We start from the raw sequence: 115076 nt of genomic DNA on the forward strand, positions 1-115076 counted from the left end.
GGCCGGGAACGAAGTCGCGGCGCCGAACGTCCCAACACGGCCGTTTTGGCTCTTGCATGCATGCCAACCGTCGCGCACTCTTGTAGAGGTTCGGTCGGGCTGCGTTGATATGGCGTTCGCCTGAGTTGTGTCGAACCGTGTGATAACACGGCGGCGACACGGCCCGCGCCGCCGTCTGACATCTCGTCCGGGCGGCCCGCTCGACCAGACCCAGGTGAGCGGGCATACCGCCGGTAGGCAGGACAGACAGGAGCGCAGCCGTGATCGCGAAGAGCTGGACCCGCGCGACGAACGCGCCGCGGACAGCTCTGGCATGCGGTCACGGCCTCCTCACGTCGCTGGCCACCTTGGCCAACTCGGCCAACCGGGCTCTGGCCGCGCCGACCAACCGGCAGGCGCCCACCCGCGCCCGCGTATCCGCGGCGTTGGGCCAGGCACGGTGTGCCGCACCGATCATCGGTCCGCTGGCCGCGCCCCCCTCATAACGGCGCCCACGGACCAGGACAAGGCACAGCACACCCCCTCAGCGGCGACATCGCCACCCCGTCCCCCGCAGCGTCGCGGCGGCACCTTCACCGCATCTCAGCTCCTCCGTTGCTCCCTCGCTCCTTCATCTGTTCCCCGGTACCGGGAGGTGATCGCCGTGGCCATCGCCACGACAAACCTGCTCAACACCCCGCTCGAGGATCCACGGGCCGAGCGTGTCCGGCGGGCCGCGCTGGCGGCCTACGTCGACGGGAAGATCACCTTCGCGCAGGCCAACTCTCGCGTCCGCAAGGCCATCGAGCGCTTCCACGTGGGCTGACCGGACCGACGGCCCACGTCGTCGGCGGCCATCGCGGCTCTCGACGTCGACACTTCCACCCAGCGAGAGCAGGCCCGGATCACATCCGGGCCTGCTCTCCCCATCTGCCTCAGCTCTCCACCTCAGCGGGACTGGCGCGCCCACGCGCCGGTCCCGCTTTCGTGGTGTCTTAGCCGTATCGCGGGCCGAGTCCCGCCTCGCGGGGCCAAGTCCGCCCGGCCGCGGGGCCGAGTTCCGCCCCGGCCGGCTCCCAGAGTCGCACTGGAGCCCGCGGATCGGCGGGAAATCGGACGTGAGAGATGTGGACGGCCGGGCGCCCGGGCGATCGGGGGGTGAACCCGGGCGGCCGGCCTGTCCTACTAATAACAGCCAGCGCACGAGCGGTCACGCTTCGCCCGCCGGCTTGCCACCTGCGCAACCGGCATCCCCCTGGCACGGCAAACGTGCGGGAATGTCCGCGCGGCCGGATTCGCTCGCCTCCACGGCGGCGGCGCGGTCGCGCGCGAGGCCCGCGATACCGGCGGCGATGAGCAGCAGCGCGAGAACGAACGCGACGAAGTGCGCATCCGCGGGCGCCGGCTCGTCGAACATCGTCAGACCGAGCACCACCGGCAGGAAGGCGGAGACCCCGCTGGTCACGGGGAAGGCGACCACGGCCGCCTGGCCCTGCAGGCCGCGTTGCTCGAGGCTCACCGCGAGCACCGAGAAGACGATCAACAGATAGGGCGCCGGCGTCCGCAGCAGCTCGAACAGGTAGGCACCGAGAAAGCCGCCGGCACGGCGCTCGTCGAGCGCGAGCCCGAACTGTCGGGTCGCGAGCGTGGCGATCGCGTAGGCCGTCCCGGCGGCGGCGCCGAACCCGAGGGCGGCGGGGGCGACCCGCCGCCTGGCCGCCGCCCGGTTCGCTCCGAGGGCGGCGAGCAACGAGAACACCAGTCCGAAGGACAGGAACAGCAGCAGCACCCGGTCGCTGGCCAGCGAGCCGACCTCGCCGTGTTGCTCGAACGCGTAGGCGAGCAAGCCGACGCCGGCGACCATCATGCAGATCGCCCCCACGCCGAGGCGGCTGAGGTGCTCGCGCAGCGCCCTCCCGGCGAGCAGCGTGAAAACGATCATGTCAAGCGCCATCACCGGGCCGATCATGGCGACCGGGGCGACGGACAGCGCGTACACCTCGAGCAGGAAGGCGACCGTCTCGACGGCGAGACCGAGCAGCCACAGCGGCCGGCGCACGAGCCGAGCGAGCAGCCCCAGCCCAAGCCCACTGCCCGCCTGCTCACGGCGCGCCGCGACCGCCTGCAGGAGCGGTGCCACCCCATACAGCGCCGCCGAGCCGACCGCCGCCGGCAGCCCGTAGGCGAGGGCCGTGCTCACCGGCCAGGAGCGAGGCCGACCTGGGCCAGGGCGACGCCGAAGGAACGTTCCCAGTCCTCCGGGCCACGCGCGATCCGTCGCGTCGGCGGCTTGACGCGGTCGAGGGCAGCCAGCGCCGAGCGGGCAAGCGAGCGCGGGTCGCGCCCGGCGATCTCGGCGCCGCCCTTCTCCAGCTCGCCCTGCAGGTTGTCACGGCCATGGCCAGGCACGACGTCGAGCAGCAACAGGTCCCGGCCGATCACGCGGGCCTCGCTGCAGGTGTCGCCCGACGAGGTCACCACCAGGTCGGCGGCGGCCATGAGGGCCGGGATCCGGTCGGTGAAGCCGAACGGGATGACCCGGTGCTCGCGTTCCGCCAGCGCCGCGAGCTTGCGCGCCAGCTTCGCGTTGTGGCCGGCGACCGCGAACACCCAGACGCCGGCGGTCGCCAGCGCCTCCGCGGCCTCGACCAGCGGGCCGAGTCCCCACGATCCGGACATCAACAGCACGCATCGGCTTTCCAGCGGGATACCGAAGGCCAGCCGGGCGTCCCGCTGGGTCGGGGCCTCGTAGAAGGGCGCGCGGACCGGAGCGGGCACGACGGCGACCTCGGCGGACGGGTGGAACCGGCGCACGTAGCGCACCGCCGTCTCCGAGGTGACCAGGTAGAGGTCGGTGTTCCGGTGCACCCACAGCCGGTGCGGGCAGACGTCGGTGCAGAACACGACCGTGACGAGGCCGGGGAAGTCGGGCTTGATCCGACTCGTCGCCGCGGCGCCAGTGGCGAAGATGGAGATGACGAGGCTTACCGGCTCGGTGGTCAGCTCGTCGCGCATTCGCGGCACGAGGAAACGGCTGGACACGGCGTCGATGGCACCGGCCACCCGCCCGCCGGTGCGCAGCTGGTTGAAGTGGAACGCGTCGTACAGGCCGGGAACACCGACCATCCCACGGAACACTGCCTCGCCGATCCGGCCGCCCGGGCCGCCGAGCATCCGCAGGCTGTCCAGCGTGCGTACCCGCATCTGGCGGGCTTCCAGCGAGGCGGCGCACGCCTGTGCCATGACGTGGTGGCCCATCCCGAGTGAGCCGGTGAGCAGCAGCGCTCCGCCGCTCGGCCGGGGCCGGGCCGTCGGGACCGGAAGGCCGCCTGCTCCGGTCCGGGGTCCGGTACCACGCGCGGCCCGGACCTCGCGGTCGGGCGCCGTGGGCACGTCCTGAGGACGAAACGGCACGGTCGGGATCTGGGCCGGGTCGCCGGGACCGCGAGCGAGGCCCGCCCGTCGCCCGGGTTCGGTGGTCATCACCGCTCTCCCGAGGTCGCGGGAACGTTGGTCGTCCGCGCGGGTGGCGCAGCCTCCCCACCGCCCTGCCTGGCCGCGGGCTTGCCGCTCGCCGCGGCGGGGACGACCGCCGGAGTCCGCGGGCGACTGGCCGAGAGCTGGTTCACGGAAGCCGATTGGCCGCCATCCTCACGGTTGGCCAGGTACCACTCGATGTACTGGCGAACGCCGTCCCGGAACGTGGTGGTCGGCCGCCAGTCGAGCAGTCGCGCGGCCAGCTCGGCCGACACCTCCCTGCCTCGGTAGTCGCCGGGTCTCGCGGGAACATGCTCGATCTCGATGCCGGGGAAGTGCGCGCGGACGGCTTCGGCCATGTCGAGCACGCTGACCCGCTCGGCGCCCTCAAGCGCGATCGTCGCGTTCTCGGCCGCTGGGGTCGTCAACGCCCGGACATGCGCGTCGGCGAGGTCGCGGACGTAGACATACCGGCGGAACTGCCGGCCGTCACCCGCGACCGTCAGCGGTTCTCCGGCCAGCGCGCGGGCGACGAATCGAGCAAGAACCAGCTCGTCACGCATCCCGGGTCCGTAAGGGATGCCATAACGCAGGATCGTGAACGGTAGGCCGTATGTCTCCCGATAGCTGTGTAGGAGCAGCTCCGCCGCGAGCTTGGTGGACGTGTAGACGTGCCCGGCCCGGTCCAGCTCGATGAGCGCGTCCTCTGTCAGCCCATCGCCGTGTCGTCCCCGGCCGCGGCTGTCACCGTCGCCGACGTCGGCGCTGGCGCTGGCGCTGGCGCTGGCGTGGCTGTCCGGCCGGGCACCGGGCGTCTCGGTCTCGGGAACAGCGCCGTAGACCCAGACCGTGCTGGCGAACAGCACCCGGCGCAGGCCGCGGCGGCGGGCCGCCTCGCAGACGTTGCCGGTGCCTTCGACGTTGAGCCGCACGGTGCCCACCGGGTCGGCGAAGGCGATGTCGACGTTCGACATGCCGGCGATGTGGAAAACCGCCTCGCAGCCGTCGAGGGCGGCGGTCACCGCATCGAGGTCGAGGACGTCGACCGCCTGACCATCGGCGCGCGGGTCGGCGTTGCTCACGTCGAGGTCGAGCGCACGGACTTCGTGGCCCGCGTCGAGCAGTCGGTCGACGACGTGTGCGCCGATGAATCCGGAACCGCCAGTAACCGCAACTCGCATGTCTGTGCTCCAAAGAGGAGGGCTGCCGCCGCGCCGAGGAGAACGGCCGGGCCCACGCCGCCCGCGGGCCAGCGAGCAGCGGCTCGTCAGCCTGCCAGGGTCAGGGTCCGCAGGGCCGCGGACAGAGCTGTCAGAACGTGGTCCGCCTCCTGGTCGGTCATGTCCGAATGAACAGGCAGGCAGATGTGCCGCGCACAGAGGTCCTCGGCGACGGGCAGCGTCCCGCCGGCGTGCTCCTCGAAGACCGGCTGCTGGTGCAGCGGCGCCTCGTAGACCTCACCGGCCAGTCCGACGCCGTGCCTTTCCTTGAGCTCCTTACGGAGAGAGGAACGGTCGACACCGGGGCCGGGAAGCACGATGTACTTGTAGTAGTTGGTGATGTCTCCCGGCGGCACCTGAACCCGCCGCACACCGGGGAGATCGTCGATCGCCGCGTCATACCGGGCGGCGATCCGTGCACGGTTCGCCAGGAATTCCGGCAACCGGCGAAGATGCACGAGACCGGTGACGGCGTGCAGCTCGCTCATCCGCCACGCGTACCCCTCCCGGATGTGCACGTTGCCGAGAAAACCGGCTTTCCCCTGATCTCGGTAGAGGAGCGCCTCGTCCCGTACCCGTTCGTCGGCGGTGAGGATCATTCCACCCTCACCGCTGGTGATGACCTTCGTCGGGTAGAACGAGAACGCCGCGGCGGCGCCGAACGACCCGGCGTGCCGGCCGGCCCGGGTCGACCCGTGAGCGTGGGCGGCGTCCTCGACGAGGACCAGGCCGCGCTTGGCGCACAGCGCCTCGACCTCGCCGATGTCCGCCGGGATGAGGCCCCCGATGTGCACGATCACGACGACCCTGGTGTCCTTCGTCAGCGCCGCCTCGACGGTGGCCGCCGAAAGCGCGAGCGTGTGCGGGTTGACGTCCGCGAACACCGGGCGCCCGCCGGCGCGCAGCACGGCAAAGGCGGTGGCCGCGAAGGTGTTGGTCGGCAGCACGACGTCGGCGCCGGCGACGCCGACGGCCCGGAGAATGATTTCCAACGCGGCCGTCCCGCTGTTGACCGCGACGGCGAAGGGCGCGCCGTGCGCGCGCGCGAAGGCTTCCTCGAACTCCCGGGTGTATGCCCCGAGCGTGAGCTGCCCACTGGTGAGGATCTCCGTCGTCGCCGCCGTGATCTGCGCCCGGTCGGCCTCGGAGAAGACGATTCTCGCCGCTGGAACCCGCACCCGTTCCCCCGTCCTCCCGATGGCGTCACCCGAAGCTCGGATGCTCATGGTCTTCCAGGTCTTTCCCGGCAGGCACCCAAGGCGACCGGGCACGCCGCTCCCGCGGCACGGTGCCATCGGCCCGCGAGACGTGACAAAGGCCCACGGCCGAAAGGGCTACCGGTCGAGGCCGGGCGGCGGGGCGCCGTCGGCCGAAACCGCTCGGCGGCCATGCCCGCGAACACCGGACCGGAAGCACCCGAACAGTCGGGTCAGTGACCGCCGTCGTCCGCCCCCTGATGTCGTCGGCACCACCACCGTCAGCAGACGTTAACCGCTCTCGGCCAATCCGGCCCGCCGTATCCGGAGAACGAGATCCGAATACCTCCCGCACCGCCACCCATCACCACCGGCTGTTCCGCCTTCTCCCCATACGGCCGCCGCCATCCCCACCCAGCTCGTCCCACCACGGGCGAGCACTACCCGATTCCGCCCACCCCGGTTGCGGCCCCAGAAGTCCGGTGAACCGCGTCTCCAGCGAGTTTGGTCTCGATAGTCAGTATTAGGGGCGCAGAACGAGGCGAAGGCCGCTGAGGGACGCGAGCCCGGCCGGGTGCCGTCCGGCGGGACGTACGGAACGTTGCCCGCCGCAAAGGGGCGTCCGAGAGGCCTCGCCTCTACAGGTGACGCATCCAGCGGATTAGCCGGCCCGGGCCGTGCGCGGGCACCATCGATGCCAGAAAGATCTCTGAACGGCGCGGACGGCACGGAAGCGGACGGCTCGGAGGAGGAAATCCTGACGCGGCGCGAAGCCCGCCCCGAAGGGGCGACGAAGAGCACGACCTGGGCGGGTGTCCAGGGGAAAAGTAGACACCCCGACGATCACTACTCCTGACGTACGGGGGGAACGCAGGAGGTGTGACCCGCCGGGGTGTGACATCAGCCTACGTCCCCCGCTTGTTCGCGGGCGAGGGACCAAAGTCCCAGCTTTGGCCTCTAGCCGCCGCACGCCGTCTACGCTCTGAACATTTAATGTGACTCTCAGGCGTCGCTCATTCCAAAACCCCAGCTCACCGTCTAGTACTGGCCACCGGAACCGCACGAGCCCCGACAAGACTGGGTCTGCTTGTGTCGGATCTGTTGCACGGTGGAAACGACTGGATGCTTCACTGTGGCCGTGCCGCTGCGAGACGTACACGACGCGCACCGCCATCTCGGCGTCCTACCCGCCTTTGGCTTCTATGGGGGACCGCCGGTAACGCCTGACCTCGGCGCCCGGGCGACCATCGCCGAGCTCAGGGCGGACCTGGACCGGGAGGGTACCGCCAGAACCCTCGTGATCCCGAACTACGGCGTTCCCGACGTCGCCGTCACGTTCGGCTTCAACGAGCTGTGTATCGAGGCCGCGCAGGCCGACGACCGGATCCGGGCGGGCCTGTGGGTCTCACCGCGGCCGGCCGACGCGGCCATGACCGAGAAGGCGCTGTCGCTCGCCGGAGAGCCGGGCGTCGTCGCCCTGAAGCTGAGCTTTCTCCTCGGCGGACGGGCGGACGCCGAGGAGTGCCGGCCCCATCTCGACGCCATCTTCGCGACGGCCGCCGCCCACGACCTGGTGGTGCACGTCCACACGTCGCCGGGTGCGGCGTCCGACATCGACCTGGTCGGACTCCTGGTCGACCGGTACGCCGACGACGTCCGCATTCACCTCGTCCACCTCGGTGGTGGAGTGAGCGGGCACATCAAGCTGATCGGCGGCCGGTTCTTCGACTGGATCTCGGCCGGCAAGCGGGTCTACACCGACACCAGCTGGGCGGTGGGTTTCGCGCCCCGCTGGCTTGCCGCCGAGATCGAGCGCCGAGGCATCGGCCATGACCGGCTCCTGTTCGCCAGTGACGAGCCGTGGGGTGACCACCCCGGTGAGCTCGCGCGACTCGCGGCGACGGTCGGCGACGGCGAGCTGGCCCGCCACGTCTTCGTGGAGAACTTCGCATCCCTGTACGGATCGGGCGCGTCCTGACCGGCGACTCACCGCCACCGCGCGGGCCTGGCCCGGTCGTGCCCGATGGAGCCCTGACCGGCCAGCCCGCCAGTGCCGCAGCGGAAATCTCCCAACGATCCGAACGGCGGGCCTACAGCAGGACCACAGACCAACAGTCTCCACCGGCCCACAGTGGAACCGTGCCAGCCGGACCAGACCGGCCCAGACCACCGAGAAACCCACCACGCCGCAACCACTCGTCCGGGGATCCCGCCGGATCGGCGAAGCCGTGACCTGCACCAGAAGTACCCCGAAGCCAGGCAACGCGCGGATGCGCAGAGAGGAATCGCCGCCCAGATGGAGCTGACCGAGCAGGAGCAGCACAGCCTGAACGAGGTCCCCCACCCATCGCTGCCGCCCGGCAGCAACCTCTACGGCTCGACGAAGATCTTCCCGGACTATCAGGCCGAGAACGGCGAGAGCTACCTGACCCTGATCCACGGCATCGCGCACGAGTCGTCGGTCAGCTTCGTGGCGATCCTGCAAGCCACCCGCGCACTGCGGAAGGGCTTCGAGTCGGTCATCTACTTCTACGGCCCCGGCGCGATGAACGCGATGGCCACCCGCGGCTTCCCGCACACCGGCGACTCGGCCTTCGCCGGCGAGCACAACATCAACAACCAGCTGGAGACCTTCATCAAGGAGGGCGGGAAGGTCTACGTCTGCCGGTTCGGCCTCTCGCTGCACGGTCTGCGCGAGGAGGACCTGATCGAGGGCGCGATCCCGGCGCACCCGCTGGACATCCAGGACTGCGTGATCCACTACGCGCGCAAGGGCGCGATCATCAACTCGACCTACATGTTCTGATGGCGCCCCCGCCCGCCCCCGCTCCGGCCGAGGGCCCGCGCCTCGACCTGAGCCAGCAGGCCGCGAGGCCCGGCGCCAGCCTGGAGACGAGGATCGGCCTGGCCGTGCACGGCGTCCGGCTCACCGCGCCGGTGCGCCGCACCGCCGGCGCCGGGCCGAGCGACGACGGCCACGTGGTGCTGGCAGGCCGGGGCGCGGCGCTGCCGATCGTCGCGACCAGCCGGTACGAGGTGAACGCCGGCCGCTTGCTCTACGACGGCACGGACCTCGGCGTGCCCGTCGAACCGGTGCGCCGCCCGCGGTTCTACGACCTGGTCACCGCGGACGGTGTCCCGTACGAGCAGATCGCCCGGCTGCACGGCGCCGACGTGCTCGCCACCACCGTGCTGCAGACCTGCGTGCGTTACCAGGAGCCGGACCGGTGCCGGTTCTGCGCCATCGAGGAGTCCCTGCGGGCCGGGGCGACGACCCGGCGCAAGACCCCGGCGCAGCTGGCCGAGGTCGCCGAGGCCGCGGTCCGGCTCGACGGGGTGCGCCAACTGGTGATGACGACGGGCAGCACCGCCGCGCCCGACCGCGGCGCCCGGCTGCTCGCCGAGGCGACCAGGGCCGTGCTGGCGGCGGTACCCGGCCTGCCCATCCAGGTCCAGTGCGAGCCGCCGGGCGATCTCGCCGTGATCACCGAGCTGCGTTCCGCCGGAGCGAGCGCGATCGGGATCCACATCGAGTCGCTCGACGACGACGTCCGGGCCCGGTGGACGCCGGGCAAGGCGACCGTCCCGCTGGCCGCCTACGAGGCGGCCTGGGCCGAGGCCGTCCGCGTCTTCGGGCGCAACCGGGTGTCGACGTACCTGCTCATCGGCCTCGGCGAGGACCCGGACGAGCTGGTCGCCGGCGCCGAACGGCTGATCGGCATGGGCGTCTACCCGTTCGTCGTCCCGTTCCGCCCGCTGGGCGGAACGCTGGCCGCCCGTGACGGCGCTCGCGCTCCGGAGGCGGGCGCCGTGGCCGAGGTGACGCGCCGGGTCGCGGCGGCGCTGCGCGCCGCCGGGATGCGCGGCGCCGACCAGGGTGCCGGCTGCGCGGCCTGCGGTGCCTGTTCGGCGCTGCCGGAGGCAGGAGGCTGATGCATGGCGCATGACGCGACGATCGAGTGCGGCTGTGGCTGCGGGGCGTTCATGACCACCGTGGACGAGCGACGCGGGCCGGGGCCCGGGCCCGGGCCCCTGCTGCTGACGATTGGCCAGGCGAACGGCGCCCGCGGCCGGGCCGCGGCGCCCATGGCCTCCGGGGTCGCCGCCGCCGAGCTGTCGGTAGCCACGGGTGCCGGGCCGGGTGCCGCCGGGCCAAACAGCGTTGCCGCGCGTGTCACTGTCCCGGGCACCGCTGGGCCGGGTGGCGCTGTCCGGAGTGGCGCCGGTGCCGGGCCAGATGCTGTCCGGGGCGGTGCTGGGCCGGGCGGCGCTGGGCCGGCGCTGCTCACCGCGGACCCGTACCCGGTCCACCCGCCGCGTCCGGTGGACACGCTCGCGGTGTGGGGTGATCCAGGCACGCTGCTGCGCCGCCCCCGTTACCTGATCGAACAGGCCCGGGACGCGGCCACGATCGCCGCGTACCGGCGGCTGCGCCGGGCGGTCTTCGTCGACGAGCAGGGTCTGTTCGGCGACGGGCCGGTGGGGGACCTCGACGAGGCCGACGAGGACCCGCGCACCGTCGTGCTGGTAGCCCGCGGCCTGGACGGCCCGGGCGACGGCGAGGTGATCGGCGGGGTGCGGCTCGGCCCGACACCCGCCTGGAGCGGCGACGACATCGGCTGGTGGCAGGGCGGCCGGCTGGCCGTGGCCGCCCACGCCCGTGAGCACTACGCCGGTGTCGGCGGCGCACTGGTCCGGGCGGCGTGCGCGCATGCCGAGGCCGCCGGCGCGCTGCGCTTCGACGCGACGATCCAACCTGCCCGGGAACGGTTCTTCGGCCGGCTCGGGTGGATGACGGTCGGCCCGACCACGGTGCGCGGCACGCCGCATGTGCTGATGCGCTGGCCGATCGACCGGGTCGCCATGCTCGCCGCCACCACGAAGGCGCCACTGGGTGCGCTGCTCGGCGCCATCCGCCCCGGCGGGGCCGGCTTCGTCGGCGACGACGGCGCGCCCGTGCCCGGGACCGGCCTGGTCGCGGCCTGCGACGCGATCGTGCCGACGATGGTCGACAGGGACCCGTTCTGGGCCGGCTGGTGCGGCGTGCTGGTCAACCTCAACGACCTCGCGGCAATGGGAGCCCGACCGCTCGGCGTGCTGGACGCGGTGGCCGGACCGACGGTGTCGCGGGTGAGCCGGGTACTCGCAGGCCTGCGCGCCGCCGCCGACAGGTTCGGCGTGCCGATCCTCGGCGGCCACACCCAGCTCGGGATGCCCTCGGCGCTCGCGGTCACCGCGATAGGGCAGGCCGACGCGCCGATCCGCTCGGGCGCCGGCCTGCCCGGCCACGCCATCACCGTGACCGCCGACCTCTCCGGGCGCTGGCGGCCGGGCTACACCGGCCGGCAGTGGGACTCCACCTCGGGCCGGCGCACGGCCGAGCTGCGCGCGATGCTCTCGCTGACGGGCCGCCACCGGCCGGTGGCCGCCAAGGACGTGAGCATGGCCGGCGTCGTCGGCACGCTGGGCATGCTCGCCGAGTCCAGCGGCTGCGCGGCCGAGCTGGAGGTGGGCGCGGTACCGCGGCCGGCAGGAGTGTCGGCCGGAGACTGGCTGACCTGCTTCCCGGGCTTCGGGATGGTGACGGCGGATGTCGATGACCGTCGGATGCCCACGAGCTCGCCGGCGGTCTCGGCCCGCTGCGGCCGGCTGCTCTCCGGCAGCGGCGTCTCACTGCTGTGGCCGGACGGGCTGCGCACTCCGGTCCTCAGCGGCCACGTGACCGGTATGGGCCCGGCATGAGCAAACTGAATATCGGGGGATAGTCATGACCGTCACCACCATCGCCGTCGTGTCGGACTCCTTCGGGCGGGACCTGAACGAGTGCATGGGCACGGTCGCCCGGCACATCGAGACCGCCAGGGCCCGCGGCGCCCAGCTGCTCGCGCTGCCCGAGGCGGCCCTCGGCGGCTATCTGCAGGCGCTCTCGGCGGACGACGACCCGGGGCCGGTCGGCGACGCTCCGTTACTCGACCCGGACGGGCCGCAGATCGCCCGGCTCGTCGAGCTGGCCGGCGACATGGTCGTCTGCGTCGGCTACTCCGAGCGAGCCGGCTACCGCCGCTACAACAGCGCGGTCTGCGTCGGCGGCGGCAAGGTGCTCGGCCGGCACCGCAAGGTGCACCTGCCGCTGGCCGAGGTGGAGTCCTACGACGCCGGCGACCGGTTCCGCGCCTTCGACACCCCGATCGGCCGGATCGGGATGCTGGTCTGCTACGACAAGGCGTTTCCCGAGTCGGCGCGCAGCCTCGCGATCGCCGGCGCGGAGATCATCGTGTGCCTGTCGGCCTGGCCGATGTCGCGCACGCACCCGTCCGACGACCTTGCCCTGGACCGCTGGCGGTACCGCTTCGACGTCTACGACGAGGTGCGCGCGCTGGAGAACCAGGTCGTCTGGGTGTCGGCGAACCAGGTCGGGCAGTTCGGATCGTTGACCTTCGTCGGAAACTCCAAGATCGTGCATGCGAACGGTACCGTGCTCGCGGCGACCGGCGACGACCCAGGGATGGCCATGGCTCACGTGGACGTCGCGGAAGCGCTGCACGTCGCCCGCCGAAGCATGAACCACCTGCGCGACCGACGCCCCGACGCCTACGACACGCAGTGCCTGCTCGCCGGCGAACCGGTGCTGCGCCAGCCTTACGCGCGCGTCCCGCCGGCCCGCGCCGGCTGACCTCGCGGCGGGGCAGGCTGGCCCCGACTCACAGACAGCCCACAGCCCACAGCCCACGGCCACGGCCACGGCCGCCACGGCTACCAAGGAGCGAGGACCGCCATGCCCCGAGCGGCCGCCGAGCGCGTCGTCATCGCCGGCGCCGGCGCCGCCGGTCTGCTGGCCGCCATACTCCTCGCCCGGGCCGGCCGCCCGGTGCTGATCGTCGACCGGGACCCCGCCGCGGCCGGCTGGCCAGGCCTGTCCGCGCCGGGCGTCGGCACCGCCGAAATCCGGGCCGACCCACGGGCCGCGCTGCCCCGGGCCGGCGTGCCGCAGGCGCGGCACTCGCACGCGTTCCTCGCCCGGTTCCGCGCGCTGCTCGCGACCCGGGCTCCCGACCTGCTCGACGCGCTGCTCGCCGTCGGCGCACGCGAGATCCGGGTCGCCGAGACGGCGCCGCCGGAGATCCGCGCCGCGCTCGCCGCCGGCTGGCTCACGGGAGACCTCGACGACCTGGTCGTCCTCGGCTGCCGGCGGGCGCTGCTCGACGCGACGCTACGGGCCGCCGCGCTGGCCGAACCAGGCGTGACGATCCACGCCGGCCAGCGCGTCACCGGACTGCTGACCTCGCCCGCCGGCCCGTCCACGCCCGGTGGCCACGGCGGTGTGCCATGGGTACGCGGAATCCGGCTCGAAGACGGCGCCACCATCGAGGCCGACCTGGTGGTCGACGCGGGCGGGCGGCTCTCACCGGTGCACGACCTGCTCACGGCCGCCGGCGCGCCCCAGCCGCCCGAGCTCGCCGTCCCCTGCGGGATCACCTACTACTCCCGCTTCTACGCCCGCGGCGGCGACCACTCGTTCGCCACCGAGCTCAACCGGGGCCATACCGTCGGCGCCTCCTTCGACCGCTACTCCTGCCTGGTCTTCCCTGCCGACAACGACACGTTCTCGGTGACCTTCGGCGTCCTGCCCGAGGACGCCGAGATGCGGGTGCTGCGCGACGGCGCCGCCTTTGACGCCGCCGTCCGGGCGATCGACCTGGTCGCGCCTTGGCTGGATGGCAAGCCGGCCGCCGCCGGCAGCGGCAGCGGCAGCGGCAGCGGCAGCGGCGCAGGGTACTCGGGCCGCGCCGGTCGCGACCCGGACCGGGCCGCCGCGGGCACGGTGGTGCCGCTGGGACCGGTCGCCGCGATGGCGGGGCTGCGCAACCGGTTCCGGCCGTGGGTCGCCGACGGCCGGCCGGTGGCGCTCGGCGTGCTGCCCATCGGAGACGCCGCGCTGATCACGAATCCGGCGCACACCCGCGGGACGACGCTCGCCGCGCTCACCGCCTGCTGGCTGGTGGACGCCGTCACCGCGACGCGTGACCCGGGCGAGCGCGCGCTGCGGCTGGACGCCGCGCTGCGCGCGGAAGGCCTGCCCTGGTACCACGACTCCTGCGCGCAGGACGCCGCCCGGCTGGCCCGCTGGCGACCGCCCCCGCCCTCGCAGCCGCCCCTACCGCCGGCTGCTCGGTCAGCACCGCCGGTTCGGTCAGCACCGCCGGCTCGGCCGACACCGGCTGCTCGGCCGGCACCGCCGACGCAGCGGCGTCCAGACGAGTCGGACGCCGTGACGAACGGTGAGGCGTTCCTCGCCGCCGGGCGCGACCCCGTCGTCTGGCACGCGTTCACCCGCCTGCAGAACCTGCTCGCGATGCCGGCGGACCTGCTCACCGACCCGGACTTCGTCGCCCGGGTACGCGCCGTCCAGGCCTCCGGCTGGCGCCCACCGCAGGTGACGGGACCGAGCCACGACGAGCTGGTGGCGATCGCGCGGGCGGCGCTGATCCAGCCGGGCACCGACGGCGGTAGCCAGGCCTCCCGAATCGCCGACCTCGTCGCCGATCCGGGAGAGAGCCTTGGGCCGACGCCGTGAGTGGCGCCAGCCGGCAGCGCTCGCCGCGGATCGCGCTGTTGACGTACTCGACCAAGGCACGCGGCGGAGTGGTCGCGACGCTGTGCCTCGCGGAGGCGCTCGCCCGCGCCGGCCACCGGGTGGACGTGTGGACACTCGCCCGCGGCGGCGACGCGGGCTTCTTCCGCCCCGTCGACCCCGCAGTCCAGGTACGCGCGGTGCCGTTCCCCGATCGGGCGGCCGAGACCGTCGGGGAGCGGGTGCTGCGTTCGATCGACGTCCTCGGCGCGGCCTTCCGGGCCCACGCCCGCGGTGCCCCCGGTGCGGGTTCGGAAGGCCACGCGAGCGCCGGCGGGTACGACATCGTGCACGCACAGGACTGCATCAGCGCGAACGTCGTCCCAGACTGCGTTCGCACCGTCCATCACCTGGACAGCTTCACCACACCCGAGCTGGTCGCCTGCCATGAGCGGGCGCTGCGCCGGCCGTACGCCCACGTCTGCGTGTCCGCGGCGGTCGCGGCGGAGCTGGCCGAGGGCTGGGGCCTCACCGCGACGGTGATCCCGAACGGTGTCGAGGCTGATCGGTTCGCGGCCGCCGCGGCGGAGAGCCCGACCGCGCGGGCGGCCCGCGCCGCGTGGCGCGACCGGCTCGGTCGTTACGTCCTCGCGGTCGGCGGGATAGAACCGCGCAAAGGCACCCTCGACCTCGTCGAGGCGATGGCGCTGCTGCGCACGGCCACCGCACCGGCTCTGGTGATCGCGGGCGGGGAGACGCTGTTCGACTACCGCGACTACCGGGCCCAGGTGCTGGCGCGGGCGGTGGAGCTGGGCGTGGAGCCAGTGCTGCTCGGCCCCGTGCCGCACGACGAGCTGCCCGCGCTGGTCGCCGCCGCCGACGTGTTCGCCTTCCCGTCCGTCAAGGAGGGCTTCGGCCTCGCGGCGATGGAGGCGCTCGCCGCCGGGGTGCCTGTCGTGACCAGGGACCTTCCGGTGCTGCGCGAGGTGTTCACCGGCGCCGTCCGCTTCGCCGCGACCCCGGCGGACCTGGCCGCCGAGCTCGCCGCCGCCCTCGCGGGGCCGGATCAGGCCCGCCGCGCCGCCGGCGAGGCGCTCGCCGCCCGGCACAGCTGGGACCAGGCCGCCACCGCCCATGTGGATCTCTACCGCGGGCTGCTGGCCCAGGGGATCCCGCGCCGCGCCCCCGGCCAAACAGGACCGGTCCGCGCGAATGGGGCCATTGGTCACCCAGGCCCGGCCGTCCAGCCCGCGGAGCATGCGGAATAGAAGAGCGGCAGTCCCGATCAGCTTTTCGGCCAGGTTGACCATGCCTTGTCGGCGTTACGCTGGCCAGGCAGGATAGGTCGGTCCGACTACACCAGGACCACGGGCCACAAGCCACGCGGGCAGCCGACGAGCCGAATGGCGGACAGCGGGAGATGGACGAGGAAGCACCGTTCTGGTTCGACCATGCGCTGGACGACCGGCCGGAGTACTTCGAGGTCGAGGTCGAGGGCGCGCGGATCAGCTACCGGGGCTGGGGCGCGCCGGACCTGCCGGCGATCGTGCTCGTACACGGCGGTGCCGCGCACGCCGGCTGGTGGGACCACATCGCTCCGCTGATCCCGGACGAGTACCGCGTGGTCGCGCTGGACCTTTCCGGGCACGGCGACAGCGATCGCCGCGACGACTACACACTGTCCACCTGGGCCGCCGAGGTGGTCGGCGTGATCGACGACGCCGGCATCGCCTCGCCGCCGATCGTCATCGGGCACAGCATGGGCGGCTGGATCTCGATCACGACGGCCGCCGAGCACCCCGACCGGGTCGCCGGCATCGTGCTGATCGACTCTCCCGTCAGCGAGTACACCCCGGAGGAGCGGGCGGCCCGTGACCGGACCGCGTTCGGCCCGTTGCGGGTCTACGCGACCGTGTCGGAGGCGCTGGCCCGGTTCCGTACCGTGCCGCAGCAGACGCACACCCTGCCGTACGTGATCGAGCACATCGCCCGGAACTCCATCGGCTCGGTCGAGGGCGGCTGGACCTGGAAGTTCGACCCGAACGTGTTCGGCAACCGGACGCCCGCGCCCGAGGTGCTGCACAAGGTGCACTGCCGGGTCGCCCTGTTCCGGGCCGAGAACGGCCTGGTCACGCACGACATCGGCGGGGAGATGTACAACCTGCTGGGCCGGGTCGCGCCGGTGATCGAGATCCCGCTCGCCGGCCACCACGTGATGCTCGACCAGCCGCTGCTGCTGGTCACCGGCATCCGCACGATCCTCGCCGACTGGGAGCACTCCTCCCCCCAGGAGCGCACCGACTAAGCCCCGATTCGAGCCGGGCAGCCGGGCAGCCGGGCAGCCGGATCCCCGTCAGCCCAGGGTTTTGCCTCGCGCCCCGGGCTCTTCCTGTCACCCCAGGGTTTCGGCCGCCCACTGGCGGAGGGTGGGGGCCAGCAGGGGCCAGCGGACGAAGAGGCCTCCGGCCGTCGCCATCTCGGCCTGGCGCTCGAGGTACTCGCGGTCGCCCCACGGTGGCTCGACGAGGCGCGCGCCCGGTAGCAGGTCGGCCACCGCCTCGGAGGTGGCACGCGGGTGGAACGGGTCGCTCACGCCACCGCGGAAGACCAGCGCCGGGACCTTGATCGAGCGGGCGGCGTCGTCGGGCAGGCCGGGAATCCGCTCGTCGGGCCGCGGGCAGTATGCCGACATCCAGCGCTGCAGGGTGGCGACGAACTCGTCGCGGTCCGCGTCGAGGATCCGCTGACGGTTGTCCGGGGTGGCGGCGATGGTCCCGGCCCAGTCGGGCAGGTCGGCAACGGCGGCCATGTCCCGCGTCCAGGCGGTGGTGATGCTGGCGGTGTAGTAGACGTTGCCGAGGATCATCAGGCCCATCGGGCCGCCGCTGATCCACCAGAGCGCAAGGCCGGCGGCCACCTCCGGGTGCCGAGCCGCGGTGAGTAGCGAGACGCGGGTGCCGACCGTCGCCCCGGTGAGCACCGCCGGGCCCAGGTCGAGGTGCGTGAGCAGCGCGGCCAGGGTGTCGGCGTGCAGCTCCGGCTCGCTCGGCCCCTCGAAGCAGACGTCCGACTCGCCGCAGTTGGGCCGGTCCCAGCTGAGCACCCGGTCGCCCTGGGCCGCCAGCGCCTGGGCGAGCTCGCGCACCCCCGGGGTCTCCTTGGTGAAGCGCCCGCCGGTGGTGATCACCCATAGCCGACCCTCGCCGACGCCGACGCCGACGCCGCCACTGCCGCCGACGAGCTCGTAGGCGATCCGCAGCCCGTTGACCCGCGCGTATGCCACTGCCACCTCTTCGAGAACGGTTCGCCGGTCCGAGGCCGTCGCCGGGCCCGAGAGCCGGGTCGGGCGACGGGAACGGCGTCAGATCGCTGTTCGGTCGTCCAGCCGCCGTCCGGCGGCGATGCCGCGGGCCGTGGCATCGACCGAGAACGACGCGACCAGCGCGCCGTCCTCGGTGTACACCCGGCACTCCGAGTGAGTCATGCCGTCACCGGCGAACGTCGAGTGGTGGTGGTACCGCAGCCACCGGTCCGCCCGGATGTCGGCGTGCAGCGAGAGGGAGATCGCGTTGATGCCCATGGAAAGGGTGCGATGGGCCTGGTCCTGGCCGATCCCGGCATGCGGGCGTAGCGCGGCGGCGATCGAGATGTGCCCGGTGAACTGCGCCAGCAGGCCGGCGTGCAGCGCCGGGTCTGCCGGCACGTCACGGAAGCGGAGCCAGGTGTCGATGACGGGCGGTCCGACCGGCGCGGCCGAGTCGTTGTTGTACGCCGCGTCGACCATGCGCAGGTCCCGCCCGGTGACGGACATGTCGTAGGGCTCGCTGTCGTACGGGCCGGCGGCGGGCGGCGGCGGCGCCTCATGCCGGACGACGTCGGGAGCGGTGACGTCGAGGAACAGGGTGCCGCTGGCCCGGCGCTTCCCGGCCTGGTTCACCTGTACGCCGAGGGTGCTGAACGTCCGTCCCGAGCTGAGCTCCTCGAGCTCGAACTCCAGCGGGAGGTTGGCATCGGCGACCCGGTAGACGACCAGATGCGCCGACACGACGCGCCGCCCGCCGGCGTGCCGCATCGCGGCGACCACCGCCTGGCCGAGGATCTGGCTGGCCTCGACGACGGCACGCCCGGGGTTAGGCCGAATGACGCTGACATAGCGGCCTTCGCCGGCGGCCCGTAGGTCCATGATGTCGATCAGGTCGGCGGCATCACCCCAGGTGGGGAACCGCTTGATGGTGGCGTCGCGGGGGTCCTCGCCGGCCACAGTGTCGACCAGTTCGACGCGCACCCGGTCATGGTCGAATGCCGCCAGATCGGCCAGCCAGTCGAGGCCAGGAGCCGGCTCGGTGAAGGTCCATAGCGCGTCACGGCCGTCGACCAGGCCGTCGTCCGCGTCTTCCTCTGGAGCGTGCCATTCGGCGACGGGTGCCGCGGCCTTGCCGTCGAGGGTCCACAGCTCGCCGGAGCCCTTGACCGGGCAGGTCACTCGGCGGCCCTCGTCCTGCAACATGTCGAACCGCACATCCGCGCGCGGGAAGTACAGGGTCGGCGCCTGTCCCGGCTCGCGAACCCGCACCGCCGCCACCGATTCGGCGACCAGCCGGTCCCCCCACCACGCCCTGGCCCGATAGGAACACGGAGAGTGTTCGACGACCGACTCCACACCTGGTTCGGCCGCGCTTGTGACTGGCTGCACGATCCGGAGCGTAATACTCCATTGCGGTACACGCCCGTTCTCGCAAGACCGCGGAGCCACCGCACGCCCGAGCACCCTCCGTAGTTATCTGCGTACGGCTGTACGGGCCGCTGAGACCCGGAAAACACCCTCCCGATATGGAGGCAAGGGTCCGTCGCGCCAGCCGACGGGCGAACTGTGGCATCTAACAAAGCCAATAGACACACCCATCTGCCACACTCCCGACCCCTGCGGCCGAAGTGTGGTGGCTCCGCGTGTCCATAGGCTTGGCCAGATGCCACGCATCGACGTCTGGCGGTCAGGCGGAGTCGCGGGTGACCAGGGCGGTGGGGAGGATGACCTCGGTCGGCTCGGCGAACGGGTCCGTGACCCGCTCCAGCAGCAGCCGGACCATCTCCTGGCCCATCAGCTCGACCGGCTGGCGGACGGTGGTCAGCGGCGGGTCGGCGTACGCGGCGAACGCGGCGTCGTCGAAGCCGACCACGGCGATGTCGTCGGGGACACGCCGGCCGGCCTCCCGCAGCGTGCGCAGCGCGCCCATGGCCATCAGGTCGGAGGCCGCGAACAGGGCGTCGATGTCCGGGTGGTCGGCGAGCAGCCGGGCGGCGGCCCGCCGCCCGCTCTCCTCGGTGAAGTCACCGACGGCGACCCGCCCAGCGGACAGCTCGTCGCCGGCCTGGCGGACCGCCTCGGTGTAGCCGCGCAGCCGGTCGATGCCCACGCTCATGTCCGACGGGCCGGCGATCGTCGCGAGCCTGCGCCGCCCGGCGCCGAGCAGGTAGCGCGCCGCGTCGCGGGCGCCGCCGACGTTGTCCGCGTCGACGTAGTCGACGGGGTTGCCGGCGAGCAGCCGGCCGGCCATCACCAGCGGTACCCCGGCCGCGGTGATGGCGTTCGGCATGATGTCGTCCGCGTGCAGGGAGATCAGCAGCACACCGTCGACGTGGCCGTTGCCGACGTAGCGCAGCGCCCGGTCGCGCTGCGCCTCGCCCTGGGCCTGCAGTAACACGAGCTGGAAGTCGGTAGGGCTGAGCGCCTGGTTGACGCCGCGCAGCACACTGGCGAAGAAGGGGTCGGCGAACACCGTGTCCGGGCGCTCGTGCACGATCAGCACAAGCGTGTCCGTCCGGCGCGTGACCAGGCTGCGGGCAGCGCGGTTGGGCACATAGCCCAGCTGGGCGATCGCCGCGGTGACGGCTGACTGCGCCTCCGCCGACACCCGCGAGGACCCGTTCACCACCCGGGAGACGGTCGCTCGGGAGACCCCGGCCAGCTCGGCGACCTCCTCGAGGGTGGGCGCGCGCCGCGGCGCCACCACCCCTGCCGAGTTCGCTCCCGGATCGGCGGAGTCCTGGGCTTCTCGGGAATCGGTGCCGCCGATCCGGGGGTCTGGCCGGGAGGTCTGGGCCACGGCGGTGGCTGGGGTCGTTCCCCGCTCGGCTCCGCCGATCGGGGAGGTCCGCCAGGAGGTGCCGGGTTGGGCGTCGGCAGCAGTCACAGGGTTCCGTTCGCGGCGCGGTGCTCTCGGATGAGGCGGGAGTACCAGAGCGCGCTGGTCTTCGGGGTGCGGACGAGGGTATCGAAGTCGACGTGGATGACGCCGAACCTCATCTTGTACCCCTCGGCCCATTCGTAGTTGTCCAACAGCGACCACACGAAGTATCCCCGCATGTCAACTCCGTCCTGGATAACCTCGCGCACCACGTCGAGGTGCAGCGCGACGTACCGAAGCCGCTCCGGGTCGGGCACGCTGCCGTCGGAGGCGGGTTCGTCCAGGTAGGCGGCGCCGTTCTCGTGCATGTACCAGGGGGTGCCCGGGTAGTCCGCGGCAAGCCGGCGAAGCAGGGCGGCGAAGCTGCGCGGGCGGATCGGCCAGTCCAGTGCGGTCACGTCCTGCGTCGACTTGACCCGGGTCAGGTTGTCGGCGGCGACGAAGGGAATCGGCGTCGGATCCGGGTCGGGACCGGAGACGACGATGTGCGGGGAGTAGTAGTTGACCCCGACCCAGTCGATGGGCGCCGCGATCCGCGCCAGGTCGCCGTCCGCGATCGGCAGCTCGGCGCCCACCTTGGCGAAGTCGGCGATGACGTCGGGCGGGTACGAGCCGCGCAGCAGCGGGTCGAGCCAGAGCCGGATCGACTGGCCGTCGACGAGACGGACCGCGTCGCGCGCCGCCGGCGAGTCCTCCGGGGACTCCGCCGGGATGAGGTTGAGCGTGATCCCGACGTCGGCGACGCCGCGGGCGCGCAGCGCCTCGACCCCGAGCGCGTGCCCGAGCAGCAGGTGGTGCACGGAGCGGACGGCCGCATGGGCGCTCTGCACCCCGGGCGCGTGCCGGCCGGTGAGATGGCCCTCGAACGCCGAGCACCACGGCTCGTTGAGCGTCGACCAGTGCTTCACCCGATCGCCGAGGGCGGTGGCGACATGGTCGGCGTACTCGGCGAACCGGTAGGCCGTCTCCCTGTTGGCCCAGCCGCCCAGGTCCTGCAGCGGCTGCGGCAGGTCCCAGTGGTACAGGGTCAGCCAGGGGTCGATCCCGGCGCCGAGCAGCTCGTCGACGAGCCGGTCGTAGAAGGCGAGCCCCGCCGGGTTCACCGGGCCGGATCCGGTCGGAACGACGCGCGGCCAGGCGACCGAGAACCGGTAGGCGCCGAGACCAAGCTCGGCCATCAGCGCCACGTCCTCGCGGTACCGGTGGTAGTGGTCGACGGCGGGATCACCGCTCTCCCCGCCGCGGGTCTTGCCGCGGGTGCGGGCGAACGTGTCCCAGATGCAGGGGCCGCGGCCGTCCTCGCCCGTCGCGCCCTCGATCTGGTAGGACGAGGTGGCCGCGCCCCAGACGAAATCCCTGGGCAGGCCGCCGGCGATCCGCGCCGCCAGTTCGTCGGTCTCGGGCAGACCGGTCGCGCCGGTGGCCGAGGCGGTGCTGATAGTCATCCCTTGACCGCGCCTTCCATGATTCCACTGATGATCTGACGACCGAATACTGCGAAGATCAAAAGAACGGGCAGGGTGCCGAGCGCCGTGCCGCCCAGGACGAGGGTGTTGTCGCGGTAGTAGCCGGCGGACAGCGTGCTGAGTGCGACCTGCACGGTGGGGTTCTGCGGCGACAGGACGATGAGCGGCCACATGAAGTCGTTCCACGCCTGCATGAAGGTCAGCAGGCCGAGCACCGCCATCGCGGGACGCAGCCCGGGCAGGACCACGTGCCAGTACAGGCCGAACGTGGAGCAGCCGTCCATGCGGCCCGCCTCGAGCAGCTCGTCGGGGATGGCCTGCTCGGTGTACTGGCGCATGAACACGACACCGAACGCGGTCACCGCCGTCGGCGCGATCACCGCGATCAGATGGTTCGCCCAGCCGAACTTCTGCATCTCGATGTAGAGCGGGATGATCCCGAGCTGGACAGGCACCATCATCGTGGCGATCACGATGGCGAGCAGCGCGCCCCGCCCGCGGAACCGCAGCTTGGCGAACGCGAACCCGGCGAGCGAGCAGAAGAACAGCGTGCACAGCGTGATCGAGCCGGCGACGACCAGCGAGTTGACCAGCGCCTTCTCGAACTCCACGGTGTCGAAGACCCGGCGGGCGTTCTCGATGAAATGGCCGCCGGGGAGGAACGGTGGCGGCATCTGTCCGACCACGTCGTTCGTCCGCGACGGGATCATGAAGGTCCAGTAGACCGGGAACGCCGAGAGCAGGACGACGACGATGAGGAACGGGTAGCGCCACAGCCCGCGGCGCTCGTCCTCGGCGGTGGGCGGCGGCGTCGACCGCCCCAGCCGGCGCCGACCGCCGGCGTGACCCGCCGCCTCGGCGGAGTCCGGGCCGGCGCCGCCGGCCTTGTCGATCGTGACGCTCATCGGAGCCCTCCCGGCGTGCTGTCGTCGTCCGCCGTGGTCGGGGTCGGGGTTGGAGCCGGAGCGACCGCCGGGACCGGGGGCGAGGCCGAGGCCGAGGCCAATGTCGCGGAGGCGGCCGGCGCGGCAGCGCCAGCGGCGGGCTTGCGGGACGCGAGACGCCGTCCGCCGCCGCGCCCGGGGTGGCGAGCGGCGCCGATCCGGGCGCCCCCGCGGGTGAGGAAGTACGCGAACGCCGCGAGGATCACCGTCAGGAGGAACATCAGCCAGGCGACGGCCGAGCCGTAGCCGAAGTGCCGCAGCCGGAAGCCCTCCTCGTAGAGGAACAGCGCGAGCGTCTGGAACTGGCGGTCGGTGCCGCCGCTGACGCTTCCCGGCGAGATGTCGAACAGCAGCGGCTCGGTGAACAGTTGGATCTGCCCGATGAGTGACACGAGCGCTGTGAAGGCGATCGTCGGGCGCAGCGCCGGCAACGTCACGTGCCAGAGCTGCCGCCAGGTGCCGGCGCCGTCGATCGCCGCGGCCTCGAACTGTTCCTTCGGGATGGCCTGCATGGCGGCCAGGTAGATCAGCGCGTTGTAGCCCGTCCACCGCCAGACCACCATCATCGCGATGGCGATCTTCGAGGACCACTCGCCGGCCTGCCAGTCGACGTTGTCGACGCCGACCAGGCCAAGCAGCCAGTTGAACAGGCCGAAGTCGCGGCTGAAGAGCTGGCCGAAAACGATCGTCACCGCGACGATCGACGTGATGTTGGGCAGCAGGACGCCCATCCGGAACAGCATCCGGCCGCGCAGCCGGGCGTTGAGGATGTGCGCCATGATCAACGCGAGCGCCAGCTGCGGCACGGTGCACAGCAGCATCAGCTCGAACGTGTTCTTGACGGCGTTCCAGAAGAACTCGTCGTGCAGCAGGTCGGTGTAGTTGCGCAGCCCGATCATCTTCGCGTCGTGGGGCCGCAGCAGGTCACGGTCTGTCAGCGACACCCAGAACGTGTAGGCCATCGGGAAGAGCCCGAACACGAGAAAGATCATGAAGAACGGCGCGACGAACCCATAGGGCGCCGTCACTCCGGTCACCCGGCGGATCGCGGACCGGGCCGCGCCCGACCGGCGCGTCGGCCGTGGCGACGGAGCGTCCACCTCGGACGCCGGGGGTGCTGTGATGGTCACCGGGTCTCCTCCCGCCCGATCGCACGGCTGGTCGATGGCTGGTCGATGGCTAGGGCTGGTCGGTGGTCACGGGCTCACGGGCTGGGCCGGACGGCGAGCTTCGCGCGCCCGGAGCCCGAACCCGGCCAGGGTCAGGGCCAGGGCCAGGGGGACGGGATACTGGCGTGGCCCGGGCCCCACGGAGACCCGGGCCACGCGCCGGACTTCGCCGATGGCGGCGAACTTTCCGGTCTTGAGCAGCAGCTCCGTGGGAAGCGGCTGCCCGGGGCCCGATGGACGGGAAGCCCATTCGGGGGGCCGCGGCCCCGGGCAGCCGGTCTGGGGGTCGGGCCACGCCGCCGACGGTGGCGCGGCCCGACCTTCCAGGAGATCGTCGATCATTAGCAGGGGCGGAACAGCGCCGGAGCCGGGATCGGGATCGGTGCCGGGACCGGGGCCGGGGTCAGCGGGCTGCCCGTTGCGCCTCGGCCAGGGCGTCCTTCCAGGCCGTGTCCGGATCGGCCTTGCCCTGTTCGACGAGCTGGATGCCGTGTTCCTCGATCGCCTGCCGGATCGCGCCGTGCTTCGGGCCCTGGTACTGGGGAACCAGCTTGAGGGCCGACTCGCCGAAGATCTTGCCGGTCGGCGCGTTGTTGAAGAACGGGTCGGTGAAGCCCTGCACCGTCGGGTCGTTGACGGCTCCGATGGTGGACGGCATGTTGCCGACCGTCTTGAAGACCTTCACCTGGTTCTCGGGCTTGGTCAGGAAGTCCATCAGCTCGTAGGCGAGCTTCTGGTTCTTGCTCTGCGCCGGGATCACCAGCCAGGAGCCGCCCCAGTTGCCGCTGCCGCCGGGAACCGTGGCGACGTTCCACAGGCCCTTGGTCTCCGGCGCGTTGGTCTTGATGTAGCCCGCCATCCAGGCCGGGCAGGTCAGGGTGGCGAACTTGCCCTGCTTCATGGCCGTCGTCCAGTCGTCCGCGAACGGGACCAGCTTGGCGGACTCGCCGTCACCGATGGCCTTCATCACGTTGTCCCAGGCCGTCTTGATGGCCGGGTTGGTGTCGACCACGAGGTCTTCCGTGCCCGGCTTGTAGTAGGCCGTGCTCTGCTGGAACATCTGCGCGTTGTAGAGGTTCTGGCCGGCGTCGAAGAAGGAGGCGCCGGTGTTGGCGTCGCGGAACTTCGTGCCGGTCGCGAAGAACTGGTCCCAGGTCGGCCACAGCGCGCTCACCGCGGCCGGGTCGGTCGGGAGGCCGGCCTTCTGGAACAGGTCGGTGCGGTAGCACATCGCCAGGCCGCCGACGTCCGTGCCGAGGCCGAGCTGCTTGGTGCCGTCAGGCGACAGGAAGGCGTTCCACTTGGCCTCCGGGTAGTCGGCCTTCCGGCTGGTCGCGCCCAGGTCGAGCAGGTTCGCGAACAGCTCGGGCTCGGCCTTGAACTGGGCGACGAAGCCCTCGTCGACGCCCTCGATGTCCGCCGCGCCGGAGCCCGCCGCGAGGTGGTTGACCAGGGCATTGTGGTGGTCGTTGTACTCCGAGACGGACTCGACGATCTTGACGCCTGGATGGCTGGCCTCGAAGGCCGCGTACAGGCCGGCCTCCTTGTAGCCGAAAACGCCGAACGTGTTGATGTGGAGCGTGGTCGTACCGTTGCCGCCCCCACCTCCCTTGTCGTCACTCCCACCACACGCTGCCGCCGTTAACGCGGTGGCCAGGGCCACCGCCCCGGCCACAGCCGCGAAGCGGCCACGATGTGCCCTCATGAAGCCCTCCCTCTGGCTTCCACGCCCACCGCACTGATCGCGTGTGAGCGCTCTCATGGCTTCGAAACTGTGAACGGCCGTTGCGTTGCTGTCAAGAGTCAGTTGCTCCGAGGTTTCGGAATACCCAGCGAGCATCACTCGCTACAACCGGTGATTTCCGGTGGTCAGCGAGGCGGCCGCGCACCGGAGGCCGACGGGGGCTGGACGTGACCGGGCGCACCATGCAACCCTGAATCCCGCGACGCCCCGCCATGGAAGTCCGGGGACTCCCTCCCCCGCGCGTCCCGCCGAGGCGGCCATCCATATCTGCCGACCTTCGGGCGGCTCTCCGGTAGCCCGTCGGGCCGCCGGGAGACGGCCGTGGTCCGCCACACCCGCATGGTGGAAGGGAAGAGGGAGCCCATGTCCACGATCGAGCTCCGTGACGTCACGCTGACCTACGATGTCCGCCCGGTTCTCGACCACATCAGCCTGACCGTCGAGGACGGCGAGTTTCTCGTCCTCGTCGGACCATCCGGCAGCGGAAAGACGACCGCGCTGCGCATCGTCGCCGGGCTGCTCCAGCCCACCTCGGGCCAGGTGCTCGTCGGTGGCCGAGACGTCACGAGGGTCCCGCCAGCGGACCGCGACCTGGCAATGGTCTTCCAGAGTTACGCTTTGTATCCGCACATGACGGTGCGCAACAACATGGCGTTCGGGCTCCGGCTCGCCGGCGTCCACCGCAAGGAGCGCAACGACCGGGTGGAGCGCGCGGCCGAGATCCTGGGCATCACCGAGCTGCTCGACCGGCGGCCGAAGGCCCTGTCCGGCGGCCAGCGCCAGCGGGTCGCGATGGGGCGGGCGATCGTTCGCGAGCCGCGGGCCTTCCTCATGGACGAGCCACTGTCGAATCTGGACGCGAAGCTGCGCACCCAGGTCCGCGCCCAGATCGCGCGCATCCAGCGCACGCTCGGGGTCACGACCCTCTACGTCACGCATGACCAGATCGAGGCCATGACCATGGCCGACCGCATCGCGGTCCTGCACGACGGCCGGCTCCAACAGCTCGGCACCCCCGAGGACCTGTTCTCCCGCCCGGCCAACGTCTTCGTCGCGGCGTTCATCGGCAGCCCGCCGACGAACCTCATCCCCGGCACGCTCACGACCGAGGACGGCGAGACCGCGCTGCGCGTCAGCGGTCAGACGCTGGTTCTGCCCGCGGGCATCGCCGCGGCCGTCACCGCGTCCAGCACTCCGGACATCCTGGTCGGGGTACGGCCGCACGACGTCGAGATCAAGCCGCCGGACGGTCCGGCGCTCGCCCTCGAGGTAGACATCGACCTCGTCGAGCGGCTCGGTACCGAAACCCTCGCGCACGGGGAGATGGTCACGGGCTCGGTCAGCGGCGCCGCCGCCCAGGCCGCGCACGCGATGGTCACCGCCGACGACGAGTTGCCCATCGACCCGGAGAAGCATCGGTTCACCGCGGCGCTGGACCCGCGCACCCTGGTCACCTCCGGTGGCCGGATGCCGTTCTACGTCGCGGCCGAGCGTCTGCATCTGTTCGACGCCGAGACCGGCGTGACACTGCGGGCCGCCGCCGCGCCGCTGGTCACCGCGGCCGCCACGGCCGCCGCGCCCGCGGCCTGAGGGAGCGGGCGTTCACGGTTCCGCCTGCCCCGCGGCGCAGGCGGAACCGTCGTTCCGCTCCCACGGCCCACCTGACTTGCCTGGCTATCTACGACCTGGCCGCCTACGAGAAGCTACGAGGGTCGTCGCGTCCGCGACTCGCTCGTCTTCCGGGAGACCGCCCTGGCGGCGGCCGCGGGCGGAAGATCTGGTCGCCAGTAACGGCGCGTGCTGTCCGCGGCGACCCGCAGCTCCGTCTCCTGACGGCCGGCGTGCCGTACCAGCCGAGCGCCGACGGCGGCCATCACGACGGACGCGCCCGCCAGGCCGATCTCCTGGCCGTGACCGCCCGTATTGATCTTGTGGATCTTGTGGGTGGTACCGCGCCCGGCCTTGGTGCGCCGGCGCGACGCAGGCTCTCGTCCGGTTGCCGTGTCCTGCCCGCTCGGGCGGGACCGGGCCGTCGAGGCGGGTTCGCTCATGCCCGCGGGTCCAGGTTCCCCTGGCCCGGCGATCTCCCCGGTTCCGTGGGCGCCAGCCCTTGCACCTGCGGTAGCGGAACGAACCGGTCGAGATGTGGCACCGCTGGTCTCGCCGGTATGAAGCGTCCGCTCCGGCGATGCCGACGAGTACAGCCCCTCCCCGGCATAGGCGTATGAGCTGCGTTCTGACCGTGAGCTGTGCTCTGGCTGGTCGGCCGGGTAACCGACGTGGCCGACGTGGCCGACGTCGCCGGCGGGTCCTGCCGGGTAGGGCTCGAAGTCCGGCGCTCCCGTCGTAGTCGCGGTCGTCCAACCATCGCTCGCGGCCCGACGTCGCTCGGGCTTGTCGGCGCCCTGATGGCGCCGGAAGAAACGGCCGCGGTGCTTTGCCTCGTCGGCTTCCCGATGGCGCCGGGCCTCTCGGGGCTCCCGCTTGCCGCGGCTGTCGGCGTCGGCGAGTCGGGCGCCCGCCGCGCCCGCCTCCCCGTTGCCGGTGTGGCCTTCGCCGAGGTGGCCGCTGCCGCGCAAGGTCAGCCGTTGGCGGATCCCGCCGGCACCGACGCCCGCTCTCGCCCGCATGGATGCGGCCGCGTCCCGCGCGTCGTGGACCTTGCGGCCGGCGACCCGGCCTGGGCTGTACCGGTCGGTCAGCTCGTCGATCTCGGCGCTGATCCGGTCCCGAGTCTCTTCGATCTCAGACCTTATTTCCTCAGGCCGCTCGCCCACCGCACGTCCTCCTTCAGCGTCTCAACGGTCTGAGTCGGCGCGGGATGCACCTTCTTGACCGTTCGCTTGGCAACGAGACCGAGCACGGCCGCCGAGAGCACCAGGATGGCGGCGACGATCAGCGCCGCCCAACCGAGCGCCATCACCTCCGACAGGCCGAACATCGCCGCCAGCAGCAGGAACAGCACCGCGAAGACGGCGGCTCCGCCTGCTCCGGCGAACATTCCGGCGCCTTTGCCCGCTCGGTTCGCCGACTGACGGACTTCCGCCTTGGCGAGTTCCACTTCCTTACGGATTAGCGTCGACATGTCGGCCGCGACGCCGGAGACAAGCTGTCCAGCCGATGGACGAGATCTCTTGCCCCCGGTTATCTGTCCGTCCGCCGCCGCTTCGGCCTCCGTCGGGATAGCAGCCGTCCGTACAGCGACCCTCGGCGCAGCCGCCGTTGAACGGGTCATCGCGGGTGAGGCAGCCGTCGCCGTGGCCGGGGTGGTCGTCGCGGCCGGAGTAACCGTCGCGACCCCGGAGCTTCTGGCCGACGCCCGGATGCTCTCCGGCATCTGGCCGACCGGCGTGATGATCGGCTCGCCGGCTGGCGGGCCGCCGGCACTGGCTCCGGTCACCGCGGACGCCTGGGAAACGGACCGGGCGGATACGTCGGACACTTCTGGATATGTGTCGGGGAACGGCGCACGGTAGGTGGTCCCGCCCCGGTGCGCGTCGCCCGCCAGATCCGAGTCCATTGGGTAGGGCTTGTCGACGAACCCCGTTCGATCCGTGGCGCGGTGGCGCGTCGTGGCCGCGTGCCCGGAGAGGTCCATCGGACTGCGTCCTCGCGTTCGTCGCGACGAGCCGGCAGGGTCGAATTCCCCGGTCGACGCGGACCTGCCTATCTTTTCCGACGCATCCGTTCCTTCCGATACGCCCATTCTTTCCGATGCGCCCGTTCTCTCCGACGCGTCGGTCCCGATCCCCAGATCCTCGCTGTACGGGCGCTCCTCGAGATCTGGAGGCACCGTCCCAGTCGACTTCGACCGTTGCGACCTCGTCATGCTGCCTCCCTGCGTCTGAATAGCTCGAGGGGACGGGCGCGTGGTCGATGCCCGGCAGACGAGGAGTTAAGCCTCCTTCGAGTCGCGCCTTCCCCGTGACGCGGGAACCCCGGTCTGGGTCGGCGGCGGCGGGACGGTGGCGGGGAGCCGGTGCGCTCGGCGCAGGTCGTCGGCCTGGCGGTCGTGTCCGAGCCGCCGCTCCTCACGCAGAAGCGAGGCCTCGGCCGTGTCCGTGTCCATCGACGTGGCCAACCGCAGTTCCTCCCGAGCGAGCGCATACTCCTCGTAACGGGCGGCCATGTGCTCGGCCACCTCGTCAGCCCGGCCGCGACGGGCCTTCGCATTGCGGTTCAGCTGGAAGGCGTCGACGAACTCGTTGGTCTCGCCTTCCCAGAGAGCGGCGCGTTCCGCCCGGGAATACGAAGTCCGGTCGAGGCTGCGCTTGAACAACAGCGGGGCAAGGTCAATGCCGAGAATCAGCAGACTGAGCAGCACACGCCAGGCTTTGACCGAATTGTCGTCGGCCGTCAGCCGCCAGAAGCCCTTCTCCCGCATGAGCAGGTCGTTCGAGCCTCGGATCTGCGCCCACTGGGTGTCGGCGTACTGGGCACGGCGCTGGTCGCGGCTCGTCCGAAAGGAGTCCAGCCTGGCCTGGGCGGCGTCACGCTCCGCACGAAGCTTCGGCACCTGGGCCGTCGCTGCCTGGAGCTCGCCAAGCTTCACCTGATAGACCGGCCCACGCCCACCGAGGCACCCGTCGCCACCGGTGAGCTGGCAGTTCACCTCGCCGGTCTTGGTCGTCACCAGGTTCTCCGCCGCGGTCAGCTGCGCGCGCCGGTCGGCCAGATCCGTGGCGAGTCTCGCCTCGGTCGTGTGCTGGCTCCCGTCCCAGGCGGCGAGCACTCCGGACAGCTCCTCCTGACGCAGCTCGGCCACCCGAGGCTGGATCGACGAGTCGAAGAACCGCAGCAACAACGACTCACCGACCAGGATCGCGCCGCAGACCGCGATGAATATGCGTATGGCCCCGGTCGGCAGCCAACGGCGCGGCCGGATTTCCTCCTTCTTCCCCTTTCCCTTGACCCGCAGCGGCCGGACGGTGAGCAGCACCGAACGGTCGATGAAGAAGATGAACGCCGCGTAGAACAGCCCGTACGGCAGCGCCGCCAGCGTCGAGGTGCCAAACCCGAACGCGGCGACGGAGGCGCCCGCGTAGGCGGCCAGCGCCGCGGTCAGCAGCATCAACGCGCCGGCGCTGGTGAACCGGGACCGGTCTCGCTCAGCGACCGCCCGGTGGTCGGCACCGGTACAGCCGATCAGCAGGTTCGCGGCCACCCGCCGGGCGCTCGCCCGCGGGCGCCGCGGCACACCCCGGCCAAGGGCCGGACCGGCCGCTGGACCAGCGGCTGGACCAGCCGCCGCATCGGCCGCCACATCAGCCGCCGCATCGAGCGCTTCATGGCGCTCGTCAGTCTCGTAACGGTCGGTTGCGAAGGAATCAGCTTCGTCGTAGTAATTCCCGTAAGGCCTGGTATCACCGCCAGATCCACCCGGCTCATACGTCTCATACGTCTCATACGTCCCACGCGCATCGTCACCATCGTCCGGGTACGCCTGATCCGCGTGGTCCTGATCTGCCTGGGCGGGGTTGGCCTCGCCGTCGCGGCCCGACGGTAGGCGCGAACCGGAGGAGCCATCGACGAGCTCACCACCGCGCAGCCGTTCGCCGCCGGAGTCCATGCCGGCACCATAGCCGCCACCATCACTCTCCGCATTCAATCATTGACACTGTGGTAGCGGTTGGGGCCGGGGGTGCCTGCCGGCCGCGCGGCGCCCCGAGCGGCTCGTTAACGTCTGCGAGAGGAGCGGGGTCCGCCGCGGTGCGCACCCACGGCCAGCGGCATCGGGACCCCGCGCCATCCAGCGCCGGGCTGAACGGAGGACGGGTCGATGGGGCAGATCAACGTCGTGGCGGAGCGTTCTCTCGACGCCGCGCCCGACCGGGTGCTCGAGCTGGTGTCCGACTACGAGGGGACACGCCCCCAGCTGTGGCCGGCGAACATCACCGATTATCAGGTGCTTGCCGGCGGCAAGGGACCGGGCACCCGGATCTCGTACCGGCTGCACGCGACCAAGAAGCGGATCCGCGACGTCACCGCCGAGGTGACGGCGCCGGACGAGCAGACGTTGGTCGAGTCTGATCAGAATTCCACCCTGCGGACGGTCTGGCGGGTACTCCCTCAGGGCACCGGCAGCACCGTTACCGTGACGACGACCTGGACGGGCGCGGGCGGCGTCGGCGGGTTCTTCGAGCGGATCTTCGCGCCGATCGGCGTACGCAAGCTGTGGACCGCCGTCCTGGACAACCTCACCTCCCGCGTCTGACGCCCGGCCTACCAGACTCGGGCGAGGACGTTGGTGACGTAGCCGGTCATCCGGTCAAGCTTGGGCTTGTCATCGGGGTTGCTCGCCGACAGCTTGCCCTGGGCCCAGTCAGCCGCCCAGGTCGGCACATTGTGCGCGGCGATCACGTAGATCCAGTTCTTGACCCACCGGTCCGAGTCGATTCGGTCGCGCATCGCGTGCGCCGTGGAGTCGAGCGCCCAGTAGGGGTCCAGCGCGTTGTCCTTGGTGATGCCGGGCAGAGTGGTGTTCCACTGGCACAGGCCGAAGTCGGAGTTCGTGTAGTAGCCGATAGCGCCCGGGTCCCAGTTGCTCTCGATCGTCGTGATCCCGCGCAGCAACCCGCGAGGAACGGTGTACTTCAGCGCGTAGCGGTCCGCGATCGGCATGAACAGGGCGTACGACGTCTCCTTGTGGACCAGCCCGAGCGGGCTGCGCTCGCTGGCCGGGAGGTACATGTCCCGGTTGATGGTGGGCTGCTTCTGCTGCTGAAAAGCGATCAGCGCGTTACGGGTCGTCTGGGTGAACTTCCCGTCGGTGGGGATCGCCGTCTTGGTCGCCTGGTGCCAGTTCAACGCGCGCTGGATCGCCTTCACGCCCGCCTGGACCGCAGCGATGTCATCGGCGGTGCTGCCTTCTGGAGCCCGCTCGCCGGCGCCGATCCCGTAGTAGGACCCAAACCCGTCGCCCGCGGCGTTGATCGTTCCGCCCCGACCGTCTGATGGCCAGCCTCCCCGACCGACACGCACTTTCTCAGGTGTCGTCACGCTCGCCCCTAGTCTCTAATCCCTGGTCCCTCGTCCGCACCACCCGGCCAGTAGCCAGGGTTCCGCGGCAAGGTTAGGGGTGGTCCGGACCCTTCGTGCCCGAATCGCACGAACCAGCCAGACAACCGCGGCCGTCGATCATCGATCGACGGCCGCTGGGGCTCGACAGATAGGTTCGGTCCCTGTCGGAGCGGCTTCGCCGCTCCGACAGGGACCGCTGGGAACCATGGTCACTGCCTCTAGTGACCGATGGCGTCTGAACCGGCCTGGCCGCGGCGCTCGGCTGACTCAGGCGCTGGGCCGACTCAGGCGCTGGGCCGACTCAGCTGCCCCGCCCGGCCCTCGACCGTCAGTCCTGGTGCCGACCACCGATACCGTGCCGGGCGAGGGTCCGGCCGATCTTCCCGCCGAATCCCTCGTGCGGCGCCTCATGACGACCACTCGCGGCGTCGCCGGCCTGAGCGGTGTCGCTCGGGTAGACCTCGTGCCCGGTGGTCGCCGAGTCCGCGCCCCGCTTCCCGCCTTCGACCCGCTCCGTCCGGACGTTCTCGGCCCGGTCGGACGAAGTGGTGCGGGTGGCTTCGCTCGGGTACACGTCCCGATCGGCGGTCTGGTCCGCCCGCTCGGCTCGCCGGCTACGGTCGAAACGCCCGGTCGAGGCCGAGGTCGAAGCCGGGGCCGCGCTGACCCGCTCGTCGCGGTCGGCACGCCCCGCCCCCACCGGCTCCGGCTCGGCCTGCCGCGCCCGGCGGCCGCCGAAGAGGCCGCCATGACCCTCACGCGCCAGCGCCTTGCGGTGCGCACGCATCTGGGCGTGCTCGATGTCGCGAAGGCTGCGGACGCTGAGCCGGCCCTGCGCGGTCGACGCCAGGTAGAGGATCACGGCGCCAAGCCCGTAGAAGAACATCAGCCAGGTCGTCGCCTGCCGCGCGGTGCTGCCCATCGGGGTGCCCAGGTCACCCAGGTGCCACGGCGTGGCCAGGGTCGGGCCGATGATGAACCAGGCGCCGGCCGCGATCGCCAGCCATGCGCCCAGCATCGTCGTTCCGCGGTTCGCGCTCGCCGTCAGCATCAGTCCACCGACGAAGGCGGCGATGCCTGGCAGAACCTCAAGCCAGAACCGCGCCGCGGTCCAGTCCCAGGTCTGCGTCCCGCCGAACCCGAAGTCGAAGGCGGGGCCAATGAAGGGTACGAGGGCGCCCCACGCGCCGAGGACCATCAGCAGCAGACCTGCGACGGCGCCGCGGCTTCGTGGGATCCGCCAGCTACCTCTGGCACGGTTGAATCCGGTATCTCCGGTGAGGCTCATCGGTCGGCTCCCTCCACAGCAGTTCAGCCGGTCGGTGCCCAAAATCCCGACTACTAACCGGATCCGCCCGAACAGATGACCCAACATGCACTCAGAGTGCCAAGATTGCTACAGAAGGTGCCTGGTGTCGCGTCTCCTGCGCGCAGCCCTGATCGGGAAGGCCCGCCCGACAGCGCCGGCGACCACATCAGCGCCCCAGAGCACCGCATCCTCGCGTGCCCGTCGACCACTCGGCGTGAACGGGGCGGACCAGCCAGCACGCCCGAGCGCACCCCAGCCCGACAGAGGCCGACGGCGATGGGGGGCGCTCCGGCCGCCCGGTCGCTCAGCCTCCGCGAAGGCTGAGCGCAGCCTGAGCGCACACGAAGCCACCAGCACCCCGGCCTGCCCGGGTACGATCAGCCGACGGGCCGTTAGCTCAATTGGCAGAGCAGCCGGCTTTTAACCGGCGAGTTCAGGGTTCGAGTCCCTGACGGCCCACCCTCGCCCAGGTCTGTGACCTGCATGTTCGTGCCGCTCTCGACGCCCTCCGATGGAGTCGAAGGGCTGGGCATGCCGCGCCCGAGCGGGCTGTAGGGCACGACGCCGATCCCCAGCTCGCGGCAGGCAGGGAAGACGTCCTGCTCCGCCACGGGCCCGCGCCGCCCTACCGGTCGCCATCTGTTCGGGCGTCCTGCTCAGCCGGCTGCTGCTGGGCCAGACGGCGTCCAACAGCCCCGACGCGAAGGACCTCACATCCCATAGCTGCATGCCGCCCTCGATGCCGTGGCGATGGCACCGAATTCCGCACCAGAACCGACGCCAGCGAAGGACCCGGCCGAGGCCGACCTGACCCGCGCCGCTCCGTCGACGCGCTGTCCGTCAGCCAGCCCGACCCTGTCTGACATGAACCCGACGCCTTCCGTGTCCGCGTCGGGGCCACGGTGCCCACCACAACCGGCGAGGATGGCCGTTGACGCCCCGCGTCGACTGCCCGGCACCGGAAGGAGCACCGCCTTGGCCCGCTACGTGTGTCCCGACTGCAAGACCAAATCCCAAAAGGTGCCAACCCGGGCTGAGGCCGCCGCGTTGTTGGAGACCCATCGCCGCTACTTCTGTACGGCACGGCCGGTCGCCCGCGGCTGGCGGAGAGTTATCAGCCGCTGACTGGGTGCCCTCGGGAGCGGCCGTTCGGCGCGGCGCGGCATCACTTGGTGGGAGGCCCTTCTACCGTCCCCCACCGCCCCACCGCCCCACCGCCCCACCGACCCACCGGCGCGGCCGCCTCGATGATCCGCGAGGTGGGTTCTCGGCTGTCAGAGGGTGAGCGCGCGGATGGTGAGGTCGGTGGGCCTGATCGGTGACGCGTCGGAATAGGCGCGGATGTGCCGGGCCAGGGCTGGAGTCGGCCAGCGGGTCGTCTCCGGCCAGTCCGGGGACTCCGACCAGGAGACGCCGTCGAGTCGTGCCCCGGTCAGGTCGGCGCCGGTGAGGTCCGCGCCGACGAGATCGGCCCGGTGGAGGTCCGCGCGGGTGAGGATCGCGCCGACGAGGCGGGCCTCGCTCAGATGGGCACCGGTCAGGACGGCGTCGTCGAGCCGAGCGCCGGTCAGGTTGGCGTTGGCGAGGTCCGCGCCGTCGAGGTTGGCCCGGGACAGGCGGGTCCCGGCGAGGTCGGTCGCGGTGAGCTTCGTCTTGGCGAGTACCGCGCCAGTGAGGTCGGCGCCGGTGAGGCGGGCCGCCACGAAGGTGGCGAACGTCAGGTCCCGGCCGGCGAGGCGTGCGCCGACGAGTTGGGCCCCGGGGTAGTGGGCGATGGTCCAGTCGATGATCTTCTCGACGCGTTGCGGTACCAGTTCCGTGGGCTCGTCGCTGGCGGGCGGCGGCGCCCAGCCGGCGCGGCATTCCGGGTAGAAAGCGGGCAGCGGACCGCCTGGGGCTGGCCGCGGCCCGCGGGCGATCTCGTCGTCGCCACGGTGGACGACCTCGGGCGCGGGCGGCGCCGGCCAGATGCTCACCGCGTGTTCCTCCAGCGGCGGGTCGGCGTCGAAGCAGGCAGTACCGGCGGCCCGCGCGGCGTCGCGTCCTCTCGCCCGCACGCGGACCCGGTACCAGCCAGGCCCGCCGGGCGTCAGGTTCCACAGCTCGGGCGGCCCGCCGCTGTCCAGGTCGCCGAGCCAGGTCCGGCCCGCGTTGCTGTGATGACTGATGTCCACGACCATGGGCCAGCCATCGAAGGCAGCGGGGGGCTCGTCGTCGCGGACGTCGACGGTGATCCGGATCCATCCGGTGTGGGTCCCGCAGACCACAGCCAGGTGCCCACCACCCGCCCCGACGAGCGAGTTCCCCTGATGGGCCTGGCTCAGGCCCACACCCTCGGGGATCACGTTGTAATCGCACAGGTAGTACTGGCTGTAGCCGACACGGAAGTCATCGGTCGCCCACCTCACCGACTGATCATCGCAGCCGCGATCGAAGGCGGTTCCATTAGCGTCTGGGTTTGGGCGTGGTGTGGGCGTGAACGCCCCGTCACTAGCCGGTGGGAGTCTCGGCTTGGTCAGCCGGACCGGCGGCGAGTGCGGCTTTGGCGACGGGGGCGAACAGCCGGAGCGTGTCGGCGAAGTAGCGGTTGGGGAATACCCCGAACAGGCGCAGGGCGGCGCGGTGATTGATCGCGAGCACCGCCGCGGACACGGCGAGCAGGGCCCACCACGCGGCGGCGATCAGGGCGCGCGTCGGCCCGGGCAGGCCGGCGAGGTCCAGGCGCAGACGGCGGACGTGGAAGGGAACGTGCTCCTGCTCGTCGGTGAGGATGCGCGCCGCGACCTCGCGGGTCAGCTGGTCGCCGGCGCCGTCACGGACCATCTGGAAGTAGCGCAGCACGCACACCTCGGCGACGGTCAGGACCAGCACCTCGCGCGGCAGGCGGGCCCGCCAGCGCAGCGAGCGGAAAATGGTGTCGCTCCAATGCGCCGCGATCGTCGGCCGCCCAGCGGCGATGAGCAGCCGGGCGAGCAGCCGCGAGTGGTCCTGCTCCTCGGCGATGAACAGCCGCGTGGCTTCGAGGTAGCCGGGGTGGCCCGCCCGCGCGGCCGCCCGCATCATCCCCGCGCCGTCACTGGCCTCGCCGACCTGGATTCTGGCGAGGCTGATGGCCAGCGCCCTGGGAATCTCGGCGCCCGCTCTCCAGTCCGGGTCGGGCCGAAACCTGTTCGCCTCGAATCTATGTCGCCATGAGTCAAAGGCTTCTGACGCATCCTCGGGCACGAGCCATGGTTGCACAGCGTTGGAAAAGACACCCAGATTGTCATTTTTCGCGACGGTTGACCAACGCGGCCGGGCCAGGCCCACGCCCGCACCGGAACCCAGACCCGAGCGGGCGTGCAAGCTTTCGCGACCAGGATCGCGGCCGGAGAGAACCCCGGCGTGCTGGTTGGGAGCTGGTCAGAAGTTGGTCGCGAGCCAGGTGGTGGAGATGGCATCGACGGTCGGTCCGGACTCGAGGAGTGAGTGGCCAAGGCCGTCGATCGTGGTCAGCCGACCAGCGCGATCGGGCCCGGCGCGATGTCGAAGCGGGTGCGCAGCTCGTCGAGGACCGCCGGGAACTCGGCCGTCGCCTGGCGGACGAGCGGATCGACGTAGCGCAGCAGCGGATCGGCCTGCGCCGCCTCGAACGCGCCCTCGACGGGCCGGCGGCCGACGAACGGCATGCCGAGGTGGATTCGCCAGGCCGGGACCCCGGTCAGGGGCAGCAGTGCGGCGAACCCCTCGTCGGAGCGTGGCGGATCCATCATGTGCCAGGTGACCACCAGCGGCACCGAAGCCTCGCGGCCGGCCGACGGCGGTAGCGCGGTGAACGGCACGTCGGCCGCCCAGCCGACGATCGGCTCGATTCCGTCGTCAGTCATAGCGGCCCCTTCAGCCGGCTCTCTGAACCTATGGCTCCCTGAACCTAGCGAGGGGCATACACAGTCGCGCGCTCAGCGGCGGGGGCTGGGGTCAGACGGCGGCGTGCTGTTGCCGGTAGAGCTCAGCCCATTCCGCCCGGGGGCGGATCGTGATGTCGACGTCCGCGGCGAGGGCGCGTAGTGCGCCGACCGTGGCCCGCTCCTTCGGCAGCGTGGCGAAGGGGTCCCAGTTGTAGAAGCGCGCCGCGTTCTGCCAGGTCATCTTGTTGATCTCGTCGTCGGTGCAGCCGGCGGTGGTGAACTCCTTCTCCAGCCATTCGGGCGCGTCCGGCCAGATGGCGTCGGAGTGCGGGTAGTCGCATTCCCAGGCGATGATGTCCATGCCGACCTCGTGGCGGGCGGCGACCGCGTGCGGGTCGGTGACGAAGCACGCGAGGGACTGCTCCAGGAAGACCTGGCTGGGCAGTTTGCCGCCGAAGTCGCGGCGCAGCCACTTCTGGTTCGTGTAGTGGCGGTCGCACCGGTCGAGGTAGAACGGCACCCAGCCGATGCCGCCCTCGGCGTAGGAGAACCTCAGGTCGGGGTAGTTGCGATAGGCCGGTCCCCAGAGCAGGTCCTGGGCGGCGAGCGCGGAGATCTGGCAGGCGAGGATCATGGTGTGGTCGCGCGGTGCGCCGGGCGCCAACGTGAGTGAGCGCAGGCCCATGCCGATGTGCAGGACCATGGCCAGGCCGGTCTCGGCCATGGCCGTCCAGATCGGCCTCCAGTAGTCCTCGTCGTGGTAGCTCGGGAGGTTGTCGATGTGCGGCATCTCGGGCATGGCGATGCCGCGGGCGCCCTTCGCGGCGACCCGGCGGACCTCCTTGGCGGCCGCGGCCGGGTCGTAGATCGGGGCGATCGCGAGCGGGATGAACCGGCCGGGGTAGGTGGCGCACCACTCGTCGATGTGCCAGTCGTTGTAGGCCTGGATCACGGCGGTGGTCGTCTCGTCGCGGAACTGGCTGAGGTGGCCTCCGCTGAAGCCGGCGAACGTCGGGAAGCACATCGAGGCCAGTACGCCGTTGCGGTCCATGTCGCGCACGCGGGCGTGGATGTCGTAAGCGCCCGGCCGCATCTCGGCGAACCCCGACGGCTCGCTGTTCCACTCCAGCGGCGGCCACCCGACCACCGCGTTCAGCCCGACGAGCCCGGCCGGCTTGCCCCGGTAGATCCACTGGTTGGCGGTGCCCTGGGTGACGACCCGCGGCGCCGCGTCGGCCCACTTCTTCGGCAGGTAGCGCTCGAACATGTCCGGTGGCTCGATCACGTGGTCGTCCACGCTGACCAGGATCATCTCGTCCTTGTCCACGACGCCCTCCTCCACCAGAATTTTGACTAGGACCAAATCCTAGCTCTGTTGGCGGTGGTCACGGGCGGTTTGCGGACCTTGGGGCGTCCGCGAGACGCGTCAGGGCGCGTGGATGACCGGCACGTCCAGGGCCCGCACCGTCGGGTTGTCCGCGCTCGCGTCCGTGACGACCCCGGCGACCTCCGCCAACGGCAGGACGGTGAACCGGGAGGCCGTGCCGATCTTCTCCGAACTCGCCAGCACGTAGGTGTCGGCGGCCTGGTGCGCCAGGGCGCGCTTCATCGCGGCCTCGTCCGCGTCGCCGGTGGTCAGCCCCGCCTCGGGGTGCACGCCGGTCACGCCCAGCAGGAACAGGTCGGCGTGCAGCCCGCGCGCGGCCTCCACGGCGGCGGCGCCGCACGCGACCATCGAGTGCTTGAACAGCCGACCGCCGATCAGATAGACCTCCACGTCCTGGTGGTCGACCAGCGCGCTCGCCACGGTCGGGCTGTGGGTCACGACGGTGGCCCGCAGGTCGACGGGCAGCGCGCGCGCCACGGCCAACGCGGTCGTGCCGCCGTCGAGGATCGCGGTGCTGCCCGGTTCGATCAGCGCGGCCGCGGCGAGGGCCACCCGCTGCTTGCCGGACACCTCGACGTCCTGGCGGGCGACGTAGTCGGCGATCGCCGGAGAGACGGGCAACGCGCCGCCGTAGACACGTTGGCACAGGCCCGCCGCCGCGAGGTCGCGCAGGTCGCGGCGGATGCTGTCCTCGGACAGGCCGAGCTCGGCGGCGAGGACCTTGGCGACGATCCGGCCGTCAGCGCGCAGGCGCTCGAGGAGAAGGTCGCGACGTTGAGCGGCGAGCATGCACGTTTCTCCTTGTTTTTGCCGACTCTTGCACGATACAGTCGGCGCCATGCTGATTCTTATCGCGGGGCCCTACCGCTCGGGCACCGGCGACGATCCCGATCTGATGGCGCAGAACCTGGCCCGCCTGGAGGAGGCCGCCTGGCCGGTCTTCCGCAGCGGTCACGTCCCGATGATCGGAGAGTGGGTCGCGCTGCCCGTCCTGCGCGGCGCGGGCGGCACCGGCCCGACCGACCCGGTCGCCGAACAGATCATGTATCCCACCGCGGAACGCCTGCTCCAGCATTGCGACGCGGTGCTCCGGCTGCCCGGCACGTCCACCGGCGCCGACCAGGACGTCCAGATCGCCCAGGAGCGGGGCCTGCCGGTCTACCGCCGCGTCGAGGACATCCCCGGCTACCGAGCCGCCTAGACGTAACCAGTGCGGACCCGTCAGCCGCGTGGCAGGTACGGGACCGCCCCGGCGCATGGCGGCGGCGCTCGGGTGTTCAGCTCGAGTCGGCGCCGCACACGAGCGGGAGGAAGATCGTGTCGACGATCTCCTCCAGGGTCTGGTCGGGCACAGCGGTGAGGGTCATGAGGAACTCGTAGCGCAGAAGGTCGAAGGGCAGTGCCTTCAGGCGGCGAGTGAGGTGTTCTGGCTTGATCTCGCCGCGTGCCGCGGCCCGGGTGAACAGGATGTCGATGGAGTTCTCCCGGCCGGCGGCGACGAGTTCACGCAGGTCGGCGGGGCTGGTGCCCGTCTCCTGGTAGTAGCCGGCCAGGTGGACGCTGAGGACCGTGGCGAGCTGAACGCGGGTGGCGTTGATCTCCCGCATGAGGGCGAGGACGTCGCCGCGCAGGCTTCCGGTGTCGGGCATGTCGAGGTGGGCGCGGGTAAGCGCGCGGGTGACCGCTGCCCGGACGAGCTCGTGGCGGTCGGACCAGCGGCGGTAGAGCACGGGGCGGCTGGTACCGGCGCGCTGGACGACGGCGTCCATGGTGAAACTGGCGTAACCGTTCTCCGCCAGCTCGTCCCAGGCCGCCTCCAGCAGCGCCTCCTCCAGCACCGCGCCGCGGCGCCGTTCTGGCATGGTCTCCCTCACTCCACCTTAGAAACACTTGTGTGTCTTGTGTTGGCCCAGCTAGTGTCGGCGCCATTAAGACACAGTCGCGTATCCTAGGTGGCCGCGTGTGAGCACTTCCAGCCAGACCGCCTCCCCGCCCACCTGGACGGATGTGGATGCGGACTGGGTCGATCCCGCCGTGTGGCGGACGGCGTTCACCATCATCGTGGGCACGCTGGCCGTCGTCTTCGACACCACCATCGTCAGCGTCGCGATCAACGACCTCGCCGGCGAGCTTCACGCCTCGCTGTCCACCATCCAGTGGGTCAGCACCGGCTACCTGCTGGCGATGTTCGTCACGATCCCCATCGCCGGCTGGGCCCAGTCGGCGCTCGGCGGCAAGCGGCTGTGGATCCTGGCTCTCGGCGTGTTCTTCGTGGGGTCGATGCTGTGCGCGGCCGCGTGGAACGCGCCCAGCCTGATCGCCTTCCGTGTCCTGCAGGGCATCGGCGGCGGCGTCATGATGCCGCTCATGATCACAATGATCATGCAGGCCGCCGGCGGCCACAACGTCGGCAAGGTGATGGCGACCATCTCGTTGCCCGCCTCGCTCGGCCCCATCCTCGGCCCGGTGCTGGGCGGGATCATCCTGCACCTGGGCGACTGGCGCTGGCTGTTCCTGGTCAACGTCCCCTTCTGCGTCGTCGGCGGCTGGCTCGCGCTGCGAAACCTGCCCGACGACCGCCCGGCGCCCGGCAGCCGCACCCGCCTCGACGTCGTCGGCCTGCTCCTGCTCTCCCCCGGCGCCGCCGCCATCATCTATGGCCTGTCCCAGGTCGAGGGCAGCGCCGGCTTCGCCAGCGTCGAGGTCCTGCTGCCGCTGCTCGCCGGCCTAGCGCTCGTCGGCGGCTTCGTCGCCTGGGCCCTACCTCGCGCCGGGGAGGCCCTGGTCAATCTGCGGTTGTTCCGTCACCGCGCCCTGGCGTCCTCGGCCACCGTCGGCTTCCTGCTCGGCGCCACCCTCTACGGCGCGCTGTTCCTGCTGCCCCTGTACTGGCAGCAGGTCCGCGGCGAGGACGCCCTGGGCGCCGGCCTCCTGCTCATCCCGCAGGGCATCGGCGCGCTGTTCTCCCGCAGGCTGGCTGGCAAGTACACCGACCGCTATGGGCCTCGCTGGGTCGGCCTGGCCGGATTCGCCGCCGTCGCCATCGGCACCGTGCCCTTCGCCTTCGTCACCGCCGACACCAGCACGGTGCTGCTGCTGGCGGCGCTGCTCGTGCGCGGCGCCGGAGTCGGCGTCGCCACCATCCCCCTCACCGGCGCCGCCTACGTCGGCCTGGGCCACGCCGAGATCCCGCACGCCAGCATCGTCATCCGCGTCACCCAGCAGCTCGGCGGCTCCATGGGCGTCGCCGTCCTCGCCGTCGTCCTCCAGCACGCCACCGCCGGCGCCCACACCCAGTCCGCCCTCGCCGGCGCCTTTGGCGACGCCTTCTGGTGGTCCGTCGCCTTCACCGCGGCCGCGGTCCCGGTCTGTCTCCTTCTTCCCGGCCGCGCCCAGGCGCCCGCCATCCCCAACCCGGCAGAGGCAGAGGCCGAGCCCGCCGTCCTGGTCTAGACACACAGCCCCACGGCCACGGTCAGCTCCCGGCGTAGGGCCAGCTGCTGGTCCGGTGGACGCCGGCGGACAGGCTGAGCGGGTCACACAACGGCGAACGGGCGGCTCGGCGGCTCGGCGGCTCGGCGGCTCGGCGGCTCGGCGGCTCGGCGGCTCGGCGAGGATGATCGAACGCTGACCGTCTGGCTCAGTCGCGCAGGTCGAGCAGGCGGCACGCGTAGTGGTAGACCCGCTCACGCAGGATCTCCGGGTCGAGTGCCGCGAGCGCGGGCTGGCCGACGGCGGTGATGGCGGCGGCGAGCATCGCGGCGGGAATGCTCCAGTCGTTCTCGCTGTCGTCGTCGACGAGCAGGGCGAACATGCGCCGGGTGAGGCCGCTGAACGGCTCGTGCCTCGCGAGGACCCGCATCATCGCGGGGTCGCCCTGCCAGGCCCGGACCTGGGCACGGTTGCGCACGGAGAAGTCGACCAGCTGATGCAGCAGGGCCCGGCGCGCCTCGACGCGGCCCGGCGCCGCTTCGGCGTCCTCGACGGCCGCTTCGAGGGTGACCAGCTCGTGGTCGGCGGTCGCGATGACGATCTCGTCCTTGGTCTTGAACTGGTGATAGACCGCCGCCTTGGTGACGCCCATCGCGTCGGCGATCATCTGCAGCGAAGTTCCGGCCACGCCGTATTCAGCGAAGAGCCCGAGCGCGGCGGTGATCACGCGCACCTGGGCCGGGGTGTGCCGGATCTCGGCCAGGCGGGTACCCAGGCGGGACTGCGTCGTCAAAGCCACGGACGACATGATAGCCGATCGGCTAGACACTCGACTAGCCGATCGGCTATCCTCGCCGCTCATGCGACGAACAGCCGGCGAGACGATCATCTTCTGGACATTACCCGCGGTGGCGATTATCTGGATCGCCGCATTCTTCCTCTTCCCCGGCTTCCTACCGCCGATGTCTCCGCGAGCCTCGGCCTCGGAGGTGGCGGCCTTCTACCATGACCACACCGCCCGCGTCCGCTACAGCATGATCCTTCTCAATTGGTTCTGCGTGGCACTGATTCCGATGCTGATGCTGATCGTGGAGCGGATGCGCGGTATGGCTCACCGCACCCCGGTCCTGCGCTACTGCATGATCGGCTGCGCGGGGGCCGCCCCCATAACGTTCCTGACCGCGACCGTCTTCTGGCTGTTGGCGGCGTTCCGGCCGGATCGCTCGCCCGACCTGACGATGCTTTTCAACGACCTCGGATGGGTCACCTTCACGTGCGGTGTTCCCTTTCTCGTCGCGCAGAGCATTTTCCTGGCACTCGCGATCTGTCTCGATGAGCAGGACGAGCCGGTGTTCCCGCGGTGGGTCGCGTACTTCAACGTCCTCATCGCGGTCGCGATCGTGCCGGCCGGGTTCGCGGGGCTCGCGCGCAGCGGGGTGATTGCCTGGGACGGGTTCCTGTCATTCTGGGTCAAGAACGTCGCGATCGCGCTCTGGATCGTCGTGATGTCCGCCGTTCTGGGACAGTCGCTGCGGCACGACCGCGCCGCCGCCCCGGCTGCTCCGGCCGCCACATGAAGCGGCCCGCCTGGCGCGGCGACCCGAAGCGCGAGCTCTGGCTCATGTGGTACGCGACCCTCATCTTCTACAACCTGTACACGGTCGTCTTCTTCGTGCTCACCCGCACCCAGCCCCCGGCGCCGCCGTGGTCGGACGACCACCAGGTGACCAACTGGTTCGCGCACCGCCATGAGGGTCTGCTCGTCGGGTTCTCCCTGGTGTTCGTCCTGGGCGGCCTCTCGGCGACGTCCATCGCGCTGATCACGTACTCGATCCGTCGGATGTCCGTCAGCCGCGCCTTCGCGTACTCCTATCTGATCCTGTACGGGGTCAGCGCGGTCCCCGGCTTCCTGTTCATCTGCGTGGCGATGACGGTCGGCGCCATGCGGCCCGACCGGGATCCGGCGATACAGCACTGGCTCTACGACTTCGGATTCCTGTCGTTCTCCGGCACCATGGGCGTCTTCCTCGTCGGCTCGCTGATCTGGATGGCGGCGATCCTCCTCGACAAGAACCGCGTCCTGCCGAGGTGGTTCGGCTACCTGAACCTGTGCAACGCCCTCACCGAGGTCGTCGTCGCGCCGTCCTGGATATTCTCCCGCGGCGCCTTGTCCTGGAACGGCACCATCGCCTGGTGGATCAACGTGGCCGTCTTCGGCATGTACACCGGCGCCTTCATCACCTTGCTGCGCAATATGATCATCCGCGAGGACTTCGGTACCGGGCCATTACCCGACCTCCCACCGAGGAAACGGCGCACGCAGGCCGTCGCGGAGGTGACGTCGTGACGAGCACGCAGGCAGTGGCCGCACCGGAGACGCAGCCATCGGGACGAGTTCCCGGTGAACCGGGCATGTGGTTCTTCGTGCTGTTCGAGTCCCTCGTCTTCACTTCGTACTTCGGGGTCTATCTCTACCACCGCGCGCAGCACGAGGTCGCATTTCTGCAGGCCCAGTCGCACCTCGACCTCTGGCTCGGAGTCCTCGGCACCATTGCCCTGCTGACGAGCTCGTGGTCGGTGGCTCGCTGCGTCCAGACGGCGCGCGCCGGGCGCTACCGGCTCGCGCTGCGGGACGCGGTCCTCACCGCGGGCTTCGGCGTCGCCTTCCTAACCCTGAAGATCGTCGAATGGTTCCATCAGGTCGACCTGGGAAACACGTTCACCAGCGGCGACTTCTTCGAGTACTACTTCTTCCTCACTGCGATCCACTGCGTCCACCTACTGATCGGCTTTGTCGCCCTCGGCGTCATCGTCTATCAGCTCTCAAGCCCGAGACGACGCTCCCAGGAGATCGTCGAGACCTGCGCCACGTACTGGCACACCGTCGACTTTCTCTGGGTTCTGATCTTCGCCCTGCTCTACGTCGCGAGGTGATCCGTGGGAACCGCATTCAACAAAAGACTTTTCGCCGTCTGGCTCGTCCTGTCAGCCATCACGGTGATCTATCTCTGGATCGACCACTCGGCCGACGACCACGGCACACCGACCGCGAGCACCGTCGTCACCGTCAGCGCGATCGCCCTCGCACTGGCCAAGGTCAGGATCATCATGCGGGAGTTCATGGAGGTACGGCACGCGCCTGGGCTGCTCCGCCGCCTCACCGATCTCTGGGTCGTGCTCATGGCCGCCGCCCTGCTCGGCATGTACTTCGTGGGGAAAGCGGCCACCTAGCATCGCGGCAGCGCGTGACGGCAGGCCATATCAGCCGCCGGACCGGTGGGTCACTGTGGTCGGCGTAGACCCGCGACGAGGATCTTGACCAGTCGGCGGGCGTCGTAGCGGGGGTTGGCGCCGGCGCCTATGCAGATACCGCCGACGCCGCGCATGAGCTCGTAGGCGTCCTGGTCGGAGCGGATCTCGCCGGAGTTGGCCGCGGCGTCGAGCAGTTGGGTGCACACGGGCACGAGCCGGTCGAGGAAGTAGGAGTGCAGGGGGTCGAAACAGGGGTCGTCGGACTGCAGCACGGAGGCGAGTCCTTGTTTGGTGACCACGAAGTCGACGAAGAGATCGATCCAGCGCCCGAGCGCTGCGTACGGAGTCGCGCTGGTCGCCAGCAGGGCGGGGCCGGCCTCGGCGAGGGCCTCGACCTGGTGCCGGTAGACGGCGACGATGAGATCCGCCCGCGTCGGGAAGTGGCGGTAGATCGTCGCCGTCCCGACCCCGGCCCTGGCCGCGATGTCACGTATCGGCGCTTCCACCCCCGCCGCGACGAAGATCGCGGCGGCCGCGTCGAGCAGGGTCTCCTTGTTACGTCGTGCGTCCGCCCGTTTGGGTCGGACCGCGGGTCCCATGTCTCGATCGCTGTCGCTCACCGCGCACCTCCCTCCGGTCGCCGCCGAGCTTCCTCCGGTCGCCGCCGAGCTTGCTAAACGGGACAACGTCCCATATCGTCAAGCGGGACGGCGTCCCACTTCTCCATGGTGCCAGATCAGCAACCCGACGACCAGGCAGGCATGGTCACCACGCGGCGCCGCCGATCGACCGGACGGCGGCGCGAACGTGCCGGGCCGCTCTGGGGAGACCGCGCGAGCCGACGCGTCGCACCAATGCCGCGACGCCAGCCGCGAATCAGCCGAAAGGAAGGCCCCTCCATGACCGAATCTGCCCTGGCGACCACCGACATGGCCACCGGTGGATCCACTCCAGTCGTCTCGGTGAAGCCGGTGGTGCTGTCAGCGCCGGGCCGCGGCGCGGACCTGCGTGTGCGGGTCTCCGCGCCCGTGACCGGGCGCGAGCTGCCTGTCGTCGTCTTCTCCCATGGCTTTGGCTCGTCGTTGGACGGCTACGGCCCGCTGGCCGACTTCTGGGCCGCCAACGGTTTCGTGGTCATTCAGCCAACCCATCTCGACTCCAGAACGCTGGATGTTCCTCCCGACGATCCCCGGACGCCACGGATCTGGCGTTTCCGAGTCGAGGACGTGAAACGCGTGCTCGATCATCTGGATCTCCTGGAAGCGGCCGTTCCCGGCCTCGGCGGCCGCGTCGACCGAAGCCGCGTCGCCGCGGCCGGGCACTCCTTCGGCGGCCAGACCGCGGCCAACCTGCTGGGCCTGCGAGTCCTCGACCCGGAGAGCGGGAAGGGCGAGGACCTGTCCGACTCACGGATCAAGGCGGGCGTGCTGTTCGCGACCGCGGGACAGGGCGGAGCCGACCTGACGCCGTTCGCGGTCGAGAACTTCCCGTTCCTGAACCCGAGCTTCACGGACATGATCACGCCCGCCCTCGTGGTCGCGGGAGACCAGGACCACTCGCCGCTGACGCTTCGGGGGCCGGACTGGATGACCGACCCGTACTTCCTCAGCCCCGGCGACAAGAGCCTGCTCACCCTCTTCGGGGCGGAACACTCGCTTGGCGGCATCCCCGGCTACGAGGCCAAGGAGACGACGGACGAGAGCCCCGAACGAGTCGCCCTGATCCAGCGGATCACCTGGGCCTATCTCCGTCATGCCCTCGACATCGAGGAATCCAGCTGGCTGGCGGCGCAGAAGGCCCTGTCGGAGAACGACCATCCACTAGGCCGCCTCGAATCCAAATGAAAACCAGAGAAGCGTGGTCGGTCTCTGATTGACCCGGCGGTCATGGACAGCCTCCGATGGACCTGCTCGGCGTCAGTGGAGGAGCACTCGCAGCAGGATCAGGGCGACGCCGAACACCCCGGCGACGAGCCCGTACGCCAGGGACGCCCAGGTACCGCGTCCGCTGTGCCGGCCGGCGATCTCCCCCCACAGCACCAGCGCGGCCACGCCGGTCCACATCCCGGCGAGCGCCGCCGTCTGGACGGACGCCCCAGCCGCCGCGGCCAGCAGCACCGCGACCAGCGGGAAGAACGACGCCGTCACCAGAGACCATTCATGGACCATCGTCTCGGCCAGGCGATGCAGGCCGGCCCGGCGGCTCACGCTCGGCGGTGAGCCGAGGAAGTCGGCATACACGTGGGCGAGCCAGTACACGAGCACGCTGACCAGCTCGGCGTAGATCAGATCACGCAGCTCCGTCTGGCGCTCGGACTCCACCGCCAGCACCGAGTCGGCGAGAACCGTTCCGTAGATCGAACCGACCGGGTTGCGGGCGAGCGCGAGCATGCCCGCCCGCCAGCCACGGCGGGACACGACCGGATGGTCGAGGCGGTCGTAGACGTCCACGCCCATGAGGTCTACCCGATGGGTACCCGCGCGGCTCGCCGCGCAGGGCCGATCCGCGACCTGGAGCCCGACCGGCGACCTCGGGCCGGGTGTGTCCGAACGTCCGAACCCGGCGGCCGGGAAGGCCGCCGGGTGGGAGACGTGGCCTCCTGTACCGGCTACCGGTACGGAGGGCGGTTCGTCGGGCAACGTCGGCACCGGCCTCAGGCGGTGTGGCCGGCGTGCGACGCCGCCGCGACGTGCGCGACCTCCACCGCGGGGACGCTGTCCGCCGTTTCGGAGACCGACCGGCGCGACGCCGAGACGGCCACGACCACGGGCCAGCCGAACACCAGCAGCGTGAACACCCGCTGGAACAGGCCGTAGTAGGCGTTGCCGATCTCACCGATGAACACCGCCGCGACGGTCAGCAGGCAGTAGATCGCGACGAACCGGGTCGGGACCGCCAGGTGCGCCCGGCCCGAGTCCCGGCGCAGCGCGCGGGCCAACAGGAACAGCGCCACGATCAGCCCGAGGAACAGCGCCATCGAGACGTACTGGTGCACCCAGAAGTGGGTGGACGCCAACGGCGCGTCGTCGTAGTCGATGCAGCTCGACAGCCGCTCCGAGCAGTCCTGCCGGGCCAGGCCCGCAACGGCCATGCCGGCGCCGGTGAGCGTCACCAGCACCGCGGCGGCGCGGCCGGCCTTGCCGCGGCCGACCCGCCGCCAGAGCAGGACCCCGGTGCAGACCAGGCCGACGGCCTGGGCCAGGAATCCGGCGATCATCAGCCAGGCATAGTCGGCATTGGTCGCCGCGAGCGCGCTGACGCCCTCACGGACCGGGTTGTAGCCGGGGTTCAGCAGGCCGACGACGATCGCGTCGACGACGAAGGTCCCGACAGCCAACGCGCCGATCCGGGCGAGCAGCGGCCACCGGTGGGCGTCGGCCGGGGCAGCCGCGCCGCCTCGGCCGGCGGTCGGGGCGGTGGTCCCGTCGGTGGTCCGGGTGGTGGCCCCGTGGGAATGCGACATCGTCTCTTCCTTTCTGGATGATTCCGGAGAACCGTGGTTGCGAAGAACCAGACGGTTCCGGCGAACACCTAGAAAGACTCGCGTTTGGCGGGCTCGAAGCCGACCGTGCGCACACCCGACTTTCCGGCCGGCCGCACGCCCGCCGAGTGGGATGCCAACACGCCGGGCGGCGGGGGTGTGAACACCCCCGCCGCCGGCGACCCGCCGGCGCGACCCGCCGGCGCGACCCGCCGGCGCGGCCCGCGGCTCAGCCGCCCTGATAGGCCGCCAGGTAGAGCAGCACGGCCTTGACCCGGCGGTGCACCTCGAACTCCTCGGCCAGCCCGAGTTTGCTGAAGATGCCGTTGATGTGCTTCTCCACCGCCCGGACGGTCAGCACGAGCGCGGCGGCGATCGCCGTGTTGTCCTTGCCGGTCGCCATCTCGGCGAGCACCTCCCGTTCGCGCGGGGTGAGCCCGGCGAGCGGGGACCGCGAGCTGTGCCCGCGCACCAACGCGTCGACGATCTTCGGGTCCATCACGGAGCCGCCGACGGCGACGTCCCGGATCGCGCCGAGCAGCTGGTCGCGATGCGACATCCGCTCCTTGAGCAGGTAGGCGCGCCCGCGCGACCCCTCGTCGAGCAGCGCCAACGCCAGCTCCGGGTCGTCGTACTGGCTCAGCACCACCACGCCGACCCGTGGGTGCGCGCGGCGCAGCCAGGCCGCCGCCCGGATCCCCTCGTCGGTGCCGGTCGGCGGCATCCGGATGTCGGTCAGCACCACGTCCGGCTGATGCACGTCCACCGCGGCGAGAAGCTCGTCGTAGGACGCGCAGACGGCCACCAGCTCGATCTCCGGCGCCGACCCGAGCAGGCCGCGCAACCCCTCGCGGGCGAGCAGGTTGTCCTCGGCGAGGATCAGCCGCGTCGGCGCCCGGCCACCCGGCACCGCGGCGTCGGCTGTCACCGGACTACTCGTCACCGGACCACCCTCCACCCGATCGCCCGCCGCCAGACCGTGGTCGTCACGCGACCACGGTAGGGAGACCGACGGCGCTGATCCCCCGGGGTGTACGCACCATGCCGATCGTGGTGCCGGTACCGCTGATCACGTCCGTCATGGTAGGTGACAATCCGACGCATGCGGACCAATGCGCACCGGCCATGCTGACGCCTGCCTCGGCGGCCGCCTCGGCGCGCGGCCCGAGCCGCGCCCGGCCGGCTGTGGCCACCGGCCTCGCCGCCATCGTGACCGCGACGGCTGCCGCAGCGGCCGCGGCGGTCGTCCCACATCGCGTCGACCCGGGCGTGAACGAGGGGTTCATCGTCGTCTCGCTGCTGCTCGGGATGGCGCTGGGGCTGGTCGGCGCCCTGCTGGTGGGGGTGCGGCCGGCGAACCGGCTCGGCCCGCTGCTCTACGTCGTCGGCGCCGCGGTGGTGTTCGAGTTCGCGCTGCGTGAGTACGCCTACCGCGGGCTGCGCGTCGACCCCGGCTCGCTACCGCTGGCGGACGTCGCCGGCTGGGCTGGTCTCGCCCTCGATCCGCTGTTCTTCCCAGGGCCGCTGGCCGTCGTGCTGGTGCTGTTCCCGGACGGCCGCCCGATGTCGTGCCGGTGGGGTGCGGCGGCGCTCGGCGGGCTCGCCGCCGGCGGTGCCGGGGTCGCGCTGTGCCTGCTGCGCCCTGGGCCGCTGGCTGACGAGTCCTTCGGTTACGAGATCCCGTGGCGCGGCGCGCTGCCGGCCGGCGCCGGCGACCCGGTGCGGGCTGCGCTCGGGGCGCTCACCCAGGTATGCCTGCTGCTGCTGACCGCGGCGGTGGTCGGGCTGCTCGTCCGGCACGCCCGGGCCGGTCGGGACGACCGCGCCCGGCTGCGCCCACTGGCCATCGCCGCCACCCTCGCCGCCGTCTGCCTCGTCGCGCAGCTCGTCCCGGGGATGCGCGTCGTCGGGACGTTCGGGCTGGTCGCGGCGGTGGCGGTCGGGTTCCCGCTGGCGCTGGCCGTCGGGGTGCTGCGCTACCGGCTGTGGGACCTCGACCGGGTCCTGGTCGCGGCGATCGTCTACGGCGCGCTGACCGTCGTCATCACCACGCTGTACGTCGGGGTGGTGGTCGGGTTCGCGGCGGCCGCCGGGTCGGGGACGGACGATCTTCCCCTGCCGTCGCTGGTGGTCGCGACCGTGCTCGTCGCCGTGGTGTTCGCGCCGGCGAAGGACTGGGTCGGCCGGGCGGCGCAGCGGCTGGTCTACGGCGTGCGCGCCACCCCGTACGAGGCGCTGGCGGCACTGCCCCGCCAGCTCGCCGAGGCCCCGGCGGTCGACGACGTGCTGCCTCGCACCGCCCGGGCGCTCACCCTGGGCCTGGGAGTGCCGTCCGCGCGGGCTCGCGCCTTCGTCACCGACCACGCCGACCAGGCCGACCAGGCCGGGACGGGCGGGACTGACTGGGCGGACGCGAAGGACGATGGCGGGCGTGAGGCGGCGGCGACGCGGACCGCGTGGTTCCCGGAGCGGCCAGGCGGCGGGGCGCCACCTGGGCCGGGGGCACCCGACGGCTCGGATTCGGCGGACGGCCCGGAGCCCGACCTCGTCGTGATCCCGGTCCGCCACCTCGGCACCGTCGTCGGGGACGTCGCCGTCCAGTCCTGGCCGGACCGCCCGCTTGGGCGGGCCAACCGGCGGCTGCTCGCCGACCTCGCGGCCCAGGCCGGCCCGGCGCTGCGGGCCGTCGCTCTCACAGCCGAGCTGCGCGCCCGCCTCGACCAGATCACCGCGCAGTCCGCCGAGCTACGGGCCAGCCGGGCGCGGCTAGCGGCGGCGCAGGCCGACGAGCGGCGCAGGCTCGAGCGCGACATCCACGACGGCGCCCAGCAGCAGCTCGTCGCGATGACCGTGACGATCCGTCAGGCCGAGGAGCAGCTCGCCGCGCTGGCTGGCACGACGGGTGACGCCAGCGCGGACGAGGCCGGCGGGGGCGGCACCGCCACGGAGCTTGCCCGGGCGGCGCTACGGCGCTGCCAGGACGACGTCGACCGCTGCATCGACGACCTGCGCGAACTCGCCCGCGGCATCTACCCGCCGGTACTCGCGGCTCGTGGCCTGCCGACGGCACTGCGCGCCCGAGCCCGCCGGGCTCCGCTGGACGTCCGGGTGGAAAGCGCGCCGGAGCTCGACGGGCGGCGGTTCGCCACGCCGGTCGAAATCGCCGCGTACTTCGCCTGCCTGGAGGCGCTACAGAACGCCGCCAAACACGCCAGAGGCGCGAGCGTGTTCGTCCGGCTCGCCCTCGACGGCGACAGCCTGTGTTTCACGGTCACCGACGACGGGCCTGGATTCGACCCGGCCGATGCCCGCTCCCGGGCCGGCACCGGCCTGCTCGGCATGGCCGACCGGGTGGGCGCCGCCGGCGGCACGCTCACCGTCGAGACGGCGCCCGGCCGAGGCACCACCGTGCGCGGCCGGCTTCCGGCGCAGCCGGCGGAGGCTGTGCAGCCGGCGGAGGCGGCCGCCTAGTACAGGCTCCCGCGGGACGGCTCAGGGGACGGGGAACTCGGTGACCGGCACGGCTTCGGTCCGGCTCGCGACGTACCGAGGCACCAGCGCGAGCGCGGCCTGGGCGTCCACCGCCTCGACCGTCCAGAACATCTGGTGCTCGTCGCGGCCCAGGCCGCAGGAGGCGAGCGCGTGGCCGTGCCGCAGAGGGCTGTCGAAACCGTGCCAGGACGCGAACGCGAACCGGCATTCGGCCGGACCGTGCCGGTGGCACAGGACGAACATCGCCATGTCTAGCAGCGTCACCCGGCGACGGCACACCTATATATCGGGGAGATCCCCAAAACCGGCCGACGATGTCACCCAAGCGACCCGCACGCAGGGCAGCCGATGTCACTCAAACGACCCGGCGCGCGGGACGGCCGAACGCTCCTCCACAATCCCGCCAAAGGCGATCGAACTCCCGCGTGGTCCTGCTGACCCGGACACACGCGGCGGTACGCCACGGGGGAGGGACAGTGAGGTATAGGGCCTCCCTGGTGGGACGGGATCGGGAGATGGCGACGATCCGCGCGGCCATCGGTCGACTGACCGTTGGCAGGTCAGCGACGGTGGCGCCGGGCGCGCGGGCGAGGAACGGATCGGCGGTCGCGGCCCACCGGCCGCGAGCCGGCTGGCTGGAAATCAGTGGCGAGGCCGGAATCGGCAAGAGCCGGCTGATCGACGAGCTCACCTCACTGGCGGACCAACGCGGGCATTTGGTGCTCCGAGGCCACGGCAGCGAACTGGAACGCGACATCCCGTTCAATGCCATCGTCGACGCGCTGGACGACTACCTCGGCGCGGTTGATCCGGACCGGCTGTGCACGCTCGGCGCCGACCGACTCGACGAGCTGGCTTCGGTCTTCCCGGCGCTCCGTCCGCTCGGCCGGGCCAGGACCGACACTTCCGAGCTGGACCGCTGGCAGACCTACCGCGCCGTACGGCGACTGCTGGAGCTGCTCGCGGCCGAGCACCCGCTCGTGCTGGCGCTCGATGACCTGCACTGGGCCGACACGGCGTCGGCCGAGCTAGTCGCGCACCTCCTGCGCCGTCCGCCGGCGGCGGCGGTGCTGCTCGTGCTCTCCTATCGGCCGCGCCAGGCCCCGGCCACGCTGCTCGCCGCGCTCGAGGCGGCGTCCGGCATCTCGCCTGAGCAGGCCGCCGACGCCGTCGCCGGAGCCGACGCCGCCACAGGTGCCTCGGGGGGCTCTGGGGCCACCGGCACCCGGATCCGCCTCGGCGCGCTCTCCCGCACCGACGCCGACCTGCTGTTGAGCCTGGTTCGGGATCCAGTCGCCAAGGATCGCTGGTATCGCCAGAGCGGCGGAAACCCCTTCTACCTGGAACAGCTCGCTCGTTCCCGTTCGCTCCCACCGTCAACCACCGCGGCGAACGGCGCGGCCGTGGCCGTGGCCACGGGAGTGACGGACGACGCCCTCGACGACCTCGAAGACAAGGTCCCACCCGCGGTGGCCGCCGCCGTAGGGGCGGAGATCGCCGCGTTACCCTTCCCGGTCCGCCTGTTCGCCCAGGGCGCCGCCGTAGCCGGCGACACGTTCGACCCCGATCTGGCCGCGGCCGCCGCCGGCGCCCCCTCGACGTCGACGGGCGGCGCCGCGAGCACGCCGACGGGAGCGCCGACGCCCACGGCCCAGCCGACCGGCCCCCTCGTCACGGTCAAGATCAGCGTCGACATCGACGAGATCGCCGTCTCGCCGCTGGACGCCGTCGACGTCCTTATCAGGGCCGATGTCATTCGGCCGACGGAGCTGCCCGGCCGGTTCGCCTTCCGGCACCCCATCGTGCGCCACGCGGTGTACGTCTCGGCCGGCCCGGGCTGGCGGCTGGGCGCGCATGCCCGCGCAGCCGCGGCGCTCGCCGCGCGCGGGGCGCCCGCCACCGCGAGGGCGCACCACGTCGAGCGGTCGGCGGTGCCCGGCGACGAGGAGGCGGTGGCGCTGCTCGCCGCCGCGGCGGACGCCAGCCGGCTACGCGCGCCGGCCGCCGCCGCCCGCTGGTACGACGCGGCCCTGCGGCTGCTGCCCGCCGTGGTCGGGGAGATCCACCCGCGGCGCATCGCCCTGCTCGCCCGGCTGGCGAGCGCGCTGGACTCGAGCTACCAGCCGGAGCGGGCCCGCGACGTCCTGGACGAGATCCTCGGCCTGATCCCGTCCTCACTCCCGGAGGAGCGTGCGCACGTGATCGCGCTGCGCTCCGCCGTCGACCACATGCTCGGCCGGCACGGGGAGGCCAGGGCCCTGGTGCTCGACGCGCTGGCGACGGCGGACCCGGCCACCCGCGAGGGCTGCCTGCTGCGCCTGCAGCTGGTGATCGACCACTTCTACACCGGCGAGTACGACGGCATGCGCCGCTGGCAGCGGGAGGCCCATCCGCTGGCCGAACGGCTCGGCGACCGGGCCCTGCTCGCCGTCTCCACCGGGCTGCTCGCGGGCGCCGAGTACATGGCCAGCGGTGTCGCCGCGGCCGACGCCGGCGCGACGGAGGCCGCCCGCCGCTACGACCTGCTGGCCGACGACGAGGTGCTGCCCCACCTGGCGATGCTCGCCTGGCTCGGCTGGACCGAGATGTATCTGGAACGGTTCACGGCCGCCGCGCGGCACCTCGACCGCGCGGACTCGCTCGCGCGCCGACGGGGTCGCGGCGTCACCCTCGCCATGGCGGCGGTCGGCCGGGCGACGCTGGCGGGCTGGCGGGGCCAGATACCGGAGGCGGCGCGGCTCGCCGAGGAGGCCGTCGAGTCGTGCCTGCTCGCGCCGCACCTGCCGTTCCTGTCCTGGGCGCTGGCGGTGCGCTGCTGGACGGCGACGCTGGACGGCGACCTGACCGAGGCGCTACGGCTCGGCGCGCACGCCGTCCAGGTCGCCCATCCCGATACCGACGCCGTCTCGGTGCTCGCCGGCTCGCACTACGCGGAGGCACTGGTCGAGGCCGGCCAGCCGGACCGGGCGATCGACGAGCTGTTCGCCGCCGCCGGCGGCCCGGACCTGCCCCGCGTCGAGGAGGCCTACCGCCCGTACTGGTATGAGCTGCTCACCCGGGCGGAGCTCGCCAGGCGCGATCTCGATCGCGCGGGCCAGCGCCGTCCCGGGCCCGCCCCGATCCGCCCGCCGAACCTGGCGCGTCCGTCGGAGGTGGTGCGTCCGTCGTCCGGGGCCGGCGCGGCCGGTGCGCTGGCGGGCAACGGTGCTGGCGATGCCGAAACGGTCGACGGGGTGGCGGCGGCGGAGCGGTGGGCCCGGCGGGCGGAGTACGCGGCCGCGCACGCGGGCGGTGGCCTGCCCGGGCGGGCGGCGTCCGCGTTGCGCGCGCGGGCCGCCGTGGAGCTCGCGCGCGGCGACGCGGTGGCGGCGGCGAAGGCCGCGCTCGCGTCCGCGGCCGCGGCCGAGCGGGCCGGCCTGCCCATCGAGTCGGGTCGATCGCTGACGCTCGCGGGGCGGGCGCTGACCGCCGTCGGCGACACCACAACGGCGGTCAGCGAGCTGCGGCGCGCCGAGTCCCGGCTGCGGGCGGCCGGCGCCCGGCGACCCGGCGACGAGGCGGCCCGCCTGCTGCGGCAGCTCGGCGAGAAGGTGGCCCGCGGCGGGCGCCCGGCGGGCTCCTGGCGTCCCGCCGCCCGGCAGGTGGGCGGGCTCGGCGGCGGCGACGGGCTGGGGGTCGGCGGCGGCGCGCCTGGCGGCGGCGCGCTGGCCGGCATCGGCGCCGCGGCCGACGGCGGCGCACAGGCGGGCGCCAGGAACAGCGAGATGTCGGGCGCGACGGCCGCGCGGCTGTCGGCGCGGGAGCGGCAGATCGCCGAGCTGGTGGCCGCCGGTCAGACGAACAGGCAGATCGCCGCCGAGCTGTTCGTCAGCGAGAAGACGGTCGAAAGCCACGTGACGAAGGTGCTGGCCAAGCTTGGAGTGCCTTCCCGGGCCGCGGTCGGCGCCGTCCTTCGATCCTGACGCCCCGGCCGCGCCGCGCCGGATTCGCGGCAGATCCTTGACAGTCAGAGCCCCTACGACGCGATGATCCAACGGCGGAGTTCCGGCCGATGCGCGAGCCGCGCTCGGGCGCATCCGGAACCAGGGTTTCCCCCGATGTTTTGGTCGGGAATAGCAGATCAGGCTGAACCTGCTGGTGGAGGTGTCCGACGTGGCCACGCGCGTCGGGCACCCCCACCGATCGGGGAGCCGGAACGGGGGGCGTGAGCATGGACGCGCGACGCCGTTCCGGCCTGGAACGGAGGCCACATGTCGATGCCTGAGCCCGCCACGGGACCGGCCGCGCCGGCGCGGCGCGGGTTCGCGACCGGCGGCGCCGGCCTCGCCGGCGCGCTGCTCATCGGGGCCGTGATCGCGGTCGTTCTCGGGGTCTACGGCCGGGTACACGAGCCCGCTCGGCGCCCGCTCTACACGCTGGGCTTCTCCTCGCCGCTCCCCATGAAGGCGTGGCTCACGACGGTGATCGTGCTGCTCGTCATCGTGCAGCTCCTCACCGCCCTGTGGATGTGGGGGCGGCTGCCGGGTGTCGGCTCAGCCGGGCCCGCCGTCGCGATCGTCCATCGGTGGAGCGGGACGGCGGCCTTCGTCATCTCGCTCCCGGTGGCGTTCCACTGCCTGTGGGCGCTCGGCTTCCAGACCGCGGAGCCACGCGTCGTCGTGCATGGCATCGCCGGCTGCGCGTTCTACGGCGCCTACGCGGCGAAGATGCTCGGTCTACGGGTAAAGAAGCTGCCTGGTTGGGCGTTGCCGGTGCTCGGCAGCCTGGTCCTGACGACGCTCATCGTGCTCTGGCTGACCGCGTCGCTCTGGTTCTTCACCCGCTCCGGCATTCCTCATGTCTGATCGCTCCGGCCGTCACGAAGAAGGGCTGAGATGACGCAAGACGTCTCCGCGCCGCCCCAGTCAGGGGCCCTCACCCGTCGGGCCGTCCCGGCCGTGGTCGTAGTCGCGGGTGCCGTCGCCGGCTTCGCCGTAGCGAAGGGGCACGACGAGAGCGAGACCGGCCCCGGCGCCAACGCGGCGGGCGGCGGCGGCGCGAGTGGCGGCACCCAGCTGGCCACGCTCGACCAGGTGCCGGCCGGTGGCGGCGTGGTACTCGACAAGGCCGGCATCGTGCTGACCCGGGACGACGCGGGCAACGTGCACGGCTTCTCGGCCATCTGCACCCACCAGGGCTGCACGGTCTCCGACGTCACGGACGGCACGATCAACTGCCCGTGTCATGGCAGCAAGTTCGACGCCGCGACCGGCGCCCCCGTCGCCGGCCCGGCCGGTAGCCCGCTGCCGCCGGTCGACGTCACCGTCCGCGACAACGCCGTCTTCACCGCGCCGGCCGGCGGAGGTGGTGGCGGCGGCGGCGGCGCGAGTAGCGGCCAGCTGGCCACGCTCGACCAGGTGCCGGCCGGTGGCGGCGTGGTACTCGACAAGGCCGGCATCGTGCTGACCCGGGACGACGCGGGCAACGTGCACGGCTTCTCGGCCATCTGCACCCACCAGGGCTGCACGGTCTCCGACGTCACGGACGGCACGATCAACTGCCCGTGCCACGGCAGCAAGTTCGACGCCGCGACCGGCGCCCCCGTCGCCGGCCCGGCCAAGAAACCGCTGCCGGCGGTCGACGTCACCGTCCGCGACAACGCCGTCTTCCCTTCCTGACAGTCCGCCCTCTCGGCGCACCGCGCCGGCCTTGGCCGGACCGAGACCCAGCCCGCCACCTGATCGCCGTCCGGCCCCGCGCTCGCGGGGCCGGACGTGCCCAGCACGAGAGGGGACCAGCGTGCCACCCGTCGCGCTGAGCGTCACGACCCCGGCCGAACAGCTCACGTTGCCCGGCGACCGCCCGGCGGTCGTCGGCCGGGCCCGCGACGCTGACATCGTCATCAGCAATCCGAAGGTCTCGCGCCGGCATGTCTCGCTCGAGCCGACGCCGGACGGCTGGGTAGCCCGAGACCTGAGCACCAACGGGATGTGGCACGACGGCGCGCAGGTCGGCTCGGTGCGGGTCGGCGGCGACGTGACCCGTCTGCGCCTCGGCGGCGCCGACGGTCCGGAGGTGGTGCTCGCCGCCCTGGTGCCGGCCGCCGCCGCCCCCCCGGCCGAGCCCACCCTCGACGAGCTCGAGACCAGGCTCGCGCCAAGTGGCGGCGCTCCGAACCCGGCCCAGCGGGCCGGCCGCGGGGCCACTCCGGCACCCGTGCCGGCCGGTGCGCACCAGTCCGCCGGCGTGCCTGCCCAGCGGACCGCGCCCGCGCCCGTCCCGAGCGCGCGGCGCAAGCCGCCCCGTTGGCTGAGCACGGTGCCCACGCTGATCTGGCTGTTCGCCGCCGCCTTCACCATCGGCGCCCTCGTCGCCCTCTCCTGACGATCCGCGCCGCGGCGGCGCGCCGGTGACCTCATGCGAGGAGAGAATGCGGTCGCGTGCTCTGGCTCTCACCGCCCGGGCGTGCCGCGGCCGACCCGGGCGGGACATTCCGACGACCGTTCCGCGACTCCGGACAGTCACGTTCGGCGGTGGGCGGAATGATTCTCACCAGTTCTTTAATCGCAACGGCCGGGCTTACCGCCTCTCAGCCCATCTGCCGGCCTACCGTCTGACCTGTCGGGTGGTATCGCCGTATAGGAAGGGCTGATATGACGCAGGAAGCCACAACCCAGGCCGAGCCGACCGAAACTCAGGTCAGGCCGGCCGGTCTCAGCCGGCGAGCGACGGTCCCGCTGATCGCCGCCGCCGTCGGAGCATCCGGCTACCTGCTGGCCGCATGCTCCAGCTCTGACGACGACGACGCTTCGTACTCCCAGGCCACCGGCTCCGCGGCGGCTCCGTCGGCCGCCACCAGTGCCGCGGGCACGGCCGGCGGCTCGACCGCGAGCTCCGGCGGCACCCAGCTCGCCACCCTGGACCAGGTGCCGGCGGGCGGCGGGCTGATCCTCTCGGACAGCAAGATCGTGCTCACGCGCACCAGCGGCAACGACGTGCACGCCTTCTCCGCCGTCTGCACCCACCAGGGCTGCACCGTCGCCAAGGTGGCCAACGGCACGATCGACTGCCCCTGCCACGGCAGCAAGTTCGACGTTTCCACCGGCGCCCCCGTCGCAGGCCCCGCCCCGAGCCCGCTCAAGTCCGTCGCCGTCACCGTGCGAGACAACGCCATCTTCCAGTCCTGAGGCCGCCCCGCCCCGGCTGGCCCGCCTCGAAACACGCGGCGGACCCAGCCGGGGCGGCCTGATCTCGCTCGCCCGAAACCGCCAGCGCCTCATCGGCTGAGTGGCTCACCGACGCGGTCTCCCCCACTGGCGCGGCCGCCCTCACCGCCACGTCGACCGCCGGCCGGTGATCATTCCCGCCTGGCACTCGTCCGCCACCCGGCGCCGCCGCGGGCGGCCCGACGCTCCAGCCGGATGTCCGCGGGTCCCGCGACCCGTCGCCCGGCTGTCGACGCGCGGATCCGCGGACCCGGCCGTTCCCGAGGACTGGCGGGACGGCCGGGCGGACCGCCGCGACCTGACTACCAAGAGTAGTGGTCCGGGTGCACATCATTTCCACCTCCAGGTCATCGTCGGCGGCGTTACTTCCGCGAAACGCATCGCGCGATTCAGCCGGCCGAAACCTGCGCGTCATTTTTTGCCGCTTCCGAAATATTTGCCGACGGCCCCGTCGCCGCGGCACCGGCACTCCGAGGCTCTTCACAGGCCCACCGCAAGGTGTGACGCAGGTCACACTCACTGCACGCTTTGAAGCCTCTTGAGAACTTTGCCGTTGACGTGCGAACATTTCGGTCAACCCCCCGCCCACAGGCGCCCGCGCCGTCGCGTCGCGCCTAGGTCCGGTCTGGGCCAACCCAGTTCTCCACACGCCGACAGGCGTGCTATTCGTGCTGTTTCATCATGGGTGGATGTTGACGGGGAGCATGAACAAGGTCGAGACAGTCGTCATTAACTGGAAACGTCCCGGCAATGTCGAACGGGTCGTGAACGCGCTTCGCGCGCAGTCCACCCCGTGCACCGTCACAGTTTGTGACACCCATCTGGATGACCAGTACGCGCTGTCGACGTCGGTGCTGGACAACGCAGACCGCGTCTACCGCTGGGGACACAACACCGGTCCCTACTCACGGTTCGTGCCGCTGGCCGCCTACGACCACGAGTACACGTTCTTCATCGACGACGACATGCTGCCTGGGCCCCGTTGCGTCGAGCACTTCGTCAACACCGCCGAGGCACTGCCCGGCTTCGGCTCGATCGGACAGATGGGCCGGATCATCCCGCCCGACGGCGTCTATCGGGCGCGCAACGTCGAGCGGCTCCCCCGGCCGCGGGAGATCGACGTCCTGGTCCGCGGCTTCTTCGTCCGCACCCGCAACCTGCACCATGTGGCTCAGCTGCGCTGGCTGATGAACTACACCGAGGAGCAGGTGCCCGAGGACGACATGCTGCTCTGTGTCGCGATGCGGCTGTGCGCCGGCCTGCGCAACTACCTGACGCCTACCAGCCCCGACCCCGAGACGCTCATGAACCAGATCGAGCTGCCCGACCCGCACGCCCTGCACCGCCGGCCCGACCACATCCAGCGCCGCATCGACTTCATGCTCGCCGCCAAGGCGATCGGCTGGCTGCCCGTGGACCCGGCGCCCGCGATCCCGGCCGCCACGATCCCGAAGCAGCTCACCGGCGCCGAGCGGACGGGCCCGGTTGGCGAAGGCGACGGCCTCGTTCCGTCGCCGCTGACCGGACCCACTCTCGCGGGTCGCAACGGCCATGCAAACGGCAATGGGAAGCGGGCCCAGAACGGTCATGGCAAGGCATCGGTAAGCCAGGGAGTGCTTTATCTGGCGCTCGGCGACATGTACACGAAGCTCGCGACCGACAGCGCCCGCACACTGCGTCTGCACGGTTACGACGGCCCGGTGCGCGTCGTCACCGACGCGCCCAGCCACGAGCTGGTCGACCTGGAATGCGAAACGCTCATCGTCGGCAGCCTTCCCGGCGGGTTCGCGTCCCGCTTCCACAAGACCCAGCTTTACCGCTGGTCGTTCCAGCGCACGCTCTTCCTCGACGCGGACACGATCGTCATCTCCCCGATCGAGGAGATCTGGGAGCTGCTGCGCGGCCACGACATGGCGATGGCTCCGGACATGCACTCGTCCGTCGGGGACGTGATCGCGCACAGCGTCAACGACCCCACCCGGCGGGCGCCGGAGTACCAGCTGATGTCCGACCTCGGCCTGGCCGACCGCCGCTACTACAACAGCGGCGTCATGCTCTTCGACCAGAACGGGCGCACGGGGAGAATGTTCAACCACTGGCACCAGGAGTGGAACCGCTTCGGCGGCGAGGACCAGCTCGCCCTCGTCCGGGCGATCGCCGCCACCGGCACGAGGGTGTCCCCCCTCGACTCCGCCTGGAACCGCAGGCCGAAGGCGTTCTCCTCGGTCAACGAGGCGCGCACCGCCGGCGTACGCATCCTGCACTTCCTGTCCCGGCAGCGTCCCCTGCTCAACGAGGCATATCTGGGCGTCGTCGCCGAATACCTCGGCTGATCGGGACGCCCGAGATCAGTCCGCCGGTGCGGCTCGGACCGCCTGCCCGGCGGCAGGCGGTCCGAGCGGGCAGTTCCTCGGGTTCGTCGCGACGGGCGTCCCGTCCAGCGCGCAGTGCAGAAAATGCGGTTGGACGGCGTTGGCCGGCGCCGGCGGCGGCACGCCGGCGGCCGGCCCTCCTCGGGCGGGCCCGGCCGCCGGAGCCGGGACTGGCACCCGCGTCGGCACCCGGAATGCCGGGCGTGGCGGGTTGCGAATGCCGAGGGCCGCCAGCAGGCCGCCGGCGGCGCAGAGTGCGGCGGCCAGCCACATCGCGATACGGAAGCCGTGGTTGAAGGCGCCCGAGTCCAGATAGGCCCCGCCGCTCAGCCCTGCGGCCGCGGGCAGCACGGCGACGGCGAGGAGACCGGCGGTGCGGGCCACGTCGTTGTTCACCGCGGAGGCGACGCCGGCCTTGTCGGCGGGCGCCGCGCCGAGCGCCGTCGACGTCAGCGGCGCGACCGTCGTCGCCAGACCCAGGCCGAGTACGGCGACGGCCGGCAGCACGTCACGCAGGTAGCCGTCGCCATGGCCTGCCCGGGACAGCAGCGCGAGCCCCGCGGCGGCGAGCAGCGGCCCGGCACTCATCTGCAGCCGGGGACCGATCCGATCCGCCAGCGCGCCAGAGCGAGCTGACAGAGCCAGCATGATGATCGTGATGGGTAGCAGAGCGGTTCCCGCCTCGATCGGCGAGTACCCGCCGGCCTGCTGCAGCTCGATCGGCAGCAGGAACAACGCACCGCCGAGCGCCGCGTACATCACGAAGGTGACCAGGTTCGCCGCCGTGAACTGCCGGGAGGCGAACAGCGTTGGCGGGAGCATCGGCTCGCGCTCCCGCTGCTCGGCGACGATGAACGCACCCAGCAGCGCCACGCCAGCCGCCAGTGACCCGGTCACGACCGGCGAGGTCCAGCCACGGCCCGGCCCTTCGATCAGCCCGTAGGACAGCCCGACCAGGCCGAGCGTCACCAGCGCCGCGCCGGTCACGTCGATCCGGCGCGGCGCGGCCGGGTCGGTCGACTCCGGTACGTGCCGCGCCGCGACCGCCAGCACCGCCACGGCGAGCGGCAGGTTGATGAAGAAGATCAGCCGCCAGGAAACCGCGCCAACCAGCCAGCCGCCGAGAAACGGCCCGACGGCCGTCGTCACCCCCGACAGGCCAGACCAGGCACCGATCGCCCGCGAGCGATCGTCCGCGGCGAAGGACGCCTGCAGGATCGCGAGGCTGCCCGGCGTCAGCAGCGCCCCACCGACCCCCTGCAGCGCCCGCGCGCCGACCAGCACGGAGGAGTTCGGCGCGAGCCCGCAGAGCAGGGACGCGAGCGCGAACCACCCGACGCCGAGCATGAACACCCGACGCCGGCCATACCGGTCACCGAGCGAACCGCCGAGCAGCAGCAGCCCGGCCAACGCGAGCGTGTACGCGGTGACGACCCACTGCAGCGAGGCAAGGCCGGTTCCGAAGTCGCGCCCGATGGACGGCAGCGCGACTCCGACCGCGGTCGCGTCGATCGACGCCAGGCCCGAGCCGAGGACGGTCGCGAGCAGCACCCATCGCCCACGCGCGGACCCCACCACCAGGTCGCCCGCCCGCCAGGCCTCGGCCTGCGGCTCCACGAGGGCCGGCCCGTCGGCCGGGTCCGGACCGTCGGCCGGGTCCGGACCGTCGGCCGGGTCCGGACCGTCGGCCGGGTCCGGACCGTCGGCCGGGTCCGGACCGCCCCGCCCGGCAGGGGGCCACGGCGGTACACCGGTCGGCATAGCCGGACCCTACGCCGCCGGCCGGCCCGGTCACCCGGACCAGGCCGCCGGGCAGCCAGACCGCCGGGCAGCCGGGCAGCCGGGCAGCCGGGCAGCCGGGCAGCCGGGCAGCCGGGCAGTACCTACCGCAGCGCCTCGCGGTCGTCGTCCTGGTCCTGGAAGGCGCGGACCGACCAGCTGACACGGGTGTCGGCCACGTCGCGGCGTTCTTCCAGCACTCGCAGCAGAACCAGGAGGAAGAGGGTGCCCAGCGCCAGTAGCAGCGCCAGGATGAGTGTCACTAGATAGAAGTTCGTCACGGCCGGTACCTCCGGGTTCTTGCATTCGTTTTCCTGCGCTGTCGCCGCGGCTGGCAGCTGGCCGACGCCAACCGCTGTGGCGGGTGGTGAACTAGTGCTTGTCGCCGCTGCGCGGCCCATAGGAGCGGACGGATACCGGTGCGCCACAAACCTCGGCGACCAGGTCCGGCCACTCGTCCGGGCCCGGCGACGCCTCGTCGAGGACCGGCAGGGCCCGCAGCAACTGGCGGGTGAGCGCGGCCGACCGCTCCAGGTCACCGGCCGGCCCCGGCGTCAGCCGGTCGATCCGCCGCACCGCCGCGTCCGGGCGCGGCCCGCTCGGCGCGTCCCGCGTCCGGGCGCCCGCCGGGCTGTCGACAAGGTCCATGTCATCAGGCTGCTGGACCGGCCCCGCCGTGATGTCGCCGCAGTCGGAGAAGCCGCCGCTCCCAGGTGTCGCGTCCGCGACGTCGTAGGCCCGGCACACCCCGAGCGGGTGGGCGGCGGGGGCGTCGAGGTGGGTGAGCGCGACCGCGTCCACCCCGCCCGCGACCTCGACGGCATACCGATGGGCGACCGCGTCGAAGTGCCCGACCCGGAAGGCCCCCTGCCAGCGGCCGACGCCGTTGTGCCGGTCGGGCAGTGCCGCGGTCAGCGCGGCGTCCTCGCTCACCAGCGGGCCGGCGCCGTGCCGGGTGGTGAAGGTCCGCAGCACCCCGAGGCGGGTGACGTCGCCGCCGTCCACCCCGGCGTCCCGCAACAGCTTCTCCGCGTTCGCGAACGTCGTCGTCGACCAGGTCGTGTACGGGTGGAAGCCGTGCCACTCATCGAGCAGCACGCCCTGCGCCCCCTCGAAGACGACCGGGCCGGCGCGCAGCAGCTCGACGACGTGCCGGTCATCGACGAACCGGACCGTCCGGGCGAACTCGCCGAACACCTCGACGCAGTCCTCGACCGGCGGCGCCGGCAGCGGCCCGAGCTCCGACTCCAGCAGCGCCCGCAGCTCGCCGAGCAGCCGGCGCAGCCGGGCGGGGTGCGCGCAGTCGCCCACCCGCGGCGCGTCGTCGGGGTAGGCGAGGGCGTAGGCGGCCGTCTCCCCGATCCCCATTCCACACGAACCGTGCCGCCCGGTGCCGCGGGCGAGCTCCCTGGCCCGGTTCGCGGCCGCGTGGTACGGCGTGGTCAGCAGCGCGTCCCGGTGAACGGTGAGCGCCCCGAACGGGTCGGGCACGCCGAGGGCGGCGAGATGGTCCGCCTCCGCCGCCAGCGCCAGCGGGTCGACGAGCATGTACCGCGACAGGTGGGTCGGCACGCCGGCGAGCGTGCCGGCGCCGAACTGCGCGAAGGTGTGCTGGCGGTCGTCGTCGGTGACGACGTTGTGCGCCGCCTGCGCGCCGCCGTTGAAACGGACCACGGCGCTGGCCGGCCGGCCGGCAGCCGCGGCGGCCCGGCAGAGGTGGTCGACGACCGTCCCCTTGCCGGCGTCGCCGAAGCCGAGATCGACGACGATCACATGGTCGGGCCGCATCTCGGCTCCTTCCTTCCTTGACTCGGCGAAAAGACGGAAGACGGAAAGACGGTCAGAGACGGGCGATGCCGCCGTCAGGGTTGGCCAGGGGCCGGGCGCCGCCGGGCCGGATCCGGGACAGCGCCTTGCCGACAGGGGCGACGGCGGCGTCCGCGCCCAGGTCACGCAGGTCGTCGAGGCCCTCGTCGAGGTCGATCGAGTCCTCGAGGATGCCGATCGTGAGCGCGATCGTCTCGCAGGCCAGGCCAAGGTCGTCCAGCTCGATCACCCTCTCGCCGAGCAGCGCCCGCCAGGTGTCGAGCACCGCGCTCTCCCGCGCGTGCGCGGCGCCGGCCGGGATGATGAAGAAGACGTGGTACATCCGCTGGAGCTCCGTGAGGATCTCCGTGGTGGGGATGCGCCCGCCCAGCCGGTCGCCGATCACGTCGCGGACCTGGCCGGCGTCGACCGCCTTGTAAGGGTTCTCGTCGCCGATGATGAACAGGTAGCCCTTGCGGCCGCGCTTCTCGAAGCAGTCGATCGCGGTGTGCCGGGCCATGAAGTACATGGCGAGCTCGTACGACTCCTTGACCTGGCCGCCACCGCCGCCCTCCAGGATGATGTTGCCGAGGTGCGCGTCCATCCTGTTGTCCGACTCGAACTGGCCGACCTGCAGCGGCACCCGGTCACAGGTGGCGTCGCCGATGGCGCCGAACATGATCTGCGGGTGCTCGACGTAGCCCTTGCGCAGCAGCAGGCCGAACAGCGCCGGCAGCTTGCTCTGCAGCTCACGCGGCACCGAGCCCATCGAGCCGGTGACGTCGAACAGCACCGAGATGGCGACCGAGGTCGGGTGCTCGTCCGAGTCGCGGCTCTCCCGCGCCGTCACGCCGCGCGGGTCGAGGTCCGCGTGGACCTTCATCGCCCGGCCGGCGTGGCGCATCCGGTCGCTGTAGTCGAAGGCGCTCCGGCCGCTGCTGCGCCGGAAGCTCGCGGCCGCGTCGTAGACGTTTGTCGACCAGCTACCGCTACCCATGGTGATCCTCCAGGAGGAGAAGAAGGGATGATGACGTTGGTCGGGGCCGGACCTGGCCCCTGGGAGGGCGCCGCCGGCGCGCGGTCAGCGCGCCGGGCGCGGCATCGTGAACGGGCGGAACCGACGGGGGCCGTACAGGCGGCCCAGCAGGTCGTCGAGCTCGCCGAGCAGTTGCCAGGCGTCGTCCGGCCGCATGGACGGTGCTGGTAGCAGGCAGCCGCCGAGGAACCGGCGGATCGGCGCGGGCACACCGGCGCCGAGCCCGGCCGGGTCAGGGCTGCCCAGGAGGTAGGACACGCAGCGGGTGGCGAGGGCGAGGTCGGTCGCCGCCCCCGGCGGCTCGCGGCGCGCCACCTCCGGCGGGTACCAGTCGGCGTACGCCGCCACCAGCGCGGGGATCCGCCGACTCGGGTCGCCGCCACCGTCGCCGTCGTCGAGCCCGGACGCCCCGCGCCCCGGCGTCCGGGGCCATGACGCCCCGCGCCCCGGGCCACCGGTGAGCCCGGCGCCGCGGTACGGGCCGACGATCGCGTCCGGCGCCGGGTCCGGGACCGCGCTGTAGCACCAGTCGACGAGGACCAGGCCGTGCTGCTCCGGGTGGATCAGGACGTGGTCGGGAAGCACCGCCCCGTGCGCGACCCCGGCGCGGTGCGCGTAGCCGATCACGACGAGCAGCCGGCGCCACATCCAGACGGCGTCGCGCGGGTCCAACCCGCCCGGGTACGCGGCGCGCACCTGGGCCAGCGTCACGAAGCCGTCGAGCCTGCCCAGCACGTTCGCCCGGCGGCCCGCGCCGCCGGCCGCCGGATCGGCGAACCGGCCGGTGTCCACCAGCCGCGGCACGTAGGGAGCGAACTTCGGGTCACCCAGCCTGGCGATCCGGCGCAGCGCCGCCGCCTCCCGGGCGAGAAGATCGTCGTCGGCCACCGCGCGGGCGATCTTCACGACGTAGGGCGGATCGGCACCGTCGGCCGGTCCACCGGCGTCGTCGCCGTCGGCTGGCGTGGCCCGGGCCACCCGGTACAGGGTGGTGATGTCACCGTCCGCGTACCGCTCGCCGACGGTGTACGCGAGCCGGGAGCCGGCCGCGCCGGTGGCGCCGGCTGAGCGGGCCGAGCCGGTGCGAGCCTTCGCCGCCGGCGCGCGGCCGCGGCCGAAGACGACCGTGCCGGACCGGTCGCCCCGCCGCGCGCCCGACGTGCCGCCCGCGGCCAGCTGATGGGCCTCCCACAGCTCGGTGAGCCGGGTGAACGCCCTGGCCGCCTCGGTGCGACGGGCCATCGGAGCGACGTCCGGATGCGCGAGCCGGGCCATGGCCCGGTAGACGCGGCGGGCCGCGCGCAGCGCCGCCTCCGGCGAGCGGCCGGCGGTCGGCTCGGCGGGCCCGAACAGCTCCCGTTCCCCGAGGCCCTGGCGCAGCACGAGGTCGATCACCTCGTCGAGCGAGGCGGGCTGACGCGGACCGTCCTCGCCAGCGCCGCCGCGACTCGTCGCCGTCGGCGGGATGGTGGCCGAACCGGTGTGGGTCATCGTGGCTCCTCCTGCCCTGGACGCAGCAGCGCGGGGTGCAGCAGCCGGGCCGGGCCGGCGCGGTAGAGCCGTGCGCGCCGGCCGCCACGGGCGCCGCCACGCGCGGTGGTGGCACCGGTGTCCTCGACGAAGCCCGGCGCGGAGAGCACCTTGCGGTGGAAGTTGGGCGCGTGCAGCGGCTGCCCCCACACCGCCTCGTAGACCTCTCGCAGCTCGGTGATGGTGAACTCGGGCGCGACGAACGTGGTCGCCAGCGGCGTGTACTCGAGCTTGGAGCTGGCCCGGTCGAGCGCGTCGTCGAGGATCCGCGCGTGGTCGAACGCCATGTGGTCGCGGTCGACGCGGACAACCGGAACCCAGGCGGCCGTCTCGGCGTCGCCACCGGCGGTCGGGTTCGGCAGATCGGGAGCGAAGGCCAGGTAGGCGACCGAGATGACCCGCATCCTGGGATCCCGACCCGGTGCTCCATAGGTCGCCAGCTGTTCCAGGTACACCCGGGCGAGGCGACGGTCGACCGCTCGCTGGTCCGTGGACGCCGCGAGCCCGGTCTCCTCGGCGAGCTCGCGGACCGCGGCCTCCGACAGATCCTCGTCGCGCCGGGTACCGTCCGGCCCGATCGCCGGGCGGACGAACCCACCCGGCAGGGCCCACCGTCCCAGGTACGGCGGCTGGCCGCGACGGACCAGCAGCACGTGCAGCGTGGGCACCGCCTCGACGACCCGGATGGTCAGCGCGATGACGTCGACCGTGACGGCGATCGGCTCGTAGCTCCGCGGGTCGTAGGAGGAGAGGAACGCCGCCTCCGCCGCGTCGTCGTCCGCGGCGAGGACGACCGCCTCGTCGCGGGCGTCTTCGACGAAAGGATCTTCGTCGAAGACGCCCGCGACGACCGACGGCACCGGCCCCCCCGACGGCACCGGTGCCGTCGGCGCCGGCGAAACGGCCGGCCGCGATGGCCGCCTCCGCTCCGACCCAGGGCCCACGATGGCTCTCCTAAGGATTGGACGGCGAGTTCTACTCGGACCGAGTAGCTCTCAACAGGAGTAGTTCTCAACCCAAGAATTTCTGAGGTTGAGAAGAACCTAACTCACAAGTCCCCAGCCGCCAAGGGATTTTGTCGCCCACGCGACATCTTGCCCACGCGGCGCGCCCGCCGGAGACGGGAGGGCGCGGGACCGCGGGGCGCTCAGGTCGAGAAGGACGCGGAGCAGGTGGTCAGTGGGCCGGTCCAGGCTGCCCCGGACCACGGGACCCCCGGGATCCATGCACGGCCGCGGTCGAGATGGCTCGCGGCCACCGAGCTCGTCGAGAGTCCTGCGACCCGCGACTACCGCTCGGTGGCCGCTTCATGTCCGCGACGGCGACACCGGGCCGCGTCGGCCAGCAATCCGCCGCGCGGACATTCGCCTCACTGGCTGGTCACGAACAGCGCCGCCGTCCTAGACGACGGACGCAGCCGACAGGCCGGCCCGCTCCATCGCGGACCGGAGGGTTCCCAACAGCAGTTGCACCTCGGTCATGACCTGTGCGCCGGGAGCGGCCACCCTGGGGATCTGAGCGGGCGCCATCGCCAGCCCGAGGGCCTGGGTGGCATCGGGCAGTCCGGCGCCGGCCCGACCTGGCCCGAACTCGGGCAATGGCCGACAGCAGGCCATCAGAACGTCGAACAGCCGCTGCACCCGTTCCGCCGGGTTCACGAACGGTCGTCGGAAGTCCGCCCGATGTGCCAGGATCAGCCCGGCGAGCCCGGTGACATGCGGCGCGGCCATTGAGGTGCCGTCCAGCGCCGCGTAGCCCCCGCCAGGGACCGACGATACGATCGCCACTCCTGGGGCGACCGCGTCGATCTCCGGGCCCACGCAGCTGAACCTCGCCGGGAAGTAACCATCCAGGGTCGGCTGGCCGATCACCGCCTCCGCATGGTTGCTGTCCGCTGGGAAGGTGTCGGCCTTGCCCAGGGCCGCCACCGTGAACACCGTCGGCAGCGAACCTGGGAACCGGACCGGCTGATCCGCGACGTTGCCAGCGGCCACGATGCACGCCACCCCGGCCTGCCGGGCTTCCTCGATCTTCCTGGAGACAAAGATCGATCCGGCGTCGGCACCGAGGCTGAGGTTCACGATGTCGATCTTCTGCTGAATGCAGTAGTCGAGCGCCTCGATGAGGTCGCTGAACCGCCCACCCGGGAAGATCTTGCAGACGTGGATCTCCGCACCCGGCACGATGCCGATGATGCCGCGCCCGTTGTCGGCTCCGGTGACGGTGCCCGCGCAGTGCGTGCCATGCCCGACCTCGTCGGTGTCCCAGTGCCTGCCAGCCCGGTCAACCAGGTCGAACCCAGCGGTGATCCGGCCTTTCAGGTCAGGGTGGTTGACGTCGACGCCCGAGTCGATGAGGGCGATCTTGACGCCGTCACCGCGGTAGGTCGGCGGGATACGGTCGATCCCCATGGCCCGCTGGCCCCAGGTGAACTGCTGCCTGCTCGGGAAGTCCGGCATCAGCTGGCTCAGCGGCTCCAGCGCGATGACGTTGTCCTCGCTGGCCGACAGGCGTGGGCGGTCGATCGAGCGCTCCCAGTAGTCCGACGCCGGTCGGACGTAGACGTTCTGGATGGTGCCCGGGGTGTCGGCGATCAGCGTCACCGAGACCCGACCGTTCTGGTCGGTGATCCCCTGTACGGGAAAGTTCCGCCCCTGGACCAGCACGGTTGCCCCGGCGACGCCCGTTCCGTCACGGCCCTGGACCGTGAACGACAGGCTCGTCGTCTCTCCGGGCGTGGCGAGTCTTCCGGGGTCCGGCAGGACCCCGGCCGCACCCAGAGCGGGATCGGCGACATTCAGCCTCCGGTCCGGCTCGATGAGCACGTCCGGGGCTTGGCGCAACGCGGCCGCCCGATCCTCGGGCATCTCGAAGACGGCAATCTTCGACGGCTGCGCCGCGCCGGTGCCGAACGTCGCTAGCGGGCCGTTGGTGGACATCGCCAGCTCACGGTGGAACGTGACGTCTGGCAGCGTCTTGAGCCGCTCGAATATCGCCTTCGGATCCGCCACGCTTACTCCGGCGGGCAGCAGCTCCCGAGGAGCCGCGCCGACGAGGTACCGGCCGTGGCGACGCTCGACCTCGCGCCGGGAGGCTGAGCGCCCGGACGCGGTCGAACGGGCCGAAGCCGAGGCGGAAGACGGCGAGGATTTCCCTTTCGGGTTGCTCTCCATCTGTAGTGTCAGTGCTCCTACTAGTCGGAGGGAAATTTCAGAACGACTTGATTCAGAACATTTCGAGTGGCCGGTCCGGCTCTATCTCGATCGCGGACCCGTACTGCTTACGCAGGAGGTCGGCGTCCTCCTCCCGGAGATCGGCCACGAGCAGCTCCAGCCGCTCGGCCGAACCGAGCCGCCGCCGGGCTCGGGTTTCAGGATCGCGCTCCAGCTCGTCAAGGAGCCGGCGCAGACTGCCCGGGTCTCCGGAGATCAGATAAGCGGAGCGGCCCCCGCCCGCGGCGACCGCGTCATCGGGAATCGGCATCGGTCACAGCGGCGGCAGTGCCGGGTTCAGAGCGATGACCTGCTGAAGCGCCTGAGCGACCGAGTACGCCTGCGCGAGCGACTCCTGGTTGCGCCGCACCCGGTAGAGCTCCACCCCGACCATCATCGGCGGGATGAACTGCGCGAACTGGGGAATACTCGGCGTCGTCCGCTCCAGCCAGGCGTGGATTCGCTGTAGGAACATCGCGGCCTGGGTCCGATATACGTCCTGCGCCAGCGGCGCCATGGCGGTGAGCCCGCCGCCGAGGCCGACTGCCTGCTGTGGCCACTGCCCGGATGGCGACCCGTTGGCGGTCGCGCCGGCGTGGGGCACGCTACTTACCGTTGCCATGAAGGATTCCGTTCGAAGGGGTGATGATCGGGAAGTGGAACATTGGTTCCGCGCTGTCGCGGTGTAGCAAGCGCGGCTTCAGTGGAAGTCCGCGCTGCTGCGAACAGACCGGTCAGCAGGCCACCCAACGCTGCTGCCAGAGGTGCGGGTTGATTCCCGCGTAGGGCTGCCCGCCGCAGGTGAGGGCGTCGACGGCGTTCTGGTGCTGCCGGACCGCCGCGTGCTGAGCGGCAATCTGCTGGGCGGCAGCCAGCTGCTGGGCGGCGGCCTGCTGAGCGGCAGCCTGCTGAGCGGACAACGGAATCAGGATCCCGCCGAGGGCACCGCCCGCGGTGCCGAGACCAGGGATTCCGATCGCGTCGCCGAGCACGGATCCACCCAGGCTCCCAATGAGGCCACCAAGAATGCCGTAGGGGGCGAGCTGGTGCGCACCCGCCGGCATCATCCCGCCCGGCGCCGCCGAGAACGGGCTCAGACCACCCAGCCACGACCCCAGCTGCCCCAGACCCGGAATACCAGTCACATCACTGACCACATTTCCGGCACCGCCAAGAAGAGCACTACCAAAATTCCCATAGGGAGCCAGCTGGTACGCACCCGCCGGCACCGCAGGAGCCGCGAACGGAGCGAACACCCGCCCAAAGCCCTCCCCCAGGCCGCCAAGACCCGGAATACCGGTCAGGCCACTCAGCAGGTTCCCAGCCACGTTCCCAATCGCCGCACCACCAGCACCATACGGCGCAAACTGGTGCGCACCCGCCGGCATCATCCCGGCCGGCGCCGCCGAGAACGGGCTCAGACCACCCAGCCACGACCCCAGCTGCCCCAGACCCGGAATACCAGTCACACCACTGACCACATTTCCGGCACCGCCAAGAAGAGCACTACCAAAATTCCCATAGGGAGCCAGCTGGTACGCACCCGCCGGCACCGCAGGAGCCGCGAACGGAAATATGGCGCTTCCGAAGGGATCCATCGCCTGAAGGCCTGTGCTTCCGATTAGACCGGCGAGCCCGGGGTGGACACCAACCCCGGCCGGAATCCGGTACGGCGACGACGAGGTCACGTCCGGAATAATGGCAGAAACGGACATCAATGCTCCCGTTAGGTAGGTTGAAGAAGGAGAGGAGGAAGGCGATATCCGACCGGGCGCCCCGCGAAAGCGCGGCGCCCGGTCGACCCTATGGCCGGACCTCCGATCAATCAATCGCCGCTCAGCGTGCCGAGGTACGTACGGGACGACGGCCCACCGTCGGAAAGATTTCGAATGGCCAGTCTCGGCGCGACAGCGCACGAGGCCGGCACGGCGCAAGGGGAATGGAGTAATCGAATTTTTGTCGACCGAATGCGGTCATCCGCCCAAATTCGCGGATGCTCTCGGTGAAATACTACCGACCGACAGTCGCGGGGAGCTCTTTGTTTCCGAACAATGCCGTCGCTCGACGCCGAGTCCACTTCGTTATTTTTCCGCCGCCAGGTTGGCATCGCGGAACGACGTCGCCGGGTTGCCGTATCGCCCCGGCTGCCGGGTAACCGACCAATCCGACGCCGCTGGCCGACACGGGCAGCGGGCGTGCCGGATGGCCGCGGGTGGGGATCAGGCCGCGGAGGCGGCGCCCGCGCGGTGGCCGGGGCGGCATTCGTGCCAGCGCTGCGCCCGCTCCAGCTGGCCCGCGAGCGAGATCAGCAGACTCTCGCTGTTCGCCGGGCCCATCAGCTGCGCTCCCACCGGCAGGCCAGCCGCCGTGAAGCCGGCCGGCACATTGATCGCCGGCCAGCCGAGCACGTTCCACGGCCAGGTGAACGGGACGGCGGCGACGATCGCCTGGTCGGTCTCCCAGCTCGTCGCCCGGTTGAGCTCGCCCACCCGAGGCGGAGGCACCGCCGTCGTCGGCGCGAGCAGCACGTCCACCGACCGGAAGACCCGCCCGATCCGCCACCGCGACATCGGCTCGGCCGCCCGCGAGGCGAGCAGCAGCGGCCGCAGCATCCGGCCGGTGCGCGCGTTGGCCAGGGTGCGGACGTCGAGCAGCTCGGGGTCGGGGACGCGATGGGTCCAGTCGTCGATCGCCTCGAGCGAGCGTGGCAGGAAGATCACACCAAGCAGGCCGTAGGCGGGTTCGGCCAGCACGATCTCGTGGCCGAGTGCCTCGAGCGCGACACCGGTCCGTTCCACGGCGTCGCGCACCGCCGGATCGAGCCGCGCCGGCATGCCGCTGTACGGCACCTTCAGCGACAGCCCGATCCGCAACCGGCGCGGTTCCCGGGAGGCGGACACCAGGAACGGCTCGTCCGGGGGTGGCGGCCGGTCGCGGTCGACCGGCGCGCTGCCCGACAGGGCGTCGAGCAGCAGGGCCGCGTCGGCGACGGTCAGCGCCAACGGGCCGAACGTCGTCAGCCCGTTGAACTGCTCGGCGACGGGAGCGCTGGAGATCCGCCCGCGCTGCGGCTTGATGCCGACGAGGTTGGTCCAGGCCGCCGGGATCCGCACCGAACCGGCGCCGTCCGAGCCGACGGCCGCGGCCACCAGCCCCGCCGCCACGGCCGCCGCGGCGCCACCCGACGACCCACCGGGACTGTGATCAAGGTTCCACGGGTTGCGGGTGACGCCGAAGGCCGGTCCTTCGGTGAACGGCCACTGGCCGAACTCCGGCGTGTTCGTCTTCCCGACGATCACGGCGCCGGCGGCCTTGAGCTTGCGCACCATCTCGCTGTCGGTGGGTCGGGGCGGGAACTCGCCCGGGGCGCCGAATGCCGTCGGTTCGCCCGCCAGGTCGGTGTCATCCTTGATCGCGATGGGAACACCCAGCAACGGCAGCCGTTCGCCCGCCACCAGCCGCCGGTCGGCCTCGTCCGCCTCCGCGAGCGCGGCCCCGGGACGCAGCCGCCGGAAGGCGTTGAGGGTCGACTGGGTGGCCTGAATCCGATCGAGCGCTGCGCCGACGAGCTCTCTTGACGAGACGCTCCCAGCGGCCAGCGCCGCGGCTTGGCCCCGCAGGCCCAGCAGGTCGTCCGGCACCCCGACCTCCCCTCCGGCACGACGGGGCATCACGCCTGGGCGTGCCCGCCGGCCGGCCTCGCCAGCCTCAGACCCGCCGAAGGCCAGCTGAGCCGACCAGAAAACCGTAACCGAACGTGCGGCTCCCGCCACTGCCATCGCCCGAAACGCGCTGGTCAGGGATCTGGCACCGCGGCGGCGGCCGCCCGTTACCCACGGAGACCGAGCCGGGTCGCACCGAGGCGGTCTTCCTGTCGTCTCACCGCCATATAGGTGTCCATCTCACAAACAACAGCGGACTATCTCCGTAGCACCATGGGTAACCCACTGAATGCGTACTTTGCCAGCCACGATCCGTCTCGCCCCGTCCGCGAGGTTGCGGCGGTCGCGTTGGCGTCAGCACCAGGGAGGATCTAGGTGACCGAGCAGAACAGTTCGCCGGACCTCGCCGGGCCCCAGTTCGGGGTCCCTTCTGGATCGGCAGAACCGATCCAGGAGGTCGGCGGCGTCACCGAGCCCACAGACCCACAACCCCAGGGGACCGAGACCACGACCGCCAGCGCCGAGCCGAGCCCGACCGACTACCCCGACGAGCATTCCAACGGGCATCACGACGCGGCTAGCGTGCTCGCCAGCGCCAGGCAGCGGGTCGCCCCGGCGGTGACTACGGTGCGCGACAAGGTCGTTCCCGCCGTCACGCCCGCCGTGACGACCGTGCTTGACAAGGTCACCCCGGCCGTCACGACTGCCAAGGAGAAGGTCACACCCGCTGTGACCAGCGTGCACGACAAGGTCGCGCCCGCCGTCACCACCGCCAAGGAGAAGGTCGCCCCGGCCGTCGCGACCGCCAAGGAGAAGGTCGCCCCGGCCGTCGCGACCGCGAAGGAGAAGGTCGGCCCCGCCGTCGCGACCGCCAAGGAGAAGGTCGGCCCGGCGGTCGCGACCGCGAGGGAGAAGGCGGCGCAGAACCCGCGACTGGCCGACGCGGCCCAGCGGACCGTCGCCGCGCGCGACCGCGCCGTCGCGAACGCGCGCCAGCAGGCCGGTGAGCATCCGTGGATCGCCGCGACCGCTGAGCGCACGGTCGCGACCAGCGGCAAGACCGCCCGCACGGTCAGCCAGCAGGCGCGCCAGCACCCGGTGGCCACCCGACGTGCCGGCGCCGCCCTGGCCGCCGTCGCCGCCGTCGCCTGGCTGCGCCGTCGCCGCGCCGCTCGCGGCTAGAGCCGGATTCCCCGCTGATCCCTGAATCCTGGCCCTGGCCCTGGCCCTGACTTGGTCCTGGCCTTGGCCGCGAGGTTCGCGGATCAGCGGGGAAGCGGTCAGCCACTGGCTCTGCTCCCGGTGCCGACCCGCAACGACCGGGTGTTCCACGAACAACCCGATCGCGCCGCGAAGTAGATCGACAGGGCGAATCCGGTGGTACCGGTAACGGGCGACTGACCGGGCGGCGAGAATGCCTCATGCCCTGGAAGCCGGACCGTGCGCTGATGCTCGGGCTCACCGTGCTCGCCTGTGCCGTAGGCGTCGGTCTGCTCGCAAACGTCGCCCTCGCTGGGTTCTTCGGACTGTCCGCGTTGCTGGTCGCCGGCGCCCGCGGACCACGGCGTACCGCCGCGATCGGCGCCCTGGCGGTGGTGGTGGCCGTCCTGTCCGGAATCTGGGATCACCGGTTCGGACAGTCCCAGCACCTCGCCGCGATCGTGCTGGTCGCCGCGCAGTCCGCCGTGGCCGTCTGGATCGCGGTACACAGGACCCTGCGGGAGTCGGAGCTGCGCCATCGCGAGTCCGAGCTGCGCCGGGTCCGGGCGGTGGCTGACGTCGCCCAGCGCGCGCTGCTGCCCGAGGTGCCCACCATGCTCGACGGAGCCCGGCTGGCGGCCCGCTACCTGTCGGCGGCCGAGGAGGCCTCCGTCGGTGGCGACCTGTACGAGGTCGTCGCCACCAAGCACACCATCCGCGTGATCATCGGCGATGTCCGTGGCAAGGGCCTGCCGGCCGTGCGTCTCGCCTCAGTCGTGCTCGGGGCGTTCCGCGAGGCGGCGGTGACCTGGCTCGAGCCGGAGCAGGTGGCAGCGGCCTGCGCCAAGGCCGTCAACCGGGAGGCGGACGCGGAGGACTTCGTCACCGCTCTGCTGCTCGACATTCATCCCGATGGACGACTCAGTCTCTGCTCCGCCGGTCACCATCCGCCGATGCACCTGCCCATGCGGTCCTCGACTGGAGCCACGGCGGCGGCCGGGCAGGACGCCCAGGCCGGCGGGGAGATTCGGTTGAAGTCGCCCAGCCCGCCGCTAGGGCTCGCCGAACGGTTCACGCCGTCCGCCGCGCGCTGGGCCGTTGGTGACCGGTTGCTGCTGTTCACCGACGGGCTGATCGAGGCCCGTTCACCGAGCGGCGAGTTCTTCCCGCTCGAGGACCATCTCGACGCGCTGCTCGACGGCACGATCGAGGAGGCGCTGGACCGGCTGACCGAACGCGTCACCCGGCACGCGGGCGGGCACCTGCGCGACGACCTCGCGATGCTGCTCATCGAACGGCGCCCGCTCGCGTCCGAGCCCACGGTGCCGCGGCAACCGTCCGCCGCGGACAGCGGCGAGCCGCGCACCGCGCCCGGCGCCCCCGATCCGGACGCCCCCGATCCGGACGCCCTCGATCCAGACGCCGGACCGGCAGCCGAGACTGCTGGCGCGGCCGCGGGCAACCCCGGGCACATCCGCGGGAACGGACCGGGTCCGTCCGGGTGGCGCCGGCTGCGGGTTGGCCGCTCGCACCGCTCCGGCTGAGGTCAGTTGCCGTTGCGGTAGTCGATCGGGCCGGGCAGGTCGACCCTGGAGTCGTGGCCCCAGCCGTCCTTCGACCAGAGTCGCCAGTCGATCCGGCCGAGCGTGAACCTGACCTGCTTGACGCCCGTGCCGTCGCCGCTGAACTTAAGGGGGCCGAACGAGCTCCAGCCCCGGTAGAACAGGCCCATTTCTGTGCTCCTGGAAACGGGGCCCGATGATCGGGCCCAAGCGGTTGTGGTCGTGAATCCGGCCGGACGGCGAGTATGCACGTCGGCGAGTTGGTGCGAGGTTAGTTCGACGCGACGGCCAACCGGCGAGAATGACCGGTACGCGACTGGCGCGGGCAACCATACCGAATCCGTGATCCGGATGCTCCGTGTGCGGTGTCGACAACGCTCCAAGGTGTCATGGGTGCCTGCCACCTCGCCCTGGGTTTACCGGGCCGCGCCACTGGCGTGACCTTCCGTCCAGGTCCGTGGACGCGCCCGCGATCGTTCCGCCGGCCGGCTGGCGCCCGTTGGACATGGACACCTGGTGAACTCCGGAAGGACACGGCCGGGCCGCCCACTACCGGTCCTCGTGGCGGGACGCGGACGTCTCTGCCGGACACCGACCGGCTCCTACTACTGTCGACGGCACAGATCTGCCTTCGCGCAGCGCGGCGCCTACAGATCCCGGACGCCACCGGAAGCCATCGGACGGCGGGAAGAGCCGCGAGTGCGCCCGATGAACAACCCTGGCCGGGGAGGGATCGATGATGCGCGCATCCAGGTCGCTGGCATGGTCGCTGGTGTGGTCGCCGGCCAGCGTCGGCTGACGTTGACCCCCATCATCGGCTGGCGGCGAGCGGGCGTCTCCTCGCGCGCGAGTGTCGCGCCCGCGGACCAGGCCAGCCCGCGCACACGCCGGTTTCCGCCCGGCAGGCGCCGGACCGGTTGGCTTGCCCGCGCCGTCGCCACCGCGGCGGCGACGGCCGTCGTCGCCGCCGGGGCGACCGCCTGTTCGCCCGATGGCGGCGGCCCCACCGCGGTTGACCGGTCGGCGCCGTCGGACTCCCTGAGCGGAGCCGGGGCGACGTTCAGCGCGGACCCGAAAGGACAGCCACCCGTCATCGCCACCGCCGGCGGCCTGGTCAGTGGCATTCGCGCGGGTCAGGTGGATCGCTACCACGCGATTCCGTTCGCCGCGCCGCCGGTCGGGATGCTGCGTTGGGCCGCTCCGACGCCGTCGAAGCCGTGGCAGGGCATTCGCGACGGCAGCCGCGGCGCGCCGGCCTGCACGCAGACGGGCACGCTGAGTGCGCTGTCCAGCGAGGACTGTCTGTACCTGGCGGTCTCCCGGCCAGCGGGAGCGCCGACGAGCGGTCACCTGCCCGTGATCTTCTGGATCCACGGCGGCGCATTCGTCGGCGGCACCGGCGAGCAGGCGGATCCGACCGCGCTGACCACCGGCGGTCCGGCGATCGTCGTCACCACGAACTACCGCCTCGGAGCGCTCGGATATCTCGTCCTGCCCTCGCTGACCCAGGAGAGTGGCGGGGACGCCGGCAACTACGCCACCCAGGATCTGACCGCCGCGCTCGGCTGGGTCCGGAACAATGCCGCGGCGTTCGGTGGCGACCCGAAGAACGTGACGATCATGGGAGAGTCGGCCGGGTCGATCAATGTCTGCGCGCTGCTGGCCGCGCCGGCCGCGAGTGGGCTGTTCCAGCGCGCGGTCATGGAAAGCGGACCGTGCGGCTGGAAGCTCCCGACCATGGCGGCCGCCGCGCAGACCGGTTCCGCGCTGGCAAGCCGGCTCGGCTGTGTCGACGCGGCAACGGCCGCGCTCTGTCTACGCTTCCACCCGGCGGCCGAGATCATGACCGCGGCCGCCGCCGACGGCTCGATTTTCAATCCGTTCCCGTTCTCACCCGCCGTCGGTGGCAAGACTCTGCCGTTCACCCCGTACCAGGCGCTATGGAATGGGAAGCTGGCGGACGTACCAATACTGATGGGCACGGTCCACGACGAGGGGCGGCCGTTCACGACCTACTGGGCCAACCAGGGGCCGATCACCGACTTCGGCGTGGACGGCATCATCCGTACCCAGTTCCCCGACCGCGCCGAACGTGTGCTCGCCGCCTACCCGCCCGGACAGGTACCCGCCCGCGAACGTCTGTCGCGAATCATCACCGACTCGATGTTCACCTGCCAGGCGACCACCTTCGCGCAGCTCACCACCGCGATCGCGCGCATGCCGACGTACCTGTACGAGTTCGACGTCCCGGAGCGGCCGGCCGCGAGTTCCGAGTTCGGTACTGGCGCCACCCACGGCGCGGAGCTCGACTTCCTGTTCCCCGGCCTCGACGGCAGGCTCACCACGTCGGCGCAGCACGCACTCTCGACGTCGGTGGTCGGCTACTGGACCCGCTTCGCGGCGACCGGGAACCCGAACGGCTCCGGCGAGGCCACCAGCTCGACGGTCCCCTGGCCGCTCTTCGACGTCCAGGCGGTCCGTTCCGGCGACGACCGCCTGCTGCTCACCCCCGGCAGGACCGTCCCGGCCACCGACACCTGGTCGGCCCATCACTGCGATGTCTGGAGCTGACGCCACCCTCGCCACGCTCTGCCCTCCGCCACACTCTGCCCCGCCACGCTCTGCCCTCGGCCGAACCCCCTTGCGCGGATGCGGGCGATCGGTTCACCGTGTGGGGCGACGAGCGGGGTCCGGCACCCCGCCGGAGCGAGGGGTGGCATGGTCGGGGCGATCGCGACGGCGACCGGCGCGGCGAAGGGCTTCCTGCCCAGCGAGTCCGCGTTTCGTTTCACCAATCGCTTCCCGCGTCAGCGGGTCCTCACCGCACGGGTACCAGGTCTGGGCAAGGGCATCCCGATCGGCGACGCGAGCCGCGGCCTGTGCGGCGGCATGATCTTCGCGGTGCGCGACCTGTTCGAGGCGGACCGGGAGCCGCCGGCGGATGTCGCGCCGCCACCTCCTGAATCACCGCTGTACAAATACATCGTCCGCCGCCTGTTCGCGAGCTGGGATCTCCCCCGCGGCGCGCTGCGCTACTACCGCCTGCAGCGAACGGCCGATGCGGACGTCGTCTGGGCGCTCGGCCGACGCGCCGGCATCGGCCGCGTCACGGTCGTCGATGAATGGCCGAAGGTCCGCCTCGACCTGGACTCCGGCCGCCTTTCCGCCCTCGGAATCATCACCGTACATTCCGTCGACCCGGCGAAACTGGGCTTCAACCACCAGGTCCTCGCCTACGCCTACGAGCAGTCCGGCACGGCGGTGACCCTGCGCGTCTACGACCCGAACACCCCCCTGGACCGTGCCGACGACATCACCCTCTCCTTCGACACCGCCAACCCCGCCGGCCCGGTTCCCATCACCCACAACCTGGCCATCTCCGGCCGCCCCGTCCGCGGCTTCTTCCACACCACCTACCGCTGGTCCGACCCCGCCGCCATCACCACCTGACCCACCGCGGTCTCCCGCGCCAGCGGGATCTCGGTCCGGGCCGGGTTCATCCCGGCGGGAGCTGGTCGCCCGTGACGGGGCTGGGCTCGCCAGCCGCGGTCGTGTAGACGAGCAGGCAGGTGATCGTCCGGCTGCCGGCGCTCCAGCTGTCCGGTACCAGGGCGCTCCAGGTGAGCCGCACCGTCGCCGTCTCCTGGAAGTTCGGCCCGAAGCGGGCGTGGGCGACGGCCAGGCAGCGCTCGCCGGCCTCCTTGTTGAACGCGTCCTCGGTGGGCACCGCGCCGTCGGCCGTGTCGGCCATCCGGGTGTCGCCGATCGCGGCCAGCTCGTGCGGGCCGGCGCAGTCGACCACGCCTCCGGTCGCCACCGCGAGGCAGGCGCCGACGGGGTAGACCCAGGACTGGTCGGCGCCCTTCACCGCGCCGGAGAACAGGTCGAACGCCGTCCACCGCCCGGTCTCGCCGACGAGGGGAACGTCCGCCCGCAGAATGCACCAGAGGTCGCGGTCACCCGACTGCCAGGTCGCCTCCGTCGGACCGGTCGCCGCGGCCGAGAACCTCCCGTTGGGGTCGATCGCGTAGCCGAGGTAGGTCTGGGCCGCCCCCGCGCAGGAACGCTGGATGAGGGCCGCCCACTCCTCCTGGGAGGGGTAGGGCGCGCCCGGCGGGTAGTCGCCCGCGAGCAAGACCGGCTCGTCGCTGATCGCCTCGAAGCGGTGCGGCCGGTCGCAGGGAACGTCCGACACGTCGGGCGTGACGCCGTCCCAGGTGTAGCAGTGACCGCGCTGGAAGTCACGGCCCGTGAGCTGGGGGGCGACCGCGGGTGTGGCGGCCGCGGATGGCGTGGCCCCGGCCGGTGTGGCCCCGGCCGACGGCGCCGCCGACCGGCCCGCGGCCGGCTCGCTCGCGTCTGTCTCGTTCCCGCTGGTGACGCGGGACACGGCGTAGGCGACGACGACCGCCGCGAGGAGCAGGACGACGACGAGCGCCCTCCTTCTGGGCGCGCCGCGGCGGCGGCCCGGCCCGCCAGTGGCTGGCGGTGGTGGAGATGCGGGCGCAGGTGCGGGCGAGACCGGAGAAGAGGGCGCGGCCGGGTGCGCGGGGCGGGACGCCGTCGAGTCCAGGTAGCTGGTCCAGCGTCCGTTCGGGGACGGAGCCGGCTCGTCTGACTGGTCCTGCGCGTCGCGCTGGTCCAGCGCGTCGGGCGCCGGCGGTTCCACCCGCCGGCCGAAGGACTCGTACGCCTCCCGGATCGCGCGGGCGTCACGAGTCGTGGGATCAGCCGCGGCGGGATCAGCCGCGGCGGGATCGCTCGGGTGGCCATCGCTCGACGGAGCGGCAGGCTCCGGCGCGGGGGATTCCTCGTCCGCCACGGTGCTCGGCCCCCACCTGTCGCCTCAGGGTGTGCATGGCGTTCCCGCAGACGGCGGGCCGCATCCTCGTTAAGGGAAGATATCGGCCATCGACCCTACGTTCAGGGTGATTGGATCCATTGCCGCGCGGCGCGTCGGCCGCGCGGCGTCCGGCGTCCGGCGTCCGGCGTCCGCCAGGAAAACGGACCAGGCCAACCGATGCCCCCGCACCAAGGCGGAACCCGCCATTTGCGGGGAGGTTAAGGGGTGGAGCCCCCTGGCATGGGGTCCGGGGCTCGGCCCCACGGCAACATCACGCCCGCCGGCGAAGCCGCCCAAAGGGCCGGCGAGCAAGCCAGCCCAACGTGTGCAGCTTCAGCGATGGAAGTTGAACCCTGATCTTGACCGCTACCCGCGGCACCGCGAAGCGAACCCGTCAGCCGGTGACGAGATGTAGTTCCTCGTGGCGTCCGGGGCTCGGCCCCGGAGCAACATGGCGCGGGAGCCTGGGAGTAGATCCAAAGGATCTACGAACAGGCAAAGCCGATCGTGTGCCCCCAACGGGATTCGAACCCGTGCTACCGCCTTGAAAGGGCGACGTCCTGGGCCACTAGACGATGGGGGCGGAAGGCCCTGAGCGGCCGCCGCGAGTGGCCCGGACCCTCAGGATCTCCTGGCCAGCATAGGGGACCGGCTAGTCAACCGCCAAACAGGTTCCCGTCGGCCGGCCCGACCAACCGCACTCCACCCCGAACGAGGTCGGTCTTCGCTGGGAGCAGGGCCGCCGCCATGACGACCCCGGCGTAGACCTCGTCCGCGGACCTCGTCGATGTCCGCGGACCTCGTCGATCAGACGGCCGGTGGCGATGAGCGTGGCGGGGACCCGGTTGGCGGTGCCCCGGCCGGACGTTGTGGACCCATGAAGCCCTGTCGTTGCCGACAGCCGCCATCCGGCCACGGATGCCACCGATGGCCGAAGACGGCGCCGTCAACATTCCGGCGGCCCATTACAGCCGCCTTCGACGGAGATCATTGTTCATTGATTCCCGAGGTTCGTGCCGCAAGTTTTCGCAAGCCCTTTCGGACCCTTCAATCCGAACGCGGACGCCATGGTCAGCGCCGGGGAATCGTCGACCCACGGATCACGAGCCGGACCGGCATCGCGTGCACGCCGCTGGCGGGTGCCGCGCCATCCAGCGCCTCGAAGATTCGCATGGCGGCGGTGCGGCCGAGCGCCTGCAGGTTCGCGTCGATGCTGGTCAGCTCGGGCCTGGAGTTGGTCGCGAGCACCTCCCAGTTGTCGTACCCGACGACGGCGACGTCCTCCGGAACCCTCTTGCCCAGGTCACGGAGGATGTCGAGGACGCCGCGCGCGATCAGGTCCGAGCCGCAGACGATCCCGTCGATGTCGGGATGCTGGCTGAGCAGCAGCGCCGCGGCGGAGCGGCCCCAGTGCTCGGACCAGTCCGAGAACATGACGTCGCCGACGAGCTCAAGCCCCGCGGCCGCCAGGGCGGCCCGTAGGCCGACGGCTCGGTCCTGGGCCGCCGCGTAGGTCGGGTCGCCGCTGACATGGCAGATGTGCCGCCGGCCCGTCGACAGCAGATGCTCGGTGGCGATGCGCCCGCCGCTGATGTTGTCGGGCACGACGGAGACGTCGGCCGGGTCGTCCGACGGCGCATAGGCATAGACCACCGGGACCGGGATGCCGTCGCCGAGTGACGGCCGCGGGTTGGTCCGGTCGCCGACGACGATGATGCCGTCGACCCGCCGGTTGAGCAGTGCCTTGAGATGGTGCTGCTCACGGATCGCGTCGCCGCGCGCGTCACATAGGAAGACGTTGACCTGGCCGGCGCCGAAGGCGTCCTCGGCACCCATCAGGATCGGGATCACGAAACGGCCCTCGAGATCGCCCGTGAGCAGGCCCACGGTTCCGCTGCGCCCGGCGAGGAGGCTGCGGGCGAGCTGGTTCGGCGTGAACGACAGCTGCTCGGCCGCCTGGATGACCCGGCTGCGGGTGGCCGGGGCGACCTCGTCCCGGCCGTTGATGGCCTTGGACGCGGTGGCGAGCGAGACGCCCGCGAGCCGCGCCACGTCGCCGAGCGTGGCCGCCTTCCCGGGCGGTTCCACTCGCGCCATCCCGGCTCCCTTCACCTTGACACGTCCTGCACCTGGACCCATCTCCGCACTCTTGACACCAACAACACCCGCCGCTAGCTTGCTAAGCTATCACATGATCCGAAAACCATTTCGGAAGTTTCGGATCTCCCTCCTCCACCCAGTTCACGGCTCTATTCGGGCTCCCCGGGGGCTCGTTCACGGATGAGCTAGGAGGTCAAGATGACAGGTAGGAAACGACTCGCGACCCGATTAGCCGCGTCGCTCGCCACCGGAGTGCTCGCGCTCGGCCTGGCCGGGTGCGGTGGCGGCTCGGACTCGGGGAGCAGCCTCGCCGACGCGGGAGCGTCGGGCATCGACGACGGCTCCACCCTCACGCTCTGGACGCGCGCACCCCTGGAGAAGCAGGCCAAGCTGCTTGTCGAGGCCTACAACTCGTCGCACAAGAACAAGGTCGAGCTTACGGTCGTCCCGAACGACGACTACGTGGCGAAGGTCGGGGCGGCGGCCGGCTCGCACGGACTCCCCGACCTGTTCGCGGCCGACATCGTCTACGTCCCCAACTGGGTCAAGCAGGGACTGTTCCAGGACATCTCGGGCAACGTCGACGGCCTGCCGTTCAAGGACAAGCTCAACCAGGGACACATCGCGGCCGGCACGCTCGACGGCAAGGCGCACGTCCTGCCGTTCGTGATGGACCTGTCGATGATGTTCTGGAACAAGGAGCTCTTCAAAGAGGCCGGGCTGGACCCCGACAAGGCCCCGGCGAACCTGCAGGAGTACGCGGCCGCCGCGAAGGCGATCCAGGGTCTGAACAAACCCGGCGTCTACGGGACGGCGACCGGCCTCAGCTGCGGAGGCTGTCTCGTCTTCACCTGGTTCCCGAGCGTCTGGGCTGACGGCGACGAGGTGCTGTCCGCGGACGGCACGAAGTCGCTGCTCGCGGACGACACCGCCAAGAGGGTCTACGCGACCTGGAAGGACCTGGTGGACTCCGGGGCCGTGCTCCCGTCGTCACGGGACGAGACCGGTCCGACGTGGACCGCCGGCTTCACCGAGGGCAAGGTCGGCCTGATGCTCTACCCGGCCACGCTGCTGTCCTCGACGCCGTTCGACGCCGGCGTCGCCGGGATTCCCGGGCCGGACGGCGGCTCGTCGACCTTCGTCGGCGGTGACGGCATCGGCATCTCGAAGGACTCGAAGAAGGCCGCGCAGGCGTGGAACTTCCTCCAATGGCTGGTGTCCGAGGACGCACAGGTCGGCGTGCTCGCGAAGAACCACGATGTCGTGGCCCGGTCCGACCTGGCGGTCAACGAGTACTCCGAGAAGGACGACCGGCTCGTGACCATCAACAGGGTGGCCGGCAACGGCGACACCCCGGTCGCGCTCAACTTCCAGCAGGCGTTCAACGCGCCGAACAGCCCCTGGCTCACGCTCGTGCGGGGCGCGGTGCTCGGCAAGGACGACTCGGTCGACGCTGACAACGACGAGATCACGACGGTGCTGTCGCACTAGTCCGCTGGACCGGCCGGCGCCCGGAGCGCATCCGAGCACCGGCCGGCTCGTTCCGTCCCCGAAGGATCCTCCATGACCGCGACTCCCCCCACGCGCGGCGCATCCCTCCCGGTATCTGGCCGGCGTTCCCGTCGCCGGGGGCATGCCGCCACCGGCTGGCTCTACGCGGCACCCACTGCCCTGTTCGTGCTGTTTCTCTTCGTGCTGCCGCTGCTCCTGGTGCTGCGGATGTCCGGGTCGGACTGGCCGCTGCTCGCGGGCAACCAGGGCATCAACGTCCCCGACAACTTCCATGAGGCCGTGTCGCACCGGTTCTTCCGGGACTCGGTCGTGTTCACCGTGAAGTACACGGTCCTGACCACGGTCATCCTGTTGGCTCTCAGCCTCGGGCTCGCGGTCCTCGTGCAGGAGTCGACGCGCTGGAAAGGGCTGCTGCGCACCTCGTTCCTCGTGCCGAGCGCCCTCGGGCTCGCCTCCGCGTCACTGCTTTTCTACGTGCTCTACTCGCCGCTCGCCGGGCCGTTCGCCGACCTCATGAGGTCGTGGGGCTTCACCTTCCTCGGTACACCCGAAGGCGCGCTCTGGTCGACGATCTTCCTCATCGTCTGGCGTTACGCCGGCTTCTACATGCTGCTCATGCTCGTCGGGCTGCAGGGCATTCCCGACGAGGTCTACGAGGCCGCGCGCATCGACGGCGCGTCGCGGTGGCAGACCTTCGTCGGGATAACCCTTCCGCTGCTGCGCCCGACGCTGACCCTCACGACCGTCCTGTGCGTGACCGGCTCGCTCCTGGCCTTCGACCAGTTCTACATCCTCACCAAGGGCGGCCCGGACAACTCGACGATCACGATCGTCCAACTCATCTACAGCGTGGCGTTCCAGGGCCAGAACGACCTCGGCGTCGCCGCGGCACTGTCGGTGATCGCGCTGCTCGCCCTCATCGTCATCAACATCGCGCAGATCCGCGCGTTCAGCCGGAGGGCCGACGACTGATGAGCCCGACCTCCACCCGCGGGCGACCGACCCGCGCCGCCGACTCCGCTGGAACGCCCGCCGCCGCGGTGCCCAGCCGCGCTGTCAGGGGCAGCCGCCGCCGGGGAAACCCGCGTTCACGCGGAGCCACTGTCGGCGGCGTCGTCCTGCGCACCCCGTACTGGGTGTTCACCACCGCGCTCGCGCTGATCTTCCTGTATCCACTCGTCTGGACCACTGTCTCATCCGTTTCGCCGCGGGCAGGCACGGGCCAGGTCGACGGCTGGGGCTTCGGCAACTATTCCACGCTCAGGCACTACCAGGCCGGCGTCTGGGTGTACCTGGGCAACTCGGCCTTCGTGTCGCTGCTCACCGTGGCCCTCACCATCACCATCTCCTTCCTCGGCGGGTATTCGTTCGCACGGTTCGATTTCCCGGGTAAGAACGTGCTTTTCCTCGCGACGCTCGCGATCCTCATGGTCCCGTATGCCACGCTGCTGATCCCGCTCTACGTTTTGCTCACCCGCGTCGGCCTGGCGAACTCGCTCGTCGGTGTCGCGCTCGTGCTCACGATGTTCCAGCTGCCGTTCGCGACCTTCATGATGCGCATCTCGTTCGAGGCAGTACCGCGAGAGCTCGACGAAGCCGCGATGGTCGACGGCTGTTCCAGCTGGAAGGTGCTCTGGCAGGTGCTCCTGCCCGCCGTGAAGCCCGGCCTCATCACGGTCGGCCTGTTCGCGTTCCTCACCGCCTGGAACGACTTCATGGCTCCGCTCATCCTCATCAACGACACCAACCGGATGACGCTCCCGCTCGCGGTGTCGAACCTGCGCGGCCAGGTGCAGGGCGTGGTCGACTACGGGGCGACGGAAGCAGGTGTCGTCGTGCTCGCGCTGCCCTGTGTCGTCCTTTTCCTCATCTTCCAACGCCACTACGTCCGCGGCTTCATGTCGGGCGCTTTCAAGGGATGACGATGACCCATTCCATTACCGCTGACGTCCGATCCGTGCCCGTCGCGCCGACCAGGGGCGCCCTGTGTCCGCTCGGCCTCACCGAGGTCGCCGTCGTCGGGGGCTTCTGGGCCCGCAGGCAGGACGTGAACGGTCGCAACACGCTTCCGCACATCGAGGCGTGGCTCGAACGCGAGGGATGGCTCTCGAACTTCGACCTCGCCGCGGCGGGACGGCTACCCGATGGGCGCCGGGGCCGTGAGTTCTCCGACTCCGAGGTCTACAAGTTCCTCGAGGCCGTCGCCTGGGAGATCGGTCGGCGTGGCGGCGACGACGAGCTCGATCGGCGCTTCCGCCGCGTGGTCGGCCGGGTCGCGGCCGCGCAGGAGCCAGACGGATACCTGAACACCCGATTCGGCCGGCCCGGCCAGCCGCCCCGCTGGTCGGATCTGGAATGGGGACACGAGCTCTACTGTCTCGGACATCTCTTCCAGGCAGCCGTCGCCCGGGCCCGCACCTGCCCCGACGCGGGCGACGGCCTCCTCGAGATCGCGTGCCGCGCCGCCGACCTGGTCTGCGAGGTCTTCGGCAAGGGCGGAATCGAGCGGATCTGCGGACACGCCGAGGTCGAGGTCGGCCTCGCCGAACTCGGCCGGGCGACGGGAGAACCGCGCTATCTCGAGCAGGCCCGCCTGTTCGTCGACCGGCACGGGGACGGCACGCTGCGCGATATCGAATGGGGCCGGTCCTACTTTCAGGACGACGATCCCCTACGCGCCGCCGAGGTGCTTCGCGGTCACTCCGTCCGGGCGAACTACCTCGCCGCCGCGGCGACCGACGTCGCGGTCGAGACCGGCGACGACGAACTGCTCGCGGCGCTGGACCGTCAGTGGACGCGGACGGTCGAGCGCCGCACGTACATCACCGGCGGCCAGGGCTCGCACCATCAGGACGAGGCGTTCGGCGAGGACTGGGAGCTGCCCCCCGACCGCGCCTACTCCGAGACGTGCGCCGCCGTGGCGTCGGTCATGTTCAGCTGGCGGATGCTGCTCGCGCGCGGGGACGCCCGCTATGCCGACCAGATCGAGCGCACCCTCTACAACGTGATCGAGACCTCCCCCTCGACCGAGGGCACGACGTTCTACTACGCGAACACGCTGCACCAGCGCGCACCCGCCGCCGGCGCCTACACCGACGCCGTCTCACCGCGGGCACGTTCCTCGCTGCGCGCGCCGTGGTTCGAGGTCTCCTGCTGCCTGCCGAACACCGCGCGCACGTTCGCCAGCCTCGCCGCCTACCTGGCCACGACGGACGGCTCAGGCATCCAGCTGCACCAGTACGCGCCCGCCACGATCAGGACCACGCTCGATGATGGGTGCGAGGTCGCGCTCGAGGTGGCGACCGCCTACCCGGCCGACGGCACCGTGCGCGTACGCGTGCTGACTGACGCCGGGAAACCGTGGACGCTCTCGCTCCGGGTGCCGGCGTGGGCACCGGATGCCCGGCTTGCCGTGCGGGGCGTCGACGGCTCACGCCAGGAGACCGTGGTCGGCCCCGGGGTGGCGACCGTTTCCCGCGACTTCGCGATCGGCGACGAGGTCGAGCTCGCCCTGCCCGTCGCGCCGCGTCTCACCCGCGCCGACCCCCGCGTCGACGCCGTGCGTGGCTGTCTCGCCGTCGAGCGCGGGCCCGAGGTGCTCGCCCTCGAATCGGTCGACCTCGCTGGTACCGCGATCGAGGCGTCCGACTTCGCCGACCTGCGTATCGACCCGGCTGTGCCACCGCGGGAGACCCCGGGAGCGGTGATCGCCAGCATCGTCGACGAGCGCACCGGCCTGCGGGCCGACATACCCCTCGTGCGGTACCACGCGTGGGCCGAGCGCGGGCCTTCGACGATGCGGGTGTGGATCCCCGTGCTCGGCGCGTGACGCGTCCGATCGGCGCGGCCTCGTCATTTCGTCTGGATCGTCCGGCACGTCCGGAGCACGTGGAGGTGTCCTGTCATGGCAACCGTTGAATTCGCCGAGGCCACCAGGGTCTATCCCGGCGCGGACCGCCCCGCGGTAGACGCGTTCGAGCTTCAGATCGCCGACGGCGAGTTCCTCGTCCTGGTTGGCCCGTCCGGTTGCGGCAAGTCCACGGCGTTGCGGATGATCGCCGGGCTGGAGCCGGTGGACGCGGGCAGGATCCGGATCGGGGAGCGCGACGTCACCGACCTGCCGCCGGGGAGCAGGGACATCGCCATGGTGTTCCAGAACTACGCGCTCTACCCGCACCTGAGCGTGGCCGGCAACTTGGGATTCGCGCTGAAGGCCGCCGGGGTCGCGAAGGAGGAACGCACCCGGCGGATCCGCGCGACCGCGGCGCTGCTCGACCTTGAGCCCTACCTCGACCGCAAACCGAGAATGCTCTCCGGCGGCCAGCGCCAACGGGTCGCGATGGGCCGGGCCATCGTGCGGGAGCCCCAGGTCTTCCTCATGGACGAGCCACTGTCCAACCTCGACGCCAAGCTGCGGGTCTCCACCCGCGGCCAGATCGCCTCCCTGCAACGCCGGCTCGGCGTCACCACCGCATATGTCACCCATGACCAGGTCGAGGCCATGACCATGGGCGACCGCGTCGCCGTACTCCGCGAAGGCCAGCTCTGCCAGGTCGGCACCCCACTCGCGCTCTACGAACGCCCTGAGACCGTCTTCGTCGCAGGGTTCATCGGGTCACCCGCGATGAACCTCATCGAGGCGCGACTCGAAGACGGCCGCGCACGGCTCGGCGAGACCGTGATTCCGCTCCCCCGCGCCACCGCGCGGGCCGCGGCCGACGAGGGCGCCACCGCTGTCACCGTCGGATTCCGCCCCGAAGCCCTCGAGCTCCGCGGCGATGGCGAGGGCTTCGCCGTCACCGTCGACCTGGTCGAGGAGCTCGGCGCCGACGCCTATCTCTACGGCACCGCCGTCGCCCCCGGCGCGGGCGGGCGGATCGATGCGCCATCCACCGTCACCGTCGTCGCCCGGCTCGCCCCGAAGGGGGTCCCGCGACGAGGCGCGCAGGTCCGGCTCCGCATTCGTCACGACGCCTTCCATGTCTTCTCCACGAAGACCGGCCGACGCCTGCCTGACTGAGTCCAGACGCCGTGGACCCCGACCGCGAGTGGGACGAAGCCTCGCGCGGCCGGGGTCCACGGCGATGGGTCAGGTGATGGCGCTAGATGCGGCCGGTGGAGGCGGCGCGTTTGCGGCTCAGGGCGTCGACGCTGGCGGCGAGGGCGAGCACGCAGCCGGTGACGATGAACTTGGTGCCGGCGCTGTAGCCCATGAGACCCATGCCGTTGTCGATGACCGCGACCACGGCGCCGCCGAGGACGGCGTCGATGATCCGGCCCTTGCCACCGAAGAGGCTGGTACCACCGATGACCGCGGCGCCGACCGCGTAGAGCAGCGTGTTGCTGCCACCCGCGTTCGGGTCGACCGAGGTCGCCCGGGACGCGGCGATGATGCCGCCGACTGCCGCCATCGCCGAACAGATGACGAAGCAGGAGATCCTGATGCGCACGACGTTGATGCCGGCGCGCCGGGCGGCCTCCGCGTTGCCGCCGACGGCGTAGATGTGCCGCCCGTAGGACGTCCTGTTCAGGACGTATGTCCCGACGACGACCAGCACCAGGATGATCGGGATGACGATCGGCACGCCCTTCAGCGAGACGATCGCGGTGCGCGAGCGCTCCAGGTTGAGCGCGTAGACCGCCAGGCCCGTGAGCACCGCCAACGCGCCGGTGCGGACGGCGATGACCAAGAGCGGGTCGGCCTGCAGGCCCCCGCGGCGGCGGGTGGCGCTGCGCATCAGCTGGCTCGCGCCAAACCCGAGGACCACCACCGCGAACAGGATCCAGCCGCCATAGGTCGGCAGGTTCTTGTTGGAGATCGCGACGATCGTCTTGTCTCTGATCGAGATGTTCCCGCCGTTGCCGATGATCAGCAGGACGGTGCCCTGGAAGGCGAGGAACGCCGCCAGGGTGACCACGAACGACGGGATACCGACTCTCGCGACCAGGAACCCGAGCACCAGTCCGATCGCGACGCCGGTCGCGAGTCCCGCGAGGATCGAGACCCACCACGGCTGGCCGTGCTCGGCGGTCAGCGTGGCCATGACGGCGGCGCACACGCCGGAGGCGAAGCCTGCGGACAGGTCGATCTCGCCCAGTAGCAGGACGAAGACCAGGCCTATCGCGATCACGGTGACGGCCGCGCCCTGCGTGAACAGGTTGGCGAAGTTGATGGCTGACACGAACCGCGAGCGCAGGATCGCGAACGCGACGCACAGCACGAGCAGGCCCAGGATGGCGGGCAGCGCCCCCATGTCACCGCCGCGCACCTTGCCGATGTACTCGCGGCCGTAGTCGACCAGCCCCGGGCTCTCCACCTGCACGGTGCTCTCGGTGCCGGCAGGCGCCGGCGTGCCCGACGCCGCGGGCTCCTTGCTCAGGTTGGGAGCGACGTCCGTGGCACTCATGCCGAACCTCCGCTGGACGCCGCCACCACGCCGGACGCCGCGACGGCATCGCCCTGCGCTCCGCCCTCGGCGCCGTTCGCGGGCGTCTTCTTGTCCGGCGGCGCGCCGGTCGTGATCATTTGGATGACATCCGAGACGGTGACGTCGGCCGTGCGGACGTCGGCGGCGACCCGGCCAAGGTAGAGAGCGCAGATCCGGTCCGACACCTGAATGACGTCACGCATGTTGTGCGAGATCAGGACGACGGCGAGGCCCTGGTCGGCGAGTGTGCGGACCAGCTGAAGCACCTGCTCGGTCTGCGCGACGCCGAGGGCGGCGGTCGGCTCGTCCAGGATCACGACCGTGCTGTTCCACAGCACCGCCTTGGCGATGGCGACCGTCTGGCGCTGGCCACCGGACAAGCTCGCCACCCGCTGCCGCAGCGACTTCACCGTCCGGACCGAGAGCCCGGCCAGCGTCTTCGCCGCATCCTTCTCCATCGACGCCTCGTCAAGAGCGCCAAAGCGGCCGCGCTTCTCCCGTCCGAGGAACATGTTCTGGACGATGTCCAGGTTGTCCGCGAGCGCCAGGTCCTGGTAGACGATCTCGATACCGAGCGCGGCCGCGTCCTTCGGCAGATGGACCGAGACCGGCTGGCCCTTGAACAGGTAGGCGCCGGAGTCCATCGAGTAGATCCCGCCGATGCACTTGACCAGCGTCGACTTGCCCGCGCCGTTGTCACCGACCAGCGCGGTGACCTCTCCGGCGTTGGCCGCGAAGTCGATGCCGTTCAGTACCTCTACCGGGCCGAAGCTCTTGTGGACGCCGCGCAGTTCGAGGACGGGCGTCCCCGGCGGTGGATGGTCGATCATGATCACTCCTCGCCATGCGCGGATCGGCGGCCGAGGTGGCGCCCGAACGAAGCGGATGGTGGCGGGTGGGTGGATGTGTCCTGAATTACAAATCGATAGCAGTATGGGCGGCTCTGCCCTCGCTGGACAGCGCCGCGGCCAGGCCGGAGACGGTCGACGTCCGTGGGCCGCAACCCCTGTTGCCTGTTGCCGCCCACGGACGTCGCCCCGCACCGGAAGCGTTCTCACCGGCCCACCCGCGGCCCGCCCGGGCACCGGATCTCCGGGTCCGGGTAGGCCAGCCCCTACGGGCGGACCGGCGAGAACTGACTCAGGCCATCGCGATCAGTACCCCGAGCGAGGGACCGCCGGAGGCGCGAAGAAGAACATTTTCGCGCCTCCTTTGGCCTCTAATCCCCTAACAACGGCCGCCGGGCCCGCGACGAAAGATCATTATCGCGCGCCCTTTGGCCAGCTAGGAGATGCCGGCGGTGGTGCAGAGCGCCGCGAACTTGCCGGTGCAGAGCTGGGCCTTGGTCACGTAACCGTCGGCGAGGACGTCCTTGACGTTGTCCTTGTAGATCGCCACCGGCTGCAGCAGCACGGACGGGACGTCCCGGTTCCCCTCAGGGTCGTGGATCGTCTGCGGGGCGTCGCCCTTCTCGCCCTTCGCCAGGCTGATGGCGAGCGCGGCGGCCGCGTCCGCCTCCTTCTTGACGGCCTTGTACACGGACATGCACTGGTCGCCGGCGAGGATGTTCTGCAGCGCGGGAGTGGTGGCGTCCTGGCCGGTGACCGGGACCTTCCCGTTGAGGCCGTTCTTGGCGAGGATCGCGAGCGCCGCCTGGCCCAGGCCGTCGTTGGCGGCGAGCACGCCACCGATGTTCGGCTGCTGGGTCAGCATCTGCTCGAAGATCGTGCCGGCCTGCTGGTTGTCCCACTTGGGCACGGACTGGTCCGGGCCCTTGACGAACGAGCCGTCGTCGTACTTCGGCTTGAGGACCGAGTCGTAGCCCTGCTTGAACAGCGTGGCGTTGTTGTCGGTCGGCGAGCCGTTCAGCTCAGCGATGATCGGCTTCTGCGCTTTGGCGTCGGTCAGGCACTTGACCAGGCCCTCGCCCTGCAGCTTGCCGACCGCGACGTTGTCGAAGCTGACGTAGTACTGAGCGGAGCCACCCAGCGTCAGCCGGTCGTAGTCGATCGTCGCGACGCCCTGCCCCTTCGCCTTGTCCTCGATCGCCTTGCCGGAGCCGGAGTCGAGGTTGGTGATCATCAGCACGGTGACACCGTTGGTGATCATCTGGTCGGCGATGGTCTGCATCTGCGTCGCGTCACCCTGAGCGTTCTGGATGTCGTACTCGATGCCGGCCTTCTGGAACGCGGCCTTCAGCAGCGGCTCGTCGGCCGTCGCCCAGCGATCGGACGACTTCGTGTCGGGCAGGATCACTCCGATCTTGCCCTTGACCGCGCCGCCCGAGGCGCCGGCGGACGAGCCGCCGCCGTTGTCATCGCCGCTACTGCCACAGGCAGCGATGCCGAGCGCGAGACAGGCTCCCGCTGTCGCGACTCTTAAGAGCTTCGTGCGCATCTGCGTAGGCCCCTTCCTTGGGCGAAACTGCCCAGGATGCGGATGCTAAGTTGTGCGGCGGAACATATTCGTGTGATCAGCCTCACGCAAGCGAAAGTCGCCATCAACCGGAAATGGTGACCCTGTGCACACATGCAGCCACTTAAGGGCATCCATCCGCTCCGCCAGACTGGGTCTGTGATGCGCTTTCCGCGGCCACACCCAAACATCTCGGGGATCAAGCAGGAGGAGCTACGCCGCCACAACCTCAGCCTGCTGCTGCGCTACGTCCATCTGGCCGGACCGACCCAGCGCGCCACCCTGACCGCGCACACCGGGCTCAACCGCAGCACGATCGGCGCGCTGGCCGCGGATCTCGCGAGCACCGCCGGGCTCGTCCGTGAGGAGTCACCCGAGGTGCGTTCGGGCGCGGGCCGCCCCTCGTTCGTCGTCGTGCCGGAAACCGAGCGCTACCAGGTGCTCGCGTTCGACCTGAGGGTGGACCGGATCGTCGGTGCCAGGGTCGGCCTCGGGGGCACCGTGCTCTCCAGGGACGTCGTTCCGCTGCTGCCGGACTGCCGGGACTTCGACGAGGTCGTGAAGCTGACGGCGGCCACCGCGCGCCGGCTGGCGGACGCGCTCGGCCCACAGGCCCGCTGTGTGGGGGTCGGGATCGCCACCCCGGCGGTGGTGCGCGATTCGGACGGATTCGTCCGGTTCGCGCCCAACCTCGGCTGGGAGGAGCAACCGTTCGGTGAGGCGCTCGGCGTCGCGCTCGCCGAGGTGCTGCCCGACGGCATGCTCGACGAGGCGGGTGTCCTCGTCGCCAACGACGCCGATCTCGGTGCTCTGGCCGAGCAGGCCAGGGGCGTCGCCCGTGGCCACGACGACATCGTCTACCTGTCCGGCAACGTCGGCGTGGGCGCGGGGATCATCTGTGGCGGCCGGCCGCTGCGCGGCCACGGTGGCTACGCCGGCGAGGCCGGGCACATGGTCGTCAACCCGGCCGGCCAACGCTGCCGCTGCGGCGCGCGTGGCTGCTGGGAGACCGAGGTCGGCACGGACGCCCTCCTGCGCGCCGCTGGGCACGAACCGGGCGACGGCACCACCGTCCAGGACATCGTCGCCAGCGCGCAGGCCGGCAGCCCACGCGCTCGCTGGGCGCTCGACGAGGTCAGCCGCTGGCTCGCCGTCGGCGTCGGCAACCTCGTCAACCTGTTCAACCCCGAGCTGGTGATCTTCGGCGGCGAGCTGCGCGACCTGCTCGCGGTCATGGAGCACGACATCGTCAGCCGGATGGGCGCCGGCGGCCTGGCCGTGTCCCGCGAGCACGTCGCGCTGGTCCCGTCCGCGCTCGGTGGCGACTCCGCGCTGTTCGGCGCGGCCGAGCTCGCCTTCGCCCGCCTCCTCGACGACCCCCTCGGCGTCGCCACGAGCCTGGCCATCACGGGCGGCTGACGACGGCCGCCGCCGCCGGCCGACGTCGCCCGTCGGCGTCAGTTCACGGGGTGCTCCCGGCGCAGCAGGGGCAGGACTCCGTCCAGGACGTCGGCGAAGGTGGACCTGGTCAGCGGGTCCGGCTCGGCGGCGACCAGGTCCGCGGCGACCGCCCAGTCGGGCGGCTGCGCGGAACCCGACAGCGCCCAGGCCGCCTGCCTGGCCGCGCCCCTGGCGACCCACTCGGTGCCGGGATCGGGCAGCGCGACGGGGAGCCCCAGCACCGCCGGCGCGATCTGCCGCACGGCACGCGACCGGGACCCGCCGCCGACCAGCACCGCCCGGCGCACCAGCACACCGTGCTGACGCAGCGCGTCGACACCGACGGCCAGGCCGCACAGCACCCCTTCCACGGCCGACCTGGCGAGGTTCTCCCGGGAGAGGTTTCCCCGGGAGATCCCGGCGAGCAGCCCGCGGGAGCGGGGGAGGTTCGGCGTGCGCTCGCCGTCGAGGAACGGCAGCAGGGCGAGCCCGCCGGCCCCGGGCCGGGCGGCCAGCGCCAGCGCGTCGAACCCCTCGGGGCTCACGCCGAGAAGGTCGGCGACGGTGGTGAGCACCCGCGCGGCGTTGAGCGTGCAGACCAGCGGCAGGAAGTGCCCGGTCGCGTCGGCGAAGCCGGCGACCAGCCCGCCCCGGTCGTGCGTGGACGTCTCGGAGGTCGCGAAGATCGTGCCGCTGGTGCCGACGGAGACGATCACATCGCCGGGCAGTGGGCAGATGCCGAGGGCGGCGGCCATGTTGTCGCCGGTGCCCGGGGCGAGCAGCGTCCCGGGGGTGGCGACCCGAACGGCCTCGGCGACGACCTCGCGGGGGCCGGCGACCCTGGGGAGCTCCAACGAGTGCCCGAGGGCACGGTCGACCAGCTCCGGGAGGTAGCCGCCGGTCGACGGCGACCAGTAGCCGGTGCCGGAGACGTCGCCGCGGTCGGTGGTTCTGGGCGCGTCCGCCACGGCGGGCTCCGGGCCGTCACTCCCGCCGCCCGGCCCCCCGCTCCCGCCGCCGGCGAGACGCCAGGTCAGCCAGTCGTGCGGGAGCAGGACCGAGCTGGTCCTGGCCGCGTTCGCCGGCTCATGACGGGCCAGCCAGCGCAGCTTGGTGACGGTGAAACTCGCCGTCGGCACGCTGCCGGTGGTCGTCGCCCACTTCTCGGCACCAAGCTCGGCGACCAGGTCGTCGGCGTCGTCGGCGGAGCGCACGTCGTTCCACAGCAGCGCCGGGCGCACCGTGCGGCCCGCGTCGTCGAGCGCGACCATGCCGTGCTGCTGGCCGGCGACCGACAGCGCCGCCACCCCGTCGAGCAGTCCGCCTCCGGCGGCTGCGCGCAGCGCGGACCACCAGGCCTCGGGGTCGACCTCCGTGCCCTCCGGATGGGAAGCCGCGGCCGATCGGACGATCGTGCCGTCGGCCGCGTCGCACACGACGATCTTCGTCGACTGGGTCGAGGAATCGACGCCGGCGACCAGCGTCATGGGCAGCCACCGGCGTCCCAGCCACCGGCGTCCCGGTCACCGACCGTCGTCGGCCGAGCGGTGCGCGACCCGGGTTGGGCTACCGATGGGAATCGCGTGCAAGCGGACCCGGACCGTGAGACAGAAGACCCCCAAAGTGCCGCGATTATACCCGTTTCGCGATTGTTTCTCATTGCTACTGGATGTTCACCAACAGAGACAAGGGGTTGCATGGCGGCTCCACCTGGCCTATTTGTTGTAGCCACCACCAAACTAGCTTCGAGGTGACGCCATGGCCAGCGATCTGACTCCGACCCGGGCCGACCGGTTCAGCTTCGGCCTGTGGACCGTCGGCTGGCAGGGCCGCGACCCCTTCGGCGAGGCGACCCGGCCGCCGCTGGACCCGGTGGACACCGTCCACCGCCTCGCCGAGCTGGGCGCCTACGGCGTGACCTTCCACGACGACGACCTGATCCCGTTCGGGGCGGACGAGGCCGATCGGGACCGGCACATCAAGCGGTTCCGCGCCGCGCTGGACGAGACCGGCCTGGTCGTCCCGATGATGACCACGAACCTGTTCTTTCACCCGGTGTTCAAGGAAGGCGCGTTCACCGCCAACGACCGGAGCGTGCGTCGATTCGCACTGCGCAAGACAATGCGCAACATCGATCTCGCCGCCGAGTTCGGCGCGAAGACATATGTCGCCTGGGGTGGCCGGGAGGGCGCCGAAAGCGACGCGGCCAAGGACCCGCGCGCGGCGCTCGACCGTCTCAAGGAGGCCGTCGACACGCTGTGCGCGTACGTCCGGGAGCGCGGCTACGACATCCGGTTCGCGCTGGAGCCGAAGCCGAACGAGCCACGCGGCGACATCATCCTGCCGACGATCGGACACGCGCTGGCGTTCATCAACCAGCTCGAGTATCCGGACATGGTCGGCCTGAACCCGGAGGTCGGCCACGAGACCATGGCCGGGCTCAACGTGGTGCACGGCTACGCGCAGGCGCTGTGGGCCGGCAAGCTGTTCCACATCGACCTCAACGGTCAGCACGGCCTCAAGTACGACCAGGACCTGCGCTTCGGCGCCGCCGACGTGAAGAGCGCGTTCTTCCTCGTCGACCTGCTGGAACGGTCGGACTACGACGGCCCGCGGCACTTCGACTTCAAGCCGCCGCGCGCCGAGAACGTCGACGGGGTCTGGGTCTCGGCCGCGGCCTGCATGCGGACCTACCTGATCCTCAAGGAGAAGGCGACGGCGTTCCGCCAGGACCCGCGGGTGATCGAGGCCATGGAGGCGGCCGGCGTCGGCGCCCTCTCCGACCCGACCCTCGCCGCCGGCGAGACCCTCACGGACTTCCTCGCCGACCGCGCCGCCTACGAGGACTTCGACGCCGAGGCGGCCGGTGCCCGCGCCGTCAACATCGAGCACCTAGACCAACTGGCCCTGGAGCACCTCTTCGGCGTCGCCTGACCCGCCGATCTCCCTGGCCCTCTGCCTCCCGGCCGGCCAGCACCGAACCGCCTCCGGGCGCCGCACCAGGCGCCCGGAGTGCGGAACTCCGGAACCTGGCGTCAGTCGACCAGCACCAGGTCGGCGAGCAGGTCCATCGAGCGCAGCCAGGCATCGAGCTCCCGCCGCCACGGCGCCGCCACCACGTGTTGGACGCCGGCCTCGGAGAACGCCGCCCGCTCCTCCCTGATCAGGCCGGGATCCATGCCCTGAGGATCCCAGCCGGTGCGGGTCGAGATGGTGAACGTGTCCTCGGGCCGGTCGGCCCGGATGCGAGCGACGACCTCGGCGGCCCGCGGTGGCTTGATGCCGACAGCCTGATAGCCATCGCCCCGCTTGACCGCCCGCCGAAAGGCGGCCTCGCTGCCTCCGCCGACCCAGATGGGCATGGGGCCCACCGGTTTGGGCAGCAGCCGCATGTCGTCGAAGGATGTGAACTCGCCGTGGAACGACACCGGATCATCGCGCCAGGCGGCCCGGAACAGGTCGAGAGCCTCGTCCAACCGTCGCCCCCGGTTCGCGAAGTCGTAGCCGAGGGCGGCGTACTCAGCCTGCGACCAGCCGACCCCGGCGCCGATGACCAGGCGGCCGGCGGCCAGGGCGTCGAGGCTGGCCAGGGAGTTGGCCAGGGCGAGTGGATTGTGGGTCGGGACGATCAGGACGCTGGTACCCAGCCTCACCCGCTCGGTGCACGCCGCCGCCCACGTCAGCGTCAGCAGCGGGTCGTAGAGGTAGGGCGACGGGTAGCTCTGCGTCGCCGGATGAACGGTGTGGTCGCTCACCCAGACATCGGCGAAGCCGAGATCCTCGGCATGTCGAGCCGCTCGGGTGATCGCCGCGGGCCCCGCGACGCTGCCGTACTGCGGGAGGTGGATGCCGACTCGCATGTGCGTATCTAACCAGCAAACGTCGCGCGCCGATCCCGGCGTATGCGCTGGCCTCTGATCAGAACGACGGTGTGCCGTTGAACGTGTACGTTTCGAGCCGGTGCCGCCGTTTTCAATGGACCTATCCTCGCGGCGTTCCAGGACAGGCCGCGGCGCAGCCGGAGCCGGGCAATGACCGGTAGTCCGAGGATTGGTTCTGACCGGCATCGCCGATCTCGTGGGCGGCCTGCTCTGGCAGACGTCGAGCACGGACGATGAGGGCGACGACGGCGCGGCCGAAGTCCTGGCCCGACGGGGTAGCAAGGGGTGAGGCCACCGGCGCCGCCGGTGGCCTCTGTCCTGCCTCTTCAGATGGGTGGGGAGGGGCGGAGTTGAACGGCCGACCTTCCGCTAGCGATAGCTGCTTGTGCGGTAGCCAGTACCGAGACCGGCAACGTTTGCCCTATGCCACCGCGACCGATACGGCTCTCGGCCGAAGCCTGATCCGTCGTCGTGCCGCGGCACTCAGGCATGGGCAGAGCGACTGCGTACGATGCGGTTCATGATCGGGAAACGAGCTGGCGCGCTGCTAGAGGTGATGTACCCAATCGAGCACTTCACCCTTGCCCGCGCCTGGGAAGACCTGACCGATGATGAGTTCTTCTGGGAGCCATTCACGACGACCTGGAGTATTCGCCGGCAAGGCGAGTGCTCGACATCGACCCCGTTCGGAGCCGGCGAATGGGTGGCCGACTTCGAGATCCCGGAGCCAGCCCCGGTCCCGATGACCACTATCGCCTGGCTTTACTGGCACATGGGATCCGTGCCTGGCCGTCTGTGCGGCATCGATTTCTTGGGCGGGACCCGCACCATGGCCAGCGGGTGGACGTCCTCGTACCTGTCCCATCATCCGATCTTCATTAGTGCTGCCGAGGCCGTCACTGCGTTGCATGACGGCTGGCAGAGACTCCGCGAGGCGATCGAGCGGGCCGATGACGACCAGCTCGAAGTGACGACCGCTGGGTACACGTATGCCACGGAGCCGCCAAGAGGCGGCGTGTGCGTTGCCGGCCCGCCGGGTCCCACCCACCCGGCCACGCATTTCATCGCGGGCGTGTTCAACGAGGTAGGTCATCACGGTGCTCAAATCGGTGCTCTGCGCGATCTTTACGCGTGGCGACAGACCGACCGCCGCTGACACGGCCACTTGAGAGGATCACGGGATGACCCGCAGCAGTGCGTTCCGCCTTCGGCAGGATCTACCCAACGAGGCCAACCGTTGCCGGTCACGGCACTAGCACCGCCGCCGCCGATCTGGCCGGCGGCGCGGCCAATGCCTTGGCCCCAACGGGGTAGCAGGGAGGCCAACTGAGACTAGGGCTGAGACCAAGGAAGCCACCGGCGCCGCCGGTGGCTTCTGTCTTGCCTGCATATGACGGTGGGCAGGGGCGGGGTCGAACCGCCGACCTTCCGCTTTTCAGGCGGACGCTCGTACCGACTGAGCTACCTGCCCCAGACGAAACGCCCTAGCGGTCGATTGCTCGACCACTACGGACGTTGTGCGCGGTCCCGACGGGATTCGAACCCGCGACCTCCGCCTTGACAGGGCGGCGTGAACTCCAGACTTCACCACGGGACCAAGCTGCGATCTTCAATTTTGGATCTTCGATCCTTGGATCTTGTGTCGCGGCCTGCCCGAGGAGCGCCGTTCACCGCTTCGAGCAGAAGCATACAGGACGGCGGGCGGGTCGATGAGGGTGTGCTCGCCCATCCGTTGAACCACGCCAGGCCGATGCCTGGCGGTGGCGGGGATGGAGAGAGCACCGACACCCGCCGCCCGCGGGGCGTCGATCACTCGCGGATCGTCGGCTCCGGTCGCCGTCGCGGCGCGCCTGGACGGTGACGAGTGCTGGGCCAGTTTCGGGGTGCGCCGCGTGCCGGAGGAGGAGAAGGTGCGGGCGTCCGGGAACGCCGCCGGACCGGCGCGCCCCGGCCACCGGCCGATCCCGCGCCGAGCGACCCGGCCAGCACGTCCCGAGCGAGAAAGCGCGGTCCCACAGGCTGTTCGCCTGGCCCTCTCAGGCCCGCGAGGCGGCCAGGCCCGGAGTCAGCGGCTCGTCCGGGCGAGCCTGCCGGCACCTTGTCCACCGACGGCAGCCTCACCGGCCGCCTCGTCGACTTCGCCGCGACCATCCTGAAGACCACCGTCGAGGTCGTCCACGGAAGACCGGCCAGAAGGCTTCGCCGCCTTACCGAAGCGCCGGGTCGTGTTCATGGTCGTTCAAAGTGGTCGAGACCACGACGCGGTCCCACCTGGCCTGGAGGCCAGGCGCGCCCGGATGCCCGCGGACGCACCACCGTGGCACTGAAAAGCTGAAGGTCGGCAGTTCGACCCCGCCCCTGCCCACGAGCTGGATCCCCTGTTCGCTGGCCCTCCGGGCCGGCTTCCCGCAGGCCGCGACGTCTGCCCCGCGGGACGACTCCTGGAACCCCCGGTGTCGAGCCTCGCTCGACCGAGGGGGTTTTCATCATTTGACGACAACGCCCTCAGCGGAGTTCGTCGTCGAGATTCCGCAGCGTGGTCCGCTTTTCCTCCGGCACGGCATGCGGGTAGATCGTCGCTGATGATGTGGTCGGCAGGACGCTGGAACGGCTGCCGGAGATCAGCCGTCACGCCATACGCGGTATCCAGCGAGCTCGGCGGGTAGGACCTCCCCACGCCGGCGCGACGCCGACAGCGCGAGACCACAAGACCATCTGAAATGCGGCGAAGGCGTCCAGCGGTGACAAGAGGGCGTCTAGCAGTGACAAGGGGAGCGCAATGGCGCAGTCCACCACCGCCGATGGCAAGACCACGACGAGCTCTCACAAGCTGGCTGGCGAACACCTGCTGGGGATCTACCTGAACGACCACCTGGCGGGCTCTACCGCGGGGCTGCGTCTCGCGCGCCGGCTGGCCGGCACACCCCACCAGCAGCTACCGATCGGCGCCGAGCTGTGGTCCATCGCCGAGGAGATCGACGAGGACCGGTCGGTGCTCATCGCACTGATGGAGCAGTTTGGGGCGCCGCGCCGACGCTACAAGATCACCGCTGGTCTGCTCGCCGAGCTGGTGGGTCGGCTGAAGTTGAACGGCCGCCTGTTGACCCGCTCCCCGCTGAGCACCATGATCGAGTTGGAGACGTTGCAACTGGGGGTGGAGGGCAAGCGGCTCGTCTGGGCGACGTTGCGCGCCTTGGCCGAGGAGGACCCGGGCCTGGGGCTGGACCCGCCGCGGTTCGACCAGCTGGAACAGCGGGCGATCGGGCAGGCAGCGCGGCTGGACGCCATGCGCCTGCGCACCGGGCGTGCGGCCCTCATGGAGCGGTGACCACCTGTTCCTCCGGGCCGCCATCTCACGACTCCTGGCCGCCATCCCACGGGAGCAGCCCGCTGGCCGTCGCGGTGGCCAGCGGGCTGCTGAGAAACCGGGGTAGGTGGACCTTCGCGAAGGGTGCCGCCAGGGTCAGCGCGTGGCGTCCTTGAGGTGCTCGCCGGCCTGCCTGACGTCCCCGCCGGCCTTCTCCGCGGCGCCGCGAGCCTCCAGCCCGGGGTCGCCGCTGACGCGGCCTGCGGTCCGCTTGCTGCGTCCCGTGAAGCGCTGCAGCGTGTTCTTCATCTTGTCGACCATGGTCATCGAAACACTCCTTCAGTCCGGTGACCGCGCCCTGGCGATCGCTTTGCGGCTATACCCGGTCTTGGACCGGCAACCCGCGCGGCACGACGCACTGCCCGCACGCTCGCGCCAAGGCAGGGCACAGCGGCAGGGCGGCAGGGCGGACAGGACAGGGCACCGGCGGAACGATGCCGCCGCAGCCACTTTGATCCCGATTGATCCCGACAAACCGGAGAGATCAGCGGGGAGCACCACGGCGGTCGATGTTCTTCCCTGCGCGTGGGGGATTCGGATACCTGGGTTCCCACCTGCCACCGATATCTCACTCGACGCACATCGCCGACACACCCAGACCAGGAGAACGGAACTCCACCGCCACAACATTGCCGGCATTGCCGGATGGTGCTGCCACGATAGCGGGGCGGGCTGTCCGGGTCCGCGCCGCTCTGCTGCAAAATCGGGTCATTCGAGGCGTGCCACGTCCACTCCGACCTGCGGGGTGGACCGGCGGCGCGGTCGAGTGCGACCGCCGGTTCCGCGCCTTGTTGGGGAGGAACCTATGCGACGCCGGGATCGAGACATCGGCGACCTTGCCGACCGCGTCGACCCCGCCCGCGGCCGGGTGTCGCTGGCTGATCGTCGGATGGCCTCGTGGGGCTGCTGACCCGGTTTGCCTCCTCGCGGCCCGCCGCTCGAGGCACCATGCCGGACGAGGGCGGAACCGTCACGGTCGTCGAACCGGAGCCGGGAGCGCCGCTACGCCCCCGCGACCCCGTCTTCGTCGGCTCCTACCGAATCCTTCGCCTACTCGGTGAGGGCGGCATGGGAACCGTCTATCTGGGCGAGGCCCTTGACGGCCGGCGAGTAGCGGTAAAGGTCATCCAGTCGGAGTACGCCCGGGACCCCGAGTTCCGCGAGCGGTTCCGCGCCGAGACCGCGCATGCCCGCCAGGTCTCGGAGTTCTACACCGCCGAGGTACTCGACGCCGACCCGGACGCCGCGTTGCCCTACCTGGTCACCGAGTTCGTCCCCGGGCCGACGCTGCGCGCCGCCGTGACGGCCGGCGGTCCGCTGGGCGCCGACGACCTCGCCCGCCTGGCTGTCGGCATGGCCGCCGCGCTGACCGCCATCCACGCCGCCGGGATCGCCCACCACGACCTCAAGCCGGGCAACGTCCTGCTCGGACCGTCCGGGCCGCGGGTCATCGACTTCGGTATCGCCAACGGCTTCGCCGGCCCGGCGGTCAACCACAACGGACGTGGTGGCGGGCGGGGGCGCGGCCGGGGCCGGGGGCGCGGGCATGCCCACGACGCGGCTCAGATCGGTACCCCCGGCTACATGGCGCCGGAGCAGGCCCAGGGCGAGGAGGTCGGGCCCGCGGCGGACGTGTTCGCCTGGGCGGCGGTGATGACCTTCGCCGCGAGCGGGACACCACCGTTCGGCGAGGCCCCACCGGAGGAGCTGCTGCGGCGGGTGGGGCGGGACAGCCCGGACCTGAGCTCGCTGCCTCGCGACCTCGTCCCGCTGGTGCGCAAGGCGTTCAGCAAGGACCCTCAGGACCGTCCCTCCGCCGCCGACCTCCTCCTCACGTTGATGGGTGAGAAGTCGGCGGAGCACCGCTCGCCCGCCCCCCAGACCGTCCCGCGGCGCACGGCCATCGGCCCGGCCAGGCCGCCCGCGTCCTCGCCGGCGCCCGCGGCGCGGCCTGGGCGAGCGCTGCCCGCGGCGATGACGCCGCCGCCAGCGCTTGCCCGGCCGGTGCCGCCGCCTCTCGCCTCACCGCTGCCGCCGCTCCCCCTGCCGCCGCTCCCCTTGCCACCGCTGGTTCCGACACCGCTCGCGTTGCCGGTGGCGACCGCCCCGCCAACCGACCAGAACCAGGATCTGGACCAGGACCTGGCCACCCGAGGGCCGATCGCCGGGGCGGTCGAGACGGCCACCGCGGCATCGGGTCCCGGCACGCCGACCGAGACCGAACCGATCTCCGTGGAGTCGGCCTGGGACGCGTCGCCGCTCCCGCCGGCCGAACGGGATGAGCGGGCCGAACGGGATGAGCGGGTCGGAGCCATCTCCGGCGTCGACGACAGCGACGTCGACGATGGTGATGCCACCGCGCTCGGCGAGGGCACGGCCGCGAACCAGCCAGCAGGCCAGCAGGTGGGCCAGCCAACGGACCAGCCAACGGATCTCGTGTCCGCGCCGGCCACCGGCCTCGCCGCCGCCGCGTCCGAGGCCGAGGCCGAGGCCGGCATGATCGATTCTGCCCCGGCCTCGGACGATCTCGACGCTCCGGCCGGTGCGCGCGCCGGTCACGAGCTGGCTGACGTCGCGGACGGCGATGCTCGCCCCCGGGCCGGCGAAGACGCCTCGGGCGGGTTCGTCGTGGAGCTCGCGGACGTCGATCCCCGCGAACCACTCGACGTCCCATTCCACGCCGTGCCCGCCGTGGACGCGCCTCCTTCGGAGGTGGTCTCGGAGGTGGTCGTCGACGGTATCTCCGACGATGCGCCCGCGGACGGGCCGGTTCTCGGCATCGCCGCGGAACCAGTCCTCGACCTCGGCATTCCCACGCCGGCGGCGGCCCAGTACCCCGTCCTCGACCCGCGGCCCACCGCCACCGGCCTGGACATCGGCGACCCGCTGGACATCTCGCCGACGGACCCGCTGGGAATCGGCGACCTCGTCGGGGCCTTCCCTGACCCGTCACCGGCCGCCGACGAACCGGACATGGACGACCTGGTCGCCTCGGCGGTCCTCGACATCCCCGCGCCGAGGTCCACTCACCTCGCGAGGGTTCTTTCCGCCTCCAGCGACGCGGTGGAGCCGACCCCGGCGGCGCCAGCGGCCGCGGACGAGCCGGTGACGGACGAGCCGGCCGCGGACGAGCTGGTGGATGTGGTGCCGGCGGTCCCGCCAAGGCCGGACGCCTTCGTCAGCACCGAGCCGCTCGCGGACGTCGACATCGTCATCGAGGACATCGACGACGTCCCGGGAATCACCGAGATCACCGTCGCCGAGGTCGCCGCGGCACAGATCACCGTCGCGCAGGTCGCCGACCCCGTCGCCGCGCCGGCGGCGGTCGAGGCCGAGAACGAGGCGCCGAAGGACGACGCACCGCTGGACTACTCGCTCTCGTACGACTCGTCCCGGGACGATGCGGGGACGCCGGACGACGAGGAGGCCGAGGCCCCGTCGGCGCAGGCCGCCCCGGGCCTCGAGACCCCCGCGGCCATGGGGACCGAGCTGGTGCTCGCGCCGCGGTTCGACCCGGTGGCGGCCATCACCGAGCTGCTGCCCCCCGACGTCCTCGCCGCCCGCGCCGCCGCGACGGAGATCGACGTCGACGGCGTGATCGACGTGGGGCCGGGCTGGATACAGGAGACGGGCGGGAGGCCCGAAGCGACGCTCCAGCCCATCAGGATCGCCGAGCTGCACGCGCTCTGGGACGGCGAGGTCGATCTCGACCCGACGACGAGCGCGGCGGACGAGGCCGCCGAAACCGCCCTGGCCCTCAGGCCGGACGCCTCCCTGGCCGATCCCGGGATCGCCGCCGGATCAACGAGCCCGGCCGGCGAGCTCGCGGCGTCGTCGCGGGCGTTGCCGGCCGTGCCGGAGTCCTCGACGGCGCTGGCGACCTGGTCCCCCACTCCCCGCTCCCCCGCGACGGCCGCTTCCGATCGCGGGACGTTCGGGCCGGCTCCGCGGGCCCTGGCCGCCGGTACGTCCAACGGGACGTCGTCGTCCGAGACGGCCGCCGAGGAGATGGACGACGCGACGGTCGCCACCGCGGAGACAGCCGACACCCCGGCTCGGGCTCCCGGCGCGCGGGCCCGCGCGCGGGCCGCTCGTCGCGGTGCCCGCCGGCGGCGGGTCACCACGATCATCGTCGCCGCGGTCGTCGCGCTGCTGGCCACGTTGGTGCCACTCGCCCTGCGTTCGACCGATGGTGCCGCGACGGTGGATACGACCGACGCGGCGAACGCGTCACCCGCGTCCTCGGTAGCGCCCGGCGCCGGCGCCGGCGCTCCGGGCGCGAGCGGCGCGCCCGCCGCCGGTGCTCCCTCCCCGTCCACCGCGGCCACCGCCGCACAGCCGCCGCCGGCGGCGGCCAGCAGCCCGGCCGCGGCCGGGGGCGCGCCGGTGGACGCGAAGGCGCGGCCGGGGGTCCCGGGGCTGTGGCTGCAGTCGGTGCCCGCCGGAGTGACCGTCAAGGTCATCGCGCCGTTCGACGGTGGCGCGGTGACGTCGTACCGGGTGACGGCGAACCCCGGTGGGGTACGCGAGCTCACCAAGCCGGGCATCTTCCAGGTCTCGGTCAACGGATGCGCCGAGGTCAGCGTGACCGTGCAGGCGATCGGCCCGGGAGGCTCCTCGTCGGCGTCGTCGCCGGTGAAGGCCCGTGGCTGCGTGCCGCCCGGCGAGCCGCGCGGGCTGCTGGCCATCCCGGACGGCCACGGCCACCTCATCATCAACTGGGATACGCCGGCCAGCGTGGGTGGGAACCAGATCTCGCTGACCTATGAGCTGACGATCTACCGGACCGGCCCGGCCGGTGTCACCTCGGAGACGGTCAGCGTGACCGGCCACAGCTACACCCGGACCGCGCCCGGCCCCGCCGACCCGTACTTCCGCGTCACCCTCGCCGCCCGCAACACGGCCGGCGTCGGCCCCGCCGTCCTCGCCTGGGGCCAGTAGGGCACGCATCGCGCCCCGCTCATCACGCGCTGGGGACGTCGGCCGCCCCGGCCGACGTCTCCAGCGGGGGGGGCGGCCGGCCGAGACGTCGGCGCGGGCGCCATCGGTCGGCGGTGGCCGGTGCCTCGCGCACGCATACACCGGGGACGGGCCGGACATCCATGGACGGATTGGCCTGAACGTGACCGGGGGAGAGGCCCGGCGAGGGGCCGCCAGGCTGCACACTGTGGCGATGCCGGGACTGTTGCTGCCCCTATCCGCCGGTTTCCCCGTCTTCGGTCTGCACCCTGGTCTTCTCGAGCCACGCTGGCTGGAGCTCTGGGATACCCGACGGCCTCGCTCGGAGCAGGTGTGGCGGGTTTGCCTTGGCCACGGCGACGCGACGCACCTGGGGCCGAGAGTCATCGTGACGACGGTGCCCCGGCTGCCCGCGATCCAGGTCGGAGAGGTCCACTACACCCCGACGGTGGCCGACGACGCGATCGGCTGGGCGCAGCAGAGCATGCTGCACGCGGTGGCCCCGGACTTCCCGGCGGACTCGCCGGACCGGCAGGAATGGTGGCGGTACCAGCTGGAGCTGGCCGGCTGGCTGTCGGGCAACCTGGACGCGGAGGACTGGACGGCGGTCTCGGTCCCCGTCGACGGGGTGGAGCTGCCGTTCTGGGTCCGCCAGCACGGCCCCGCCTGGGCGGCCTTCACCGAGACGGACGGTGGCTGGATCGCCTTGGACGGCATTCACCTCGGATTGCAGGGTCTCGCGCTGAGCACGGTCCGGGTTGCCGACTACCAGCCGATAACGGTCTGAACGACGGCGACGCCGCCGGCCGGGCGATGTGGTTTCCCTGGCCGAGCCGGACCCGGGTCGCGCGCAGGGTGGTCAGCTCGGCCTCGGTCTCGATGCCCTCGGCGAGCACGCTGGCGCCGATCTCGTCCGCGATCTGGATGAGCGCGTTGGCGACGGCTCGGCGCGCCGGATCGGCGTCGATCCCATGGGTCAGGTAGTGGTCCATCTTCACCAGGTCGGGCCGCAATGCCAGGAACCGGGAAAGACCCGCGTACCCAGAGCCGATGTCGTCCGCACCGATCCGTACCCCACGCGCGCGCAGCTCCGCGAGCGTGCGGAACACCTCCGAATCGTCCTCGATCCGGGTGTGCTCGGTGATCTCCAGCAACAGCCGGCTCGGCTCGACGTCCTGGATCAGCTCGAGCAGCTCCGGTCCAATGGTGCCCGGAGAGACGTTGACCGACATGAACACGTCCGGCGGCAGGTGCGGCAGGTAGGCGAGCGCGGCACGCACGGCGGCGAGCTCCAGCTCGGTACCGAGCCCGACCGCCGCCGCGCAGGCAAACCACCGCTCCGGCTCACTGGCGCCGACCTCGACGGGTTGGCGCCAGCCGCCCGCGCGGTCCCGGACCGCGGTGACGGTCGCCCGGGCCGCCACTGGCACGTCCGCCGCCGGCAGATCACCAGCTGTCCGGGTGCCCTCACCGCCTGCCTGGGTGCCCTCGCCGGCCGCTGCCCGGGCTGACTGGATGCCCTCGCCGCCCGCCGCGTCGACCCGTGCGCCGTCCTCCTCGGCGGTAGTGGCTTCGGTGGCTTCGGTCACGTTGGACGGGAAGCGCGCCAGCGCCTCCACGCCCACGATCCGGCCACCGGCGCCGAGATCCGCGATCGGCTGGAAGACCATGGTGGGGCCGCCGCCGTCGATGACCTCGCTGACCCGATCCCAGAACGCGGTACGCCGCTCCCAGACCCGGTGCAGGTCCGACACGGAGTCGGTGATCACCTCGGCGACCAGGCGAAGGAACCGCCCGTCACGTTCCTGCAGGTCGGGGCGCGGGGCGTGGGACAGCGCCGCGAGCACGCCGTAGGGCGACCCGTCGCGCTCGAACACGGGCACCGCCGCGTACGCGCCGGCCCACGGTTCGCCGGTTGACGGCAGCGTTCCGGCGGGCATCTGCGCGCGGACGTCACGGATGATGTCGGGGCATTCGCCCGCGAGCACCAGCGTGTGGTGGCTGGCTACGCCGCGAAGGGTCGCGCCGGGGACGACGCCGAACGACTCGCCGTCGCCGTCGAGCGCCTCGATGACGACGAGATCCTCCTCGGCGCGGGCCAGCCAGGCGACATCCATCCGCAGCCGGAGCCGCACCGTCTCCAACAGGTCGGCGATGGTGCGATCGGGCGTCGGGACATCGAGAATCGGCCCAAACGTCCAGCTCCGCTCCCTGGGCACGGCTCACCCCCGAAGCAGCATTCCCCGCTGCCCGGGTTGGTCACCTCCCGGCGAGCACGCCCCGCCTGGCTGGTCGCGCCGCGTCGAGCGGCGCCGAGCAGCCCGCTCCGCGGCGAACACGGCGAACACTGCGAAACCGACGGAAACGGGCGCGGACGAGATCGGGCGGCGCGCCTGAGGCGCGCCGCCCGTCGTCCAGGTGGTGCCGTGCTGAACATCTGACCGGCACGCGCCCCGCCGCTGCGGGCCAAAGACAGCCCGACGGGTCGCGTGGGTCAAGCCGCGTCGATCAGAAGCGGGACAGGAACGTGAGCTGGGTGCCCGGCGGCCGGTCACGGCCGGGCCGGGCACCCCTCGAACGCCTGAAGATTCGCAGGCCACTGAGACGCCTGCCGGCGCCTCAGGGTCCCGCCGATCCGGCTGCCAGTAGCGGCAGCCTCGACCTGGCCGGACAACCCTGGCGAGGTCTGATGAATCGGTGGGACGGGCGAGCACACCGCCGGTACAGCACGCCGAATAGCCCGACGGCCCGGCCATTCGGCCGGGATCGTCGGCGCTGGCAGATCGACGTGCCGTACCGGAGACCCACCCCTTCGGTACACAGCGCGCCCGTTGTCACGCGGGCTAGCGGGAAGCCACCCGAAAGGTGGCGAACAGGACACCGTGTACCGAGCTGGTCGATGCGCCTAGAGGTCACCGCCCATGTTGGGGACCCCCTTCAGCAGGGCCCGAACCTCCGCCTCCCGGTAGCGCCTGTGGCCACCAAGGGTGCGGATAGACGTCAGCTTCCCAGCCTTGGCCCACCGGGTGACAGTCTTCGGATCAACCCGAAACATCGTCGCCACCTCGGCCGGAGTCAGCAGGGGCTCGGCGTCCGGCGTTCTCGTCGTCATTGCGTTGGCCTCCCGTCACAGAGCGTCGCTCCGTCCCATACAGATCGTGCATCCTTCGGGGGCATTTCGGACATGGCACGTCGGGACCATCTGCTGACTAGTCACAGCTCGTCCGAAGCGGGCGGCGACTCAGCGTTAGCAAGCCCGCCGATCAGCTGGCGGATTCCCTTGTCTGCAAGGGGCGCCATCTGACCAGCACGCGCTCATACGCCTCGGTCGCCCGGTCCGTTCGCCCTTGGCGTAACGCTCTGACCGCCTCGGTGAGGTCTTCGACGGAGCTGTCGCCGCGCAGCACCTCGTCGTCGAGCAACTCGACCAGACCGTCGTAGTCCAGCTCGACCCTGCTCCGCGGGTGGAAGGAGTCCAGCCAACGAGCCAGCTCCGTCACGCCCTCGACGGCGGAGGCGTCCGGCATGGCGGCACGCATGGCGGCGAGCGTCTCGACCGCCTCGGCGACCCGCCGCCGGGCGAGCCCGATCTCAGTCCGGTAGATCATGGAGCGTTCGGCCGTGTCGCCGGTGACCAGCAACCGCTCGGCCGGGTCGAAGAGCAGGAACCAGGAGGTGGGCACCGACCAGGTCGACGTCTGGATGTGGACCTTCAGCTCCGGGCGGCGGGCGCGCCAGCGGTCCAGCTCGCTCTCAGCCGGGTCGACGATCCGACGTGGCAGGAAGACCTCGGCGATCCGCTCGGGCATCCCACCGCGGAACTCCAGCGCCGCCTGCCACACCCGCAGCTGCGTCGACCACGGGCAGACGAACATCAGACCGTCGACCATCTGCACGAACGCGGACTCGCCAGCGACGTCCAGCGTCGGGCGCAGCGTCGCGACCAGCGAGACCATCCGTTCCCTGCGAGCACCCGCGCGGCGCGACGGCGGCGCCGTGGCCGCGAAGCGCTGCCAGCGCAGCCGCTCGGCCGGCGAGAACGCGGCAAGCGGCTCATAGACGCGCAGGTACGCCGCTGGAGAGACGACAGGCACCGTTCTAACCCCCCTCCGGGCCGATCCGCCGACGCGAGGCTATCCCGTAGAACGAGGGCGCGAAGCGCCCCATCGCCAGACTCTCCGCGCCCGACGGCCATGGTCCTCAGCTCGACGGGGCACCGGACACGATCCACCCAGGGATCCGGCCGGCGATCCGGCCGGCGGCCCGGGCCCAGCGGCCCGAGCCCATGCGTTCAGGGGTCGACGCGGCCCGGCTGGTGGCGGCGGTCGCACGGCGCCGACGGCCGGCACCGCGCCGTAGGGTTCGGCCATGACAAAGGTGTCTGCGTCCGCGTCGAACCTGGTCGAGGGGACGGGGGTCAGCTCCTCGGTCTTCGACGCCGGCGCCGAGCACGAACAGGTGGTCTTCTGCTCCGACCCGACCTCCGGGCTGCGCGCGATCATCGCCATCTACTCGACCGCGCTCGGCCCAGCGCTCGGCGGCACCAGGTTCCACCCCTACCCGGACGAGTCCGCGGCGCTAGCCGACGCCCTGGCGCTGTCCAGGGCGATGGCCTACAAGGCAGCCTGCGCCGGCCTCGACCTCGGCGGCGGCAAGGCGGTCATCATCGGTGACCCGGCCAGGGACTCCTCCGAGGCGCTGCTGCGCTCCTACGGACGGTTCGTCGCCTCTCTCGGCGGCCGCTACATCACCGCCTGCGACGTCGGCACCTACCCGACGGACATGGACATCGTCGCCCGCGAGGCCCGGTGGGTCGTCGGCCGCTCGCCGGCGCACGGCGGGTCCGGGGACTCGGGAGTGATGACGGCCTACGGCGTCTTCGAGGGCATGCGGGCCTGCGCCGCGCGTCTGTGGGGCAGCCCGAGCCTCGGCGGCCGGACGGTGGCGGTCAGCGGCGTCGGGAAGGTAGGCGCCCGACTCGTCGGGCATCTGCTGGAGGACGGGGCGAAGGTGATCGCTTCCGACGTCAACCCGGCGGCGTTGGCCCGTCTGCACGACGTGCATCCTCAGGTCGAGATCGTGGATCATCCGGACGCGTTGATCGGCGTGCCCGCCGACGTCTACTCCCCGTGCGCGCTCGGCGGCGCGCTCACCGAGGCGACCGTGGGCCGGCTACGCGCCCGGGTGGTCTGTGGCGGGGCCAACAACCAGCTGGCCCACCCCGGCATCGACAAGCTGCTCGCCGAGGCCGGGATCCTCTACGCCCCGGACTTCGTCGTGAACGCCGGCGGCCTGATCCAGGTCGCCGACGAGATCGAGGGTTACCGGCCGGAGCGAACCAAGGCCGCCGTGGCCCGGATCTTCACGACGACTCAGGACGTCTTTGAGCTGGCCGACGCTGAGGGACAGACCCCGGGCGCCGCGGCCGTGACGCTCGCCGAGCGCCGGATCGCGCGGATTGGCCGTCTACGGCGCATCCTGCTTCCCTAGCCACCCGGACCCAGCCGGGAGCACATCGGGCGAAACAGGCAGGTCGGGCGCGGAGAGTCCGACCC

The 115076-nt window shown here is 71.5% G+C and carries 92 protein-coding genes and 4 tRNA genes; 42 read left to right on the plus strand and 54 right to left on the minus strand.

Annotated features, from left to right (window positions below):
* Positions 1-643 precede the first annotated feature (643 nt).
* Entirely contained in the window at positions 644-805 is a 162-nt protein-coding gene (locus FRCN3DRAFT_RS54825) for a hypothetical protein (protein ID WP_007513072.1), read from the plus strand.
* 384 nt (positions 806-1189) lie between these two features.
* Here the strand turns inward: FRCN3DRAFT_RS54825 and FRCN3DRAFT_RS0204965 are convergent, their stop codons facing one another.
* From FRCN3DRAFT_RS0204965 to FRCN3DRAFT_RS0204980, 4 genes are all read right to left on the minus strand, one after another.
* Entirely contained in the window at positions 1190-2179 is a 990-nt protein-coding gene (locus FRCN3DRAFT_RS0204965) for a hypothetical protein (protein WP_007513070.1), read from the minus strand.
* Positions 2176-3462 carry an MGDG synthase family glycosyltransferase gene (locus FRCN3DRAFT_RS0204970; protein WP_007513069.1) on the minus strand — a complete coding sequence of 429 codons (1287 nt, stop codon included), beginning with the start codon at positions 3460-3462 and terminating at the stop codon, positions 2176-2178. The genes FRCN3DRAFT_RS0204965 and FRCN3DRAFT_RS0204970 overlap by 4 nt, the downstream gene beginning before the upstream one ends.
* Complete coding sequence (locus FRCN3DRAFT_RS0204975) at positions 3462-4637, minus strand: NAD-dependent epimerase/dehydratase family protein (protein ID WP_007513067.1); 1176 nt, start codon at positions 4635-4637, stop codon at positions 3462-3464. The genes FRCN3DRAFT_RS0204970 and FRCN3DRAFT_RS0204975 overlap by 1 nt, the downstream gene beginning before the upstream one ends.
* Before the next feature lie 86 nt (positions 4638-4723).
* A complete protein-coding gene (locus tag FRCN3DRAFT_RS0204980) occupies positions 4724-5854 on the minus strand; it encodes a DegT/DnrJ/EryC1/StrS family aminotransferase (RefSeq protein WP_007513064.1) in 1131 nt (376 codons plus the stop codon).
* 1156 nt (positions 5855-7010) lie between these two features.
* Here FRCN3DRAFT_RS0204980 and FRCN3DRAFT_RS0204985 point away from each other — a divergent pair.
* The 8 genes from FRCN3DRAFT_RS0204985 to FRCN3DRAFT_RS0205020 all read left to right on the plus strand — a co-directional run bounded on the left by FRCN3DRAFT_RS0204985 (position 7011) and on the right by FRCN3DRAFT_RS0205020 (position 16749).
* Positions 7011-7850 carry an amidohydrolase family protein gene (locus FRCN3DRAFT_RS0204985; RefSeq protein ID WP_035926342.1) on the plus strand — a complete coding sequence of 280 codons (840 nt, stop codon included), beginning with the start codon at positions 7011-7013 and terminating at the stop codon, positions 7848-7850.
* Positions 7851-8168: 318 nt separating this feature from the next.
* On the plus strand, positions 8169-8678 hold the full coding sequence (locus tag FRCN3DRAFT_RS0204990; protein ID WP_007513059.1) for an MSMEG_0572/Sll0783 family nitrogen starvation response protein: 510 nt from the start codon (positions 8169-8171) through the stop codon (positions 8676-8678).
* Positions 8678-9805, plus strand: coding sequence for an MSMEG_0568 family radical SAM protein (locus tag FRCN3DRAFT_RS0204995; protein WP_007513057.1), 1128 nt, complete (start codon positions 8678-8680; stop codon positions 9803-9805). The genes FRCN3DRAFT_RS0204990 and FRCN3DRAFT_RS0204995 overlap by 1 nt, the downstream gene beginning before the upstream one ends.
* 3 nt (positions 9806-9808) lie before the next feature.
* A complete protein-coding gene (locus FRCN3DRAFT_RS42690; RefSeq protein ID WP_007513055.1) occupies positions 9809-11614 on the plus strand; it encodes an MSMEG_0567/sll0787 family protein in 1806 nt (601 codons plus the stop codon).
* Positions 11615-11639: 25 nt separating this feature from the next.
* Positions 11640-12545, plus strand: a complete 906-nt coding sequence (locus tag FRCN3DRAFT_RS0205005) for a carbon-nitrogen hydrolase family protein (protein WP_007513054.1) — start codon at positions 11640-11642, stop codon at positions 12543-12545.
* Between the two features lie 102 nt (positions 12546-12647).
* A complete protein-coding gene (locus FRCN3DRAFT_RS0205010; RefSeq protein WP_007513052.1) occupies positions 12648-14447 on the plus strand; it encodes an NAD(P)/FAD-dependent oxidoreductase in 1800 nt (599 codons plus the stop codon).
* The gene (locus tag FRCN3DRAFT_RS0205015; RefSeq protein ID WP_007513050.1) at positions 14444-15712 is read left to right on the plus strand and encodes an MSMEG_0565 family glycosyltransferase; all 1269 of its coding nucleotides are present in this window, start codon (positions 14444-14446) and stop codon (positions 15710-15712) included. The genes FRCN3DRAFT_RS0205010 and FRCN3DRAFT_RS0205015 overlap by 4 nt, the downstream gene beginning before the upstream one ends.
* Before the next feature lie 152 nt (positions 15713-15864).
* Positions 15865-16749: an alpha/beta fold hydrolase gene (locus FRCN3DRAFT_RS0205020; protein WP_007513048.1), complete on the plus strand. Its 885-nt coding sequence runs from the start codon at positions 15865-15867 to the stop codon at positions 16747-16749.
* Between the two features lie 87 nt (positions 16750-16836).
* Here FRCN3DRAFT_RS0205020 and FRCN3DRAFT_RS0205025 read toward each other — a convergent pair whose 3' ends face one another.
* The 7 genes from FRCN3DRAFT_RS0205025 to FRCN3DRAFT_RS0205055 all read right to left on the minus strand — a co-directional run bounded on the left by FRCN3DRAFT_RS0205025 (position 16837) and on the right by FRCN3DRAFT_RS0205055 (position 25913).
* On the minus strand, positions 16837-17727 hold the full coding sequence (locus FRCN3DRAFT_RS0205025; protein WP_007513046.1) for an alpha/beta fold hydrolase: 891 nt from the start codon (positions 17725-17727) through the stop codon (positions 16837-16839).
* Between the two features lie 78 nt (positions 17728-17805).
* Positions 17806-19137 (minus strand): DUF427 domain-containing protein, encoded by a 1332-nt coding sequence (locus FRCN3DRAFT_RS0205030; RefSeq protein ID WP_051466145.1) that lies wholly within the window; start codon positions 19135-19137, stop codon positions 17806-17808.
* 298 nt (positions 19138-19435) lie between these two features.
* Positions 19436-20635 carry a LacI family DNA-binding transcriptional regulator gene (locus FRCN3DRAFT_RS0205035; RefSeq protein ID WP_007513042.1) on the minus strand — a complete coding sequence of 400 codons (1200 nt, stop codon included), beginning with the start codon at positions 20633-20635 and terminating at the stop codon, positions 19436-19438.
* Complete coding sequence (locus FRCN3DRAFT_RS0205040; RefSeq protein ID WP_007513040.1) at positions 20632-22074, minus strand: GH1 family beta-glucosidase; 1443 nt, start codon at positions 22072-22074, stop codon at positions 20632-20634. The genes FRCN3DRAFT_RS0205035 and FRCN3DRAFT_RS0205040 overlap by 4 nt, the downstream gene beginning before the upstream one ends.
* The gene (locus FRCN3DRAFT_RS0205045; protein WP_007513038.1) at positions 22071-23000 is read right to left on the minus strand and encodes a carbohydrate ABC transporter permease; all 930 of its coding nucleotides are present in this window, start codon (positions 22998-23000) and stop codon (positions 22071-22073) included. The genes FRCN3DRAFT_RS0205040 and FRCN3DRAFT_RS0205045 overlap by 4 nt, the downstream gene beginning before the upstream one ends.
* A complete protein-coding gene (locus FRCN3DRAFT_RS42695) occupies positions 22997-24169 on the minus strand; it encodes a carbohydrate ABC transporter permease (protein ID WP_007513036.1) in 1173 nt (390 codons plus the stop codon). Before FRCN3DRAFT_RS42695 ends, FRCN3DRAFT_RS0205045 begins: the two co-directional genes overlap by 4 nt.
* Before the next feature lie 442 nt (positions 24170-24611).
* A complete protein-coding gene (locus FRCN3DRAFT_RS0205055) occupies positions 24612-25913 on the minus strand; it encodes an extracellular solute-binding protein (RefSeq protein WP_007513032.1) in 1302 nt (433 codons plus the stop codon).
* 402 nt (positions 25914-26315) lie between these two features.
* Between FRCN3DRAFT_RS0205055 and FRCN3DRAFT_RS0205060 the strand changes: the two genes are divergently transcribed.
* The gene (locus tag FRCN3DRAFT_RS0205060) at positions 26316-27542 is read left to right on the plus strand and encodes an ABC transporter ATP-binding protein (protein ID WP_035924341.1); all 1227 of its coding nucleotides are present in this window, start codon (positions 26316-26318) and stop codon (positions 27540-27542) included.
* A 113-nt stretch (positions 27543-27655) separates the two neighbouring features.
* Here the strand turns inward: FRCN3DRAFT_RS0205060 and FRCN3DRAFT_RS54830 are convergent, their stop codons facing one another.
* The 3 genes from FRCN3DRAFT_RS54830 to FRCN3DRAFT_RS0205075 form a co-directional block, all read right to left on the minus strand.
* Entirely contained in the window at positions 27656-28729 is a 1074-nt protein-coding gene (locus FRCN3DRAFT_RS54830; protein ID WP_007513029.1) for a DUF3618 domain-containing protein, read from the minus strand.
* Entirely contained in the window at positions 28705-29745 is a 1041-nt protein-coding gene (locus FRCN3DRAFT_RS57370) for a phage holin family protein (protein ID WP_342435274.1), read from the minus strand. Before FRCN3DRAFT_RS57370 ends, FRCN3DRAFT_RS54830 begins: the two co-directional genes overlap by 25 nt.
* A gap of 102 nt (positions 29746-29847) precedes the next feature.
* The gene (locus tag FRCN3DRAFT_RS0205075; protein WP_007513025.1) at positions 29848-31116 is read right to left on the minus strand and encodes a DUF4407 domain-containing protein; all 1269 of its coding nucleotides are present in this window, start codon (positions 31114-31116) and stop codon (positions 29848-29850) included.
* Between the two features lie 615 nt (positions 31117-31731).
* Here FRCN3DRAFT_RS0205075 and FRCN3DRAFT_RS0205080 point away from each other — a divergent pair.
* On the plus strand, positions 31732-32166 hold the full coding sequence (locus tag FRCN3DRAFT_RS0205080) for an SRPBCC family protein (RefSeq protein WP_007513020.1): 435 nt from the start codon (positions 31732-31734) through the stop codon (positions 32164-32166).
* An 8-nt stretch (positions 32167-32174) separates the two neighbouring features.
* On the opposite strand, the gene FRCN3DRAFT_RS0205085 is transcribed toward FRCN3DRAFT_RS0205080, so the two are convergent.
* Both FRCN3DRAFT_RS0205085 and FRCN3DRAFT_RS55915 read right to left on the minus strand, forming a co-directional pair.
* Positions 32175-32951, minus strand: a complete 777-nt coding sequence (locus tag FRCN3DRAFT_RS0205085; protein ID WP_007513018.1) for a peptidoglycan-binding protein — start codon at positions 32949-32951, stop codon at positions 32175-32177.
* 349 nt (positions 32952-33300) lie between these two features.
* The gene (locus tag FRCN3DRAFT_RS55915; protein WP_232793927.1) at positions 33301-34347 is read right to left on the minus strand and encodes an MFS transporter; all 1047 of its coding nucleotides are present in this window, start codon (positions 34345-34347) and stop codon (positions 33301-33303) included.
* Between the two features lie 320 nt (positions 34348-34667).
* Between FRCN3DRAFT_RS55915 and FRCN3DRAFT_RS0205095 the strand changes: the two genes are divergently transcribed.
* Positions 34668-34740 (plus strand) — tRNA-Lys (locus FRCN3DRAFT_RS0205095).
* An 815-nt stretch (positions 34741-35555) separates the two neighbouring features.
* On the opposite strand, the gene FRCN3DRAFT_RS0205100 is transcribed toward FRCN3DRAFT_RS0205095, so the two are convergent.
* From FRCN3DRAFT_RS0205100 to FRCN3DRAFT_RS0205120, 5 genes are all read right to left on the minus strand, one after another.
* Positions 35556-36689, minus strand: coding sequence for a pentapeptide repeat-containing protein (locus tag FRCN3DRAFT_RS0205100; RefSeq protein ID WP_007513012.1), 1134 nt, complete (start codon positions 36687-36689; stop codon positions 35556-35558).
* Between the two features lie 82 nt (positions 36690-36771).
* Positions 36772-37506: a ferritin-like domain-containing protein gene (locus FRCN3DRAFT_RS0205105; protein ID WP_035924345.1), complete on the minus strand. Its 735-nt coding sequence runs from the start codon at positions 37504-37506 to the stop codon at positions 36772-36774.
* 266 nt (positions 37507-37772) lie between these two features.
* Complete coding sequence (locus FRCN3DRAFT_RS42715) at positions 37773-38147, minus strand: hypothetical protein (protein ID WP_007513009.1); 375 nt, start codon at positions 38145-38147, stop codon at positions 37773-37775.
* Positions 38148-38238: 91 nt separating this feature from the next.
* The gene (locus FRCN3DRAFT_RS0205115) at positions 38239-39495 is read right to left on the minus strand and encodes an amidohydrolase family protein (RefSeq protein WP_007513007.1); all 1257 of its coding nucleotides are present in this window, start codon (positions 39493-39495) and stop codon (positions 38239-38241) included.
* 99 nt (positions 39496-39594) lie between these two features.
* Complete coding sequence (locus FRCN3DRAFT_RS0205120; RefSeq protein WP_007513005.1) at positions 39595-40344, minus strand: DeoR/GlpR family DNA-binding transcription regulator; 750 nt, start codon at positions 40342-40344, stop codon at positions 39595-39597.
* A gap of 49 nt (positions 40345-40393) precedes the next feature.
* Here FRCN3DRAFT_RS0205120 and FRCN3DRAFT_RS0205125 point away from each other — a divergent pair, with 49 nt between their 5' ends.
* Positions 40394-40756 (plus strand): hypothetical protein, encoded by a 363-nt coding sequence (locus FRCN3DRAFT_RS0205125; protein ID WP_007513003.1) that lies wholly within the window; start codon positions 40394-40396, stop codon positions 40754-40756.
* Between the two features lie 76 nt (positions 40757-40832).
* On the opposite strand, the gene FRCN3DRAFT_RS0205130 is transcribed toward FRCN3DRAFT_RS0205125, so the two are convergent.
* Positions 40833-41417 carry a TetR/AcrR family transcriptional regulator gene (locus tag FRCN3DRAFT_RS0205130; protein WP_007513001.1) on the minus strand — a complete coding sequence of 195 codons (585 nt, stop codon included), beginning with the start codon at positions 41415-41417 and terminating at the stop codon, positions 40833-40835.
* Positions 41418-41517: 100 nt separating this feature from the next.
* On the opposite strand from FRCN3DRAFT_RS0205130, the gene FRCN3DRAFT_RS0205135 reads away from it, so the two are divergent.
* The gene (locus FRCN3DRAFT_RS0205135; RefSeq protein WP_007512999.1) at positions 41518-43008 is read left to right on the plus strand and encodes an MDR family MFS transporter; all 1491 of its coding nucleotides are present in this window, start codon (positions 41518-41520) and stop codon (positions 43006-43008) included.
* Positions 43009-43195: 187 nt separating this feature from the next.
* Here the strand turns inward: FRCN3DRAFT_RS0205135 and FRCN3DRAFT_RS0205140 are convergent, their stop codons facing one another.
* Positions 43196-43795 (minus strand): TetR/AcrR family transcriptional regulator, encoded by a 600-nt coding sequence (locus tag FRCN3DRAFT_RS0205140; protein WP_007512997.1) that lies wholly within the window; start codon positions 43793-43795, stop codon positions 43196-43198.
* On the opposite strand from FRCN3DRAFT_RS0205140, the gene FRCN3DRAFT_RS0205145 reads away from it, so the two are divergent.
* From FRCN3DRAFT_RS0205145 to FRCN3DRAFT_RS0205160, 4 genes are read left to right on the plus strand one after another with little or no spacing between them, the layout of a single operon-like run.
* Complete coding sequence (locus tag FRCN3DRAFT_RS0205145) at positions 43794-44564, plus strand: hypothetical protein (protein WP_063630140.1); 771 nt, start codon at positions 43794-43796, stop codon at positions 44562-44564. The genes FRCN3DRAFT_RS0205140 and FRCN3DRAFT_RS0205145 overlap by 2 nt on opposite strands.
* Entirely contained in the window at positions 44561-45334 is a 774-nt protein-coding gene (locus FRCN3DRAFT_RS42720) for a hypothetical protein (RefSeq protein ID WP_007512992.1), read from the plus strand. The genes FRCN3DRAFT_RS0205145 and FRCN3DRAFT_RS42720 overlap by 4 nt, the downstream gene beginning before the upstream one ends.
* Entirely contained in the window at positions 45331-45921 is a 591-nt protein-coding gene (locus FRCN3DRAFT_RS0205155; RefSeq protein ID WP_007512990.1) for a cytochrome c oxidase subunit 3, read from the plus strand. The genes FRCN3DRAFT_RS42720 and FRCN3DRAFT_RS0205155 overlap by 4 nt, the downstream gene beginning before the upstream one ends.
* A gap of 3 nt (positions 45922-45924) precedes the next feature.
* Entirely contained in the window at positions 45925-46218 is a 294-nt protein-coding gene (locus FRCN3DRAFT_RS0205160; RefSeq protein ID WP_007512988.1) for a cytochrome C oxidase subunit IV family protein, read from the plus strand.
* Positions 46219-46268: 50 nt separating this feature from the next.
* On the opposite strand, the gene FRCN3DRAFT_RS0205165 is transcribed toward FRCN3DRAFT_RS0205160, so the two are convergent.
* Positions 46269-46859 (minus strand): TetR/AcrR family transcriptional regulator, encoded by a 591-nt coding sequence (locus FRCN3DRAFT_RS0205165; protein ID WP_007512986.1) that lies wholly within the window; start codon positions 46857-46859, stop codon positions 46269-46271.
* 279 nt (positions 46860-47138) lie between these two features.
* On the opposite strand from FRCN3DRAFT_RS0205165, the gene FRCN3DRAFT_RS0205170 reads away from it, so the two are divergent.
* Complete coding sequence (locus FRCN3DRAFT_RS0205170) at positions 47139-48083, plus strand: alpha/beta hydrolase family protein (protein WP_007512985.1); 945 nt, start codon at positions 47139-47141, stop codon at positions 48081-48083.
* A 72-nt stretch (positions 48084-48155) separates the two neighbouring features.
* Here FRCN3DRAFT_RS0205170 and FRCN3DRAFT_RS0205175 read toward each other — a convergent pair whose 3' ends face one another.
* The 3 genes from FRCN3DRAFT_RS0205175 to FRCN3DRAFT_RS0205185 all read right to left on the minus strand — a co-directional run bounded on the left by FRCN3DRAFT_RS0205175 (position 48156) and on the right by FRCN3DRAFT_RS0205185 (position 50663).
* Positions 48156-48695, minus strand: coding sequence for a hypothetical protein (locus FRCN3DRAFT_RS0205175; protein ID WP_007512983.1), 540 nt, complete (start codon positions 48693-48695; stop codon positions 48156-48158).
* 197 nt (positions 48696-48892) lie between these two features.
* Complete coding sequence (locus FRCN3DRAFT_RS0205180) at positions 48893-49702, minus strand: DUF998 domain-containing protein (protein ID WP_007512981.1); 810 nt, start codon at positions 49700-49702, stop codon at positions 48893-48895.
* A 247-nt stretch (positions 49703-49949) separates the two neighbouring features.
* Positions 49950-50663 (minus strand): response regulator transcription factor, encoded by a 714-nt coding sequence (locus FRCN3DRAFT_RS0205185; RefSeq protein ID WP_007512979.1) that lies wholly within the window; start codon positions 50661-50663, stop codon positions 49950-49952.
* A 182-nt stretch (positions 50664-50845) separates the two neighbouring features.
* On the opposite strand from FRCN3DRAFT_RS0205185, the gene FRCN3DRAFT_RS49175 reads away from it, so the two are divergent.
* A complete protein-coding gene (locus FRCN3DRAFT_RS49175; RefSeq protein ID WP_131803517.1) occupies positions 50846-53191 on the plus strand; it encodes a sensor histidine kinase in 2346 nt (781 codons plus the stop codon).
* Between the two features lie 21 nt (positions 53192-53212).
* Here FRCN3DRAFT_RS49175 and FRCN3DRAFT_RS0205195 read toward each other — a convergent pair whose 3' ends face one another.
* Positions 53213-53461, minus strand: coding sequence for a hypothetical protein (locus tag FRCN3DRAFT_RS0205195; protein WP_007512976.1), 249 nt, complete (start codon positions 53459-53461; stop codon positions 53213-53215).
* A 266-nt stretch (positions 53462-53727) separates the two neighbouring features.
* Between FRCN3DRAFT_RS0205195 and FRCN3DRAFT_RS0205200 the strand changes: the two genes are divergently transcribed.
* The 6 genes from FRCN3DRAFT_RS0205200 (at position 53728) to FRCN3DRAFT_RS0205225 (ending at position 62750) form a co-directional block, all read left to right on the plus strand.
* Complete coding sequence (locus FRCN3DRAFT_RS0205200; RefSeq protein WP_084174215.1) at positions 53728-57174, plus strand: helix-turn-helix transcriptional regulator; 3447 nt, start codon at positions 53728-53730, stop codon at positions 57172-57174.
* A gap of 288 nt (positions 57175-57462) precedes the next feature.
* On the plus strand, positions 57463-58056 hold the full coding sequence (locus tag FRCN3DRAFT_RS0205205; RefSeq protein ID WP_007515565.1) for a DUF6529 family protein: 594 nt from the start codon (positions 57463-57465) through the stop codon (positions 58054-58056).
* 30 nt (positions 58057-58086) lie between these two features.
* Positions 58087-58869, plus strand: coding sequence for a Rieske (2Fe-2S) protein (locus FRCN3DRAFT_RS57375; protein ID WP_007515564.1), 783 nt, complete (start codon positions 58087-58089; stop codon positions 58867-58869).
* Positions 58870-58990: 121 nt separating this feature from the next.
* Positions 58991-59575, plus strand: coding sequence for an FHA domain-containing protein (locus tag FRCN3DRAFT_RS0205215; RefSeq protein WP_007515563.1), 585 nt, complete (start codon positions 58991-58993; stop codon positions 59573-59575).
* A 269-nt stretch (positions 59576-59844) separates the two neighbouring features.
* Positions 59845-60378 carry a Rieske (2Fe-2S) protein gene (locus FRCN3DRAFT_RS0205220; protein ID WP_007515561.1) on the plus strand — a complete coding sequence of 178 codons (534 nt, stop codon included), beginning with the start codon at positions 59845-59847 and terminating at the stop codon, positions 60376-60378.
* A 728-nt stretch (positions 60379-61106) separates the two neighbouring features.
* Positions 61107-62750, plus strand: a complete 1644-nt coding sequence (locus FRCN3DRAFT_RS0205225) for a glycosyltransferase family 2 protein (RefSeq protein WP_232793928.1) — start codon at positions 61107-61109, stop codon at positions 62748-62750.
* 15 nt (positions 62751-62765) lie between these two features.
* On the opposite strand, the gene FRCN3DRAFT_RS42740 is transcribed toward FRCN3DRAFT_RS0205225, so the two are convergent.
* From FRCN3DRAFT_RS42740 to FRCN3DRAFT_RS0205280, 11 genes are all read right to left on the minus strand, one after another.
* The gene (locus FRCN3DRAFT_RS42740) at positions 62766-64550 is read right to left on the minus strand and encodes a DHA2 family efflux MFS transporter permease subunit (protein ID WP_007515557.1); all 1785 of its coding nucleotides are present in this window, start codon (positions 64548-64550) and stop codon (positions 62766-62768) included.
* 122 nt (positions 64551-64672) lie between these two features.
* Positions 64673-64849, minus strand: coding sequence for a hypothetical protein (locus FRCN3DRAFT_RS54840; protein ID WP_007515556.1), 177 nt, complete (start codon positions 64847-64849; stop codon positions 64673-64675).
* A gap of 91 nt (positions 64850-64940) precedes the next feature.
* Positions 64941-66356 (minus strand): adenylosuccinate synthetase, encoded by a 1416-nt coding sequence (locus tag FRCN3DRAFT_RS0205240; RefSeq protein WP_007515555.1) that lies wholly within the window; start codon positions 66354-66356, stop codon positions 64941-64943.
* Positions 66357-66408: 52 nt separating this feature from the next.
* Entirely contained in the window at positions 66409-67371 is a 963-nt protein-coding gene (locus FRCN3DRAFT_RS0205245; RefSeq protein ID WP_007515554.1) for a hypothetical protein, read from the minus strand.
* A gap of 84 nt (positions 67372-67455) precedes the next feature.
* Positions 67456-68901, minus strand: coding sequence for a BUD32 family EKC/KEOPS complex subunit (locus tag FRCN3DRAFT_RS0205250; RefSeq protein ID WP_007515553.1), 1446 nt, complete (start codon positions 68899-68901; stop codon positions 67456-67458).
* Positions 68898-69818 carry an NUDIX hydrolase gene (locus FRCN3DRAFT_RS0205255; RefSeq protein WP_342435275.1) on the minus strand — a complete coding sequence of 307 codons (921 nt, stop codon included), beginning with the start codon at positions 69816-69818 and terminating at the stop codon, positions 68898-68900. The genes FRCN3DRAFT_RS0205250 and FRCN3DRAFT_RS0205255 overlap by 4 nt, the downstream gene beginning before the upstream one ends.
* A 522-nt stretch (positions 69819-70340) precedes the next feature.
* A complete protein-coding gene (locus tag FRCN3DRAFT_RS42745; protein ID WP_106410143.1) occupies positions 70341-72113 on the minus strand; it encodes a S8 family serine peptidase in 1773 nt (590 codons plus the stop codon).
* Positions 72114-72165: 52 nt separating this feature from the next.
* Entirely contained in the window at positions 72166-72423 is a 258-nt protein-coding gene (locus FRCN3DRAFT_RS0205265; protein ID WP_007515550.1) for a hypothetical protein, read from the minus strand.
* Positions 72424-72426: 3 nt separating this feature from the next.
* Positions 72427-72774: a hypothetical protein gene (locus FRCN3DRAFT_RS0205270; protein ID WP_007515549.1), complete on the minus strand. Its 348-nt coding sequence runs from the start codon at positions 72772-72774 to the stop codon at positions 72427-72429.
* A gap of 112 nt (positions 72775-72886) precedes the next feature.
* Complete coding sequence (locus FRCN3DRAFT_RS53880; RefSeq protein ID WP_007515548.1) at positions 72887-73867, minus strand: hypothetical protein; 981 nt, start codon at positions 73865-73867, stop codon at positions 72887-72889.
* 504 nt (positions 73868-74371) lie between these two features.
* On the minus strand, positions 74372-75823 hold the full coding sequence (locus FRCN3DRAFT_RS0205280) for an amidase (protein WP_035924355.1): 1452 nt from the start codon (positions 75821-75823) through the stop codon (positions 74372-74374).
* Between the two features lie 366 nt (positions 75824-76189).
* On the opposite strand from FRCN3DRAFT_RS0205280, the gene FRCN3DRAFT_RS49180 reads away from it, so the two are divergent.
* Both FRCN3DRAFT_RS49180 and FRCN3DRAFT_RS42755 read left to right on the plus strand, forming a co-directional pair.
* A complete protein-coding gene (locus tag FRCN3DRAFT_RS49180; RefSeq protein WP_007515546.1) occupies positions 76190-76996 on the plus strand; it encodes a hypothetical protein in 807 nt (268 codons plus the stop codon).
* Positions 76997-77235: 239 nt separating this feature from the next.
* Complete coding sequence (locus FRCN3DRAFT_RS42755; RefSeq protein ID WP_007515545.1) at positions 77236-78558, plus strand: PP2C family protein-serine/threonine phosphatase; 1323 nt, start codon at positions 77236-77238, stop codon at positions 78556-78558.
* A 2-nt stretch (positions 78559-78560) separates the two neighbouring features.
* On the opposite strand, the gene FRCN3DRAFT_RS0205295 is transcribed toward FRCN3DRAFT_RS42755, so the two are convergent.
* Entirely contained in the window at positions 78561-78746 is a 186-nt protein-coding gene (locus FRCN3DRAFT_RS0205295; protein ID WP_007515544.1) for a hypothetical protein, read from the minus strand.
* A gap of 592 nt (positions 78747-79338) precedes the next feature.
* On the opposite strand from FRCN3DRAFT_RS0205295, the gene FRCN3DRAFT_RS42765 reads away from it, so the two are divergent.
* Both FRCN3DRAFT_RS42765 and FRCN3DRAFT_RS0205305 read left to right on the plus strand, forming a co-directional pair.
* Positions 79339-81147, plus strand: a complete 1809-nt coding sequence (locus FRCN3DRAFT_RS42765; protein WP_051466147.1) for a carboxylesterase/lipase family protein — start codon at positions 79339-79341, stop codon at positions 81145-81147.
* Between the two features lie 147 nt (positions 81148-81294).
* Positions 81295-82026, plus strand: a complete 732-nt coding sequence (locus tag FRCN3DRAFT_RS0205305) for a hypothetical protein (RefSeq protein ID WP_007515541.1) — start codon at positions 81295-81297, stop codon at positions 82024-82026.
* Positions 82027-82072: 46 nt separating this feature from the next.
* On the opposite strand, the gene FRCN3DRAFT_RS0205310 is transcribed toward FRCN3DRAFT_RS0205305, so the two are convergent.
* The 3 genes from FRCN3DRAFT_RS0205310 to FRCN3DRAFT_RS0205320 all read right to left on the minus strand — a co-directional run bounded on the left by FRCN3DRAFT_RS0205310 (position 82073) and on the right by FRCN3DRAFT_RS0205320 (position 85516).
* Positions 82073-83398, minus strand: coding sequence for a septum formation family protein (locus FRCN3DRAFT_RS0205310; protein ID WP_007515540.1), 1326 nt, complete (start codon positions 83396-83398; stop codon positions 82073-82075).
* Positions 83399-83929: 531 nt separating this feature from the next.
* A tRNA-Glu gene (locus tag FRCN3DRAFT_RS0205315) sits at positions 83930-84002 on the minus strand.
* Positions 84003-84490: 488 nt separating this feature from the next.
* Entirely contained in the window at positions 84491-85516 is a 1026-nt protein-coding gene (locus tag FRCN3DRAFT_RS0205320; RefSeq protein WP_007515539.1) for a LacI family DNA-binding transcriptional regulator, read from the minus strand.
* A 201-nt stretch (positions 85517-85717) separates the two neighbouring features.
* Here FRCN3DRAFT_RS0205320 and FRCN3DRAFT_RS0205325 point away from each other — a divergent pair, with 201 nt between their 5' ends.
* The 5 genes from FRCN3DRAFT_RS0205325 to FRCN3DRAFT_RS0205345 all read left to right on the plus strand — a co-directional run bounded on the left by FRCN3DRAFT_RS0205325 (position 85718) and on the right by FRCN3DRAFT_RS0205345 (position 92051).
* Positions 85718-87010, plus strand: coding sequence for an ABC transporter substrate-binding protein (locus tag FRCN3DRAFT_RS0205325; protein WP_007515538.1), 1293 nt, complete (start codon positions 85718-85720; stop codon positions 87008-87010).
* A gap of 72 nt (positions 87011-87082) precedes the next feature.
* Positions 87083-88003 carry a carbohydrate ABC transporter permease gene (locus FRCN3DRAFT_RS0205330; RefSeq protein WP_007515537.1) on the plus strand — a complete coding sequence of 307 codons (921 nt, stop codon included), beginning with the start codon at positions 87083-87085 and terminating at the stop codon, positions 88001-88003.
* Positions 88003-88953 (plus strand): carbohydrate ABC transporter permease, encoded by a 951-nt coding sequence (locus FRCN3DRAFT_RS0205335; protein WP_007515536.1) that lies wholly within the window; start codon positions 88003-88005, stop codon positions 88951-88953. The genes FRCN3DRAFT_RS0205330 and FRCN3DRAFT_RS0205335 overlap by 1 nt, the downstream gene beginning before the upstream one ends.
* 2 nt (positions 88954-88955) lie before the next feature.
* The gene (locus tag FRCN3DRAFT_RS0205340) at positions 88956-90860 is read left to right on the plus strand and encodes a glycoside hydrolase family 127 protein (RefSeq protein ID WP_027140284.1); all 1905 of its coding nucleotides are present in this window, start codon (positions 88956-88958) and stop codon (positions 90858-90860) included.
* A gap of 75 nt (positions 90861-90935) precedes the next feature.
* Positions 90936-92051 (plus strand): ABC transporter ATP-binding protein, encoded by a 1116-nt coding sequence (locus FRCN3DRAFT_RS0205345; protein WP_007515534.1) that lies wholly within the window; start codon positions 90936-90938, stop codon positions 92049-92051.
* Between the two features lie 82 nt (positions 92052-92133).
* Here FRCN3DRAFT_RS0205345 and FRCN3DRAFT_RS0205350 read toward each other — a convergent pair whose 3' ends face one another.
* From FRCN3DRAFT_RS0205350 to FRCN3DRAFT_RS0205360, 3 genes are all read right to left on the minus strand, one after another.
* A complete protein-coding gene (locus FRCN3DRAFT_RS0205350; protein WP_007515533.1) occupies positions 92134-93438 on the minus strand; it encodes a sugar ABC transporter permease in 1305 nt (434 codons plus the stop codon).
* Positions 93435-94289 carry an ATP-binding cassette domain-containing protein gene (locus FRCN3DRAFT_RS0205355; RefSeq protein ID WP_007515531.1) on the minus strand — a complete coding sequence of 285 codons (855 nt, stop codon included), beginning with the start codon at positions 94287-94289 and terminating at the stop codon, positions 93435-93437. The genes FRCN3DRAFT_RS0205350 and FRCN3DRAFT_RS0205355 overlap by 4 nt, the downstream gene beginning before the upstream one ends.
* Positions 94290-94743: 454 nt before the next feature.
* Positions 94744-95856 carry a sugar ABC transporter substrate-binding protein gene (locus FRCN3DRAFT_RS0205360; protein ID WP_007515530.1) on the minus strand — a complete coding sequence of 371 codons (1113 nt, stop codon included), beginning with the start codon at positions 95854-95856 and terminating at the stop codon, positions 94744-94746.
* Between the two features lie 180 nt (positions 95857-96036).
* Here FRCN3DRAFT_RS0205360 and FRCN3DRAFT_RS57040 point away from each other — a divergent pair, with 180 nt between their 5' ends.
* Positions 96037-97293 (plus strand): ROK family protein, encoded by a 1257-nt coding sequence (locus FRCN3DRAFT_RS57040; protein WP_027140285.1) that lies wholly within the window; start codon positions 96037-96039, stop codon positions 97291-97293.
* A gap of 38 nt (positions 97294-97331) precedes the next feature.
* Here FRCN3DRAFT_RS57040 and FRCN3DRAFT_RS0205370 read toward each other — a convergent pair whose 3' ends face one another.
* On the minus strand, positions 97332-98801 hold the full coding sequence (locus FRCN3DRAFT_RS0205370) for a xylulokinase (protein ID WP_007515528.1): 1470 nt from the start codon (positions 98799-98801) through the stop codon (positions 97332-97334).
* A gap of 271 nt (positions 98802-99072) precedes the next feature.
* On the opposite strand from FRCN3DRAFT_RS0205370, the gene xylA reads away from it, so the two are divergent.
* On the plus strand, positions 99073-100248 hold the full coding sequence (gene xylA, locus FRCN3DRAFT_RS0205375) for a xylose isomerase (RefSeq protein ID WP_007515527.1): 1176 nt from the start codon (positions 99073-99075) through the stop codon (positions 100246-100248).
* Between the two features lie 101 nt (positions 100249-100349).
* Here xylA and FRCN3DRAFT_RS42770 read toward each other — a convergent pair whose 3' ends face one another.
* Positions 100350-101174 carry an LLM class F420-dependent oxidoreductase gene (locus tag FRCN3DRAFT_RS42770; RefSeq protein ID WP_007515526.1) on the minus strand — a complete coding sequence of 275 codons (825 nt, stop codon included), beginning with the start codon at positions 101172-101174 and terminating at the stop codon, positions 100350-100352.
* Positions 101175-101715: 541 nt separating this feature from the next.
* Between FRCN3DRAFT_RS42770 and FRCN3DRAFT_RS42775 the strand changes: the two genes are divergently transcribed.
* On the plus strand, positions 101716-102351 hold the full coding sequence (locus tag FRCN3DRAFT_RS42775) for a DinB family protein (protein WP_035926413.1): 636 nt from the start codon (positions 101716-101718) through the stop codon (positions 102349-102351).
* 241 nt (positions 102352-102592) lie between these two features.
* Here the strand turns inward: FRCN3DRAFT_RS42775 and FRCN3DRAFT_RS0205395 are convergent.
* Positions 102593-102666: transfer RNA gene (locus FRCN3DRAFT_RS0205395), tRNA-Phe, on the minus strand.
* A gap of 51 nt (positions 102667-102717) precedes the next feature.
* Positions 102718-102792, minus strand: a tRNA-Asp gene (locus FRCN3DRAFT_RS0205400).
* Between the two features lie 1182 nt (positions 102793-103974).
* Here FRCN3DRAFT_RS0205400 and FRCN3DRAFT_RS0205405 point away from each other — a divergent pair.
* Positions 103975-104523, plus strand: a complete 549-nt coding sequence (locus FRCN3DRAFT_RS0205405; RefSeq protein WP_007515523.1) for a hypothetical protein — start codon at positions 103975-103977, stop codon at positions 104521-104523.
* A 135-nt stretch (positions 104524-104658) separates the two neighbouring features.
* Here the strand turns inward: FRCN3DRAFT_RS0205405 and FRCN3DRAFT_RS0205410 are convergent, their stop codons facing one another.
* Positions 104659-104829 carry a CsbD family protein gene (locus FRCN3DRAFT_RS0205410; RefSeq protein ID WP_007515522.1) on the minus strand — a complete coding sequence of 57 codons (171 nt, stop codon included), beginning with the start codon at positions 104827-104829 and terminating at the stop codon, positions 104659-104661.
* Between the two features lie 681 nt (positions 104830-105510).
* On the opposite strand from FRCN3DRAFT_RS0205410, the gene FRCN3DRAFT_RS49185 reads away from it, so the two are divergent.
* On the plus strand, positions 105511-109503 hold the full coding sequence (locus FRCN3DRAFT_RS49185; RefSeq protein WP_007515520.1) for a serine/threonine-protein kinase: 3993 nt from the start codon (positions 105511-105513) through the stop codon (positions 109501-109503).
* A gap of 406 nt (positions 109504-109909) precedes the next feature.
* Entirely contained in the window at positions 109910-110308 is a 399-nt protein-coding gene (locus tag FRCN3DRAFT_RS51055; protein WP_027140286.1) for a hypothetical protein, read from the plus strand.
* Here the strand turns inward: FRCN3DRAFT_RS51055 and FRCN3DRAFT_RS49190 are convergent.
* From FRCN3DRAFT_RS49190 to FRCN3DRAFT_RS0205435, 3 genes are all read right to left on the minus strand, one after another.
* Positions 110199-111740 carry a sensor domain-containing phosphodiesterase gene (locus FRCN3DRAFT_RS49190; RefSeq protein WP_007515518.1) on the minus strand — a complete coding sequence of 514 codons (1542 nt, stop codon included), beginning with the start codon at positions 111738-111740 and terminating at the stop codon, positions 110199-110201. The genes FRCN3DRAFT_RS51055 and FRCN3DRAFT_RS49190 overlap by 110 nt on opposite strands.
* A 686-nt stretch (positions 111741-112426) precedes the next feature.
* Positions 112427-112633 carry a developmental transcriptional regulator BldC gene (bldC, locus tag FRCN3DRAFT_RS0205430; protein ID WP_007515517.1) on the minus strand — a complete coding sequence of 69 codons (207 nt, stop codon included), beginning with the start codon at positions 112631-112633 and terminating at the stop codon, positions 112427-112429.
* Positions 112634-112784: 151 nt separating this feature from the next.
* Positions 112785-113615, minus strand: a complete 831-nt coding sequence (locus FRCN3DRAFT_RS0205435; RefSeq protein WP_007515516.1) for a DUF8083 family protein — start codon at positions 113613-113615, stop codon at positions 112785-112787.
* Between the two features lie 274 nt (positions 113616-113889).
* Between FRCN3DRAFT_RS0205435 and FRCN3DRAFT_RS0205440 the strand changes: the two genes are divergently transcribed.
* Positions 113890-115011, plus strand: a complete 1122-nt coding sequence (locus FRCN3DRAFT_RS0205440; RefSeq protein WP_007515515.1) for a Glu/Leu/Phe/Val family dehydrogenase — start codon at positions 113890-113892, stop codon at positions 115009-115011.
* Positions 115012-115076 lie beyond the last annotated feature (65 nt).

It is taken from the genome of Pseudofrankia saprophytica, assembly GCF_000235425.2.
GTDB lineage: Bacteria > Actinomycetota > Actinomycetes > Frankiales > Frankiaceae > Pseudofrankia > Pseudofrankia saprophytica.

Bases quoted from the DNA above. Each gene is read 5' to 3' on its own strand.
- FRCN3DRAFT_RS0205220 (WP_007515561.1), top strand. From the start codon at position 59,845: ATGACGCAGGAAGCCACAACCCAGGCCGAGCCGACCGAAACTCAGGTC.
- FRCN3DRAFT_RS0205130 (WP_007513001.1), bottom strand. From the start codon at position 41,417: ATGCCAGAACGGCGCCGCGGCGCGGTGCTGGAGGAGGCGCTGCTGGAG.
- FRCN3DRAFT_RS0205280 (WP_035924355.1), bottom strand. From the start codon at position 75,823: ATGCCCCGTCGTGCCGGAGGGGAGGTCGGGGTGCCGGACGACCTGCTG.
- FRCN3DRAFT_RS0205320 (WP_007515539.1), bottom strand. From the start codon at position 85,516: ATGGCGCGAGTGGAACCGCCCGGGAAGGCGGCCACGCTCGGCGACGTG.
- FRCN3DRAFT_RS0205295 (WP_007515544.1), bottom strand. From the start codon at position 78,746: ATGGGCCTGTTCTACCGGGGCTGGAGCTCGTTCGGCCCCCTTAAGTTC.
- FRCN3DRAFT_RS0205340 (WP_027140284.1), top strand. From the start codon at position 88,956: ATGACCCATTCCATTACCGCTGACGTCCGATCCGTGCCCGTCGCGCCG.
- FRCN3DRAFT_RS0205265 (WP_007515550.1), bottom strand. From the start codon at position 72,423: ATGCCGATTCCCGATGACGCGGTCGCCGCGGGCGGGGGCCGCTCCGCT.
- FRCN3DRAFT_RS0205225 (WP_232793928.1), top strand. From the start codon at position 61,107: ATGTTGACGGGGAGCATGAACAAGGTCGAGACAGTCGTCATTAACTGG.
- FRCN3DRAFT_RS57375 (WP_007515564.1), top strand. From the start codon at position 58,087: ATGACGCAAGACGTCTCCGCGCCGCCCCAGTCAGGGGCCCTCACCCGT.
- FRCN3DRAFT_RS0205250 (WP_007515553.1), bottom strand. From the start codon at position 68,901: ATGACCCACACCGGTTCGGCCACCATCCCGCCGACGGCGACGAGTCGC.
- FRCN3DRAFT_RS57040 (WP_027140285.1), top strand. From the start codon at position 96,037: ATGCGCTTTCCGCGGCCACACCCAAACATCTCGGGGATCAAGCAGGAG.
- FRCN3DRAFT_RS0205305 (WP_007515541.1), top strand. From the start codon at position 81,295: ATGGTCGGGGCGATCGCGACGGCGACCGGCGCGGCGAAGGGCTTCCTG.
- FRCN3DRAFT_RS0205200 (WP_084174215.1), top strand. From the start codon at position 53,728: ATGGCGACGATCCGCGCGGCCATCGGTCGACTGACCGTTGGCAGGTCA.
- FRCN3DRAFT_RS0205205 (WP_007515565.1), top strand. From the start codon at position 57,463: ATGTCGATGCCTGAGCCCGCCACGGGACCGGCCGCGCCGGCGCGGCGC.
- FRCN3DRAFT_RS0205440 (WP_007515515.1), top strand. From the start codon at position 113,890: ATGACAAAGGTGTCTGCGTCCGCGTCGAACCTGGTCGAGGGGACGGGG.
- FRCN3DRAFT_RS0205020 (WP_007513048.1), top strand. From the start codon at position 15,865: ATGGACGAGGAAGCACCGTTCTGGTTCGACCATGCGCTGGACGACCGG.
- FRCN3DRAFT_RS42775 (WP_035926413.1), top strand. From the start codon at position 101,716: ATGATCGGGAAACGAGCTGGCGCGCTGCTAGAGGTGATGTACCCAATC.
- FRCN3DRAFT_RS49175 (WP_131803517.1), top strand. From the start codon at position 50,846: ATGCTGACGCCTGCCTCGGCGGCCGCCTCGGCGCGCGGCCCGAGCCGC.
- FRCN3DRAFT_RS53880 (WP_007515548.1), bottom strand. From the start codon at position 73,867: ATGTCCGTTTCTGCCATTATTCCGGACGTGACCTCGTCGTCGCCGTAC.
- FRCN3DRAFT_RS0205355 (WP_007515531.1), bottom strand. From the start codon at position 94,289: ATGATCGACCATCCACCGCCGGGGACGCCCGTCCTCGAACTGCGCGGC.
- FRCN3DRAFT_RS0205040 (WP_007513040.1), bottom strand. From the start codon at position 22,074: ATGACTATCAGCACCGCCTCGGCCACCGGCGCGACCGGTCTGCCCGAG.
- FRCN3DRAFT_RS0204970 (WP_007513069.1), bottom strand. From the start codon at position 3,462: ATGACCACCGAACCCGGGCGACGGGCGGGCCTCGCTCGCGGTCCCGGC.
- FRCN3DRAFT_RS0205345 (WP_007515534.1), top strand. From the start codon at position 90,936: ATGGCAACCGTTGAATTCGCCGAGGCCACCAGGGTCTATCCCGGCGCG.
- FRCN3DRAFT_RS42690 (WP_007513055.1), top strand. From the start codon at position 9,809: ATGGCGCATGACGCGACGATCGAGTGCGGCTGTGGCTGCGGGGCGTTC.
- FRCN3DRAFT_RS42720 (WP_007512992.1), top strand. From the start codon at position 44,561: ATGAAGCGGCCCGCCTGGCGCGGCGACCCGAAGCGCGAGCTCTGGCTC.
- FRCN3DRAFT_RS0205350 (WP_007515533.1), bottom strand. From the start codon at position 93,438: ATGAGTGCCACGGACGTCGCTCCCAACCTGAGCAAGGAGCCCGCGGCG.
- FRCN3DRAFT_RS0204990 (WP_007513059.1), top strand. From the start codon at position 8,169: ATGGAGCTGACCGAGCAGGAGCAGCACAGCCTGAACGAGGTCCCCCAC.
- FRCN3DRAFT_RS0205080 (WP_007513020.1), top strand. From the start codon at position 31,732: ATGGGGCAGATCAACGTCGTGGCGGAGCGTTCTCTCGACGCCGCGCCC.
- FRCN3DRAFT_RS0205060 (WP_035924341.1), top strand. From the start codon at position 26,316: ATGTCCACGATCGAGCTCCGTGACGTCACGCTGACCTACGATGTCCGC.
- FRCN3DRAFT_RS55915 (WP_232793927.1), bottom strand. From the start codon at position 34,347: ATGTTGGGTCATCTGTTCGGGCGGATCCGGTTAGTAGTCGGGATTTTG.
- FRCN3DRAFT_RS42770 (WP_007515526.1), bottom strand. From the start codon at position 101,174: ATGCGAGTCGGCATCCACCTCCCGCAGTACGGCAGCGTCGCGGGGCCC.
- FRCN3DRAFT_RS0205370 (WP_007515528.1), bottom strand. From the start codon at position 98,801: ATGACGCTGGTCGCCGGCGTCGATTCCTCGACCCAGTCGACGAAGATC.
- FRCN3DRAFT_RS0205360 (WP_007515530.1), bottom strand. From the start codon at position 95,856: ATGCGCACGAAGCTCTTAAGAGTCGCGACAGCGGGAGCCTGTCTCGCG.
- bldC (WP_007515517.1), bottom strand. From the start codon at position 112,633: ATGACGACGAGAACGCCGGACGCCGAGCCCCTGCTGACTCCGGCCGAG.
- FRCN3DRAFT_RS0205240 (WP_007515555.1), bottom strand. From the start codon at position 66,356: ATGCGGCCCGACCATGTGATCGTCGTCGATCTCGGCTTCGGCGACGCC.
- FRCN3DRAFT_RS0205330 (WP_007515537.1), top strand. From the start codon at position 87,083: ATGACCGCGACTCCCCCCACGCGCGGCGCATCCCTCCCGGTATCTGGC.
- FRCN3DRAFT_RS0205410 (WP_007515522.1), bottom strand. From the start codon at position 104,829: ATGACCATGGTCGACAAGATGAAGAACACGCTGCAGCGCTTCACGGGA.
- FRCN3DRAFT_RS0205405 (WP_007515523.1), top strand. From the start codon at position 103,975: ATGGCGCAGTCCACCACCGCCGATGGCAAGACCACGACGAGCTCTCAC.
- FRCN3DRAFT_RS0205010 (WP_007513052.1), top strand. From the start codon at position 12,648: ATGCCCCGAGCGGCCGCCGAGCGCGTCGTCATCGCCGGCGCCGGCGCC.
- FRCN3DRAFT_RS0204975 (WP_007513067.1), bottom strand. From the start codon at position 4,637: ATGCGAGTTGCGGTTACTGGCGGTTCCGGATTCATCGGCGCACACGTC.
- FRCN3DRAFT_RS0205335 (WP_007515536.1), top strand. From the start codon at position 88,003: ATGAGCCCGACCTCCACCCGCGGGCGACCGACCCGCGCCGCCGACTCC.
- FRCN3DRAFT_RS42715 (WP_007513009.1), bottom strand. From the start codon at position 38,147: ATGACTGACGACGGAATCGAGCCGATCGTCGGCTGGGCGGCCGACGTG.
- FRCN3DRAFT_RS42745 (WP_106410143.1), bottom strand. From the start codon at position 72,113: ATGGAGAGCAACCCGAAAGGGAAATCCTCGCCGTCTTCCGCCTCGGCT.
- FRCN3DRAFT_RS49185 (WP_007515520.1), top strand. From the start codon at position 105,511: ATGCCGGACGAGGGCGGAACCGTCACGGTCGTCGAACCGGAGCCGGGA.
- FRCN3DRAFT_RS0205170 (WP_007512985.1), top strand. From the start codon at position 47,139: ATGACCGAATCTGCCCTGGCGACCACCGACATGGCCACCGGTGGATCC.
- FRCN3DRAFT_RS0205175 (WP_007512983.1), bottom strand. From the start codon at position 48,695: ATGGGCGTGGACGTCTACGACCGCCTCGACCATCCGGTCGTGTCCCGC.
- FRCN3DRAFT_RS0205195 (WP_007512976.1), bottom strand. From the start codon at position 53,461: ATGGCGATGTTCGTCCTGTGCCACCGGCACGGTCCGGCCGAATGCCGG.
- FRCN3DRAFT_RS42755 (WP_007515545.1), top strand. From the start codon at position 77,236: ATGCCCTGGAAGCCGGACCGTGCGCTGATGCTCGGGCTCACCGTGCTC.
- FRCN3DRAFT_RS0205055 (WP_007513032.1), bottom strand. From the start codon at position 25,913: ATGAGGGCACATCGTGGCCGCTTCGCGGCTGTGGCCGGGGCGGTGGCC.
- FRCN3DRAFT_RS0205045 (WP_007513038.1), bottom strand. From the start codon at position 23,000: ATGAGCGTCACGATCGACAAGGCCGGCGGCGCCGGCCCGGACTCCGCC.
- FRCN3DRAFT_RS0205120 (WP_007513005.1), bottom strand. From the start codon at position 40,344: ATGCTCGCCGCTCAACGTCGCGACCTTCTCCTCGAGCGCCTGCGCGCT.
- FRCN3DRAFT_RS0205140 (WP_007512997.1), bottom strand. From the start codon at position 43,795: ATGTCGTCCGTGGCTTTGACGACGCAGTCCCGCCTGGGTACCCGCCTG.
- FRCN3DRAFT_RS42740 (WP_007515557.1), bottom strand. From the start codon at position 64,550: ATGCCGACCGGTGTACCGCCGTGGCCCCCTGCCGGGCGGGGCGGTCCG.
- FRCN3DRAFT_RS0205325 (WP_007515538.1), top strand. From the start codon at position 85,718: ATGACAGGTAGGAAACGACTCGCGACCCGATTAGCCGCGTCGCTCGCC.
- FRCN3DRAFT_RS42765 (WP_051466147.1), top strand. From the start codon at position 79,339: ATGGTCGCTGGTGTGGTCGCCGGCCAGCGTCGGCTGACGTTGACCCCC.
- FRCN3DRAFT_RS0205245 (WP_007515554.1), bottom strand. From the start codon at position 67,371: ATGGGTAGCGGTAGCTGGTCGACAAACGTCTACGACGCGGCCGCGAGC.
- FRCN3DRAFT_RS0205125 (WP_007513003.1), top strand. From the start codon at position 40,394: ATGCTGATTCTTATCGCGGGGCCCTACCGCTCGGGCACCGGCGACGAT.
- FRCN3DRAFT_RS0205145 (WP_063630140.1), top strand. From the start codon at position 43,794: ATGATAGCCGATCGGCTAGACACTCGACTAGCCGATCGGCTATCCTCG.
- FRCN3DRAFT_RS0204995 (WP_007513057.1), top strand. From the start codon at position 8,678: ATGGCGCCCCCGCCCGCCCCCGCTCCGGCCGAGGGCCCGCGCCTCGAC.
- FRCN3DRAFT_RS0205270 (WP_007515549.1), bottom strand. From the start codon at position 72,774: ATGGCAACGGTAAGTAGCGTGCCCCACGCCGGCGCGACCGCCAACGGG.
- xylA (WP_007515527.1), top strand. From the start codon at position 99,073: ATGGCCAGCGATCTGACTCCGACCCGGGCCGACCGGTTCAGCTTCGGC.
- FRCN3DRAFT_RS0205005 (WP_007513054.1), top strand. From the start codon at position 11,640: ATGACCGTCACCACCATCGCCGTCGTGTCGGACTCCTTCGGGCGGGAC.
- FRCN3DRAFT_RS0205180 (WP_007512981.1), bottom strand. From the start codon at position 49,702: ATGTCGCATTCCCACGGGGCCACCACCCGGACCACCGACGGGACCACC.